Here is a 115,343-nt window from a genome sequence, read left to right as displayed (position 1 = left end):
GGTGTAATCAATGCCGTATCGGGTTATGCAGATGGGAGAGGTTTTAAAGCAAGCTATAGAAATATAACCGCTCCCTCTAGGCGTTTTAGTGAAAATAACTATGCCGAGGTTGTTCAAGTTACATACAACACAAACCATTTATCAACTGAAACATTGTTGCAAAAATATTTTGAAAGCCACGATCCGACTCAACTAAATCGCCAAGGTAATGATATTGGTACTCAATATCGCTCGACCATTCTTACGAGTAATGAAGAGCAACTTAAACTCGCAAATAAATTAAAACAGGAATATCAAACCTATTTAACGCAAGCAGGTTATAGTGATATAAAAACTATCATTAAACCGCTAGAGGCTTTCTACAAAGCAGAGTCATATCATCAAGACTATATTGCAAAAAATCCTGATGGTTACTGCCCAGATCATTCAACTGGGGTTGTTTTTAATGAAGTTGATAAAAACAAAGTAGATAACAGCGAGCTGTTGATTGGTAAACAAATTGTGATTATTGATTCACGTGACTATTGCCCTTATTGTGAAAAGCTTAAAAAAGAAGTAACCAATGATTACAAAGGCACGATTCCTATTACTTATCGTAAAGCCGATGAACTCGATAAGTTAACTATTACTTCGCCCACTTGGGCTACGCCAACGTTGATCTTTTTAGAAGATAGTGAAGAGGTTTTTGCACACCAGGGTTTTATAAGCAGGTTAGATTTTTATAAAGTTTTAGGTGCGTTTAAGCTAGGTGATAGCGAGGCTTATAAAGTTGCTTTCAATGCGCGCACAGATAGTCCATTTTGTAAGGAGTACGATATTTTTAAAAATACGCCGGATGGACAATTTGTGGATAAGCTCAGCGGTGAACCTTTATTTGATACTCAAGATAGATTTAAATCAGGCACTGGTTGGTTATCTTTCACACATCCGCTAAAAGGTTCAGTAACAGAGCACGAAGATAATAGTTACGGTATGCAAAGAATAGAAATCAGGTCTAAATCCAGTGGCATCCATCTTGGGCACTTATTCCCAAAAGAAGGGCCAAACAACCAAGATAGATACTGTATTAATGCAACTGTTTTAGAATTCATACCACGCTAAATTAAACTATTCAGCAGTATTAATAACAGACAAATGAACCTGGTTCTTTTTTTGCCAGGTACATTTTGTCATCAGCTTGTTTTATGATTGCATCCGTATCTAAGTTTTCACCTGGAGTAACGCCTGAAACTCCCATGCTCAAAGCATATTCAGGGTAGCTATTAGTAAACTGCTCAATAATACGATTACAAATAATCTCAGTTTGTTCAATGGCACAATCGGGTAAAATAATACAAAACTCATCTCCTCCGTACCTGCAGGCCAAGTCGACTTCTCGAATACAACTGGTTAATACATTAGCAATAAACTTGAGCACTTCGTTGCCTTTTAAATGGCCTTCAAGATCGTTAATTCCTTTAAAGTTATCAACATCAATATAAATGAAAGATAAGTTACTATCACGCCTTTTTGCTACGGCAAGTTCTCTTCTTAGTACATCTTGCATAGCACGTTGGTTATAAATGCGGGTAAGTGGGTCAAGGCGTGTTTGTTCTTCTAATTGCAAAGTTCGCTCAGCTACTTTCATCTCAAGACTTTTAGCGTATTGCTCCGTCTTTCTTTTTGCTGATTCAATTTCCCCCAATAGACTGCCAATATAGGTATCAAATACGAGTGTGGTATCAAAATAAAATAAATTTTCTAGTGTTGTTAATGTATCTTCTAACTCACAGGGGTCATCAATGTTATTCTTTAATACCGTGACAATTAGTTCCTTAAGTGTTTTTACTGCTGAGAGATAAAGCTTAGGCTCAACACCTATGCGTTTATGGACCATGCCTATGCGTAACCGGTTGTTAACGTAATTACTGTCGTAACTCCCAGAAAATAAATCAATAACGTATTTACGTTGAGCATTTCTAAGACGAGTGAGCGTTTCCGCATCACCGATCAGTAAAGATATTTCATCAATTTCAGTTTGTTTTTCATAAAAATCATCAACAATTAAATCGATATTATCTTCAATGAGTTGCTTGTGCTCAGCTATTTGCGAAAGGGATGATTTTGTTAAGCTCAGTAATTCCATCCTATTGGCTATTTCTAGATCGCTAATCTGCATTTGTTCGAGTAGCGTTGTATCAGTCCTACTCATGCGTTACTCCACAGACGTCAAAAGACAATATTTGGGCCATTTTCAACTTTATTCCCTCAAATTGATTGGTAACATAATAAATTTAGTTATCAATAGATAACGCTGTTAAAGCCCTATCTAAATTAAATACTAGGATAAAAGTTGAGGAAGTAAAGTTTTCTCTAGGAGTAACTTATTGAACTGGCATTATTTAAGATGTTTAAAGGTATCTAATATCCATTTTATGAATAATTCTAACGAAGCATTTGATTCGCTTGGTTCATGCTGGACTAAATAATATTTGTCTTTTGTTTTTAAGGGTAGGTCCGTAAAACTAAATAACCATTGTTCTTCAAACCATGTCTGGCTGATAGGCAATGGTATGAGGGCAATTCCCATACCTTGCTGAGCTGCGCGAGCAACACCAAACATACTGTCTACTTGAATAATTTGTTTAGGCGCAAAATCTTCTATGCCAGCATGTTCAGCCCATTGGTGCCAAGCCCATGGACGTGCTTTATGTAATATCAACGGCACTTCATTGAGTGCTTGAAAAGGCTCATCTTTCCATGCCTCCCAGTTTTGTTTGTTACACGCTGGAGAGTATGACAATGAAAATAGTTCGTGCACTACACCTTCAATTGGCTTAGAGGATGATAAAACAATTGATAAATCACTTTGCCTAGTCAGCTCTTTACGCGTTTTCATGGTGTTTAATTGTAAGTTAGTATTTGGGTGCTCGGTGGTCCATTCACTGAGTTTTGGCATTAATAGTTCACTGGCAAAAAACTCAGGTAAGGTAATACTAATATTCACATTTTCTTGCAGCTGACTAAATTCAGTTATGGTTTTTTCGAGTGCTTTTATCAAGGGGGAAACAGAATCATAAAAGTTTTTCCCTGCGGACGTTAAACGGATTGAACGCGTTTGACGCTCAAAAAGCTCAATACCTAGCTGCTCTTCCAATTGTTTAATTTGATGGCTCACAGCGGATGGAGTCAGGTAAAGCTGGTTGGCGGCTTCCTTAAAGCTTAACGTTCTTGCCGCAAAACAAAATGAACGTAATCCTCTGATAGGTGTTTGCATAGTCGATGTTAGTAATTCTCAATAAGGTTAGTTAAGCAATAAACAACCCAATTTGCAAAGACTTAGCCTTATAGATTAATTAAGAGGTTAAATTTTGCTTTTTTTAATAAAAAACAAACATATTATGGTTGTTAAAAATACAATAACCTGTGTTATTGGTTAATCATTGTTGCTCTTTTTTTATCGCCATTTTTGCTACTTAACCGATATACCAGCAATTTAACTACATTGGGGCAATAAAAACGCTTTTGCTATAAAATGGTGCAGTGAATTTAACACAAAAAAAATCCCTCTTTCGAGGGATTTTGGGTAACTCAGCGCCATTGGCACTGGGAATGAGGTCGGTACAGGGTGAGTCGGTCTGGTTTAAAAAACCATTTCAGGGACTTCACCATCAACAAGTAATTTACCTGCTGTTTTGCTAATTATTTCATCTACTGACACGCCAGGGGCACGTTCTAATAAATGAAATGCGCCGTCTTTAACTTCTAAAACGGCTAAATCTGTTACTATTTTCTTTACACAGTTAACACCGGTAAGTGGTAAAGAGCAACTTTCAAGAAGTTTTGAATCACCGTGCTTACTTGCATGGGTCATAGTAACAATAATATTCTTCGCACCAGCTACAAGGTCCATCGCACCACCCATGCCTTTAATTAGCTTTTTGGGTATCATCCACGATGCGATGTTTCCGTTCTGGTCAACTTCAAATGCACCTAAGACTGTTAAGTCTACATGACCACCACGGATCATTGCAAAACTATCTGCACTATTAAATATGGCAGCACCTGTCGCTGCTGTCACGGTTTCTTTACCCGCATTAATCATATCAGCATCAACTTGGTCTTTTGTAGGGTATTGACCCATACCTAATAAACCATTTTCAGACTGTAGCATTACTTCAATGCCATCAGGTACGTAGTTTGCAACAAGGGTAGGGATACCGATGCCTAAGTTTACGTAATAACCATCTTGAAGTTCTTGCGCAACACGCATTGCGACTTGTTCACGTGATAATGCCATGCTCGTTACTCCTAATCGCTGATGGTGATGCGTTCAATGCGTTTTTCAAAGTTACCCTTGATAACACGGTTAATAAAAATGCCAGGGGTGTGAATTTGGCTTGGCTCAAGCTCTCCTGGTTCAACTATTTCTTCAACTTCAGCAACTGTAATTTTACCTGCAGTGGCAGCCATCGGGTTAAAGTTCATTGCAGTATGGCGAAACACTAAGTTGCCATAACGGTCTGCTTTCCATGCTTTGACAATAGCAAACTCACCAGTTATTGATTCTTCTAAAATATAAGGGCGGCCATCAAACTCTTTCACTTCTTTACCTTGCGCTACCGGTGTACCGTAACCTGTTGCAGTGTAAAAAGCAGGAATACCTGCACCGCCAGCACGCATTTTTTCAGCAAGTGTACCTTGTGGTGTGAGTACTACGTCAATTTCACCGCTGAGTAGCTGCTGTTCGAAGAGGACATTTTCACCAACATACGAGGCGATAATTTTTTTGATTTGTTTATCGTGTAATAAAAGACCAAGCCCAAAATCATCAACACCGCAGTTATTTGAAACCACAGTTAAATCTTTAGTTTGCTTACGCTTTATTTCGTTAATAAGCCCTTCTGGGATGCCACATAAACCAAAACCACCGGCTATGATGGTATCGCCATCCTTTAAACCTTCCATTGCAGCTTCATAACTTGAAACTACTTTATCGAAACCGGCCATGGGCCCACTCCTTAATATGATTATGTCGAAACCAATTATGTGTAAATTATTGGTCAGTAGATTGAGTTTTCAAAGCTAAAGACACTTTGCTCACTGGTTGTTTGTTTAATGCACTACAAATAGCCCAACCAGCGTTAGCTAGTCTTTCTAAATCAATTCCATGCTCTATGCCAAGCCCTTGCAGTAAGTAAACCACATCTTCCGTGGCAACATTTCCTGACGCACCCTTAGCATATGGGCACCCTCCAAGTCCTGCTACTGCGCTGTCAACCGTTGCTATACCTCGGTTTAAGGCTGTGTAAATATTTGTGAGCGCTTGGCCGTAAGTGTCATGAAAGTGAACAGCTAATAACGATTTATCAATATGCGGTAATAATACATCAAATAAATCATCTACTTTTTTAGCCGTGCCTATACCTATGGTATCACCAAGGCTTATTTCATAGCAGCCAAGATCTAATAGCATCTGACTTACTTCTAATACGCGTTGCGGATTGATATCGCCTTCATAAGGACAGCCCAGCACACAACTTACATAGCCACGTACGCGAATATTATGTTGTTTGGCAAACGCCATGACATCAGCAAAGCGGGCAATACTTTGTTCAATTGAGCAGTTGATGTTCTTTTGGCAAAATGACTCACTTGCTGCTGTGAATATAGCAAACTCTTTTATACCCACTTCATGCGCCGCCTGTGCCCCTTTTAAATTTGGGGTGAGGGCGGTTAAGTTCGTATCTGGCAGGTTTAGAGAATTAATCACGTCAGACGAGTCAGCCATTTGCGGCACCCATTTAGGCGATACAAATGCACCTGCTTCAATATCGCTAATACCCGCCGCCGCAAGAGCATTGATGAGTGATACTTTGTCTTGGGTGCTAACAGCGCTTTCATTTTGCAGGCCATCTCGGGCACCTACCTCAACAATACGGACCTGTGAAGGTAATGTGTTGGCTGTTAATTTACTCATCTGCGGTAGTCTCATCAGTAACTATAGCAAGAAGGGCACCATGACTTACCAATTCACCTTCAGCAAAGCAGTAACTTTGCAGCACGCCATCGTGCGGTGCGGTGAGGGTATACTCCATTTTCATTGCTTCAATGATAACAACAGCATCTCCTTTTTGAATTTCTTTACCTACTTCTATAAGGTGCTTAACCACAGTACCATTAAGAGGAGCTGCAAGCGGCAGAGCCTCACTTTCGTGCTCACTTATATAGTGCTTGTCTATTAATTCAAACGTTGTTTGTAGTGCTTTGTACATAACTGTTATGGTGTTTTCAGTCTTAACAACGTGACAGCTATGCTTATCACCGTTAATAAACACCTGGCACAGGTCATTTTCAATGCTACCGGTAGTTGTATAGTCAACTGAGTCTAGGTGAATTACAAACCCGTCATTAAACTTAGTTGCTGTGATAGTGCTGTCACTAAAAGGGATAGTAATAACTGGATCGCGGTTTAACATAAAGCCCGACAACTGATCCCAAGGGCTACTACCATTGCTATTCAAATCTGCTAAATAGCAAAATGCAGCGATTATTTTGCTTACCGTATTTAACTTAGCATCATTTGTGATCAATGCATCGCCTTGCTCTTCAATAAAGTGTGTATCAGGAGCACCTTGCTTGAAGGTTTGATGATTGGCTAAGTTATGTAAAAAGCTAACGTTACAACTAAAACCAGATAAATGAAATTGCTCAAGTGCATTACTTAAACGTGAAAGCGCAGCGGTACGGGTATCATCATGAACAATGAGTTTTGCGATCATCGGGTCATAAAACGGGCTTATTTCATCCCCTTGTTTAATACCTGTGTCTATGCGAACAAACTCAGATTCAGCTGGTATATACAAGCCATCAAGCAAGCCAGAACAAGGAATAAAGTCATTGCTTGGATCTTCTGCATAGATACGTGCTTCAAAGCTGTGGCCTTGCAGCGCGATATCAGCTTGCTCTAAAGGTAGGGTGTTACCAGCAGCCACGTTGATTTGCCAATTGACCAAATCAACTCCCGTAACCATTTCTGTTACAGGGTGTTCTACTTGCAGCCGAGTGTTCATTTCCATAAAGAAAAACTCATCGCCACACAGTAAAAACTCAACAGTACCAGCACCGCGATAATTGATAGCTAATGCACAACGCACAGCAGCTTCACCCATTTCTTTACGAAGTTCATCACTAAGTCCTGGGGCAGGGGCTTCTTCAATCACTTTTTGGTGACGACGTTGTAATGAGCAATCGCGATCGCCTAAATACACGCAGTTACCGTGATTATCTGCAAATACTTGTACTTCAACATGGCGAGGCTTATTAACATAGCGCTCTAGCAATACTAAATCGTTACCAAAACCCGCAATGGCCTCACGCTGAGCCCCTTGCAGTGCAGTTAAAAAGTCTTTGGCATGTTCAACAATACGCATGCCCTTACCGCCGCCGCCAAATGCAGCTTTAATAAGTACTGGGTAGCCTATTTTATCGGCTTCTGCTTGAAGGAAATCTGGCGCTTGATTATCACCATAGTATCCCGGAACTAAAGGTACATTTGCAGCAGCCATTATTTCTTTGGCACGCGTTTTAGACCCCATAGCTTCAATACTACTTGCAGGTGGACCTATAAAAGCAATGCTGTTTTGTTCACAGGCTTTTGCAAATTCACTGTTTTCAGATAAAAAACCATAGCCTGGATGAATGCAGTCAACATTAGCATCAAGGGCTACTTTAAGAATTTTATCAGCCACTAAATACGAGTCTTTACTTGGCGCTGCGCCGATATGATAAGCTTCGTCTGCTAATTTGACATGTTGTGCGTATTTGTCGGCATCAGAATAAACCGCCACCGTGGTTAAGCCCATCTGCTTCGCTGTACGCATAACCCGACAAGCAATTTCGCCGCGATTAGCAATTAGAATTTTTTGTAATGATTGTGTGCTCATGATGAATCCTATGCTTGCCAACTTGGTGGACGTTTCTCGAAAAAGGCAGTTAAACCTTCTTGACCTTCTTCAGATACCCGAATGTGTGCGATACGCTCAGCAGTTAAGTTAATTATTTGCCCATTTATCTCGTGACCTGCGACATCATTTATTAGCTGTTTAGCAGCACGAACAGCAACTGGGCCATTATTAATGAGTGTTTCGAGTAATTGATCAACGGCGCAATCAAGTTTACCTGTAACTTGATGGATTAAACCCAATTGCTTTGCTGTATGGGCATCAAAAATCTCAGCAGTTAAAAAGTATCTACGTGCTGCACGCTCACCAATAGCTTTAATAACGTAAGGGCTTATTACCGCAGGAATAAGACCAAGCTTTACTTCACTTAGGCAAAATTGAGCATTATCTTGGCAAACTGCAATGTCACAACAGGCAATTAAACCCAGTGCGCCGCCAAATGCTGCACCTTGTACAGCGCAAATGGTGACAAGCGGGCTAGTTGCTAAAACATGCATTAATTTTGCAAGCTGTTTTGAATCAGCGAGATTTTCAGCAAAATCATTGTCAGCCATAGATTTCATCCAGTTGAGATCGGCACCGGCTGAAAAATGTTCCCCTTCTGTTCTAAGTACAAGGGCACGTACGTCAAGTGTATTTGCATGTTCAATACATTGGATAAGCTCTTGTATTACTTGCTCGTTAAAAGCATTACGCTTTTCTGGGCGACTTAAAACGAGTACAGCCACATTTGATTTAGTTATTTGTAGTGTTACTGACATACTCACTTCCTTACATTCTAAAGACGCCAAATTGCGAATCTTGTTTTGGTGCGTTTGCCGCTGCGCTTAATGCCAAACCAAGTACATTACGGGTATCGGCTGGGTCGATTATGCCGTCATCCCATAAACGGGCACTTGCGTAATATGGATGACCTTGCTGCTCGTATTGATCAATGATTGGCTTTTTAAATTCACTGATTTGTTCATCAGTCATACTATGACCTTTACGCGCTAAACCATCTTGTTTAACTTGCGCCATTACTCCGGCTGCTTGTTCGCCACCCATCACAGAAATACGGGCGCTTGGCCACATCCACATCATGGTCGGTTCAAATGCGCGGCCACACATACCATAGTTACCTGCGCCGTAAGAGCCACCTATTAATACAGTAAATTTTGGTACGTCAGCACAAGACACGGCCATCACCATTTTGGCGCCATGTTTTGCGATACCTTCAGCTTCGTATTTTTTACCCACCATAAAACCGGTAATGTTTTGTAAAAATACCAAAGGAATATTGCGCTGGGCACACAGCTGAATAAAGTGCGCGCCTTTTTGCGCTGATTCACTAAATAAAATGCCGTTGTTTGCCACAATACCCACAGGGTGGCCATAAATTTTGGCAAAGCCGGTTACGAGTGTGTCACCAAAGTAACGCTTGAATTCATCAAAAGAAGAGTCATCAACGGTACGCGCGATTACTTCACGTACATCAAATGGCTTTTTAAGATCAGTCCCCACAATGCCATAAAGCTCGTTTATGTCATATCGAGGTGCTTTAACTTCATCAAGTAAAGGCTGAGTAGGGCGCTGATAGTTAATTCGTTCAATACATTGGCGTGCAATTGATAATGCATGGGTATCATTTTCAGCGTAATGGTCTGCCACACCAGACGTTTTACAATGCACGTCTGCACCACCGAGTTCTTCGGCTGTGACCTCTTCACCTGTAGCGGCTTTAACCAAAGGTGGACCCGCTAAAAATATGGTGCCTTGCTCTTTTACGATAATACTTTCATCGGCCATTGCTGGCACATATGCGCCGCCTGCTGTACATAGGCCCATGACCACCGCAATTTGTGGAATGCCTTTTCCTGACATACGCGCTTGATTGTAAAATATACGGCCAAAATGCAGTTTATCTGGAAATACATCATCTTGCTCAGGCAGATTTGCGCCCCCTGAATCAACTAAATAGATACAAGGTAAATGGCAACGCTCGGCAATGTCTTGTGCACGTAAATGCTTTTTCACTGTAAGAGGGAAATAAGTGCCGCCTTTAACTGTCGCGTCATTAGCGATGATCATACACTCAACGCCTTTAACGCGACCAATACCAGCAACAACACCCGCGCAAGGTATGGCTTGCTCATAAACACCATGAGCTGCAAATTGTGAAATTTCTAAAAAAGGCGAGCCTTCATCTATGAGGGTACTTATACGGTCACGAACAAACAGTTTTCCTCGGCCTTCGTGACGCTCTATTAATGCTGCGCCACCACCTTGGCTTATTTCTTTAACTTTGGCGCGTAAATCACTAACAAGCCCAGCCATATTTTGCTGATTTTGTAAAAACTGCGGATCATGTGGATTAACGCTAGATTTTAAAATAGTCATCGCGTAGGCCCTTATCTGCTTTCAGTGAATAATTCACGACCAATTAGCATGCGTCGGATTTCTGAGGTACCGGCACCAATTTCATATAGTTTTGCATCACGTAATAGGCGACCCGTTGCATACTCGTTTATGTAGCCATTACCACCAAGAATCTGAATTGCATCCAGTGCCATTTTAGTTGCAAGCTCTGCTGCATATAAAATCGCGCCTGCGGCATCTTTACGGGTTGTTTCACCACGGTCGCATGATTTTGCAACGGTATACACATATGAACGAGCTGCGTTCATTTGTGTGTACATATCGGCAACTTTTCCTTGTATAAGTTGGAACTGACCAATTGGTGTGTCAAATTGCTTACGTTCATGTATATAAGGAACAACAATGTCCATGCATGCTTGCATGATACCCAGAGGGCCTGCAGCAAGAACTACGCGCTCATAATCAAGGCCACTCATTAGTACCTTAACGCCTTCGTTCAAATTACCTAAAATATTCTCTTCTGGTACTTCGCAGTTTTCGAATACTAATTCACAGGTATTTGACCCGCGCATACCGAGTTTGTCGAGCTTCTGTGCTGTTGAAAAGCCTGGGAAGCTACTTTCTACAATAAATGCGGTGATGCCTTTAGCACCGGCGTTTAAATCTGTTTTAGCGTAGATAACTAAGGTATCAGCATCTGGACCATTGGTGATCCACATTTTATTACCGTTAAGAATGTATTTATCACCTTTCTTCTCGGCTTTTAGTTTCATTGATACTACATCAGAGCCAGCATTGGGTTCACTCATTGCAAGTGCACCAATGTGTTCACCACTGATCAGTTTTGGTAAGTATTTTTCTTTTTGAGCTTGAGAACCATTACGATTGATTTGGTTTACACACAGGTTTGAATGAGCGCCATAGCTCAAGCCAATAGACGCACTGGCTCGGCTTATTTCTTCCATCGCGATGACATGCTCTAAGTAACCAAGACCAGCACCACCTAACTCTTCCGGTACTGTCATGCCTAATAAGCCCATTTCGCCGAGTTGTGGCCAAAGTTGATTAGGAAACGCATTATCAAGGTCGGTTTTCTCAGCTAAAGGTGCAATTTCTTGACTTGAAAAGCTATTAACGTGATCACGGATCATATCTGCTGTTTCGCCAAGGCCAAAGTTCATTTCTTTATATAGTGAAATAGTGCTCATGATTCATTCCTGTGTGAGAGTCTGTTAATGAATTTTTATAATGTAATAGTGTTATTCATCTAAATTATTTAAGGTATCGCGACAACGTCGTTCTGCTGTAACAAGTTCCATCAAAACAACTTTTATATCGTCCATTTGCTGGCTAAGGTCAGCTTTTTTGTCTGCAATTAAATCAAGCATAGTGACCAACTGTTTGGCACTTGATTTATCGGCGTCATAGAGTTCAAACAAACGTCCGGTTTCAGCAAGCGTAAACCCAAGTCGCTTTCCGCGAAGAATTAACTTTAAGCGGACCTTATCGCGTTTAGAATAAATGCGTGTTTGCCCACTGCGTTCTGGAGAGATCAGGCCTTGATCTTCGTAAAAGCGGATAGAGCGCGTAGTAATATCAAACTCTTTAGCTAATTCACTGATACTAAATGTTTGCTCATTACTCGCAGGCTCAGTGGCTGAACTTGCAAAGTTTGTTTGATTATCTGGATTCATAGTGTTCTTACCTCATTCGAATAACACCAATATAAGTGAAGTTTACGTAAAGGTAAAGTGGATTGTGGAAGTTATACTTTAGACGTAGGTGTTGAGTATGTAGATTTGCAAAAATAGCATTGTTTATAGGTGCTGCAGCCAAGTTGTTTGCTAATAACTACACTTAAATAAAGATAAGTTTACACTTTTGTTGAGCGCAAAAACCTTGATTTTAGATTTACGTTGGCGTAAACGTAAATATTATGTATGCTCATATGCAGAATATAAACGTATTGTTTGGCTTATCTTAAAACACAATGAGAGTGCCAATTATTAAATGGAGCCTTTTTATGACTACCGAAGCCGTTGTTATTGTAGCAGCAAAACGCACCCCAATGGGTGGTTTTATGGGAGCACTTAGCGGTGCAGATGCCACAGAACTTGGTGCAACAGCTATTGCTAGCGCACTCGCTGAAGCCAATTTAAACGACAGTGCAATTGATGAAGTTATTATGGGTTGTGTACTGCCTGCAGGTTTAGGGCAAGCACCAGCTCGCCAAGCAATGCTTAAAGCAGGTTTAGCACGTGCAACCGGCGCCACAACTATTAATAAAGTGTGTGGTTCAGGTTTAAAAGCAGCCATGCTAGCGCATGACTTGATTAAAGCTGGCTCTATAAATAGTGCAGTAGCGGGTGGTATGGAAAGCATGACTAATTCGCCATACTTTATTCCAAAAGCGCGTGGTGGTATGCGAATGGGTCATGGTGAGATCAAAGACCATATGATGTCTGATGGATTAGAAGATGCTTATGACAACAAAGCAATGGGTTGCTTTGCTCAGGATACCGCAGATGAATATGGTATTGGTCGTGAGCAGATGGATGAATTTGCACTCTCTTCGTTAAGTAAAGCAAATGCAGCAATTGATAATGGTAGTTTTAATGCTGAAATTGCACCTCATACCATGCAAACTCGCAAGGGTGATGTGACAGTTAGCGTTGACGAACAGCCGGGTAATGCTCGCCCAGATAAAATTCCTAGCTTACGTGCCGCATTTAAAAAAGACGGCACTATTACTGCGGCTAACTCATCATCAATTTCTGATGGCGGTGCTGCATTAATTTTAATGAGCGAATCACATGCTAAAGCCCAAGGTTTAACACCTCTTTGTCGTATTGTGGCGCACAGTACACACTCTCAAAAACCAAGTGAATTTACTATGGCGCCTGTGGGTGCAATGAATACGTTATTAACCAAAGCGGGTTGGTCAACAGATGATGTCGATCTTTGGGAAATCAATGAAGCATTTGCGATGGTTACTATGTTGGCCATTAACGAGCTTAAACTCGATGCTAATAAAGTAAACGTTAACGGTGGTGCTTGTGCTCTTGGTCATCCAATTGGCGCAAGTGGTGCACGTATATTAGTAACCCTTATCCATGCGCTTAAAAACCGAGGCCTTAACAAAGGTGTGGCTTCATTGTGTATTGGTGGCGGTGAAGCTGTAGCACTAGCAGTCGAAACAATTTAAAAACTAATTTTATAATCTTAGAGCCGCAAGCCATTTTAATAACAATTTACTGCGGCTTAATTAATTACCCTCTGGGGAGGAGTGCACTATGCACCAAGTACCATTATTCATCAACGGCGAATTCATTCAATCAACATCAGATCAACTTATTGATGTTATTAACCCTGCAAATCAAGAAGTATTAGCGCATGTACCATGTGCTACTGATGCAGAAATGGATGCTGCGATTGAGTCAGCAAAAGAAACATTTAAAACATGGAAAGACGTGCCGATAACTGAGCGTGCTCGCATTATGATGAAATATGCAGCATTGCTTAAAGAGCATCACGATGAGCTTGCTACTATTATCTGCCATGAGCTCGGTAAAACATTCGAAGATGCTAAAGGTGATGTTTGGCGTGGTATTGAAGTGGTTGAACAAGCAGCAAACGCGCCATCTTTAATGATGGGCGAAACCATGGAAAACGTTGCCCGTAAAATTGATACTTACTCGTATATGCAGCCATTAGGTGTATGTGCAGGCATTACGCCATTTAACTTTCCGGCGATGATCCCATTATGGATGTTCCCACTTGCAATCGTATGCGGTAATACGTTTATTTTGAAGCCATCAGAACAAGATCCGCTTACACCAATGCGTTTAGCTGAATTATTCGTTGAAGCAGGTGCACCAAAAGGAGTACTTCAGGTTGTTCATGGCACAAAACCTCAAGTGGATCGTTTACTAGAAGATGCTGCCGTACGTGCAATTTCATTTGTTGGTTCATGTGGTGTTGGCGAGTATATCTACTCAAAGGGAACTGCAAATCTTAAACGTGTTCAAGCGTGTGTAGGTGCTAAAAATCATATGGTTATTATGCCTGATGCTAGTCGCTCACATGTTGTTAATAACCTTGTTGGTGCCTCTGTTGGTGCAGCTGGTCAACGTTGTATGGGAATTTCTGTTGCAGTATTTGTTGGTCAGGCCAAAGATTGGGTTGAAGATATTAAAGCAGGCTTTGCAAATGTTCGACCTGGCGCTTGGGACGATAAAGACGCCGCATACGGACCGCAAACATCTGCAGCGGCGAAAGCACGTATTTTATCATTGATCCAAAGTGGTAAAGATCAAGGCGCTACATGCTTAATTGATGGCTCTGACTTTACAGTTGAGGGTTACGAAAAAGGGAACTGGGTTGGTCCAACACTATTTAGTGATGTAACAACAGAAATGGATCTTTATAACGAAGAAATTTTTGGCCCGGTTCTGGCGTGCATGTTTGTTGACACCCTTGATGAGGCTATCGAACTAATTAACAACTCTCCATATGGTAACGGTACATCACTGTTTACATCAAGTGGCGCCGTAGCGCGTAAATTCCAACATGAGATTGAAGTAGGTCAAGTGGGTATTAATGTGCCTATTCCTGTTCCACTGCCTTTCTTTTCATTTACTGGTTGGAAAGGGTCTTTCTACGGTGATACTCATACTTATGGTAAGCAGGGCATTCGTTTTTATACAGAAACTAAAACAATTACGTCTCGTTGGTTTGAAGATGACATTGCTTCAGGTCCAAACATGAGTATTAATCTTAAATAATAAAAATAGGGGCGCAAAGGATACTTCACACACAATGATGCCTTTGTAGCCCTTTTATCTATTTTGACAACATATAAATATAAAGAGGTCTTCCATGGACTTTAATTTAACAGAAGATCAGCAAGCATTTGCTGAAACAGCGCGTCAATTTGCACAGTCTGAGCTTGCGCCTAATGCAGCCAAATGGGACCGAGAGCATATATTCCCAAAAGATACTATTAAAGCAGCAGGTGAGCTGGGTTTTTGTGGTTTATATACACCAGAGGAAGCCGGTGGTTTAGGTTTATCTCGATTAGACTCAAGCATTATATTTGAACAACTCGCAATGGGTTGCACCGCAACTACCGCGATGCTAACTATTCATAATATGGCGACTTGGATGATTGCCAGCTTTGGCACCGAGCAAATTAAAAACCAGTACTGTGACCAGCTAGTTATGGGTGAGTTATTAGCTTCGTATTGTTTAACTGAACCAGGTTCAGGTTCGGATGCTGCCTCTTTAAAAACTAAAGCAGTAAAACAGGGCGATGAATACGTTATAAATGGCTCAAAAATGTTTATTTCTGGCGCAGGCGAGACTGAAGTGCTTGTCGTTATGGCACGCACAGGTGATGAAGGTGCAGCAGGTATTTCTGCATTCGTAGTACCGGCAGATGCAAAAGGAATAGAATACGGTAAAGCTGAAGAAAAAATGGGCTGGAATGCACAACCTACACGCTTGATTAGTTTTGAAGACGTACGTATACCCGCTGATAACTTACTAGGTGCTGAAGGCGAAGGCTTTAAGTTCGCAATGCAGGGTCTTGATGGTGGACGTATCAATATTGCTACCTGTTCAATTGGTACAGCTCAAGCAGCACTTGAAACAGCACGCGAATATTTAAAAGAGCGTGAACAGTTTGGTAAGCCATTAGCTGCATTCCAAGCACTGCAATTTAAGATTGCAGATATGAACACTGAACTTGTTGCAGCGCGTCAAATGGTTCGTTTAGCAGCATTTAAGCTTGATACTGGGGATAGTGAAAAAACAACGTATTGCGCAATGGCTAAACGGTTTGCGACAGATGTGGGCTTTACTGTGTGTAATGAAGCACTGCAAATACATGGTGGTTACGGTTACATTAAAGAATACCCGCTAGAGCGCCATGTTCGAGATGTACGCGTTCACCAAATTTTAGAAGGCACGAATGAGATTATGCGGGTGATCATTGCTCGTCGTATTTTAGCACAATCAGCAGCTGATATTTTATAAGGAGCACATCATGTCAAACCCAAGTATTGATTTAACCATTGAAGGTCACGTAGCAATTTTAACGATGTCTAACCCGCCAGCAAATACCTGGACTCAAGACACATTAATCGCTTTGAAAAATACGATAAATGAGCTTAATGATAATAAAAATATCTATTCTTTGGTGATCACAGGGGAAGGTGAGAAATTTTTTAGCGCCGGTGCTGATTTAAATGTTTTCGCGGATGGCGATAAAGGTGTTGCTGCAACAATGTCAAAAGTATTTGGTGATGCATTTGAAGCATTATCTGACTTTCGAGGCGTATCTATTGCGGCGATTAATGGTTATGCCATGGGTGGTGGACTTGAAGTAGCTTTAGCATGCGATATTCGTATTGCTGAGGAACAAGCTCAAATGGCGCTACCTGAGGCAAAAGTTGGTTTATTACCTTGTGCAGGTGGAACACAGAATCTATCGTGGTTAGTCGGAGAAGGCTGGGCCAAGCGAATGATTTTATGTGGTGAGCGCCTTAAAGCAGACAAAGCATTACAAATTGGGCTAGTAGAAGAAGTAGTACCACAAGGCGAAAGCTTTGCGAGTGCTTTAAAACTTGCAAACCAAGTGGCTGATCAAAGCCCTGTAGCTGTAAGCGCTTGTAAGTTACTCATTCAAAAAGGCCGTACTCAACCTATGGCACATGCTCTTCCTCTAGAGCGTGAACTGTTTGTTAGCCTATTTGATACAGAAGATCAGCGTGAAGGGGTTAACGCCTTCTTAGAAAAACGAAAAGCAAATTGGGTGAATGGCTAATGGTTGATTTAGTGCAACTTAATAACCAAGACTCGCCAGTGCTGTTTGAAACAGCGACTGCTACGAATGGTTCTTTAATTGGCATTGCTACGCTTAATTCTCCTAAATCATTAAATGCCCTTAATTTTGACATGATCAAGCTGTTAGAACCGCAGTTAAAAGCGTGGGCAGATGATGATGATATCGCTATGGTGATGCTTAAAGGCGCAGGCGATAAAGCATTTTGTGCAGGTGGAGATGTAGTAAGCCTACATACCGCTATGAGTTCAAATGAGCCTAATAGTTTAATTGAAAGTTTTTTTACCCAAGAGTACCAACTCGATTACCTTATACATTGCTATGAAAAGCCGTTTTTAGTGTGGGGTAACGGTATTGTTATGGGTGGTGGCTTAGGCTTGATGGCAGGTGCTAGTCACCGTGTTGTTACTGAGACATCACGTATTGCCATGCCCGAATTAACGATTGGATTATACCCTGATGTTGGTGGCAGTTACTTTTTACATAGAATGCCAGAACATGTTGGGTTATTTTTAGGCTTAACAGCGGCTTCAATTAACTGTGAAGATGCAATGTTTGTCTCGTTAGCTGATCATTTCGTTCATAGCGAAAAATATGACTTATTACTTGAACAATTAGTTACCACTAAGTGGGGCAAAACGGCGTCATTAAATCATGAAAAATTAACAGGCTTATTAAACGAGCTCGACCAACTATCAGGACGTTTACCTAAAGGGAATGTTAAAGCTAATTTATCAGTAATTCAAAAACTTGGCGATTTCACCTCATTAAAAGAGAAAGTTGATTATATCTTAAATCTTGAAACTGAGGATAAATGGCTAACCCGTGCGCAAAAAGCTTTAAAGCATGGTTGTCCTTTAAGCTGTGAGTTAGTAGCACGTCAACTTGAAAATTCAAAAGGTAAAAGCCTAGGCGAGTGTTTTCAGATGGAGTTAGACATGTCAGTTCGCTGTGGTGAAGTAGGTGAGTTTCAAGAAGGCATTCGAGCGTTACTCATTGATAAGGATGGAAACCCTAATTGGCAGTATAAAGCAATTGAGCAAATCCCAAGTGATATTATTGATAGCTTTTTTAACTCTCGCTGGGATGAGAAATCTCATCCATTAAAACAACTTACACAAGGATAATGTTATGTCTCTTTCAATTGGCTTTATTGGCTTAGGTAATATGGGCGGCCCTATGGCGGCTAACCTTATCAAAGCAGGACATGCTGTTAAGGTGTTTGATTTGAGTGCGCCAGCAGTAAGTCACCTTGTTGAGCAAGGTGCTACAGCGGCAACAGATGCAAAACATTGTGCAACAGATGTTGATGTACTGATAAGTATGCTTCCTGCCAGCAAACACGTTAAATCACTTTACCTAGGTGAAACTGGTTTAATTAATATTTTAGCTAAAAAAACACTAATCATTGATTGCTCAACAATTGATGCAGCATCAGCTAGAGAGGTCGGTGCAGAGCTTGCAGAGCAAGGTATCGCTTTTGTTGATGCCCCCGTCTCTGGTGGTGTTGCTGGCGCCACTGCTGGTACTCTTACCTTTATAGTGGGCGGCGCTGTGGCACATTTTGACAAGGCGCAACCAGTCCTTAGTGACATGGGGAAAAATATTTTTCATGCGGGTGATATAGGCGCAGGTCAAGTCGCTAAAATATGCAATAACATGTTATTAAGTATTTTGATGGCTGGTACTAGCGAAGCGATTCAAATGGGTATAAATAATGGTTTAGATGCTAAAGTATTAAGCGACATTATGACAGCAAGTTCAGGACGAAATTGGACACTTGAACTGTACAACCCATGTCCAGGTGTTATGGATACAGCCCCTGCAAGTAAAGATTACAAGCCTGGCTTTATGGTCGACTTGATGGCTAAAGATTTGGGCCTTGCAATGGAAGCCGCCCAGCAAAGTAACTCATCAACCCCTATGGGTTCTATGGCTAAAAACTTGTATACCATGTTGCAACATCAAGGTGCTGGTAGCGAAGATTTTAGTGCCATTTTTAAACTATTCTCAAAGGAGTAACCGGTGGAAATTAAAAATAATACGGTTGTTATTACTGGCGGTGCCCAAGGCTTAGGCTTTGCTATGGCGCATAAGCTTGCTGGATTAGGTGCTAATATAGCGCTGATTGATATGCAACAAGAACTATTAGATGCTGCAGTTAAAGAGCTAAGTAACTATGGTGTTACCGTAAAGGGCTATGTTACAAACGTTACTAACGAAGAAGAAGTTGAGACTACCTTTAATACGATAAACACTGATTTTGGTCAAATTGGTGTACTTATTAATAATGCCGGTATTTTGCGTGATGGTATGTTCATAAAAGCGAAAGAAGGTAAAGTCGTTGCCAAAATGGCACTTGAGCAATTTAAATCAGTGATTGATGTAAATTTAACAGGTGTCTTTTTAGCTGGACGCGAAGCTGCATCACACATGGTTGAGTCTGGAAAAGGTGGAGTGATCATTAATATGTCCAGTGTTGCCCGTGCGGGTAATATTGGACAAACAAACTATGCTGCATCAAAAGCTGGTGTTGTCGCAATGACAACAGGGTGGGCAAAAGAGCTGGGTCGATTTGGTATTCGAGTAGGTGCTATAGCCCCTGGTGTAATACGCACAAATATGACAGATGCAATGAAGCCAGAAGCTAAACAGCGTATGTTAGCTGTTACACCCGTAGGGCGCTTTGGTGAGGCTGATGAGATTGCACACACTGCTCAGTATATTATTGAGAACGATTTCTTTACCGGTCGAGTTGTAGAAATTGATGGGGGCATTCGCCTTTAAATCAATATGTTAAAATATGGGTGTTTCATCTTATTAGGAACACCCAATTTATTTTAAAACACATATTTAACGACTCAGTTTATTGCTAACTCCCTAAACACCTTCTATTATTAAACTTCTTGTACGAGTATTGATTACGTTTTCTGTATATAGGGGCTCAACCTTAATGATAGTAATAACAGAACAAGTGTTATCAGATATAAACAGAAACTTTATCATCCCGCCTAAACCGCAAATTCTAAGTGACTTGCAAGATCTAGCATCAAAAGAAGATCCTGCTTTATTTGAAGCTGCAGATGTTATTGTTAAAGATTTAGCTATATCCGCAGCTATATTAAAAATAATTAACTCTCCAGCTTATGGGTTATCTAGAACCGTCTCAGATATAAAACAAGCCGTTATGTTTCTTGGTTGGGATGGAGTGAACTCGCTAGTACAAGGGCTAAAGTTGAAGCAAATGTTTTCAACAGATAATAGCTGTATTAGCCTTGAGCGCTTTTGGGATACCTCAACAGAGATAGCTCATGTGAACATGATAATTGGGCAACGTTTTAAAAGTCAGGTTTCACTTGAAACGTTATACACGTTAGGGCTTTTTCATGATTGCGGTGTGCCACCAATGGCTATCAAATATGATAACTATGTAAAAGCACTTCATCATGCAGATAGGACAAATAAAGAAACCATTATTGAAATTGAAGAACGCATGTTTAAAACCAATCATGCAGTCATAGGTTATTATTTTGCTAATAGCTGGCATTTACCAAAAGATATTTGTGATGTCATTTTAATTCATCACGATGTAACAATGCTGGAAAAAATAACAGATACTAAAGAGCAATTAAGCTTAGCTATTTTAAAAATGGCTGAAAACATTGTTAATATTGTCAAACGTGGAAGCCCGTTACCTTACTGGCATATTATTGAAGGCAATGTGTTGGACATCCTACATTTAACCGAAGATGACAAACTTGATTTACAAGAAGATGTGATCGACTTCTTAAATGAAAACTCATCTTAACGGTGTTTGCATCACCTCCTTGTGAATTTTCTCGCATTTATTAATCTACATTTCTCGCATTTATTAATCTACATAATAACCCTCTAATTCTTTAATTTAACATGACTTCTTGAAAACTATGTTAAATCAAAGAATAATCAATCTTATCTACGTTTCAATCATGAGTTAGGCAGTGAAAGCCAAAGAAATAAGAAATTTTTATATCAACGAAGAGCAATCTGTTTATTTGCTATCGCACCATGATGCGAAAAAGCATCGCCAATGGTTAACAATATGTATAAAAAAGCTTACTAATCTTGGCTACACAAATGTTGAAATGATTGGCTCTGGTGCATTTGGGTTTGTTTTTGCGGGCCTTGATGAAAAACAAGAACCCTGGGTTTTTAAGTTTTCACGAATAACATTATCGCAGAGTGTAAGGGATAGGCTTGAAGATGAAGCATACATGCTTTCTCAAGTTGATAACCCACTTGTCCCCAAGTTTTATGGCTTTGAACGTATAAAAAAGCAGGGCATTTTAATGATGTCACGTGCACTAGGTGAAGACCTTGAAAAGGTATCATTAAAAAAAGGACGATTTAATGCTGCTTCGATTACCCGCCTGGCGTTAAAGTTACGCAATGTATTAATTGATTTAAGACGTCAGCAAAATGGTATAAACCCGCAGCCTATTGTTCACGGAGATATTAAACCGTCTAACCTTGTTTGGGATGAAGCGACAGATGCTCTATCACTGGTTGATTGGGGGAGCTCTGTGTATGCGCAAGTCGATAGTTATGGTGACCCAGTAACAAGTAACTTTATGGACCTTATGTCTGGTGATCTAAGTACTACCAATGCACGCATGGGAGATGTGTATTTTATTGGTGATGCGCAAATGTCTGGAGAAAAGTCATCCCCGAGATTCGATGAGCAAGGAGTTGCCTCAACGCTTTATGCACTAGCCTCTGCCCAATCATGTCGTTTTGGCGCGCAAGTTATTCCTGCGAGCTCTTTAGGTTTACCAAAGGAGTTGGCTAAGGTAATTGATGGCATGTTGTCAAAACACAAAAATAGTCGAGATAAAGCGGGAGATTACTTTATAAGAAACATGCCCTTAATTGCCAACGCTTTTTTGCCAGATATCAATATTCATGGCGAGCAAAAAACATCAATTCCTTTTTGGTTTAGCAAAAATGATGAATCACCAGATACTGTTGTTTATAGCTCTCGTAAACAGTTTTTGCGTCAAGCTGATCATAAACAACAACTATTAGATATAAACGATGCACAACTTGATAGATATTATAAAGAGTTTTTATTTGATACCGGCGACACAGAAAAAGCATTTTTAGCTTCTATTAGCCGTTTGGCTAAATACCCGGTAGTAGGGGGCTTAAGTTTTCATTGGAAAGAGGAATCTGTATACATTGAATCTTCACTGATAATGCATGATAAGTCATTGGGAGTTGCTTTTACTCAAGCTGTTAATAATACCGTGATGCTTGCTCAAGGAATTAAGCAAAAAGGGTTATTTAAATGTTGTTTATTTGATGCTAGAAAAACCATCCAGTTAGAGCGTGATGGCACGGGTGCTTTTAAGTTTGAACATTTACCAGAATTAGATTACGAGGTAATGGACATTAAAAATGTTGAAGTAACTCGACCACACTCCTATTTTGAAGACGGAAAAGACCCAGACGAGCAATTGCAACTACCTAAAAAAGTGATCAAGTGCGTTTTTGAGCTGAACCAAATCCACCATACTGGCTGTATTATTTTTGAAGCTCTACCAGATAGAATGAAAATTCACCATTACTACCGCCTGTTAGATGCCAGTAAAGAAATTGAATTTAAACGTTTACTCAATAAACTGATGCAATATGCGGTTAGCATTACAGATGTAGGCGTTGCAGGGTTTATGAAATTACCCTATAAAAACACCCGTGAATTTGGTTTATGCGATAAACAGCCCGATTTTTTCTTTCCTAAAGATCCAAAACGCTTTGAGAACCAAAGTTTATCTTAAATTGTACATTTAAATTAGTTAAAATTAATCCATTCATGCAAAGGAGCAAGTATGGCAAAAGTGAAACCAATTACTTCAATTCAAAGCTTTGGCATTTACACTCAGTGGGACTCATCCTCCAAAGATTTGCCACAGATACAGTCGTTCACAACGAAAGTGCCTGCTAAGCTAGATATCGAATTTGGCTTTATCGTGAATTTTAAAAAGGCAAAAGGGGAAAAGCTTCGTTATTGTATTTACCACCCAGAAATCCCAGATGCTGAAGGGGTAGCCATGCCGCCATTTGAGGGTATTGAATACGTCAAAGATAATGATTGGGACTTTTACTTAGGTGATACGCTGTGGGAGCCAATCAATAATAAAACAGGCGATTGGCGTATGACCATAGAGCTTAACGGTAAAATAATTGCGGATAAAACATTTGCTGTGTTTGAAGAAGAAGCTATGTCAGAGATTGAATTTTGGCAAAAGCGTGGGTATTAATAATTTAAAAGTTTCTACCAAGAGGTTAGCTAGAGTGAATCAATTGGGTGTGGAATGACTTTTCAGTAAATAAATAGCCTTCTGGCGTGTTTGCAATATTAAATACAGCTGGTGGCTTTTCGACAACTCTTTAATGTAAGTATTTAATATAACTTCGATAAAAAAGCTGACAGTGTCAGCTTAATTATTAAAATATTTTTAGCAGCTAGCAGCTAGCAGCTAGCAGCTAGCAGCTAGCTAGTTACCCCAAGGGTTACTGGCATTTGAGCGCTGCTTGCGGGTACGGGCACGATCTTTCGCTTCTTTCTTCGCTTGAATACGCTTTGCATCACTGAAGCTTAATTCACATGGTTCACCTGGTTTATGATCCTCAGGAATAACACGATCACGGGGAGGGAGTTCATATTGAACATCATCAGGCTTAGGTAAATTCTTTAAACGATAGAGGTAAAAGTTTTCTACCTTGTCTTGCGCCCATTGAGTTTTACGTAAAAATTTTACCGCAGACTTAAGGTCTGGATTATTTTTAAAGCAATTTAGTTGTAAGTAAGCATGTAATAATTCCCAGCCGTATTGATCAACTAATTCAGATACAACCTGCTCAAGTTTAACGCCTTGCAACGGGTTATTGCCGAATAATTCTTCGTTACTCATGGTCACTCTCATTTCAATTTCTAATGTAGTAATTATAATTTTTAAATGGATAATTAGATAGTATAAATTAAGAGAGAAAGCTGCCATGTATCTAGCAGCTTTATAAAATGAGGGTAATGAGTTAAGGTTTTTGGCAATTAACTACTATACGGCCCCTTACATTGCCTGCCATTAGCTCATCAGCAGATTTGATCACCTCATTTAAGCTTATTTCATTGCTAATGGTGTTCAGGTATTCTGTACTGACTAAAGAATTGAGCCTATCCCATGCTTCTATTCGGTCAGCTTTAGGGCGCATAACACTGTCGATCCCAATCAGTGACACACCGCGTAAAATAAAAGGCGCTACTGATGCGGGTAAATCCATACCCTGAGCAAGGCCACACGCTGTTACAACACCACCATATTTTAAAGATGCGCAAATATTAGCGAGGGTATGACTTCCAACAGAATCAATGGCAGCTGCAAAGCGCTCTTTTGCTAAAGGCTTACCTGGGCTTGAAAACTCATCCCTATGAAGGATTTGCTTAGCCCCAAGGTTTTTCAAGTAGTGTGATTGTTCTGGGCGTCCAGTCACTGCAACAACATTAAAACCCAGCTTATTAAGTAAATAAATAGCAAAGCTACCTACGCCGCCATTAGCACCAGTAACCAAAATATCACCTGATTCTGGTGTGATACCTTGTTTTTCCAGTGCAATAACACTGAGCATTGCTGTATAACCGGCAGTGCCAATTTGCATAGTTTGCTTTGCCGTTAACCCTGCTGGCATGGGAATTAACCAATCAGCATTTAAACTGGCTTGTTGAGCAAGTCCGCCCCAATGTTTTTCACCCACACCAAAACCATTTAAAATTACGGTGTCGCCAGATTGAAACTCACTTGTTTTACAGCTGGATACTTCGCCTACAAGATCGATTCCCGGGACCATTGGGAAACTACGTACAACGGGGCCTTTGCCTGTGATTGCAAGCCCATCTTTATAATTGAGTGTACTGTACAATACATTGATGCACACATCGTTATCGGGTAACGAGCTTGCGTCTATGGAGTTAAAACTTGCCGAGTAGGGGGTGTCATCTGATTTATTGATAACAATAGCATTGAACAAATTTTCCATTACGAATCCTTTTAGACCGATCGTCTTTTAATAAGTAAAAAAAAGCGCTACCTAAGGAGCGCACGTAAAAACATTTCTGTATAAAGCATTAATGGTTGTGAGTTTTTAACCAGTTTAGCCCGCATAACTGCACCTTCCCAGCCAACCCAAAAAAATTCACTCATTTGAGCAGCATCAATTTGCTTGCTTACTAACTTTTGATCTTGTGCACCTTCAATACACTGCTGTACTTGTAGTTGCCACTGCTGATAGCTAAGTAATAGCTTAGTTTTAAATTCTTCAGATAAATGATTGAGCTCTTGGTTTAAATTACCAATTAAACAACCTCGACTAAAGTTATACTTTTGCATACCAGCAGCAGCACTTTGAGTAAAATTTATTAACCGTTCTAAATGAGGCACATCATCTTGCTTTAAGTATCTGTTTAATTTTGCAACAAAGTAATCATTATATGCGTCAATTACAGTTAAGCCAAAATCATCCTTACTTTTAAAGTAATGATAGAAAGAGCCTTTAGGTACGCCTACCTTTTTTAAAATAGTGTCTATACCTGTGGCACTAAAGCCAAACTCGGTTAATGTTTCAAGCCCTGTAGTTATAAGTAATGCTTTAGTATCTGCATTACTGCGAACTACTTTTGGTGGACGACCACGCCTTGGTGGATTTTGCTCATTTGTTTGCATAGCTCATATTAGACCGATCGTATTTAAAAACACAAGTGTTTTGTATGTTATTTACACATTTTTTTCGAATCTTACTTTATAAAAATATAAATCCTTAATTATTAGTTGTTTGTAATAAAGTTGTCATAATTACAATTTAATGATGAACTTTAGCTGGATTTAGGTGGTCACATTTAAGGCGGGAAACTGCATGTTAGCGATTAGATAGTCGTAATTATTTTTATATAAATATTGAATGTACTTTAGTGGTTTGACCACTTTGCTTTTTTATATGTTAATTCATTTTCGCATCAGCAGCTTAGTTAAAGTCAATTTATTTAATTGCTTTTATGATTTGAATTTAACAGTTTTATTAACTATTCATTAATTGTAGATGTCATTAACACTACAAATTTATAAATATAAAAGGTGAGGATTTACCTATGAAGAGACAGAAAAGAGATCGGTTAGAAAGAGCTCATTCTCAAGGTTTTAAAGCAGGTTTGGCAGGACGTTCAAAAGATATTTGCCCTTATCAACAAGTAGACCCTAAATCGGAATGGTTGGGTGGTTGGCGTGAAGCGATAGAAAATCGTAACATGTATAAAACATAATTTTATAAACGAATTTTAAGCAAAAACGCCCTCGAATGAGGGCGTTTTTGTTGTCACAGTCTAATCAAATTAGAATGCACTAGTATCTTGAAATAAGCCTACTTTTAAATCTTTTGCTTCGTATATAACGCGGCCATCAACCTCAACAGTTCCATCAGCCATGCCCATAAACAATTTACGCTTGATTACACGCTTCATATCTAAACGGTACGTTACTTTTTTAGCTGTTGGTAAAATTTGACCTGTAAACTTTACTTCACCTACACCCAGAGCACGGCCTAAACCAGGACCACCAGACCAACCAAGGAAAAAACCAACAAGCTGCCACATTGCATCTAAGCCTAGGCAGCCTGGCATTACAGGGTCGCCCTTGAAGTGACAATCGAAAAACCACAGGCTAGGATCGATATCGAGTTCAGCAACGATTTGACCCTTGCCATGCTCGCCACCGTCATCAGTAATTGAGATGATACGGTCCATCATTAACATGTTATCACTTGGTAAGCGGCAATTGCCTTCACCGAACATTTCACCTTGACCACAAAGGATCAACTCTTCTTTTGTATAGCTATTTTTAGGTTCCATAACACTTTTTCGTCGCTTAGAAATTGCAGAGTACTTTAGCGTACACTTGTACGCCAAACAACTCTGAGCAGTTAAAAAAATAATATTTCTGCATGAAATATCACCGGTTAGGTAAAGAACATGCCAATTGTGCGATTAGAACGCGCAATTACGAGTAAAAATCATTATAATCAATTTGATTTTTTAACCATTATAAAGGAAGTTTATGATCCTTTTTGTTAACGCACTTACCGTAATTGATTTTTCTTACTTGTGTAATAAACGAGGCGCAGTTGGCGAAAGCTGGATTGTTGATTTAACGCTTCATGGCAAACTAAATGAAGAATCAATGGTACTTGATTTTGGTCTTGTGAAAAAACAAATCAAAGGCATTATTGATGAATGTATTGATCATAAATTAGCGATACCTTCACAAATAAATGGTGAAGTTGTATCTCATGGTGATTATAAAACACTTGATTGTACATTTGGGGATGGTCATCATTTAGCAATGAGTGCACCTAATCAAGCATATTGCTTAATTGACTCACCTGTTATTAATGAGCAAGCCGTAATAGACTTTTTAATTGCGACTATCATGCCGCAGTTACCAAGCAATATCGATAAAATTGAAATCGAATTAAAACCAGAGCACAGTAAAAGCTTTTTCTATCATTACAGTCATGGCCTTAAAAAGCATGATGGTAATTGTCAACGCATTATACATGGCCATCGTTCTCAGTTAGGTGTTTCTTTAGATGGCATGGCTATGCCGAGTATTCAAAAGCAGTGGGCTGACAAATGGCAAGATATATACTTAGCCACCGCTGAGGATCAAATTGATGCGGCACAATTAAAACATGTTAAAGCTAATGAGTCTGACCTCTGCTTTGCTTACAGCGCAGCGCAAGGTTACTTTGAAATGGCAATCAGTAATGACCGCTGTGATATTTTACCAGAAGATACAACGGTTGAATGCATTGCGGCATATTTAGCACAGCAAATTAAAGCTGAGTATTGTGAGTCTGATGTTAAGGTAACAGCCTATGAAGGGGTTGCTAAGGGGTCAATTTGTTATGCGTAAAATGATTATTGCGTGTGTCCTAACCTCATTAAGTGTTTTTGCACATGGCGTTGAACTCAAAGGTAATCTCACTCAAGGTGGTTTAGTTACAGGCAAACTTGATGGCGTGAAATCAGTCACATTCAATGGTGATAAGTTAAAAACCACGGCTGATGGTACATTTGTTTTTGGTTTTGGTCGCGATGCTAAGCTAAATCATCAATTAACCTGGGTAGACAAAACAGGCAAAACACATAAGCAGCAACTGCTTATCACTAAACGTGATTACGATATTGATAAAATCACCGGTGTTGCAAAAAAATATGTATCTCCACCAAAAGAAGTCAGTGAGCGTATTAGTCGTGAAGCGGTTGCAGTTAGAAATGCCCGTAAAGTTGATTCAGATTTAACGTACTTCCTAGATCCTGTTTATAAACCTGCTCAAGGTCGTATTTCAGGTGTTTATGGTAGCCAACGCTATTTCAATGGTGAGCCTCGTCGTCCTCATTTTGGTTTAGACATTGCTAATAAAACGGGCAGTCCTGTATATGCGCCAGTCAGTGGAACGGTCGTTTTTGCTAATAATGATTTATATTATTCTGGTGGGACGCTAATTATAGACCACGGACACAGTGTTACTTCAACCTATATTCATTTAAGCAAATTAGATGTGAAAGTAGGTGATGAGATAAAACGTGGTGAAAAAATTGCTGAAATAGGTGCTACTGGCCGAGTAACTGGCCCACATTTAGATTGGCGATTTAACTGGAAGGGCGAGCGCCTAGACCCAGCACTAATGATGATAGACACCTTAGCGAATAAAAAGTAGAGAACATGACAACTGAAGTTAATCGCGATGAAATCATTGCACAACGAATAATAGAATCAACTACATCTGTAACAAAAACGGTTTTTCCTGGTCGTACAAACCACCACAACACACTATTTGGTGGTGACGCGCTTGCTTGGATGGACGAAGTTGCTTTTATTGCTGCAACGCGTTTTTGCCGTAAACCCTTAGTAACCATTTCATCTGATAGAGTCGATTTTAAAGAGGCTATTCCTGCAGGTACCTTTGCTGAACTAATCTCTAAGGTAGTACATGTTGGTAATACAAGTTTACGTGTTGATGTAGAGATTTTCCTAGAAACAATGCATAAAGATGACAAGCATTCAGCTATTACAGGTAGTTTTACTTTTGTTGCCGTTGATGACAACCACAGGCCAACGCCGGTTGTATGCGATAAAATGATCTACGGTTTCTAAATTTAGAAAAATACAAAATATTTAATAGCACTTTGTAAGTGCTATTATTATATACACAAAAGAACACATCATACTTTGTTTTTTATGAAGATAAACTCGGCATAGAGTGAGATAGGAAATTTAGCTAAACGAATAAAGAATTCTGTATTCACTCTTTTACAACACCATTGCCGCTATCCAACCAAAAGCCAACAGGGGGAGGTTAAAGTGAATAAAGGTCGGCACAACCGAGTCCCAAATATGGTCGTGTTGACCGTCTACATTTAAGCCCGAGGTTGGGCCTAATGTTGAATCTGAAGCAGGGGAGCCTGCATCACCCAGAGCACCAGCGGTACCAACGAGGACGGCAGTTGCCATCACAGAAAAGTTTAATTCTAAACACAAAGGCACAAATAAAGTCGCTATTATTGGCACTGTTGAAAAAGAACTACCAATTCCCATGGTAATCATTAAGCCGACCAATAAAATTAACGCTGCTGCCAAAGGTTGATTGCCTTCAATAACCCCAGCGGCACTTTGCACTAAAGATGCAACGTCACCTGTCGCTTTCATAACCGATGCAAAGCCCTGAGCCGCTATCATAATAAAGCCAATCATTGCCATCATAGCAACACCTTTACTAAATACGTCGTTATTTTGCTCCCATTTAACAATACCAAATAAGCTAAATATCATTACACCAACAAGTCCGCCCAATATCATAGAGCCACTTACACTTTGAGCTATTAATGATGTTAATACCGCAGTGATACCAACCAGCAAAACTTTTTTTGGTTTCTCAACAGTTACGTTGATTGTTTTCTCTTCTAAGTTATCTGTTTTATAAGTGCGGCGTTTTCTGTAGCTAATAAATACCGCAATCAAGAGCCCGATGAACATGCCAATTGCAGGTATTATCATAGCCATGGGGACTTTTGTATTAATGATCTCTAGCCCATTTTCGACTAAATTTTTATGTAATATTGAATACAAATAAATACCGCCAAACCCATATGGCAGCACCATATAAGAGGTTGCAAGGCCAAACGTTAATATACAGGCTATGGCTCTGCGGTCTAATCGTAGCTTATTGAACACAATTAATAATGGTGGAATTAAAATTGGAATAAAAGCAATATGCACAGGGATGAGATTTTGTGACGATATAGCACACACCAGTATTATTGATAATATAAAGTAGCTAAGCGCGTTTTCGCCTTTATTTGAAGTGTTTACTTGTGATAATAGTTTCGCAGCGAGAATTCTGGTGAGACCTGATTTTGAAATCGCAACAGCAAATGCACCCAGCATGGCATAACTAAGGGCTATTTCTGCACCGCCGGATAAACCCGCGTTAAATGCATTTAAAGTCTCTGTTAAGCCAAGCCCAGAACTCAAACCTGCAACCAGAGCGCTTAGTGTCATAGCAACAATTACATTTACGCGAGCCAACGTTAACCCAAGCATTAATAAAACACCAATTACGACTGCATTCATAGAGATCTCTTTGCTTTTGTTTTAATTGATTTTACCAGATCATAACTGTGATTTTTACGTTGCGGTGTGAATTCATCACCTTTATAACGAACATCGCTGTATAACTGAGCAAACTGCATGAAAAGTGGCCCTTTGTCAGTAAAGTGTTCACTCGCTAAATTGAGATATTGTAGTGGGGTTCTATTAACACTTTGATTAAAACCATTTTTAGCGCACCAATGTTGAATTTCTTTATAGTGCTTTGCTAGCAAATGCTCATTTATTTTTGTATTTCTAGGCCAATTTAAATAAACAAAATAACTAATAAAAATTACAATGATGGATATGATAACGAATAAAGAAATTTTCCATAGTTGGCTGTTACCAAACAGACGTTTTAAAAATGAACTCTGTTTTTGTTGATCAAAGCCAAGCACCCAGTTTGTCCATTTATAATCTAAATTTTCTAAATTTAAACGCAGCCAATTAAAGCCCGGTATTTGGTTGAACCTTAGTAAGCTAAATTCTAAGTTGCTAGTAAACTCACTATTAAGAGATTGCATCTGTGAAAGTGAACCGCTCAAACGTTCAGGGGAAACAACAGCGGTTGCATCAAAAATCTGCCAGCCTTTGCCTTTTATAAATACCTCAACCCAAGCGTGAGCATCATATTGATAAACACTCAGATATTCATCTTGCTCATTTAACTCACCACCTAAATAACCAGATACCACTCTGGCAGGAATACCTGCTGTTCTAAACATAAACGCTGCAGCACTGGCATAATGGCCACAAAATCCCCGTTTATTATTAAACATAAATTCATCGATAGTGTTATCACCTGTCATAGGATCTGGTGTAAGGGTATAAGCAAAACCCTTATTTAAAAAATATTCTGTTAAGGCGGTTACAAATGCGCTGTCGTTGTTATGTTTTTTATATAAAGACAACGCCAATTGTTGAGATTGCATATTGGTTTGTTCAGAGTTTCGAAGTGTTAAATTTTGATAGCGACTAATTTCGTTTAATTGTGAATCATTAAAGGTCGAACTTTTTACCTCGTAATTTATATTATTACTTAAGTAACGCTTGCGAATAAGTAAACCTTGCTCAGTACTTTTTACATCAGAGTTTGGTGAATATGCTTGGCCTATGCCATATAGCCAAGACTTTGAAGAGGGCTCGGCAATAATTGTGTATTGTGAATTAAATTTGTCCGTATCGTTTGTAGACGTTTTATTTCGTTGTTGGCTTTTTAATATGTCCGATACTAACCAGGTCGTACCATCAAATTCATCATGTATTATGGCTCGCCAGTAGTATGGAGGGGCAGGAGGGTTATTTGTACTTAATTTCGCTCTAAAAACAAGCTCGTCTGAACGAGAAAGTTTTGCAATATCAAAAGGGTTAACATTTTCAGACAACCCGGTTTTAGCAAGTTTTGGCCCTGGTAGCTGCCAAAAAGCGGGTAGTTTTGGTAAAAATAACAATAAAAAAACAGCCACAGGTAAAGCGAGTAAGAACATTTTACCGCTTTGCTTAGAGGCTACTTTTAAACTATGTTTATTTTCTATAAGTGCAAGCGCGGCAAAATTAAATACATATAGAATGCTCACACATAATGTTGCAATAATTGACTGCGAAAATAGATAGACAGTTGATAAACTAAAAAAACTCAGTAAAACAATAGTTTGATAATGCTTTTTGGTTTTTGCTTGCAACAACTTAAACAAGCTAGACAAAATAAGCATGGCAACAAACAAGGTTACTGTATCACCGAATCCGATATCGTAAAATAACAATATGAGTGAAATACCAGCCAAAATATTTGCGAATAATGTGCTTGGTTTAGGCTTATTCATTACGGTTATCGTAAAATTCCACACACATAATAAGGCCAATAATGCAATAAATACAGGGGTGAGTTCAGGCATGATAAATAAAACAACCACGCCATAAATTATTGACAAAGTAAGGTTTATTGGTTTTTCGTTATGGATTTTTTGCATCTTGGCTCTCAGTGCTCAAGTTAAAACGACTCAATGCAATTAAACATGCAGTAAAGTGTTCAGGGCCTTTTGCCATGGGATAAAGCTGATTATTTAATTTAAGTGCAAATGCATGATCGTTTATATTGGCTTGGGTGGTCAAATAGCTCAATTGGCTTAATCTTGTTTCGGCATTACCTTGTAGTTGAGAATAGTCGTAGGTCATCGGTGTAGAGGCAAAGTTAACAAATTCTTTCACCATCAGTTGCTGTGTTTTTGCATAATGTTTCCACGATACTCTTTGTAATCCCATACCATGTTGGTGGTCAACTAAGGTATCAAATTCATCAATTCCATTACCACGTTTTAAATCGCCGTTGTCATTTTGATCATCAATCATAAAGTTATTGTTTTTATTCGGATTAACTTGTTTAGGGTAAACAAAAACAGTTTCTTCAATTTGCATATAACTCCAAACAGAAACTAAACCAAATGGATACTGACTTAATAATTTTATTCGTTCTAACGGATAACTACCTCTGTTTTTATAAGGCAATGATACTGTAATGTTTATCTTATCTGTTATGTCATCTAGGTGATGCAATAATTTATTTTGATAAATAAATTGGAATGACTGACATAATTTATCTGCTGAAATATCAAAAACTACGCGCGGTGAAATAGGGGAGTAGTCACTATATTTTGCTTTGAAACAAATAGTTAAACCTTTAACATTGGAGTAACCAATTAAAATAGCCATTACCAAAACAACAAGCATTAAATAAGCCATAGCCAAAATTAGGTTGTTTTGATAATTAATCCCTAATATAAAATTTAATACTGCGACAAATAAAAAACCGCAGCCCATTTTTGAAGGAAGAACATAAATCGTATTATGTTTTAGAGTAAGTGAATTGCCGGTATGTTTATTTTTTAGCAGCTTAGTAAAAAGTGCTTTTTTAAAGTTAGCAAATAAAAAACCACTACTTTTATTCTTTAGTATTTTTGCAAATAGCATATTTTACAAGGGCACAGGAACAGCGTTTAGTAACTGTTTTATTTGTAATTCGCTTGTTTGCTCATCAATTCCTAATCGATGAGCTGCCACGCTTTTAAACACAGTTTGTATATCATCGGGAGTGACAAAGTCTCTACCTTCAATATAAGCCCAAGCCTGTGCAGCTTTACCCAATGCAATACTGGCTCTTGGCGACAATGAGTTAGCAAAAACACCGCTCTCTCGGGTGTAAGATACAAGTTCAATAATATAATCAACGATGGGATCTGCAATAGTCATTTTTGAAATTTCAGATTGTATATCAATTAGTTGAGAAGAGCTTATCCGTTTAGGAAGCGCATCATAATCACGATTATTAACACCTAAAATAAGCTTTCTTTCTGCTTCCTTTGGGGGAAAACCTAAACTTATTCGCATCATAAAACGGTCTAATTGTGACTCAGGGAGAGGGTAAGTACCTGATTGGTATAAAGGGTTTTGTGTAGCAATAACGAAAAATGGTGTTGGAAGGGGGTATATATCACCATCCATCGAGACTTGTTTTTCTTCCATTGCCTCTAACAGCGCACTTTGCGTTTTTGGTCCAGCACGGTTTATTTCATCGGCTAACACAACTTGACTAAAAACGGGCCCTTTATGAAATGTAAAGGTGTGCTCATTTGAGTTAAAAATACTGGCACCTAATATATCCGATGGCAGTAAATCACTGGTGAATTGAACTCGCTGATAAGACAAACCTAAAACAGATGCAAGTGCATGAGATAAAGTGGTTTTACCCATGCCAGGTAAGTCTTCAATCAGTAAATGGCCTTGACTAAATAAGCATGTTAAGGCGAGCTTAATTTGTGTTTTTTTACCAAAAATTACCTGTGATAAATCATCAATTATATCTGTGACTGTAGAATGCATAGTAACCTTAAAAATGTTCGACTATTTCTAATCGCTTCATTACTGTATCAACTTTTTTCGCGTTGAATGGCTTGGCAATAAAACCTTTAGCGCCGAGCTCCCAAGTATTTTGTACATTCTCTAAACTGTTATGTCCGGAGCACATTACAACATGGGTGTGTGGGTAATTATCATTTAGAAATTCAAGAATTTCTGTACCGTCGGTATCCGGTAACTCTATATCAAGAAAGATGACATTAGGGGATTTTTCTTTGATTAGCGATTTTGCAGATTCAAAATCACGGCTTTCTAAAATATCTTCAAAACCTAACTCAGTTAAGATCTGATTCAAGTAGTCACGAATATCTTGAACATCATCAATAATCAAAATAGGTTCTAACGGGCGCACAAATTCCATGTTGTTTACTTCTTGTGATACAGCTTAAATTGTAATTTAATACTAAGCTAAGCGATAATGAAGCTCAAGAAAGATACCGTAATAAAACCAACTATTTGAAATAAACCATTAAAATGTCCGATACCGTCTAGTATTGGACATAGTAGGTATGAAAATAAGGCAGAAGCATACATATGTATGGCGGTATATTAATAACCTATAATTTATATTATGTTAAATAGAGTGGTTTAATACAAACAAGCTAATCAGTACCTTTATTATTAACCCTCTTTTAAGAACTTTAAATGGCTAAATCAGTTAGCTAGAAAACATTGATAAAAGCTCTTTTACTTCTTCTGTTATTTCATGCTTTTTAAAAATGCTTTCAAACTTAGTTAAACAATATTTATTATTAATGATTCCTGCCATCACACCTGTTTTATTCTCTACTAGCGCATGAACACTTAAACTACCCAGCCCAATTGCCAGCATGCGATCATTTGCAGTCGGATTACCACCACGTTGTAAATGGCCAAGTTTCGTTAATCGAACATCAATAAGTGGATTTACGGCTTTTATTTTATTGCAGACTATCTCAGTTCCAGTTTCATCTCCCTCAGCAACGACAACGATAAATGCATGCTCACTGTGATAACTTTTAATCTTAGCGAGTAAACGCAAAATATCATTTTTACTTTCTGGGATTAAAATTGAATCTGCACCAGACGTTAATCCAGAGTATGCAGCAATATAACCTGAGTCTCTGCCCATAACTTCAATTACAAATACACGATTATGTGACTCTGCTGTATCTCTTATTTTATCAATACACTGCATTGATGTATTGACCGCGGTATCAAACCCGAGCGTAAAATCAGTGCCTGCTAAGTCATTATCAATTGTGCCAGGAATACCAATGCATTGAATGTCACATAATTGCATTAACCACATAGCGCCTTTAAAACTTCCATCACCACCAATAATAATAAGCGCATCAATTTCGTTGTTATTAATTGTATTAATTGCGCTTTGTCGGCCTTGCTCTGTTTTAAAAGCTTCACACCGAGCTGTTTTTAGAATTGTGCCACCCAAGTGCATTGTTGATTGTAGCGTTTCAAGATCTAAAGAAATTAAATCATTGTTGATCAGCCCCTCAAAGCCCTTGCGAATGCCAGTTACTTTAATATTAAATTGTTGGGCTGTTTTTACAACTGCATATAGCGCTGTATTCATACCGGGTGCGTCACCACCCGAGGTTAAAATACCGATATGATTTATCATAAAATGATTTACGCTTTTAAAGTGAATATCGTATATTTTAGATAAGATTTAACACTGAGTGTAAAAAATCAAAGCTAAATTTGATCTCGTTAAAACTTTCATCAATTAAAAACGAAAATCTAACTTAATTTACCGCTAATAAGTCATTATGTTTTTCGGTAGTCAATCTTTCAGTAAACAGCTCTTTTGTATGCCAAAGCTCTTCGTTTGATAAACTGATATATACCATGGGAGCCGATTGTTCTTGCGCGAGTGACTTAAGCTGTTCATACTCAAGCATATTTATGACTCTATCATCATAAAAGCTTTTTGTTTGGTTGTAGAACGTGCGGTTATTGTATGCATCCATTTGCCAAATTATAGACTGATACATACTGCTGGATATTTCACGCATATTCTTATTAGATTGCAGTGTTTCATATTCTGTATAGATAGAGCTACTTAATACCCCTATTCCAATTAAAGAAACTGTTGTTAAAGCCGTCATTAATTTCATGGTCATCTCCTTATCCCATTATTTAAATAGTCATTAAACTTTCTAATGCTAATACTTTGATCAAGCAGCTATGCTTTGTTTAATAATTATAAGAGGTTTAAATGAATGTGACCTTTATTTGCGGAATATAGATTGATTGCTCGATTTATTTAATGAATATTATTGAGGCGATTAGGCTGTTAAAATAATTTAACAGCCTATTTAACATAATTTACTTGGGGCAGTTTCTAATGCAACGCAGCGGTAAATGGAATTTTTTTACAAATATTAGCTTCTGCTATTAATATTTCCTCTAATCGCTCGTCTACCTCTGCTATGTCAAAGTATTCATACGCAAGCTCAACAAATAAGTTCTTGTGTTTTTCCTCTGATTTCGCAATAGCCACATAGAATTCTTTTTCTTTTCCTTCAGGTAATGCTTGAGCAACTAAAGAAAAACGTTCATGTCCCCTCGCCTCTATTACTGCGCCAACAAGCAATCTATCCATTAAAAATTCATCACGTCCATTTCTAAAAACAGCACGAATTTGTTTAACATAAGGGTCTTTTTGGTCGTTACCTAAATTTACGTCACGGTCAATTAGAAGCTTCAAAACTTGCTTAAAATGTATCATTTCTTCCAGAGCTAAATCTGTCATTGCTTTAACAAGCTTACGGCGATCTGGGTAATGCGATAACATAGACATAGCCATGCCCGATGCTTTTTTTTCAGCAGCAGCATGATCTTGTAAAAAAGTATCAAAATCGGCTAGTACAGCCTCAGTCCATGAAAACGGAGTATGGTATTTTAATTCAAACATGGTTTAACTTACTTTAAATTCAATAGCGCAATTTTACCGTAATCAATCGATAAAATCTTGTAACAGCACAAAGTTAATATATAACCTTATCTATTTTCCCATTTGCTGTAGAGTCAATTTTAAGCGGATGCTTAATTTTATTCCAAGCAGTTACTTTTCCGCCTATGTTCATTTTTTCAAAGTCGCTTAAGCCTTCTGGGACTGAGCAATTTAAAAAAGTGCATAACTGCTCAAAGCTCTCTTTTTTACTTATATTAATAGATAAAAAATCATTCTCTCTATTTTTAAAATAGCTTTGGGCCTGTTCAAAATGTTGCAAGTATTGCTCTTTAAAATAGATATCGCAGGCCATATTTTGAACAGATAAGTTTTTAAATGTATTTATGTAACAGCGCTTAATATGAGGGTTAAATCCACCATCTTCTCGTGTCAGGTTATTATACATTCTTTGCAATAGCTGACGTATAGAAGGCACCCACAATGCGAGCTCTCGCTCTAAATAGATGAACTTTGAATGTGGATATCGTTTATCTAAAGCTTTAAAATCATTAAAAATTGGCGTATCAGCAATAACTTGAGCATTATTAAAACACTGTTTTGTATAGGCTGTATGAGCGGTCTTAAATCCTAATTCTAAAAATGTATTGCATACACTTGTGGTGCCAGTTCTTGGTAGGCCTATAATGAAAATACGGTTAATGTTCATTTTATTGGATGGGTGTCTTTATTGATTCTGGGTCAAACCAAAAATTAGTGATATTAAGAGGTGTTAACTCTGACATATGACTATTTGTCAGTGGAATAATGGTTTTTTGTTCGAGCTTTGCATTTTTAATTGCTTCGGTAAAATAGCGATTAAAGAGTTCATCAAATTTACCATTTTCATGCATTCGCTTTAAGCCAATTGAAATAGCTTTGTGGATGTCTGGACGATTTGGATTAACAAAATAATATATTGCCGCTGGATATTTAATGGCTATATTGGGAACCACTGAGATATCCGTATCAGCCCCAAGTTGTTTTAGCTCCCATTCAGTTTCTAAAATAGAGCGCGGAAATGCATCCCCTCGCCCTTTATGTAACATACTAAATAAAGCCTCATAACTTGTAGACGTTGATACTTCGAAACCATTATCCTGCAATATAGTTGTATCAGGCCAATCATGACCTTGAATAAAATCGAGGTTAGAGAGTTCAGTTGCATCATTAATATTGTCAAATTTTATAAGCTTGTCTTGCGTAGTAAATAATAAACGAAGCCCATATAGTCCCTTATATATGGGGATTCTGACAGGCATTAAATCTCTTTCTCTTTCAATACTTGTCATTGACCAAGCAACATTAACTAATTGGCCTTCAACCAACTCTTTTAAAGAGCGACTTTGTACCATGTTAACCGACTCTTGAAGTGTGTGTTCGTATTCACTGTGTTCAAGTGCAAATTTTAATAGGACTAATGGGTACCAACTTTCTTTTTCATAATCACGTTCAGGTTTTGGATAATACACATCTAACCGAGATGTCTTTTCTGCAATCGACTCTGTGCCTTTGACTGTTATCGGGGCCAAGAGCACAGCTATAGCGATAAGAAAAGACCATGATTTCATATTAAAAGAACCGTTTAAACAGCAAGAAAAATGCAGATAACGCAAGTACTGCAAACGTTGATATCATACCTATAACACGTAGTTTAAAGGTACCATCTGTTAACGCAATGCTATGACAAATACGGCCAAATACTAATAAGCCTCCTAAAAGATGGCAGTAATGGCTACCCAATCCTTGAAACTCAGCTAAAAAAATTAAAATAAGTGCAAAAGGTACATACTCAATAAAATTTCCTTGGGCGCGTGTTGCTCTTATTAATGATTCGTTGTTATCTGTTCCTAAAGAGATTTTATTCGCTTTTCGGACTTTAACAACATTCATACTAAGGTGAATGTACATAAATGCTAAGACAGCTGCGTAAAAAGAGATAATCACAATTTAATTCCAAGAATTTTTTTCTATGATATCACAAGATCACTTTTTAAATAGCCAGCAATAAACTAGTTTTTTATGTTACCTTGTTGATAAAACAGGTCAAAAGGAAATGTATGTTCGCACCACGTAAAATTGCCAACAATTATAGAGAAATGATTAATAGCATAGGCTTTTACCCATCTGTTTTATCAGTTAGTTTTCTCATTTTAGCGACTATAACAGTATCAATTGAATACACGTCACCCATCTCACAGTTAAAAGATCAAATAAACGTGCTGTTAGTTGATAGTGAAGAAAATGCACGGACTATTCTAAGCACGCTTGCAGGTAGCGTTATTTCGCTAACTGTGTTCAGCTTTTCAATGGTAATGGTCGTATTAAACACTGCCAGTGCTAATTTATCGCCGCGTGTAATACCCGGTCTTATTACTAAAAAATCACATCAACTGGTACTGGGTTTTTATCTTGGTAGCATAATTTACGCAATTATTATGCTAATTAATATTAAGCAGATGGAGGATTATGTGGCGATTCCCGCTTTAGGTGTGCTTATTTCACTCATTTTTGGCTTAATATCTTTAGGTCTATTTGTTTACTTTATTCATTCAATTTCAAAAGCTATTCAAGTTGATAATGTTCTTAATGATTTATTTAAGCATACTAAAAAAGAGATCACAGATGTTAGCGAACGTCAGAAGGCGAATCCAATCAATGAGTTCCCTGAGTTTGAATCATGGCACTCGATTGAAAGTACAACTGAGGGTTATTTTAAAGGGGTTAATTCTGAAAAACTCTGTGAAATTCTTGCTCAAGAAAAAATTAAAATTTACATTGTTGTTAATCAAGGCTACTTCACTGTTAAAGGCTACCCTTTCTTGAAGTGTGATAGTGATTTATCTGACAAACCAGAGTTAGTTGAAAAATTATTAAATTGCTTTATTTTTTATATCGAAGAATATATTAGCGATCATTATCGCTACGGTTTAACCCAAATATCAGAGATTGCAGTTAAAGCAATGAGCCCTGGTATAAACGATCCTGGTACCGCAGTAAAAGCTATTGATATGTTGAGTATTTTATTAATTGAAAGGTTAAAAATTAGCGATATAAACTACTCATTCAAACACGCAAATAAATATCCGCTTCTTTATATTCACGAGACATCGTTTGAAGAATTACTTCATGATAATTTTACGCCGCTGCGTAATTATGCAAAATCAGACGCCTATGTTATGACTAACATACTTGAAGCGTTCAAAAATATTTTGTTTACAGCGCACGAAAATGAGCAAGCTACAGTTAATTTATTCAATTATTTAACGGCAATAGTTGACGACATAAACGAACAAACGACTAACCAATATGATAGAACCGAAGTAATAAATATGCTCAAATCAATACAAAGAATTTCACCAAAGAAAGGTGAAATTCTATTAAAGAGGTTTACAGAAAAGATATAGAACATAGCCACGGTGAGAAGTATATTTCTCACCGTGGTGTATCTTTTAATTTTCGATTAAGTAAATTGCATAACTTGATGCAGAAATTGTAATTTCCCCTGCATGATATGAATCAGGAACTACGCCGCCTGACTCACTATCAGATAACATAGCCATTTTAGCTCTTGCGTAAGGTTGTACACTGGTATCCATCGGACTCATTGAGGCACTGTACAAACCTTTAATCTCAACACCATAGTCAGTAGCAAACTCTTTGGCAGCTTGGCGGGCATCTTTTATTGCTAACTTTTGTGCTTGTTGGTGTAACTCATTATATTTACTTGACACAAATTGCGTGTTGTTAATTTGGTTGATACCTTCATTAACTAAGCTTTGTAATAGTGTTGGGTATTTATCAATTGAATTAAGCTTTATTGTTATATTACGCGATACTCTAAAACCAACAAACTCTTGTGCATTTGTTTGCCGATTATATTTGGTTTCACGGTATATATTGATTTGCCCTGCATTTATGTCTTTATCTAAAGCACCAGAATTTTTAGCAAGTTTAATTGCTTTAGCCATGGTTTTGTCAGCTTTATTTTTTGCAGCTAGTAAGTCTTTATCAATTTCTACAATGCCGACGTTTAGTAAGACAGTGTCAGCAGCCGTGGTAATTTCTGCTTGGCCTTGAATATAAATATGCGGCGCACTTGGTGTACTTTCAGCAAACACATTAAAAGTGAGTGCCGCAGCAAGTAAAGGTAAATAACGCATAACATTCCTTAATAATTAAATTCCGTCTATTAGATACCGTACGTGGTTAATCGAAAATGAACAAGCGAAAAAAAACAGACCGAAGTCTGTTTTTCAATTACTGCTTTAGTTACTTACACGTTTATAATTACGATACTTAGGTAACCAATAATTTTTATCGATTGCGGCCCATAACATGTCATCAGTTATCTCAAGTGCCACACCTTCTTCAATCGCTTTTTTTGCTACCCCAAACGCAATCCGTTTACTTAAGGTTTCAATTTCAGTCAACGCGGGTAACAAGCTACCCTCACCTGTGTTAGCTCGCGGTGAAGACTCTGCTAATATTTCACTTGAAACCATCAGCATTGCATCAGTAATTCTGGTTGCCTTTGCAGCAATAACACCTAAACCAATACCTGGGAAAATATAACTATTATTACATTGTGGGATTGGGAACGTTTCACCGTTGTAAACAACTGGTGAGAATGGACTTCCTGTAGCTACAAGCGCTTTACCATCAGTCCATTTAATTACGTCCTCTGGTAATGCTTCTACTTGTTTAGACGGGTTACTTAATGGAAAGATAATCGGTTGTGCACAATTACTATGCATAGCGCGAATAACTTGCTCGGTAAATAAGCCCGGTTGGCCAGAAACACCAATTAAAATATCAGGCTGAGCGCAGTGCATTACATCTAATAATGATGCAAATTCACCGCTGTATGTCCACTGTGCTAAATCGTCAGTTTGTTGCGCCAACGCTTGTTGGAAATCACGAAGCCCTTGCATGCCTTGTGTTAACAAACCAAAACGATCAACCATAAAAATTTGGCTTCTTGCTTGTGTATCTGAAATTCCCTCAGAAACCATTTGGCTAATGATTTGTTCAGCAATACCACAGCCTGCAGAGCCCGCACCAACAAACACCACTTTTTGTTCTGAAAGCTTTTCACCCTTAACACGACATGCAGCCAATAAAGACCCTACGGTTATAGAGGCTGTACCTTGAATATCATCGTTAAAGCTGCAAATTTCATTGCGATAGCGTTTAAGTAAAGGCATTGCATTAGGTTGTGCAAAGTCTTCAAATTGTAAAAGCACATTAGGCCAGCGACGTTTCACTGCCTTAATAAATAGATCTAAAAATTCATCATATTCATCTTGGGCTATACGTTTATGGCGTGCACCCATGTACATTGGGTCATTTAATAGTTTTTCGTTATTAGTGCCCACATCTAACATTACTGGTAATGTATAAGCAGGGCTTATACCACCACATGCAGTGTAAAGAGACAATTTACCAATCGGTATACCCATGCCACCAATACCCTGATCGCCAAGGCCTAAAATACGTTCACCATCGGTAACAACAATAACCTTAACTTTACCTTTGGTCGCATTACGCAGGATATCGTCTATTTGATAGCGATCTTCATATGATATGAATAAACCACGTGCACTGCGATAGATGTCTGAGAATTTTTCACAAGCATCACCGACTGTTGGGGTATAAATAATTGGTAGCATTTCTTCAAGATGATCACGCACTAAACGATAATACAAGGTTTCGTTATTATCTTGTATTGCGCGTAAATATATATGCTTATTAAGATTATCACTAAAACTTGAATATTGTTGATAACAACGCTCAACTTGTTCTTCAATTGTTTCATAGCGTGGCGGCAACAAACCCGCTAGGTTAAAACTTTCCCGCTCTTTTTGAGTAAATGCACTACCTTTATTTAATAGAGGAGTTTCGATCAAGCCCGGGCCTGAGTGATGAATATAAAGATAATTTGGATCGGTATTTGTAGTCATAATTCCAAGCTTAGCGATGTCTTTTAAATTTGATCTGTCATTATTAGGCATGAATAAAAAAAAGCAATGAGATTCAACCTTGTCAGACCATTCACAATGAGAAAAAAGCGCAATGAATCACCGCGCTTTATAGTATATTGTACATTATCTTAAGAATACGATTAAGGATTATTCGTCAGAATTAGATGCTTTAATTGCAATATCTTTATCCCCTAACGCAATACCTTCACGGCGAGGATCAGCTGCACCATATAAAACACCATTTATTAGTTCAACTGCATGTAAACCTGAGTTTAAATCCCTAATGTAAACAGTATGTCCACGCTTAGTAAGCGATGCCTCGAGCGCTTCTACCGGCATACCTTTTTCAATTGTAGTGTAACGATTACGGTTTGTTACACGACCAAGATTAATTGCTTGTTGAGCGGTTAAATTCCAATCTAAAACGCCAATAAGCACATGCGCAACATAATTAATAATACGGCTACCACCGGGTGAACCCACAACTAAACGCAAACTTCCATCCTTGTTAAACACCATAACTGGTGACATAGAGCTTCGCGGGCGTTTTCCTGCTTCAACTCGGTTGGCTAAAAGTTTGCCATTTTTTTTCGGTGATAACGCAAAATCAGTTAACTGGTTATTTAATATATAGCCATTAACCATGACCGTTGAGCCAAATGCCATTTCAATTGAACTGGTCATTGAAACCGCATTTCCAGCACTGTCTACAATTGACACATGCGACGTTGAGGGTAATTCATAAGCATCATCCTGTGCATAAGCTAACTTTTCCTTAGGCTCTCCAGCTACAGCAGGTGTATCTTTTTCAGTAATAAGTGCACTACGTTGTTTTATATAGTCTGCTTCGAGGAGTTCTTGAGTAGGAATATGCGCAAAATCAGGGTCGCCCATGTACACATTACGATCGGCAAATGCCAAGCGTGATGCTTGGGTAAAATAATGAATGGCTCGTTCTGAATTAGGCTCGTACTGTGCTAATTGTTTATTCTCTAGTAAAGCAAGAATTTGAATGACTGCTACACCACCGCTGCTAGGTGGGGCCATCGAACATACGGTGTACTCATGATAAGGCGCACAAACAGCGTCTCGTTCTACACTTTTATACTCTTTCAAATCGTTTACTGACAAAGTACCTGGTGCTATTTTGCTGGTTTGAACTGCTTCAACCATTTGCTTAGCGTTATCACCTTTATAAAAAGCATCAATTCCATTGGCCGCAATTGCTTTATAAATATCGGCTAAAGGCTGGTTCTTTTTTAGAGTACCAATTGCTAGGGGCTCACCATCGATAAAAAAGTAATCACGAATAACATCCAGCTCAGTTACGCCAGGGTTAAAACGCTTGGCTAGCAGTTTATGTAATCTTGGGGATACTTTAAAACCTTGCTCTGCTAATTGAATCGCTGGTTTAAACAATTCAGCCCAAGGCAGCTTACCGTATTGTTTGTGTGCGTTTGCAAATGCATGTAGCACACCAGGTACACCCACTGAACGCCCTCCCACTACGGCTTCAATCCACTTAACCGCCTTACCATGTTTATCTAAAAAAAGTGTTTCGTCTGCATTTTCTGGTGCGGTTTCACGGCCATCAAAACTGGTTAATGTATTTGTTTTATAGTCAAAATACATCATAAATGTACCGCCGCCAATGCCAGAGGATTGTGGCTCGACCAAGGTTAAAACTAATTGCGTTGCAATGGCGGCATCTATCGCACTACCCCCTTTTGCCAATATAGATTGACCCGCTTTAACGGCATATGGATTAGCAGCAGCAACCATGAATTGATCACCGGCAACTTGCTGCTTTGCATAATGGCCTGTTGCCGCTTCTGGCTCACGTGTTTCTCGTTCTGTGGCACTGCTGGCTAATGTGGGAAGTAAAACACTTGCAGCTAAAATGGCCGATTTTGAAAACTTAAATAACATAAAATAGCTTTATTACACCTAGATAATTGGCATCTTAAAATTAAACGGGCACAATATGCAAAAGAATGCTGTAAAAAAAGAACAAAATGCTCAATTTACCCCTTCAACTTCGTTATATCTTACCTCCACTTTGCTTGATGGCATTTAGCACATTACTCGCAATGTTAAATTTGAATGATTTACTCGAGTTTAACCGTGAGTTAATAGAACAAGGCCAAGTGTGGCGTTTAATAACAAGCCAATATGTCCATGCTAACCTGGCTCATTTAGCTTTGAACTGTGCTGGCATTTTACTTATTTGGTTACTCCATGCAGAGCATACAACACCAAAAACGTATGCTATTCATACCTTATTACTGGCAATATGGTGTGGTTTTGGCATTTATATATTTTGCCCGGACATACACATATACACGGGATTAAGTGCATTACTGCATGGGGTTATTGTATGGGGCGCTGTAAAAGATATTAGTGTCGGTATGAAAACAGGCAGTCTGTTATTTGTTGGTATTTGGTTAAAAATAGCTCATGAACAATACGCAGGCCCAAGTGAACAAGTTGGCCAATTAATCGCTTCTAAAGTGGCTATAGATGCACACCTAATTGGTGCCGTTGGAGGAATTGTTTTAACAACCCCGTTGATTATTAAAATGATAAAAAAAACGCCAAACTAAGTTTGGCGTTTTTCTTTATTTATTAAGGAACTAAAGCGTTTCTTTAAACAACTTATAAATACGACGATATTCATCTAACCAGCTTGAAGGCTGAACAAAGCCATGTGGTTCAACAGGGAAAATAGCCGTTTCAAAATTTTCTTTTTCAAGCTCAATAAGACGCTGTACTAAACGAACTGAATCTTGGAAAAACACGTTATCATCAACCATAGGTGCATTGATCAACAAGTGATTCTTTAACCCTTCAGCAAAGTAAATTGGTGAACTTCTTTCATACGCAATAGGGTCTACATCTGGGTGGTTCAAGATATTAGACGTATATGGTGCGTTATAATGTGCCCAATCAGTTACAGGACGAAGTGCAGCACCAGATTGAAATAAATCAGGCTCTGTAAATAATGCCATAAATGTCATAAAGCCGCCGTAAGAGCCACCATAAGTGCCCACTGCACCGGTATCAACATTGGCATTTTTAGCCATCCAGCTAACACCATCTACTAAATCTTGTGTCTCTGGTGTACCCATTTGGCGATATATAGCTGTACGCCAGTCACGACCATAGCCCTTTGAAGCGCGATAATCCATGTCCATTACCACGTAACCTTCAGAAGCTAAAAGTGAATGGAACATAAACTCGCGGAAGTATCCAGACCAACCCATATGAGAGTTTTGTAGATACCCAGCACCGTGGTTAAAGATAACGGCTTTACGATTTTTTCCGCTCTCGCCTTCAACATAATCAGCAGGATAATAAACTTTAGCGTAAATTGGTTGCTCAGTGTGGCTTGAAGGAACCGCAACAATCTTAGGTGCAATTAATTGTTTTGCTAAAAATTCATCAGAAACTGTATCGGTCAATTGTGTTGCTTTTGCATTTGCGGTGGCATCCGCGACAAACAATTCCGGTGGCGCCATAATCTTAGAGTGAGTTAATAATAGCTTTGATTCATCTGGACTAAGTTGATAATCAGTCATGCCATCTAAATCAGTGATCTGCTCCGATTGTGCTGTTTGCGGATCCACACGATAGATTTCATAAAGGCCCGGGTGCTCAACGTTTGCTTTATAGTAAATAGCAGTATTATCAGCAGTTAGTGTTAAGTTAGATACAACAAACTGACCTTTAGTAAGTTGGGTTGCTTTACCGTTTAATGGTTTTTTATAAATGTGGCTGTAGCCAGACTCTTCTGATAGATAATAAAGCGTATTTGAATTATTTAACCAACCGAAATCATTGTAGGTATAGTTAACCCATGCATCATCATGTAAGCGGTGCTGAGAGACAAGTGCATTGCTTTTGAAATCAACTGATGCAATCCAGCGGTCTTTGTTATCCCATGCTTCAAGCATCAGTGCAACTTGAGAACCGTCGTGATTCCATCTGATAGCACTTTGAGACCAGCCCCAATCCATCATTAGGTTAATTGCACGAGGTTCTTTCTTCGACTCGTACGTCTTACCATCACGCGCGTGATTTTCTTTTTTTACAGCTGCAAGTACATCTTCATCAAAGCCTGGTAGCGTATCAAAAGCTAGCGTGTTTTGAGTTTGCGTTGCTAAATCAATATATATCACTTCAGATGTTTGCGGTTTTGAATCAGCAACTCGACGGCGCACTTTTTCAGCTTTTACACCCGCGTTATCTGTGATGTAGTTAGGCATAATATCTGCGTCTTCACGCCACGGGCGGTCTTCAGTCACAACGGCAATCAGTGCTTGCCCATTAGGTGACAATTGCACATCGGCAATACGATTACCTTTGCCTAAGTAAAACTGTGAATTAGCAATACTTGCATTTTGCTCATTCAACTGCTCTTTACGTGCTTGTTTATCAAGTTTGTTTTTATGCGTTAACGCTATGTAGTCAATCAGTTTATGTTGCTCTTTGGCAATGTAACTACTTGGCTCTTTAACGCCTGATGGTTTATCAGCAAGGTGAAGATTAACAAGTTCAACGCGTTTACCTGTGTTTAAATCAACCTTAAAAAAAGCATTTGCTTGGCGAAATGCAAGTGACCCGTCAGTTAAAAACTGAGGTTTAGATTGCCTAGCACTGTCATGGGTGATCTGAGTAATGTTACCTGATTGAACGTTCTTTACGAAGATATTACCTTCAAAAACATAGCTTTGCAGTGATTTGTCTGCAGAGTACACTGCATTTTTAGCACCTAATGAATGTAACTGCGAAAGCGCAACTTGACTAGCTTGTTGAGCGTTAATCGCTTGCGTGTACAAATCGCGTAGCGTATTGCCTTGTTGTTTTTGTGCATACACAATATTTTTTGAATCTGCGGCCCAAAAAGCACGCTCTGGCTGGCGGCCCAACCAATCAGGATGCGCCATAGCTTGCTCAAGTGTTATTTGGCTTGTACCTGTGTCGCTTGGTGTTGCTACAACACTTGCAACCGGTGATTTAGAGGCTTGTACTGATGGCGTAGAGGCAGTCGTTTGACAACCGCTAAGCATAAAGCTTGATGCGATTGCCAACGCGATTAACGTTTTATTTGCTGTTTTTACAATCATAGTGTTTCTTGAAGATTATTATAATTGGCTTAATTTAAGCAGAACCTGCCTTATGATTGCAATTTTTTAAGACAAACAGACAAACTTTACAGCTAGATTAAAGTTATGACCCTATTTTACAATGAGATCTAACCACACCATTCGGTGATCTGAAGATGCATTACGGTCTTTAATTAAACGATATAACTCACTATTTTTAGTGGGCCAAAATACACCTCCGCCTTCAACACTTAAACCATACTCTGAAGGGAGCACATAGTCTGCCCTTGCAGCCCAATACGCAGTATATGAAGCTGCATAACTTTCAGAAAAACTACTCGCAGCACCTTTGCTGACAGGCGTAAAACTACTGTTTATAACTGGATTATCCAGTAATTGATTTGTTGTGAGTGGGCGCTTTTTATCCCCCTCTGGTGCTGCATTTAAATCACCCAGGATCACAAAGCGGGTGTCAGGTTTAAGGCCTCCTTTATTACCTTTATCGTCATAAATGTAAGCGGCATTATCAACATAATCTTTTATCAGCCTAATTTCATCATGATTTCGTTTACCATTACGATCTTCGTCACCATCAAAAACAGGAGGGGTTGGGTGAGACGCGAGTAAGTGAACTGTTTTACCTTTAACTGTAATCGGTAAGTCCCAAAATGATTTAGAACTCAGTCGCATCGCTTGCCACTCTTGTTCGTTATACCAGTTTTCACCCGTTTTAGGGTCTATGGGCATTTGAGCATTAGGCATATCTTTATACTTAAACGTTTGAAGAGTGCGCGCTTTATCAAAATCAATCGGGTAGCGCGAGAGCAAGGCCATGCCATAATGCCCTTCAAAAAAGCCAAAACCATATGCATCTCCTTGAACACCACTTGCCTTGCCATCGTTATCAAAATCGAATGGTGATGCTAAGCCTGTGTTTACGGGAGCTATGTATGTATATGGATAATCAATCGCTGGTTGTTTCTTCTGACTAACTTGTAAGTAGTGCTTTTTAAAATACTCAATGCCTTTTGCTTTATCAACATAGTCAAATTCATTTAATAGCAAAATATCGGGTCTAATACGCTGTATAATTTCAGCAATATTTTTTATTTGTTGATGATCACTTTTTAACGCATTGACCAGCGCATCCGGGTTTATTTGTTCACCCCTAGACGTGTAATTTGTTGCGTCCATACTCACATTAAAAGTTGCCACGCGTATCGGAGCTGCAGCTACATTATTTGTGTAGCCCACTAGTATTGAAGACGTCGCTAACGCCATTAAAACTCTATTAAGTTTCATTTAAATAAACCCATCTAAAATTAATAACAAAATAACCCCACTCACGATAATCCATAATAACGTGGCCATTATAAAAGGTTTAACGCCGGCCTGCCTTAAAACAGAAAGTGACAAACCACTGCCGATTAAAAATAAGGTTACAACTAATACCTGTTTGGCAACACTATTTAATGCAGACCAAATTGATGAATAATCTGGTAGATATGTATTGATAAGTGCAGCCGCTAAAAAGCCGACTATAAATAATGGAATACTGGCTTTTTCTTCAGAGCGCCAGAATACGCCTGCCATTGTTGTATAAGGGATGATCCACATGGCTCGTGTTAGTTTTACGGTAGTAGCAATACTTAACGCTAGTGCGCCGTATGTAGCTGATGCACCCACTACACTACTGGTATCATGAATTGCTAACGCTGCCCATAAGCCAAACTGTTCTTGGCTTAAATTTAAATAATGACCAATCGTTGGGAACAATAATAAGCCCACACCATTAAGTAAAAACACCACCCCTAAAGCAACAGCAACTTCGTGATCTTTAGCTTTAATAACCGGTGCCATCGCAGCGATTGCGCTACCACCACAAATGGCAGTACCAAATGAAATTAACACCCCTGTATTACGGTTTAATTTAAACACCTGAGTGAGTATTTCACCCAAGCCAATGATAGCTGTAATACTAACAATGGTTAAAACTAAAGAGCTGCGCCCTACTTCTATAACTTGATTAAAATCTACGGCAAAACCAAGTCCGATTACGGCGGCTTTTAATAACCATTTACTCGCTGATTGCGAAAATTCCGCGTACGGGTTACCTAATATTATGGCAAACGCAGCACCTACAACTAAGGCAACACCTGGTCCCATTAGAGGCGTGATACATAACCCTAATAAAATAATATAGGCAAGTTTAATTAAATTAGTTTTAACGGGCATATTATTCCAAAATACAGCAATAATTAATTTATTCGTGCTACTGCATTGAAGAATGACATAAAGTTTTCATTAAAAAAAGAAAATGCGGTCATCTGTCCACGATTAGACTTACAAAGGATAAAACGATGCAATTTAAGGGGTTAAATTGTAATTATTGAAAAATAAAATATGGGTTGCTTAGAATAACTAAATAGTAAAAAAAAGCCGAGATAAACTCGGCTTGAATAGATTAATTTAAAATCAGTGCTGCACTAGTTTCAATAATACCAGGGTAGTCACCCTCAGGCAGAATATCGGCCAATTCAGCAAGACGTTCGCCTAGCTCATGCAGGTTAGATGCTGAGACATTAATATGGCCCATTTTACGTCCTGGTTTTGCCGTTTTACCGTACCAATGGCTTGTAACATCAGCAATACGCAAAACTGATGCTGGAATACTTGATTGGCCAAGTACATTAATCATCGCGCTCACTTGCTTAAGCTCAGTGTTGCCCAGTGGCAATCCTGCAACAGCACGCATGTGGTTCTCAAACTGTGAACAGTGAGTCCCTTGTTGAGTCCAGTGACCCGAATTATGTACGCGAGGCGCTAATTCATTTACTAACAATTGGCCACCCACATCAAAAAACTCAATAGCAAGCACACCAACGTAATCAAGCTCATCTGCAATTTTGTTAAATGCATCTTCTGCTTGCTGTTGAATTGTTGACTTCTCTTTACCAGCGATAGAAAGCGTAAGCACACCATTAGTGTGTTGGTTTTCAGTTAGCGGATAAATAGAAGTTTTACCGGCTTTATCGCGCGCACCAATAATAGATACTTCGCGATCAAATGGGATCATTTTTTCAGCAATAATTGTATGCGGTGCTTGCTCAGTACCTGATGCTATAAAATCAGCCATTTCAGACCAGATTTGGTCTATTTGATCATCTGACTTTAAGCGCCACTGCCCTTTACCATCATAACCTGCTTGGCATGTTTTGATGACCAATGGCTTACCTAGCATTGATACAGCTTCTACGAGGTGAGCTTTTTCTGTGATCAGCTTATACGGCGCGCACACTACATCTGTTTTACTAAGCAATGCTTTTTCTATAGCACGGTCGCCGCCAGTTTTAATTGCCGCTTTACCTGGGTAAAACTTATCACTGGCACAACAAAGTGTAAGTACATCGTCAGGAATATGTTCAAACTCTGCAGTTATGGCATCAACCTGCGCTATCGCTTGTTCTAACGTTGTATCGTAAACTTCATTAGTTAAAGGATGCACAATTTTTTTGCTGCCTACATCATAAGCAACAACATTCAGATTTAGCGGTGCGCCCGCTAAACTCATCATGCGAGCTAATTGACCGGCACCTAATATTAATATTTTCATATTACTCTGCTGGATTTGGGTTAGCTAAAATAGTCTCTGTTTGTTCTTTACGGAAAGCTTCAACCTTTGCAAAAATCTCAGGTTGTTGGCAGCCTAAAATTTGCGCTGCAAGTAAACCAGCATTAGCTGCACCGGCATCACCAATTGCTAAAGTACCTACCGCCACACCCTTTGGCATTTGGCAAATTGAAAGTAACGAATCAACACCATTGAGTGTTTTTGATTTAACAGGCACACCCAATACTGGTAATGATGTAAAAGCAGCCGCCATACCTGGTAAATGCGCTGCACCACCGGCACCCGCTATAATTACTTTAATACCACGGTCGCTTGCCGAACTTGCATAATCAGCAAGTAATTGAGGAGTTCTGTGTGCTGAAACAACTTTGGTTTCGTACGCAATGCCAAATTTATCAAGCATAATTGCTGCGTGTTCCATAGTTGGCCAATCTGATTTGGAACCCATAATAATGCCAACAGTCATAAATACTCCTCAGTAAACTAATTTCGAACCAATAGCGGACTTTTGTCCTTATTTGAAGGCGGCTATTATACACGTATTAAAGATAAAATCGCGAAAAACAGCCAATAAAAAAGCCATGACATGCATGGCTTTAAAATATCTATAAAAACGCGCTTTTACGCTTCTTTGCTTGCTAGGTACTCTGAATAAGTACCTCTAAAATCAATAATCTTAGAGTCTTTTACTTCCCAAATACGCGTAGCAAGTGAAGATACAAATTGACGGTCATGCGATACAAACATCAACGTACCTTCGTAAGCCTCAAGTGCTAAGTTAAGTGCTTCAATAGATTCCATATCCATGTGGTTGGTAGGTTCATCCATTAGCAATATATTTGGCTTATGCATCATAATCTTACCAAATAACATACGTCCTTGCTCACCACCTGATATAACTTTAACTGATTTTTTAATATCATTTTGTGAGAACAACATGCGTCCTAAAAAGCTGCGAACAACCTGCTCATCATCGCCTTCTTGTTGCCATTGCTCCATCCACTGGAACAAGTTCATATCTTGTTCGAACTCGTCGGCATGGTCTTGAGCATAGTAACCAATATTAGCGTTTTCAGACCATTTAAACTCACCTTGCTTTGGTGCTAAGCGACCCGCTAGTGTATTTAGTAATGTTGTTTTACCAACACCGTTCTCACCAATAATAGCAATACGCTCACCAACTTCAACGAGCCCTTCAAGCCCAGTGAACAACATTTCTTCAAACCCTTGGCCTAAATTGTTAAGTTCAAGTGCATTACGAAATAACTGTTTTTCTTGTTCAAAACGGATAAATGGTGTTTGACGAGAAGACGCTTTAACTTCATCAAGTTGTATTTTATCAATTTGTTTAGCGCGCGACGTTGCTTGTTTAGCTTTTGATGCGTTTGCAGAAAAGCGTGATACAAATTGCTGTAGTTCAGCAATTTGGCTTTTCTTCTTCGCATTTTCGCTTAATAGGCGCTCACGTGCTTGCTCTGCTGCAAACATGTACTCATCATAATTACCTGGATAAAGGCGTAATTCACCGTAGTCTATATCGGCCATGTGTGTACACACAGAATTTAAGAAATGACGGTCATGGGAAATGATGATCATGGTGCAATCACGTTGATTCAATACATCTTCAAGCCATTTAATCGTGTAAATATCCAAGTTATTGGTAGGCTCATCCAACAGCATAATATCTGGATCTGAAAATAAAACTTGGGCTAACAAAACACGTAATTTAAAACCCGGTGCAATTTCTGACATAGGACCATAATGCTGGGCAGTATCAATACCTACACCCATTAACAACTCACCCGCTTTTGATTCAGCTGAATAACCATCCATTTCGGCAAATTCAGTTTCAAGATCGGCAACACGCATACCGTCTTCTTCACTCATTTCAGGCAAGCTATAGATACGGTCGCGTTCTTGTTTGATTTCCCATAGCTCTTTATGGCCCATGATCACAGTATCAACAACTGAGTATTCTTCATAAGCAAACTGGTCTTGGTTAAGTTTTGCAACTCGTTCATTAGGATCAGTACTAACATTACCAGCAGAAGGCTCAAGTTCACCACTTAAGATCTTCATAAAAGTTGATTTACCACAACCATTCGCACCAATTAAACCATAACGGTTACCTTCGCCAAATTTTGCAGAAATGTTTTCAAATAATGGTTTAGCACCAAATTGCATGGTGATGTTAGCTGTACTAATAATAGCGCTACCCTCCAAGGGGAAATTAAGAAATTTAATTGGCGGGAGTTTAAACCAAAAACAGTGTTTTTTCTATGAATTATTGGTTATGTAAACTCATCAAAATGGGTGTAAACACACATACAATATTTTAAGAGCAAATAGTCATTAAAATTTGTTAAAACTAATCGCTAATTACACGTTTGTTACCTAATGATTGGATAGCTGACACTGTGTTCTTCAGCAGCTTTATTAAGTAGAAGCCAGCATAAAACCAAGCACCTTACGGTTATAAATAACACAATAGAGCTCGAATTAATTAAATTATTAATTTGGCCTTAATATTGTGTATTTCCTCTATCTATTTTTAATGATTTTTTTTCACTTTACGTAATTTGTACCTTTGTTACGCTTGCGCGCCCAATGACAACACACACGTAAATAAAAGGTCTACTTAATGAAAAAAGGACTATCGACACTTATAACAATAGCAATATTAGGTTCAAGCAGTGTCAATGCGCTAGAAATATACAATGATTCTACTAACAAATTTACTGTAGGAGGATTTATTGATGCCAGAGTAATAAATACCCAAGGGCAAACAGAAATCGTAAACGGCGCATCTCGTATTAATTTTAATTTTAGTAGACAAATAAAAGACCAATTAAAAGCAATTGCGGTGCTTGAATGGGGTGTAAACCCTGTAGGTAGCAGCGACATTATTTATAATAACCGCTTTGAGTCTATACAAGATGAATTTTTATATAACCGATTAGGTTATGTGGGCATTGTTCATAATAAGTATGGTCAATTGACCATCGGCAAACAATGGGGTGCTTGGTACGATGTTGTTTACAGTACAAATTACAGCTTAGTGTGGGATGGTAATGCCGCAGGTGTTTATACTTTTAATAAAGATGATGGCGCTATAAATGGCACCGGTCGAGGTGATAAGTTATTACAATACCGAAATACATTTGGCGATTTAAGCTTAACAGCACAAGTACAATTTAAAAATAATGAATTTTATACTTGCGATATAGAAGCCATCTCTGAGTCAGCGTGCGAAACGCTTTTTAACAATAACAGTAGTGTCGCACAACAGGTAGAATACAACTCAACTTATGGTGCAGCTCTAACTTACTCATTATCAAACAAACTGACACTAACAGCAGGCATAAATCGAGGCGAATTTAATGTTGTTTATGCTAAAGATAACATTACCCAAACCGCCGAAGATTTAATATACGGCGTTGGTGTAACCTATGGCAACTTTGCTAACAAAGGCCTCTATGTTGCAGCAAATATAAATAAAAACAAAAATCACGATACCGACAACCTAGGTCGATTAATCAAAGAAGCTGTGGGTTTAGAGTCAATGGTCGCTTATCGATTTGATAACAATATACGAACATTTCTAGCTTATAACGTGTTTGATGCGGGTGACGATTATGTGATTCAACCTAATTTTAATGCAGATCCCAACGACACATTTAAACGACAATTTACAGTAGTTGGTTTACATTATTTATTTGATGAAAACACCCTTGTTTATGTTGAAGCACGCAAAGACTTTAGTGATTTCTCAAGTGATGATAAAGAGCAAGAGAAACAAATGGGCCTATCAGAAGATGATGGTATCGCCATTGGATTTAACTATAGCTTATAAGTCAACGGATAGAAGCCCTATTAAATAGGGCTTCTATCCTCTTCATAAAGGTCTGTTTCATTGAGAGAAATACTTCCCCACCTATTTTGAAATACCATTAAAATAAAATGAGTTAGCTCATAGCTAAGTTATTATTATCAACAAATAAGTATGATGTGTTCTTTTGTGTGTTTTACTTATATATCCATACATTATCTTGCTCTTTAACAAAACCAATACTCGTAAGTAGCTTTATAGAACGACTGTTATGCACATGAACGCGTGCATAGATTGATGTAATTTTATTATCAAGCAAGGTTTTAAAGTGTTTTGCTGTAATTATATAATTAAGCACTTCGTACATATAACCACAAGACCAATAACGAGTTGATAACTCAAAACCCAGCCACGCTGTTGTGTCTATTATATCGTATAAACCCACACTACCCATTAACAATCTATCTTCATTATTAATAATGGCTAAACGAACACCTTTTTTATCATAAAAACTAGCAATATCATTTTGAACCATCTGCTTTAAGCTTTCTCTACTTAAAGGTGATTCGTAATCATTAAATTGTGCTACTTCTGGCTCATTTAAAATAGTAAGTAAACTAGCCGTGTGTTTATGTGTTATCAAACACAGCGATACTCGCTGTAAGTGTATTGGGTTTAACATGTAAGCAAAATTAAAGACTTTATAGAAGGCTATTATTACCTTAAGATACTCAGTCTTCAAGTATAAAGGTAAGCGTAATGAGTGAAGATTTTAAAGTTATTCAGCCAACTACCACTGTTTATTGCCCTAAAAGAGGCGAAGGTTGGACACTAACAGGCATAACAAGTATTGAGGAGTTTACCTCTGTGATGTTTGACGGCGTGCGTTACACCCTACCCGCCAGAGAAATTGTTGAACAACTTCTACCAAATCAATTAGCAAGAGAAAGTAGCAATACATCAACTGGCTAAGCAGGTATTTAGAATGTTTACGCTGTTAGAGTTTGTGTTTAAAAAAAAGCTTCACTAGATGTGTGAAGCTTTACTGTATTAAATGTCTTTGGTGCTATTTAATACGGTTTGAAGTGGTGGCTAAATAAAATTAAATCAGGATGATTTCTTTTTCTTAGGGAACACGCCAAACCAAAATGCCATTTCAAGAACAAAACCAGTAATAATAAATACAAACACTCCTGATGAAATGCCATACGAATAACTTGCGATTGCAGCTATGACCAATGCTGTCAAAATCAACACGCGTGTTAATATACTCATACTAATTCCCATAAATCTTCTAGATGATTTAAATAATCATGTACTTAACGTTTAACCTACCTTAATAGCGCATCAAGTTACTGTCTATATATTTAATGTTACTGATTATTTCAGCCAACAAAGTTCAAATACGTTCATAAAATAAGGGTGTTGAGTTGTTTGAAGATAATTTATCTTTTATGCGATAAAGTAAATCCTCGAACTAGTATTTACACAACACAGCTTTAACAAACAATAAACGAGACCACAATGACAACAACTAACAATAACAGCGTTGTAATATTAAGTGCAGTGCGTACTGCCATCGGAGGCTTTGGCGGCAGCCTTAAAAATTTTACTCCTGCACAGCTTGGCACTCTTTGCGCAAAAGAAGCCATAACGAGAGCAAAATTGTCACCGGAGGAAATTGGCACATGTGTTATCGGTAAAGTAATCCATAACGGCCCTAAAGATGCTTACCTTTCACGAGTAATCGGTTTAGACGCGGGTTTACCAATTAGCAGCCATGCAGTTACACTTAATCGGTTATGTGGCTCAGGCCTTGAAGCAATCATTCAAGCCGCTCAGCAAATTCAATTAGGTGACGTTGATGCGGCCTTAGCCGGTGGCACCGAAAGTATGAGTACCAGCGCGTACACTCTCGCCAGTAATCGTTGGGGGCAAAAAATGGGCGACAGCATAATGATTGATGAGCTCACCACCACATTACAAGACCCATGGGATAACAACCCAATGGGCATAACCGCTGAAAACATAGCAAATAAATATTCCATAACACGCGAACAGCAAGACGAATATGCCGCGCAAAGCCACCATAAAGCGGCTAACGCCATTGCAGCAGGCCACTTTAAAGAGCAGATTGTGCCAATCGAAGTTAAATCACACAAAGGGACACACATTTTTGATACCGACGAGCACGTACGAGCCGATACCACAGGCGACAAGCTCGCCACTTTAAAACCGTATTTTAAACACGAAGGCACAGTTACTGCCGCTACCTCATCTGGTATCAATGATGGCGCTGCAATGTTAGTACTTATGTCTGAGCAAAAAGCCAATGAACAAGGTTTACACTCTCTCGGGCGATTGATTGGTTATGCCAGAGCAGGTGTTGATCCTACGTTAATGGGTATTGGCCCTATTCCTGCCGTACAACAAGTAATGGAAAAAACAGGCTTAACCATTGAGCAAATGGATGTAATCGAATCAAACGAAGCCTTTGCAGTACAGGCGCTTTGCGTAGCTAACGAGTTACATTTCCCAAAAAACAAAGTAAACCCGAATGGCGGCGCAATTGCACTTGGTCACCCAGTAGGTGCAACCGGGGCTATTTTATCGACTAAATGCCTTTACGAGCTTAAACGTATTAACGGTAAGTACGGGTTAGTCACTATGTGTATCGGTGGCGGACAAGGCATAGCCGCTATTTTTGAAGCACTTTAAAGTATTACGGAGCAAATATAACTTAAAAATTAGGTTACTTATGAGCCACCAGCAAAAAGCGATGGCTCATAAATACTTGTTTTTATTTGATATCTGAAGCCCAGTTTGACCCCATGATGACCTGAGATGCTATAGGTTAAAAATATAAATGGTCTATACTAAAAAACTATAAATCGATGTCGAAATCAACCCCACTATCCTTGCTCCCCGATAAGCGTTTAAATAAACGTCCAAGTGTACGGAAAAACCAAATAACAAATTCAATAGGAAACTCAATGACACACTCTAGCACATCAAATATGGCGTTTTCTGAATTACGCTTACCACGCTTTTTACTTGGCCAGATGCTGTAAGCAAATAGATAAAAAATAAAACCTGCAAGCATGTCTTTCCAATCGAACTGAAAGAAAAGAAGACTCATAATGAGTAATGTACCTGCTATGAACCCCAAAGTGGCTAACGTTATCCTTAAAAAATCCATATATGTTTAATCCTTTAAAACGACTTATAAACAACGAAGAATATCGTATGTATAATTAATTTTAATTAATAAATTAAGCTCATCTGAGAAGTACCATAAAACACAATAAACAATACCTGATCCTAACCGATTTGTTTGAATCGTTTCACATTTTTTAAAACCTTTGATGGCTTAAGTCGAGGTTTGAACCCAGTCACTCTTTTATTTAAGACAAACGCATAACGTGAAGGTTTGTTAATTGCAGTCACGTCCACTCAAGCTCTGCATAAGTTTTCTTATCATGTTCTGGGAAATCTTTGGTGTATTCACCCCAGCCCATATATTCATAATACTGGGTCATAGCTTCAAAGTTTGATGAAGCTTCGCAAGTCCAAGTAAGTTTAGCCCCTGACTCTAAAAGTTTGCGAGCCCCGTCGCCTCAAGGGCCAGAGAGGCAAAACGTTTGCTCATCCTCATTTTCTATCCAGAGTTCATGTTTCATAAATATTGGCATGTAACGCCCGATTCACGATTAAAAAAAGTGGGCTAAATTTGAGTGACGCGAAGAGCCCGCTGTTTTTAATCCCTGTTTAATCCCTGTTTAATTGCTTGTTAGAGTTACATTTACCAAATAATTTGTGAAAAGAAAACCAAGCCAAAACAATTAACAGTAGTATTATAAATAGCACAGTTACAGCCATAAACTCTATTTGATATTGAAATGGCGAAGCAAAGCCACTGAACTCAGTTTGGGCAAAAGAACAAGAATCTGTTCCTAACCTATTTTGAGTTAATGTGCCTCCACACAAGGTCACTGTTAATGAACTTACTATGGCTAATATAATTATTATGGCAATACTGATAATTTTTTTAGCTTTGTCTTTCACTCTGGTCCTTAAGCAACTCTAACGAGGCTGTAAAATAACACCAACAGCCAAAACGGTTTGAAAAACGAGCTCCCAAAATCATTTCTAAGCACTTTTACTGGATTAGGTAATGCATTTGGAACCCATTTAAAGTGATTCTACAGGCTCAACACCGCCAGCACGTGCGGCTTTGTAGTGAAGGCGAAGCAGCAGCGAAAAAGGCGTCGCCGTGCCTCGCTTTGTTATAAGCCCGATACTTGATGTTTAAATAATTCACTAAAATAACCCAGCTATTTTTGTTAATGCTACGAATACTAACAATACAACAACTACATTAGGGAAATACGGATGTTTTGTTTTCATCCACGCTAAAGCCGGTGATTTTTTAGAAGTGGTCAGAACACCGCCAAAGTGCAATGCACCAATTATGCAAATAATGACAACTAAAATGCTATTCGCGGGTTCAGAGATCAACGTAGCTCCTAGGGCTTATAACGAGCCTGTAGATTAACTCGTTTTAAATTTATTTTTATTGATGAATCAACCATAGCCGAGTTCCTATTTTGGTTCAATCAGTTATCGCTAGTTTACATAAAATATAAAAAAGAATGTGCGGTTGTTTTAATGGCTGTTTTAGAGGGAGTTACAGGTGCTTGAGTCGCTATATTTAGGCTTAAAAGGGCCTCCCTTTTTATTAATGCAGCCTGTTTGCAGCTTTTCTATGTTATGAGCAAGGCAATACTGTTGCCGCAGAATGAAGTAAATGCATTCACTTTCGTTTGACCGTGCAAGTTCAATTTATTCATGCCCTTCTTGACGGTCATACCCCGCCTTTTATATACAATAAAGCAGACTCTATTTACTCGAGTCGTTTGCTATTTATTTAACAAGCGCTTGATGTATGAAGTCAAGATTTGACCCCTTTCACTTTCTTAAATCTGTTTAAGCGCCTTATAGTTACTCCGTTCCATTCATTAATGTGTTTACCTAGCTCATTAATACATGGAATATACTTCTGTTGGTCACGAATATTTGAGTGGAAACAATCTATGTTTGTAACAAGACTTTCGGGCCAACTGGAGTCATTTGTTTCAATACGCATACTCAGGGATTGTCGTTGAACCGACTATCTATAAGACCTGCGAGAAACACTGTTTATCTCTATCTACTCTTTCACTTTACCTCTAGGAGGCCCAAAATGGAAGCCTTTAACGTCTCAGATTTTGCTGCCCTTATCGGGATCGATTGGGCCGACCGTAAACACGATATTTGTGAAGTAAATCGCGATACAAACACACAACTTTTAAGCGTTATTTCATCTGAGCCTAAGTCAATTAATACTTGGGCGCTTGAATTAAAACAACGCTACAACGGCAGGCCTGTTGCCGTCGCCTGTGAGCTTAAAAAAGGCCCGCTTATATACGCACTCAGTAAATTTAAGCACATTGTACTATTTGTTATTAATCCATCCAGTGTCGCAAAATACCGTGCCGCATTTTCGCACAGTGGGGCGAAAGATGACCCTACTGATGCGATTATTCAAGTTGAAATTTTACAACTTCATATGGATAAATTAACGGTAATTAGGCCTGACTCAGAAGACGTTAGATGTCTTGCGCAACTTGTCGAATATCGTCGTAAATTAGTGCAAGATAGGGTTAATTTAACCAATAAAATAGCCACAACACTAAAAAATTATTATCCCCACGTGATTGATTGGTTTAAAGAAAAAGACACTCAAATATTCTGTGACTTCTTATTACGCTGGCCCTCTCTTGCTCACGCTAAAAAAGCGAGAAAACAAACACTACTCGACTTCTTTAATCAACATAATTCCCGCTACCCTCTCGTTAATGAGAAGCGGATAAAAGAAATAAAGGATGCAGAAATACTCACCGAAGATATGGCGGTGATAACGCCAAACTTATTGCTTATTGAATGCCTCGTACCGCAACTTAAACAGCTGATGATGGCAATAACACGATTCGATGACGAAATTAAAACACTTTATAAGCAACATACAGATCGCGCTATTTTTGATAGTTTACCGGGTGCAGGGCCACAATTAGCCCCTCGATTATTAGCCGCTATGGGGTCAAATCGTGACCGCTATAAGTGCGCCGCTGACATACAAAAATACGCAGGCATTGCTCCCGTAACCGAACGTAGTGGTAAAAAGGAATGGATACACTGGCGGTACTCATGCACTAAGTTTTTAAGGCAAACGTTTGTGGAATGGGCTGGACTCTCTGTGCGGTATTCATTTTGGGCAAAAGCCTATTATCGGCAGCAAGAAGCCAAAGGAAAACCTCATAATACCATCATCAGGTCATTGGCATTTAAGTGGATACGGATCCTATTTAGATGCTGGAAAACACATACGCCCTACGATGAATCAACTTACTTAACGGCATTGAAAAGTAAGGGATCACCGCTGTTAAAATTTGCGGTGGAAAGTGGGCTTTAGTGCTTGCTGTCCACCTCAGGGCGTGTTGTTAGCACTAGTACGGAGGATAAAATGACCAAGGGCTTTTATGATCATGATTTTCTTCTCGCCTACAATGCTCAATCACTTTATTTCTTAATTCTTCATAATTATCTTTTAAACTGTATATGCAAAGAAGCAGAGATAAATTAAGTAAAGTTCCACCAATAGTTTGGAAGTTTGTACTTCCGTGTAAAGATTGATTTCTCCATGAATATATAAGGTCAAATGGGTCTTTAGAATCATCTAAGCTTGAAATATGAACTCTGAATTCTTGCAAAAGTACCTTGAGTTCAGAATCTGCAATTTCATCATACACAAGATTTAAGACATCTCTGATGCTGGAGCATTGTGCACCAATTTTATAAGTTCTTGGTTTTCCAGCACGACTTTTTACTTGAAAAGTAGACTTAACCGTCCCGTCCATATTTAAGTATGTTGAACTTACTCGTTTTAGAGTCGATTCAAGTAATGGGAAACCGATATAAGCCAATATTAGAGATGAGTCATATAGGAAGTATCTAGCATGATGCGGAATTTTTTGTTCAGATTCGTATTGTAACTGATGCTCTTCTGATGATCTGGCTGGCTTCTTACAATTTACAAGTGAAGCTCTGATTGAAGCCTGAAACAATGACTTCATTTCATGTTCTTCATTAGTAAAGTATTCAGAGCGACTACCTACGAGAACTTCAGCACACCATGACCATAACCCAAAGTGATCTTCCACAACGATTGTATTTAATCCTGGAAGTAATAACACTTTAGATAAACCTAGAATTGAAGCCAATAAAGCCTGATGTTCCAACTCGTGGAACCTGATTCCATTTGCAAAAAGTCTATATTTTTCAGAATTAGCACCGATTGCAATACCACCATCAGGTGTTTTAACAGATGAACACCACTGCTCACATAAACTTTTTATTTCCTCTGGGGTGGTTGCCATATAGTTTCCTTCATACTGAATAAATAATCCAATAGAGTGCTAACAACTTTGTCTACGACATTTGTCGTTTTATAAAGCGACAAATGTCCATATATTACATTTCATTAATCTTAGCCCTCAAATAAATAAATGTAAACAACTAGTTAACTTCGGCTCATACTTTATAAATGCAGAAAAAGCCCTGCGCTGTATAAATAAACAGTACAGTTAAATATGCTACTTTTCGCTTATAAAACATCCGAATCATTGGCTAGTAATTTAGTTAGGTGGTTTTAATTTTTGCCGCTGTTGCTTATGATGAGTGTATTAACTGCCTTTTTAAATCTATTAAGGTTTACAGTCATTTCACTAAGGATAAGTATGTCGAGCTATAATGAAACGCCAGAGCAAATTTCACAAGCCACCGAAGGCTTTGTAATGCAACAGACCATGTTACGTATTAAAGATCCCAAGCCGTCAATTGAATTTTATGAAAACGTATTAGGTATGAAGCTACTAGGTAAATATGACTTCCCCGCGATGAAATTTACGCTGTACTTTTTAGGCTACGAACAAGATATGCCAAAGGGTGATGATAAAGAAAAGACCGAGTGGGTATTTGGTCGCCCTGCACTTATTGAGCTTACTCATAATTGGGGCACCGAGAGCGACGATTCGTTTACTGGCTATGTAAGTGGTAATGAAGAGCCAAAAGGTTTTGGCCATATTGGCATTAGCGTACCAGACGTATACGCTGCGTGTGAGCGCTTTGCCAAGTACGATGTTGAGTTTATTAAAAAGCCAGACGATGGCTCAATGAAAGGCTTAGCGTTTATTAAAGACCCTGACGGATATTGGATTGAAATACTTTCCCCTGCGGGCATAACTGACATTATTCAAACACAATAAGCCGCTATTAAAATTAAAAAGCCTGCAAATGCAGGCTTTTATGTATTTGTACAAGCTTGTATTAGCTTATCGACGAAGTGCGTCTATGCGCGCATCAAGTGGTGGGTGTGACGAAAATAACTCCGCCATACCTTTACCGCTGGCAATACCAAAGGCCATCATTGAGCCTTCTAATTGCGATGGGTGATTTTGCTTTAAACGTTCAAGCGCTGAACGCATTTTGTCTGCTCCAACCAAGTGTGCTGCGCCGTTATCGGCTGCAAATTCACGTTTACGGCTGTAGTGTGCAACAATTATGCTGGCTAATACACCAAATAGCACTTGGAATAACATATCAAATAAGAAGTATGTCCAGCTACTACCGCCCTCTTCTTCATCACTATTAATAAAGTTATCAACAATACCAGCCAACACTTTAGCAGCAAAAATAACAAAGGTATTCACTACGCCTTGAATCAGCGTAAGGGTTACCATGTCGCCATTAGCAATATGAGACACCTCATGGGCTAACACTGCTTCGGCTTGATCTTGCGACATGTTGTGCATTAAACCTGTGCTTACTGCCACCAAAGAATTATTTTTACTCGGACCTGTAGCAAAGGCGTTCATTTCTGGGCTGTCGTAAATGGCAACTTCAGGCATTTTAATACCAGCCTTTTGCGCTTGCTGTGCAACGGTGTTTAATAACCAATGCTCTGTTTCGTTACGAGGCTGCTCGATAACCTGTGCACCTGTTGATTTTTTTGCCATCCATTTCGACATATACAACGATATAAACGATCCACCAAAACCAAATACCGTTGCAATTAGTAAAATACCACCAAGGCTACGATGGCTAAGGCCCAGCGCACTCATTATTATTGAAAGCACAACACCTAATACCAACATAACCGCGAGGTTAGTTAATAAAAATAAAAATACACGTTTCATACATGTTCTCCAAAAATAACAACTATTGCTGAGCGATTAAGCGGATGCTGATCGGACATAGCAAAACTGCGTTATGACAGATTATGTCATAACGTCAGCGCTATTCTGTGACAAACTATGTCACAACACAAGGGTTATTTATGGATTTATTGATAATTTTTCAAGGAGGGTTTTATAAATCTGTAATTTAGGTGTTTGCTCAGTATATGGGCTTATTGCAAGCAATGGCATAGGTAAGCGTGCCTTGAGTGAATCAAGGTTAGCTTGATATTCATCCATCTCATTATCAACTTGATTGGCTATCCAGCCTATGCAATTTATCCCCATACTCTGCATATGCGCAGTAGTTAACAACGCGTGATTAATGCAGCCCAGTTTCATACCCACAACCAATATTACGGGGAGTTGCTCTGCACTTACCCAATCATATAAATATTGGTTATCGTTAATTGGTAATGCCCAACCACCAGCACCTTCTGTTAGTAAGTAGTCAGCGCCTTGGCTTTTAATATTTTGATAAGCCGCTGAGAGCTTTTCAACACTTAAGGTTACCCCTGCTTTTTGTGCAGCAATATGTGGCGCAATGGCCGGCGCAAACGAGAATGGGTTAATCACATCGTATTTTGCACTAACAGTGGCGTTTTCCATGAGCATTAAGGCATCTGCATTAACCAGTTGGTCGAACGCCATTTCACAGCCAGAGGCTATGGGTTTAAAGCCAATAGCACGTTTTTTATGTTGGGCGAGTAACTTTAATAGCAAACTGGTTACATGGGTTTTACCGGCGTCAGTGTCAGTGCCCGTGATAAAAAATTCGTTCATTACCTTGCCTTTAAATTTTTGCTTTTTCTAATGATAACAAGACCACATGGTAAGATACATGAGCTTGGTTGTTTATCAGCGGATACGCGGCACATACTTTTTGTAAAGCCGATTTAGTTAATAAACCTGCACGGTGGGTTGAATGGTTTTGTGATGTCGCGCCAATGGCTTTAATTGAGTGAATAGCACTTAAAGGATTCGAAAATTGGTCGGTATAAATCACTTTTGTAGCACTATTAATAATAAATCCTGTATTTAAGACCGATTGGTTTATATTACTATGTGTTTGAAAACGATTAACTCTGCTATGTGAATCAAGCACTGAAAACGCGGTTTTTATCTCATGCAGAGAGCCTTCAACCAACACGCTTATATACGCCCGACCACCTGGTTTTAACGCTTTATATAAAGAGTGCATTAACGTTTCAAAATTAGCTGACCATTGCACAGCAAAATTACTAAACACTGCGTCAATGCTGTTTGCTTGTAACGGTAAATTATCCATATCGGCGCAAATTCGCGGAGCAACCACATTGCTACTTTTTAGCATTGTATGGCTTAAATCTATCGCTAATACATGACGATATGATTGTTGTAAAGCATGGGTATTAACCAAAGGGCCTGCCCCTAAATCAACACAGTAGCCTTGTTGAGCGCTGTCAGGTACCGCCATTAATTTAAACAGATCATTGGCTGCTTGTTTTTGTACATTTGCATGCGCTGCATAACTGTTTGCAGCTGTTGAAAACTTGCGTTGTGTTGCGTGTTTTGCACTATTATTAGCTAAACATTTTACTTGTGCGTAATTTGGTTTATAAGCAACAACGGCGTGTGGGCTTATCATGCAATGGCCTTTTGTAAACACGTTATAAGTGTATTAATGTCTTGCTGTGTATGTGCAGCGGTTAACGTAACGCGTAACCGCGAGGTGTTATGCTGCACGGTCGGTGGGCGAATAGCACTTAACCAGATACCTTGTTGTTTAAGGTGTTCACATGCTGCTAATGTTTGCTCAGCACACCCTAAAACTATGGGTTGAATGGCGGTATTTGACTCCATAAGCGCAATACTGTGCTCATTGGCTAAGCGTTTAAATAACGCAATATTTGCGTTTAATGCCGCTCGTTTTTCATTTGCATCACGTAGTGTTTTGATACGCGATAAAGTATGCGATGCATTAAAAGGCGACATCGCCGTTGAATATGTGTAATCACGGTTAAACTGCACCATGTAATCGATAAACGCATGTGTGCCTAATACACACGCACCACTGCTAGCAACCGCTTTACCAAAAGTGATCACCAAAATATCAGGGAGATCCCCCGCTGCAATCAAGGGTTCGCAACTACCCATGCCCGTGTCACCTAATGCACCAAACCCATGCGCATCATCAATCATCAGCCACGCATTGTGTTGTTTTGCTAAACTGAGTAATTCATGCAATGGCGCTTGATCGCCATCCATCGAAAAGACCCCTTCGCTGATAATTAATTTATGCTTTGCGTTGGACTTTTCAAGCCGCGAGCGTAAGTGATTCAAGTCATTATGATTAAAGCGCACCAACGCCGCGTTTGCATGCAAAGCACCATCGATTAAGCTGGCATGATTTAACTTATCTTGAAAAACAGCACTGTGTTGCGCAATGGCTTTATCTTGAAACAACGCTTTAATTACGCTGCTATTGGCACTAAAGCCCGAGTTAAACAGCATTGCATTTTCATAACCAAATTGAGCACACAAATAATGCTCTAACTGCTGCTGGGCTTGTTGGTAGCCTGTTACTAACGCTGAGCTATGGCTCCCCAACGTGCGCGATGTATCAAACGCGATGACCTCATCGGCAAACCCCAAGTAATCATTACTTGCAAAGTTGAGGTAGCGTTTATTGTCTACCTCAATTTCCCGTGCGCTGATTGGGTTAACAACATGGCGTTTGCGCTTTAACGCGCTTTGCTCGCGCGCATCCAGATGGTCGTTTATATAGTCAAATAACATAGTTGAATGCTGTGTTATACAGGATAAAACAATTCAGAGGTCGCCTTATCAGCCACTTTAGATGACAGTGATGCGGCCACTGCTTCGTCTGAATAGTCTTGGTGTTTTTCTGGGTTCATACCTAATTTTTTAATCAGGTTCATATCCGCATCAGCTTCCGGGTTTTCAGTTGTTAGCAATTTATCACCGTAGAATATAGAGTTAGCACCGGCAAAAAAGCACATTGATTGCATTTGTTCGTTCATAGCATTACGACCTGCTGATAAGCGTACATAGCTTTTAGGCATCATAATACGCGCTGTTGCTATGGTACGTATAAAATCAAAGTGGTCTAGATCATCAACATTTTCAAGTGGTGTGCCTTTTACTTTAACCAACATATTGATTGGTACACTTTCGGGTTGTTGTGGCAAGTTTGCAAGCCCCATGAGTAAACCAAACCTGTCAGATGCTTCTTCACCCATGCCTACAATACCACCCGAGCATACTTTCATTCCGGCATCACGCACATTGCCAATTGTGTCTAGACGGTCTTGATACGTGCGTGTTGAAATAATTTGCTCATAATACTCAGGCGATGTATCAAGGTTATGGTTATAGTAATCAAGCCCAGCGTCACGCAATGCGTGTGCTTTATCGTTATCTAACATACCAAGTGTCATGCATGTTTCTAGGCCAAGCTCTTTCACTTCTTTTACCATTTGTGAAATGTAGGGCATATCACGATCTTTTGGATCTGACCATGCAGCACCCATACAAAAGCGGGTTGCGCCTTTTTCTTTAGCTGCGCGTGCCTGTTCAACCACTTTTTCGACTTCGAGTAAACGTTCGCGCTCTAAGTCTGTTTTGTAATGGCCTGATTGCGGGCAGTATTTACAGTCTTCTGGGCATGCACCGGTTTTAATAGATAGTAACGTAGAAATTTGCACTTCATTGGGATTAAAATTTTCACGGTGAACAGAGGCGGCTTTGAATAGTAAATCGTTGAACGGCATTTCAAATAATGCTTTTACTTCTTTGTGTGTCCAATCGTGACGAACGGCTGCAAACTCCATAACTCTCTCTTTTTATTTTTTAATGACGGTGGATATTGGTTTAGTCTAAGACTTGGCGTAACATTGTCAACGAAACGCAATAGATTAAAGTTTACTAATGAATAAAAAACACACAATCGACCTTGATTTTGATCGTCAACACATTTGGCACCCTTACACATCGATGACACAGCCGCTTGAGGTCTACCCTGTTACGCATACTCAAGGTAATAAAATTTACTTAGCAACAGGTGAATGTTTAATTGATGGCATGGCCTCTTGGTGGAGTGCTATTCATGGTTACGGGCACCCTGCTCTAAAAGCAGCTATGCATCAACAAATAGACACTATGAGCCATGTTATGTTTGGGGGCATTACCCACCAGCCTGCAATTGAACTGTGCAAAAAGCTCGTTGCTATTACCCCTGAGAGCTTACAAAAAGTATTTTTAGCGGACAGCGGGTCGGTTTCTGTTGAAGTGGCAATAAAAATGGCGCTGCAATATTGGTTAAGCCAAGGTATCACCACTAAGCAAAAACTCATGACACCACTAAAAGGCTATCATGGTGATACATTTGCAGCCATGAGTGTTTGCGACCCCGTTAATTCAATGCATTCCTTGTACAGTGGCTTTTTGCCTGAACATGTTTTTGTTCCTGCCCCTGTAAGTCAATTTGGTGAACTGTTTGATGACAATGAAGCCGAACAACTTGAACACTATTTTAAGCTGCACCATCAACAGGTTGCCGCCTTTATCATTGAGCCAATTGTACAAAATGCAGGGGGAATGAACTTTTACCACCCAGACTACCTAAAGGCGGTTAGACGGTTATGTGACGAGTATGATGTTTTACTAATTTGCGATGAAATAGCCACAGGCTTTGGCAGAACAGGTAAAATGTTTGCCGTTGAACACAGTGACATTGAACCCGATATCATGTGTATAGGTAAAGCACTTACCGGCGGTACAATGACACTATCGGCCACTCTAACCACAGACAAAATTGCAATTGGTATTAGTGAAGGTGAAGCGGGTGTGCTAATGCATGGCCCTACATTTATGGGCAACCCACTAGCCTGTGCTGTGGCATGTGCCAGTATTGATGTGTTATTACAGCAAAACTGGTCAATGCAAATTACACAACTCAATCAGGCCTTAGCCTCATTAAATAAATGTGCTGAGCTTGAACAGGTAAAAAATGTAAGAACACTGGGTGCTATCGGTGTTGTGGAGCTGGCTTGTGAGGTTGATGTTGCGAAAATTCAAGCGTACTTCATCAGCCAAAACGTATGGATACGCCCATTTGGCAAGTTAATCTATTTAATGCCACCGTACATAAGCACGGCTGAGGATATCAATATACTTAGTGACGCTATTTACAATGCTATTGCTAATAATCAATATTAAAAAGCACTGCTTACATGTTTACCATTCAAACATGTAAGCCATTTTACTGATCATCTTTAGCGGCACTTTATGACTATTACGTTTCGCATATAAGTGTTGCATTGATTTATCTTTGACTTCACCGACAATCACTTCTTTAACTTGATAGCCAAGTGCTACAGCAGCTTGGCTATAAGCAATAAATTCCCACTTTTTAATATTGGTGTTATCAACTATTACCAAGGGGATTGATTGTGATAAAGCGTTAATAAAGCGAGCTAGATTTAAATTATGAAACTGCGATAACTTAAATTTATCAAACTTATATTCACCTTGCTCATCATAAAAATAGTCATCTGTTGAGCAAATCAAGTATTGGCTTTGATCACCTGTGACGAGTTCGTCAGCAAGCGTTTGTGCATAGTATGACTTACCTGAGCCTGGCAGGCCGCGTAAAATAAAGACTTGTTTCATGGAACCTGTAATTGTTAGTTAATTAGTTAAAAATACAAAGTTAAACCTATAATGCCATAAAAGCTGGATTTATCGCACACTTAAGGCAGATTTATTTAAATCAGTGTTTAATATTCATGCGCTTTATAAATAAAAGCCATATTTGTATAAAAAAACCATAAAGAAATTGCAAAGAGTTGCATGCACATGTTTTTTTATTTTCCGTTCAAAGGTAAGATACGGGGTTCAAGTGCAACAATGCACACATTTATTAATGTAGGCAACTTATATCATTGGAGTGAAGATGAGCCACTTAGCGATTTCAGAGCTATTAAAAGGCAAGGTTGCGGTAGACAGCCAAGTAACAGTAAAAGGCTGGATCCGTACTCGCCGCGATTCAAAAGCAGGAATTTCATTTTTAGCCGTTCATGACGGTTCATGTTTTGACGCAATTCAAGCGGTAGTGCCTAATTCACTGACCAATTACGAAGAAGTAACGCGTTTAACAGCTAGCTGCTCTGTATCAGTAACAGGTGTTTTGGTTAAATCTGAAGGCAAAGGCCAGTCATTCGAAATCCAAGCGAATAAGGTTGAAGTATTAGGCTGGGTAGAAAACCCAGACTCGTACCCTATGGCAGCTAAGCGTCACAGTATTGAATACTTACGTGAGCATGCACATCTTCGCCCTCGTACTAACATTATCGGCGCAGTAACACGTGTTCGTAACTGTTTAGCACAAGCTATTCACCGTTTTTACCACGAGCAGGGTTATTACTGGATCAGCACCCCTATCATCACAGCCAGTGACTGTGAAGGTGCCGGTGAGATGTTTCGCGTATCGACGCTAGATATGCAAAACTTACCACGCACAGATAAAGGCGATGTTGATTACAGTGAAGACTTCTTCGGTAAAGAAGCGTTTCTTACTGTATCTGGTCAATTAAATGGTGAGACATATGCCTCTGCTATGTCAAAAATCTACACCTTTGGCCCTACTTTCCGTGCTGAGAACTCTAATACTTCTCGTCACCTTGCTGAATTTTGGATGGTTGAACCTGAAGTTGCGTTTGCAGATCTTGAAGACATCGCAAAATTGGCTGAACACATGCTTAAATATGTATTCAAAGCAGTGCTTGAGGAACGCCGTGATGACATGGAGTTTTTTGCACAACGTGTAGAGAAAACAGCTATCTCGCGCTTAGAAGAATTTGTTGAAAAAGATTTTGCCCAAGTTGATTACACTGACGCAGTAGAAATACTTAAAGCATGTGGTAAAAAGTTTGAATACGCTGTTGAATGGGGTGTAGATTTACAGTCTGAGCATGAGCGTTATCTTGCAGAAGAACATTTTAAAGCGCCAGTAGTTATTAAAAACTATCCGCGTGACATTAAAGCGTTTTACATGCGTCAAAATGAAGACGGTAAAACCGTTGCTGCAATGGACGTAGTTGCGCCAGGTATTGGTGAAATCATTGGTGGTTCACAACGTGAAGAGCGCCTTGATGTACTTGATGCACGTTTAGAAGAAATGGGCTTGAACAAAGAAGACTACAGCTGGTATCGCGACCTACGTAAGTATGGTTCAGTACCGCACTCTGGTTTTGGTTTAGGTTTTGAACGCTTAGTAGCCTACGTAACTGGTATGGGTAATGTACGTGATGTTATTGCCTTCCCACGTACAAAAGGCAGCGCTACATACTAATTAATTAGTATTGTTGCTAAAAAAAACCAACCCTAGGGTTGGTTTTTTTGTTCCTGTTTATTGTTCTAGTGAGTTTGAACTACACTTAGTTAAAATACCCTACAGAACAAAATATATGTTTAAACAACTGATATTCTTTATAGTTTTATTGTCCTCAACTTTGGTTAACGGCCAAGAAAAACCCAGTTTAGATACGTTACTCGTCGCAGGCTCTACCTCTGTCACCCAAATGCTAGAGCTGGTTCAAAAAGACTTTAATAACCAAAACCAATCAGTTATGCAGCTGCGTGGCATGGGCAGTGATAAAGGCATTACAGCTATTGCACAAAACCTTGTAGATATTGGTGCTTCATCACGCTACATGACTAAACTAGAACAAGAGAAATGGCCTCACCTTAAGCAAATTGTGCTTGCGCAAGATGCGCTAGTATTTTTTTCAAATACCGACAACGAAACTTCTAACCTTTCTGTTAGTCAGCTAACTGACATTTATGCTGGACACATTGATGAGTGGTCACAGTTGGTAGCTTCTGAGAATAAAAAGTCAAAAAAGAACAACCAAATCGATTTATTTAGTAAAGGCGTTCATCACGGTACGTTTGACGTTTTTTTAGAGTTCTTGTCACTCGACTACATGAAGTCACCACAAGCTGACTCAATAAAACTTAAAAAAGCAGGTAACAGAGGTCTATTTTCAAAAAATGATGTACTTTTATACAATGAATTTAATCAAGCATTAGGTATTGTACAACGTATTCCAACCGCTATTGCTTACGATTCTTTTGGGGCTATTTCACAGTTTTCAGAGTTAAAAAGAATAGATAAAATTAGAATTTTATCTATTGATGGTGTTCAACCTAGCTTTGCTACTATTAAAAGTGGTGAGTACAGTTTTGTAAGGCCACTGGTCATTATTATTAACACCCAGTCAGATAAATCAATGAGCAAGGGCGAACAGCTATTGCGTTTTCTTAAGTCTGAAAACGTTAAAAAGCAACTTTCTAAATTACATTATGTGATGGTGAATTAAGCATCCTGAGGAGGTTTGAATATAAAATGAAAAAAAGCTGCGAACCTAAGGAACAACAGCTTTTAACAACCAGAATCGTTTATGATTTATAGTGCTGTTTCTAGCTCTGGTAGCACATCAAATAAATCTGCAACTAAACCATAGTCAGCAACTTGGAAAATTGGAGCGTCTGGGTCTTTGTTAATTGCAACAATCACTTTAGAGTCTTTCATGCCGGCAAGATGCTGAATCGCACCACTTATACCCACCGCAATATATAAGTTAGGCGCAACAATTTTACCCGTCTGCCCTACTTGCATATCATTAGGGACAAAACCAGCATCAACCGCGGCACGTGAAGCACCAATTGCTGCCCCAAGCTTATCGGCAATGCCATTTAACAGAGCAAAATTTTCACCATTTTGCATGCCACGACCCCCTGATATAACGACATCAGCTGCGGTTAGTTCAGGGCGTTCAGACTCTGTTTGCTCAACACTAACAAAGCTACTTAATTGATTTTCTAAGCTTGCATCAATAGTCGTTATAGGTGCAGCAGCTTGCTCATTTTGTAAATCAAAGCTACTGGCGCGAACAGTAATCACTTTTTTAGTGTCTAGTGATTTTACAGTCGCAATTGCGTTACCCGCATAGATTGGACGCTTAAATGTTTCGGCATCCACTACGTCGATTATTTCAGAAATTTGCGCCACATCTAATAACGCTGCCACACGGGGCATAAAGTTTTTACCTGTGGTGGTTGCACTAGCTACAATATGAGAATAATCAGATGCCAAGGATAAAACTAAATCAGCCGTGTTCTCGGCTAGTTGATGTGTGTAAGCTACATTATCAGCAACAAGTACATTGCTAACACCCTCAATTAGGGCAACTTCATTTGCCATAGCACTAATATCAGCGCCTTGAACAAGTACATCAACAGCAAAACCTAATTTAACCGCAGCATTAATAGTTTTAGATGTTTCTGGCTTTAGTTGGCCATTATCATGATCTGCTATTACTAATGTTTTCATTTAAATCACCTTTGCTTCTGTTTTTAGTTTTTCAACTAATTGGGCAACATCTTCAACAATTATACCACCACTACGTTTGGCGGGTTCATTGACTGATACAAGCTGTATACGTGGTGCTAAATCAACGCCTAAGCTATCTGCTGCAATAACCTCAAGTGGCTTGCGTTTAGCCTTCATGATATTAGGTAAAGAAGCGTAACGAGGTTCATTCAAACGTAAATCAGTTGTTACAATCGCAGGTAGTTTTAATTCAACTGTTTGCAAGCCGCCATCTACTTCACGCGTAACTTTTACGGTACCGCTATCCACATCAACTTTAGATGCAAACGTACCTTGACCGCGATTTGTTAACGCAGCAAGCATTTGGCCAGTTTGATTGTTATCTGAATCAATTGACTGTTTACCTAAAATAACGAGTTCAGGTGATTCTTGCTCAACTATTTTTGCGAGAAGTTTAGCAACATGAAGTGACTCAAGCTTTTCATCTGTTTCGATGTGTATTGCCTTATCAGCACCTAATGCTAATGCTGTGCGCAACTGCTCTTGTGATGCTTTAGCGCCAATAGTAACAGCAACTACCTCAGTTGCGGTTCCAGCTTCTTTTAAACGAATGGCTTCTTCAATCGCAATTTCACAAAATGGGTTCATCGCCATTTTTACATTGGTAAGATCAACGTCACTGTTATCTGATTTAACGCGTGCTTTTACGTTGTAATCGATGACTCTTTTTATTGGAACGAGAACTTTCATAGGAACTCCCTGATTATTTAAACCTACAAGCTAACGTGTACGTCAACCTATTTATTTTATGAATTCAGACTACTTCCTGTTGACGTAAACGTCAACCTAAAATAACCTTAAACTATTCACAGCCTGTAACGTTTCATTTGCAAGTATGAAATCCCCTTTGTAAAAGGTGCAGGTCCGTCACACACAAGAGGTTATTATGGTCGAACGCGAAACCATGGAATTTGATGTAGTCATTGTTGGGGCTGGTCCTGCGGGGCTATCAACAGCAATTAGATTAGCGCAGCAAGCACAACAAAAAGAAAAAGAATGCATGATCTGTGTTGTTGAAAAAGGCTCTGAGGTGGGCGCTCATATATTATCTGGCGCTATATTTGAAACAACCGCATTAGACGAATTGCTCCCTAATTGGCAAGAATTAGGTGCGCCCGTGGCAACTAAAGTAACTAATGATGAAATTTATTGGTTCAACAATGAATCTAAAGCAACAGCAATTCCTCACTTTGCAACGCCTAAAACATTTCATAACGATGGTAACTATATTGTTTCTATGGCTAACGTATGTCGTTGGTTGGCAGAACAAGCTGAAAACCTTGGGGTCGAAATATTTCCTGGCTTCAGTGCGCACTCATTAATAATTGAAGATGACACGGTAAAAGGTATCATTACCGGAGACATGGGCCTTGATAAAGAAGGCAACGAAAAAGATGGTTACATGCCAGGAATGGAACTACGTGCTAAGTACACTGTATTTGCAGAGGGTTGTCGTGGGCATTTAGGTAAACAGCTTATAAATCAATTTGCACTCGATAAAGATGCATCACCACAGCACTATGGTTTGGGTTTTAAAGAAATTTGGCAGATAGATCCAAGTAAACACAAAGAAGGTACGGTTGTACATGGCACAGGCTGGCCACTTGCTGGTGACACCAATGGCGGTGCATTTATGTATCACGCTGAGAATAATCAAGTTGTGGTTGGTTTAATTGTTGATTTAAATTACTCAAACCCACATTTAAGCCCATTTGATGAATTTCAACGCATGAAGCACCACCCTACTTTCAAAGATGTGCTTGATGGTGGCGAACGGATTGCTTATGGTGCGCGTGCAATTGCAAAAGGCGGTTTACACTCTTTACCGAAAATGCATTTCCCAGGTGGTTTACTAGTCGGTTGTGATGCAGGGACATTAAACTTTGCAAAAATTAAAGGTAATCATACCGCGATGAAGTCAGGTATGGTGGCTGCCGAAACGATCTTTGAAGCACTTTCTAACGAACAAGCCCATACAGATCTTGTCGAGTATGATGACGCATTCAAACAAACTTGGGCATATAAAGAGTTACATCAGTCACGTAATTTTGGCCCTGTTATGCATAAGTTAGGTAAATTTATTGGCGGTGCATACAATACAATTGACCAAAACATATTTGCAGGTGCGTTACCATTTACGTTTAAAGATAATACGCCAGACCACGATACTTTAGTGGATAAAAACACTATAGATAAAATTAACTACCCTAAACCTGATAATAAACTGAGTTTTGACAAGTTATCGTCGGTATTTTTATCAAATACAAATCACGAAGAGTCACAACCTTGTCACTTACAGCTAAAAAATAGCGCAATTCCAATCGATGTGAATCTTGTTAAATTTGACGAGCCTGCACAACGATACTGCCCTGCTGGCGTATATGAAGTACAGCAGATAGAAGGCAAAGATGAATTTGTTATAAATTCACAAAATTGTGTTCACTGCAAAACGTGCGACATTAAAGATCCTAGCCAGAACATAACATGGGTTACACCTGAAGGCGCTGGTGGACCAAACTACCCAAATATGTAAAAACGTTAACAAATCCTAAATTGCAGGGGGCTCAGGCCCCTTTTTTGCGCTATGCTGAATAATACCGTCAGCAAAATTAAGAGTTTATTTATGTCTTCAGATAATGTGGTGTTTCGTTTTTTAGCAGAGCCGACTGATGTTAACTTTGGTGGTAAAGTGCATGGTGGAATTGTTATGAAGTGGATTGATCAAGCAGGCTATGCATGTGCAGCCGGCTGGAGTGGTCATTATTGCGTTACTGTATCTGTTGCAGGGGTTAAATTTAGGCGACCAATATTGGTTGGTCAAATAGTTGAAGTAAAAGCACAAATTGCGCATACAGGAAAAACTAGCATGCAAATTTTTATACAAGTGCGCTGCGGTGATCCAAAGACACAGAACTTGGTTGAAACTAATCACTGTATCATAAGCTTTATTGCAATGGATGAAACGGGTTACCCCGTGCAAGTACCTACCTACACAGCGGTTACAAATGATGAGAAACAGCTTGAAAACTATGCAATTAAGATGAAACAAATTGCGATAGAAACGGAAACCTTGCTGCATAAAACAGCCCCCTAACTAGTAGACTGCTCTGTAAAAGTTACAACTGATTTGCAAAAATGACCTTTTTGAAACTGAATAGGTGACTGAAAATAAAGCAAAAGACAATTTTTTAATGTATTAAATAACCAAATAGAACATTAATTACTCAAAATAACATTGGCACAATGGCTGCAACTACATAATTGGAAAATAACAAAGAGTTATTTATTTTTTATTATGTAAAGGAGCTATAAAATGATTAAATCACTTTCAATTTCTGCTGTTGCACTTGCACTATTTGGTTTTAATAACACGGCCCAAGCAGAAGTAACTGATATGGATTTGCCGAGCATATATACAGGTATCGGCTATGGACAATATTCTTTCGAGTTTGAAGACTCGCAAAATGATACTGATTTTGATGATGACTCACAAATGCTAAAAGGTTATGTGGGGGCACAGTTTAATAAGTACATTAGTGTTGAATTAGCTTACCAAAACTTTGATGAAGTAAGTGATATCGATAGTTATGCTGAAGTTGATGGTGTCTCTCTTGCTGCTCGTCTTTCAGCTCCATTAACAGAAAGCTTTTCTGTTTACGCTAAAGGTGGTTGGCTTGAGTGGGATGCAGAAGTAACAACAGACATTCCAGCGGTTGGTAGTGTGTCAGCAGACCAAGATGGTGGTGACGTATTTTACGGTGCAGGTATTGAATATGCGTTTACTCAGAATGTTCAGATGCGCTTAGAATACGAACGTTATAAATTAGAAGACGATATTGACCCAGATATGGACGTTGCATCAGTATCTGTGCAGTATATGTTTTAATTAGACCAGCTGGTTTAAATTAAAAAGGCAGCCTCAGCTGCCTTTTTTTGTATTTAACGGTTAGAATAGCGCAAAATAAACTATAAAATTGGTTTTATGAGCGACTATCAGTTAACGGCCGTAGGTCATATTGAATCTCCATACAAACAGAAGTTTGCTATTCCTCGCCAGCCTAGGTTAGTTCCACAAGCTAAAGCTAAACTTGTATTTTGTGCTGATTTCAATCGTGAAGAGTTTGTTAGAGGGCTTGATGAATTTAGCCATATTTGGCTTTTATTCCGTTTCCATGAAACTGCTGATAAAGGTTACTCAGCGATGGTTAGGCCACCTCGTTTAGGTGGTAATGATCGTAAAGGCGTGTTTGCAACGCGTGCTACTTTTAGGCCTAACGCCATTGGTATGAGTGCTGTTAAGCTCGAAGGTATTGAATACCATAATGGGCAGTTAAGTCTATTATTATCGGGGATTGATTTACTCGATGGAACACCTATCTTAGATATTAAACCGTACTTACCCTACTCTGATGCAATGCATGATGCCAGTGCAGGCTTTGCTGATGTGCGGCCACACACCCAAATGACCGTTGAATTTAGTGATACAGCTGAGCGCTTTATTGCAGCTCAAACTCAGCACCCTGAGCTGAAAGACTTTATCGCTAATGTTTTAAAACAAGATCCTCGCCCTGCCTATAAGAAACAAAAGGACGGTGAGCAAAGTTATGGCATGACTTTATATAACTTTAATATTCGTTGGCAAGTCAATGGTGATCATAACTATGTAAGCCATATAGAAAAACTGTAGAAAACTAAACTTAGCGCTTTAGTGTAAAAGCTAGCGCTGTTAAACTTAACGTTGAATAATTTTATAACTATCGGAAAAAACATGCGTACCAGTCAATATATACTCGCAACACTTAAAGAAACGCCAGCAGATGCTGAAATTATCTCACATCAATTAATGTTAAGAGCCGGCATGATACGCCGCGTTGCGTCGGGTTTATATACTTGGCTACCGTCTGGTTTACGTGTGTTACGCAAAGTTGAAGCCATTGTCCGTGAAGAAATGGATAAAGCAGGCGCGATTGAAATGCTAATGCCAGTGATTCAACCTGCCGATTTATGGCAAGAATCTGGCCGTTGGGATCAATTTGGTGATGAGCTAGTACGCTTTAATGACCGTCACAACCGCCCTTTTGCACTTGGCCCTACTCATGAAGAGGTGATCACCGATTTTGTTCGCAAAGAAATTAACTCATACAAGCAATTACCGTTAACACTTTATCAAGTACAAACTAAAGTACGTGATGAACGCCGTCCACGCTTTGGTGTTATGCGAGCGCGTGAGTTCACCATGAAAGATGCGTATTCATTTCATTTAAGTGACGACTGTTTAAACAATACATACGAAATAATGCACAAAGCCTATTGCAATATTTTTGAGCGTTTAAACTTAGATTATCGTCCAGTGCTTGCTGATACGGGTTCTATTGGTGGTAGTGTTTCACATGAGTTTCATGTACTTGCAGAGTCAGGTGAAGATGCTATCGCATTTAGCGATGCCAGTGATTACGCAGCCAATATTGAAAAAGCCGAGGCGCTTGCCCCTAACGAAGAGCGCCCAGCTGAAAGTAAAGAATTAAAAGCCTTTCCAACACCTGATGCTAAAACAATCAGTGAACTTAAAAAACATTACGGTGTTAAACCTCATCGTGGTGTAAAAACACTTATCGTATATGGCGCTGCAGATGAAAACGGTGAACGAGGTTTAGTTGCCCTTGTTATTCGTGGCGATCATGAGTTAAACGAATTAAAAGCACAAAACCACCCTCTAGTCCATTCGCCACTCGAAATGGCTCCTGAGTCTGAAATTGTTACTGCAATAGGTGCTAAGCCTGGCTCAATTGGCCCTGTTGGTTTATCTATGCCAATAATTGTAGATCGTACTGCTAATGTAATGGCTGATTTTGTAGCTGGTGCGAACAAAGACGATGAACATTTTAGTGGTATTAATTGGGACCGTGATGTAACTGAATACCAGGTTGCAGATTTACGCAATATTGTACAAGGTGATCCAAGTCCATGTGGTCAAGGCACATTACAAATCAAACGTGGTGTTGAAGTTGGTCATATTTTTCAACTTGGTACTAAGTACTCAGAGGCGATGAAAGCAGGCGTGCTCAGTGAGTCAGGTAAAAATCAAGTAATGACAATGGGTTGTTATGGTATTGGTGTTTCAAGAATTGTTGCCGCTGCCATTGAACAAAATAACGATCAATATGGTATTAAATGGCCAAAGCCAATTGCACCATTTGATTTAGCGATTGTACCAATGAATATGCACAAATCTCATCGTATTCCTGATATTGCTAATAATCTATATGATGGATTAAAATCAGCAGGTCTCGATGTATTGTTTGATGATCGTAAAGAGCGCCCAGGTGTGATGTTTAATGACATGGAATTATTAGGTGTACCATACACGCTTGTTATTGGTGAGCGTAACCTAGATGAAAACAAGGTTGAGCTTAAAAACCGCCATACCGGTGAAAAACTAATGCTTGATTTAGACACTGCAGTAGAAACTATAAAAGCAGCAGTAGCTAGCTAGTAGCTCCCTATAACGAGCAAAAAAAAAGCCGCATATGCGGCTTTTTTTTTGGTAAATCTTAACTACAAACTTTATCTCTACCTGTATTTTTCGCCTCGTAAAGCTTTTCATCAGCTTGTTTTAAAATAGCGTTCAACTTTATTCCTTTGATGTATTGTGAAACACCTGCACTACTGGTTATAGAGATTGTTTCCTCAGTGTAGCTCGTAGATCTGATAACATCGCATAATCCAGTTATAAACTCGTTTGCTTTGGTAATGTCATAGCCTGGCATTACCACTAGAAACTCTTCTCCACCAAAGCGTGCAAACTTACAGTCAGTGTTATTAAGATATTCTTTAAGTGTTTGGGTAAAGCCAATCAATGCTTGATCGCCTATGTCATGGCCATATTTGTCATTTACATGCTTAAAGTGGTCAATATCTAGAATAGCTAGTGCAAATAACTTCTCCCTTTCAAGTAGTTTCTTCAAGACAAAATCAAGAATATACCTACGGTTTGGGGAACCGGTCAGTACATCAGTATTAGCGCGGTACTGACTTTTGCGAAATGCTTTATGTTGGTTAAAGGTAAAAATCGAAATACAAACAAATGCCAAAAAACCGATAATCAAATACGCAGTTTGCAATTGCGCATCTTTTTCTAACCGCTCGAGTTCTATTTGCTGATTTTTAAGCTTCTCTTCTGCAAGTTGTAGTTTAATTTCTTGCTGGGTGGATTCAAATTTTGAACGTGCTTCTTGCTCAAGTTTTTGTTGCGTGCTGAGCTTTGCCTCTTCGACTAAATCAATAAAAAGCCAAAGAGACTCATTAGCTGCTACAAAGTCTTTTTTTAGCTCTTGGCTTTTAGCCTTTAATAACAACGTATTTCTCTTATATCTGTTATTCAATGGGCGTTGGTATTGATTTAATAGTTCTTCAGAGCGAGCTAAGTACTCTAGTGCTTGAGCTGGCTGATTTAGTGCTATAAATGATTTAGCAAAGTTATTATATAAAGCAACAACATGAGCTGGATTAATAGCTAAATCAGGTAGATAACTTTTAGCCAAATATAATAGTTTAAGCGCTGTTGAATAATCTTGCTGTTTAATTGCAACAGATGCTTTTCCAGCTGGACCCCAAAACAAATAACGAGGAACTTTTACAGTAACTGATAAATCTATCATTTGTTCATAGCATGTATTGGCTAAATCGAGTTGCTGTGCCCTTTCATAGGTTGAACACAGAACTGAAATAATGGGTAATCCATTTACAACATCACCATTATTAACGACATTGTCTTTCGCAAGCTCTGCAAATTTAATTGCCTGGTCAAAAATTGACATTGATGCGTAATAGGCTGCAAAGCCTGTATATACATAATTCATGGTTGAATTAGGTATTTGCGAAGTTTTAGAAACTAAATATGCAGCTTCTAACAACTCAATAGATAATTCATAATCTTCTCGCCAAAGAAGTAATATTGCTTTACTTGTTCTGGCCCTGATCTGCATTTTCACATCGTTAGCTCTAACAAATAATGCAATAGCTTGATCTATTTGTTTTAACGCTTGTGGCAGTTTGCCCTCTTCTAACGATAAACTACTGCGGTATAACATCCAATAACCACGTAACCATGAATCACTCTCTGGTAGCTTTGGAAAAACTGAGTCAAATGTCAATTTAGCAAGAGTTACGTCACCATGAAATGAATATAAGCGTGCTAATAAAACTTTATTAAATAAATTATTATTTGTTGCGGGGTTATCAACTGACTGATCTGAGGACAAGATAGAGATATATTTTATTGGTTCAACAAGTGCCTGTTGTTCAACACGTAACAATTCTTCGTAATGGTTTGTTGTTCCATAGGTATACAGAGGGTTAAACCAACATACACATACTACTAAGAATTTGATTAACCGCATTATAATGAACTTTAACTAATTATGACCAAAGCTATTATAACGACAGTAAAATATTTTACTAATGAATACCTAAATTATTTAGGAAAACAAAAAAGGCTCACTTTAAAAGTGAGCCTTTTTTAAGAATAACGAGCTATTACCAGCCAGTTTTTTCTTTAAGTGCTTTGCCAATATCAGCAAGTGAACGTACAGTTTGTACGCCAGCAGCTTCTAATGCAGCAAATTTTTCATCAGCAGTACCTTTACCGCCAGCGATGATTGCGCCAGCGTGACCCATACGCTTACCTTCTGGTGCAGTAACACCAGCAATGTAAGAAACAACAGGCTTAGTAACGTTTGCTTTGATGTACTCTGCAGCTTCTTCTTCTGCAGTACCACCGATTTCACCAATCATTACGATTGCTTCAGTTTGTGGATCTTTTTCGAACATTTCTAAAACGTCGATAAAGTTAGTACCAGGAATTGGGTCGCCACCAATACCAACACACGTAGACTGACCAAAACCAGCATCAGTAGTTTGCTTAACTGCTTCGTACGTTAAAGTACCAGAGCGAGAAACAATACCTACTTTACCAGGTTTGTGGATATGACCAGGCATGATACCAATCTTAGTTTCGCCCGGAGTGATAACACCTGGACAGTTAGGACCGATCATACGAACACCAGTGTTATCAAGCTTAACTTTAACGTCAACCATGTCTAGTGTAGGAATACCTTCAGTGATACAAACAATTAGCTCGATGCCAGCATCGATAGCTTCTAGGATTGCATCTTTACAGAAAGGTGCTGGTACGTAGATTACTGAAGCTGTCGCGCCAGTTTCTTGTACTGCATCACGTACTGTGTTGAATACTGGAAGACCAAGGTGCGTTTGACCGCCTTTACCTGGGCTAACACCACCAACCATTTGTGTACCATACTCAAGCGCTTGCTCTGAGTGGAAAGTACCTTGGCCACCAGTGAAACCTTGACAGATAACTTTTGTATCTTTATTGATTAATACAGACATTATTTGCCCTCCGCAGCAGCTACAACTTTCTCAGCAGCATCTGTTAGTGATTCAGCAGCGATGATATCTAGGCCTGAGTTCTTAAGAACGTCACGACCAAGTTCAGCGTTAGTACCTTCTAAACGTACAACAACAGGAACATTAACGCCTACTTCTTTAACTGCGCCAATGATACCTTCAGCAATCATGTCACAACGTACGATACCACCAAAGATGTTAACTAAAACAGCTTTAACATTATCGTCAGAAAGAATGATTTTGAATGCTTCAGAAACACGTTCTTTAGTCGCGCCGCCACCAACATCTAGGAAGTTAGCTGGCTTGCCGCCGTGTAGGTTTACGATGTCCATAGTACCCATCGCAAGGCCCGCACCGTTAACCATACAACCTACGTTACCGTCTAGCGCTACGTAGTTAAGCTCAAAGCTTGCTGCGTGTGCTTCACGTGCATCTTCTTGAGATGGATCGTGGAACTCACGGATTTTTGGTTGACGGTAAAGTGCATTACCATCGATACCGATTTTACCGTCAAGACAGTGAAGGTTACCTTCGTCTGTGATTACTAACGGGTTGATTTCTAAAAGTGCGAAATCGAAATCGTTGAACATGTTGCCAAGACCCATAAAGATCTTAACGAACTGCTTCATTTGTGTTGGGTTAAGACCCAATTTGAAACCTAGTTCACGTGCTTGGTAAGCTTGAGGACCTACTAATGGATCGATCTCAGCTTTGTGGATAAGCTCTGGTGTTTCTTCTGCAACAGTTTCAATTTCAACACCGCCTTCTGTAGACGCCATGAAAACAACTTTGCGAGAAGCACGGTCAACTACTGCACCTAAGTACAATTCGTTGGCGATATCTGTGCAGCTTTCTACTAAAATTTTAGCAACAGGCTGACCATTCTCGTCTGTTTGGTAAGTAACTAAGTTTTTACCTAACCAGTTTGCAGCAAATTCTTTTACTTCGTCGATAGTTTTAACTAGCTTTACACCGCCAGCTTTACCACGTCCACCTGCGTGAACCTGAGTTTTAACAACCCACATATCGCCGCCAATTTTTTCAGCAGCTGCTGCAGCTTCTTCAGGTGTATCGCAAGCGAAACCTTGAGAAACTGGTAAACCATATTCGGCAAAAAGTTGTTTTGCCTGATACTCATGCAAATTCATGATGCTTTATCCAATTTTTTATACTAAAAGAGCTGAATATTTATGCAAATAAACAGCTATCCCAAATTGCGCACTTAGTATAGATCCCAAGGCTTAACATGAAAACCCCAGTTAGACCAAAGGCGCAAAAAAAAAGCTGTGAATGTTCATTCACAGCTTACATTTCATACAACTAGATTAAACATCTAGCAATAAGCGAGTTGGATCTTCAAGTAACTCTTTAATTGTTACTAAGAAGCCAACAGATTCTTTACCATCGATTTGACGGTGATCATACGATAACGCCAAATACATCATAGGAAGAATTTCAACTTTACCATTTACAGCCATTGGACGGTCTTGGATTTTGTGCATACCCAAAATAGACGACTGAGGTAAGTTGATGATAGGTGTAGATAGTAATGAACCAAACACACCACCGTTAGTAATTGTGAAGTTACCGCCAGTCATATCGTCAAGCGAAAGCTTACCGTCACGACCTTTAAGTGCAAGTTCACGAATACCTTTTTCGATTTCAGCTACAGAAAGCTTATCGCAATCTTTAAGTACTGGAGTTACTAAGCCACGCGGCGTAGAAACAGCAATGCTGATATCAAAATAATTGTGGTATACGATATCATCGCCATCAATTGATGCATTTACTTCAGGGAAACGTTTAAGTGCTTCAGTTACCGCTTTCACATAGAAAGACATGAAACCTAAACGGATGCCGTGGCGCTTTTCGAATACTTCTTGGTACTGCTTACGAAGGTCCATAATTGGCTTCATGTTTACTTCGTTAAACGTAGTTAACATTGCAGTAGAGTTTTTCGCTTCAAGAAGACGATTAGCAATCGTTTTACGTAAACGTGTCATTGGCACGCGTTTTTGTGAACGGTCACCCATTGGAGCAGCAGGTGCAGATGCTTCTGCTTTTTTAGCCGCTGGTGCAGGTGCTTTTAAGAAGGTATCAACATCTTCTTTAGTTACACGACCATTTTTACCAGTACCTTTGATTTTAGAAGCGTCTAAGCCTTTCTCAGCAATTAAACGACGAACAGATGGCGTTAGTACATCTGAGCTGTCGCTAGAATCTGCAGCAGGTGCAGACTCTTCTTTTGCTGCAGGAGCTGCTGGTGCACCGCCTGCCTTCACTTTACCAATTACTTGTTCGCCAAGTACTGTATCGCCTTCCGCATGGATGATATCACCCATTACACCGTCTTCTTGAGCAACAACTTCAAGAACAACTTTGTCAGTTTCAATGTCAACTAAGTTTTGGTCGCGAGAAACCGCGTCACCTGGTTGAACGTGCCAAGTAGCTACTGTTGCGTCTGCAACTGATTCTGGAAGTACAGGTACTTTAATGTCCACTTCTTTACCTTCTGATGCTGGAGCTGATTGCGCCGCAGGCGCGTCTTCTGATTTTGCTGGCGCAGAGTCTTCTTTAGACTCCTCAGTTGGCGCAGCACTGTCAGCGTCGCCAATTAAACCGATTACTTGGTCACCAAGAACCGTTGCACCTTCTTCTTGTGAAATTTCAGTGATTACACCATCATTTTGTGCAACCACTTCTAAAACCACTTTATCTGTTTCAATATCTACTAAGTTTTGGTCACGGCTTACTTTGTCGCCAACACTTACGTGCCATGTAGCAACGGAAGCATCAGCAACCGACTCAGGAAGAACAGGAACTTTGATTTCTGTGCTCATTGCTTATCCTTTATTTTCTATTGTAAGCGCATCTGCAACGAGCGCTTGTTGTTCTTTAGTATGCACTGACATATAACCACATGCCGGTGAAGCTGATGCCTTACGGCCTGCGTATTTGAGCTTAGCACCTTGTGGAATTGCATCGACAAAGTGGTGCTGTGAACAATACCATGCGCCTTGGTTTTGCGGCTCTTCTTGACACCAAACAAAATCTTTAACATGTTGATAGCGAGACATAATTGTCTCCATTTCATCATGCGGGAACGGATATAACTGCTCAACACGTACAATAGCTACGTTGTCTAATTCTAGCTTACGGCGTTCTTGCAGAAGTTCGTAGTATACTTTACCGCTACAAAACACAACACGTTCAACTTTATCAGCATTAATATCATCGATTTCATCAATCATATTATGGAAAACACCTTCCGATAACTCTTCTAATGAAGAAGTCGCTAATGGATGGCGTAATAAAGACTTAGGCGTCATTACAATCAATGGACGACGAAGTGGACGCACTGATTGACGGCGAAGCATAGCGTATACTTGCGCGGGTGTAGATGGTACACACACTTGCATGTTGTGATCAGCACACAGTTGTAAGAAACGCTCAAGACGTGCTGAACTATGCTCTGGACCTTGGCCTTCATAACCATGAGGCAACAAAATAGTTAGACCACACAAGCGGCCCCACTTTTGCTCACCTGAACTTAAGAATTGGTCAAATACAACTTGAGCACCATTAGCGAAATCACCAAACTGTGCTTCCCAAAGTACTAATGACGTTGGCTCTGCCGTTGCATAGCCGTATTCAAATGCAAGTACTGCCTCTTCTGATAGCACCGAGTCAAATACTTCAAACGTACCTTGATCTTCGCTGATATGCTGAAGTGGTAAGTAAGTAGAACCGTCGGCTTGGTTATGCACAACCGCATGGCGGTGGAAGAAAGTACCACGGCCTGAATCTTGGCCAGTTAGGCGTATATCAGTGCCTTCATTTGCAATTGTTGCATAAGCTAGCGTTTCAGCCATACCCCAATCAAGTGGCTTTTCACCAGCGGCCATCAACTTACGATCGTCGTAAATCTTTTTAACACGTGACTGCGCTTTATGACCATCAGGGTAATTAGCTACAATGTTACCTAACTCTTTTAACTTTTCTACAGAAATAGATGCATCGTATTCAACATTCCAGTCATGACCTACATATTTGGCCCAATCAGATGAATGTGATGTCTCAGGCTGTACTTCTTCAACAACACAGTTACCATCATCTAAACCGTTTCTGTAACTATCAGCTAACGCTTTAACGTCAGATTCAGACAATGTGCCTTCTGATATTAGTTGATCAGCATAAATCAAACGTGGAACTGGGTGTTTTTTAATTTTTTGATACATAATTGGCTGAGTTGCATTAGGCTCATCAGCTTCGTTATGACCATGGCGACGGTAGCAGACCAAATCGATAACTACATCACGTTTAAATTTATTTCTGAAATCGAGCGCTATTTGCGTAACAAACGCAACCGCTTCTGGATCATCAGAATTAACGTGGAAAATAGGTGACTGCACCATTTTTGCAATGTCTGTACAGTAATCTGTTGAACGCACATCGTCTTGTTTGCTTGTTGTAAAACCAACTTGGTTATTTACAACAATACGGATGCTACCACCACAACTAAACGCATTAGTCTGTGACAGGTTAAACGTTTCTTGAACTACGCCCTGTCCGGCAATAGCAGAATCGCCATGTATAGTGATCGGAAGTGCTTTTGAACCCGTAGAATCATTTAAGCGGTCTAAACGAGCACGTACAGATCCCATTACAACTGGGTTTACAATTTCAAGGTGAGATGGGTTGAATGCAAGTGCCATATGTACTTTGCCACCAGAGGTCGCAAAATCTGACGAGTAACCCATGTGATATTTAACATCACCTGAACTGTTTGTGTCTTTATGCTTGCCAGCAAATTCATCGAATAACTCAGATGGATTTTTACCAAGCACATTAACTAAAACATTTAAACGCCCGCGGTGGGCCATGCCGATTACAGCTTCTTTTTGGCCACTTTCGCCAGCGCGGTGGATAAGCTCTTTAAGCATTGGAACTAACGCATCACCACCTTCAAGTGAGAAACGTTTTGCGCCTGGAAACTTAGCACCTAAGTATTTCTCAAGACCATCAGCTGCCGTTAACCCTTTAAGGATACGTAGCTTTTCATCTTTACTGAAATTTGGGCGTGATTGCACTGATTCTAAACGTTGTTGTAACCAACGTTTTTCTTCAGTAGATGTGATATGCATATATTCAGCACCCACTGAACCACAATATGTGGTCTTAAGAGCCTGATATAGTTCACCTAAAGGCATGGTATCGCGGCCAACGGCAAACGATCCCACATTAAATTCACGGTCAAAATCAGCTTGAGATAAGTCGTGGTATTCTAACTCTAAATCGCGAACGCGTTCGCGAGTCCATATATCTAATGGATCTAAATTAGCATTTTGGTGACCACGGAAACGGAAAGCATTTATAAGCTGGAGAACTTTGACCTGTTTAAGGTCACTGCTTCCACCCTCTGCTACCACTACTTCTCTATGCTTGTTTTTAGCAAGCGCCGCAAATTGTGAACGAACTTCTGAATGTTTTATATCAACATCCACACCATCTACTTTTGGTAATTGTTCGAACACTTCTCGCCATTCTTCTGGCACAGAAGTCGCATCGTCTAAATACGCTTCATAAAGCTCTTCAATATAAGCAACGTTACCGCCGTTTAAATGTGAAGATTCTAGCCATGCCTTCATCACACCTTCGTGCATTTATAAGCCCTTTTCTTTAGCGCAGAAATTAATTGTTATATAACAAGGTGGCTAACATTTAGTAGCCACCTTACTTTTTACAACACAATTAAACCGAGCGGTTTAATAACATTGATTTGATTTGTCCAATTGCTTTAGTCGGGTTAAGACCTTTAGGACAAACGCTAACACAGTTCATGATACTGTGACAACGGAACACGCTGAACGCATCGTCTAAGTCAGCTAAACGTTCTTCTGTTGCTGTATCTCGGCTATCAGCCAAGAAACGGTAAGCATGAAGAAGACCAGCTGGACCTATGAACTTGTCTGGATTCCACCAGAACGAAGGACACGATGTTGAACAACATGCACACAAAATACATTCATAAAGACCATCTAATTTATCACGCTCTTCAATTGACTGAAGACGCTCACCCGCCGCTGGCGTGTCGTTAATTAGATATGGTTTTACTTTCTCGTATTGAGTGTAGAACTGACTCATGTCAATAACAAGGTCACGTACCACTGGTAAGCCAGGTAATGGACGAACAACGATTTTACCTCTGCCATTTTTTTGTAGCGTAGATAAAGGTGTTATACATGCCAAACCATTTTTACCATTCATGTTGACACCGTCAGAACCACACACACCTTCACGGCATGAGCGACGGAAAGATAATGTTGGATCTTGCTCTTTTAAAAGTAAAAGTGCATCCAATACCATCATGTCGTGGCCTTCTTCCGTTTGCAAAGTGTACTCTTGCATACGTGGGGCGTTATCAACATCTGGATTGTAACGATATACAGAAAATTGTACTTGTGCCATCGTCTCGCTCCTAGTATGTACGTGCTTTAGGTGGAAATGCTTCACGCATCTTAGGCGCATAGTTTACATCACGCTTGCTCATTTCATCCGTAGTTGGATTGAAGATTGAGTGACATAGCCAGTTCGTATCATCACGATCCGGGAAGTCAAAGCGAGAGTGTGCACCACGGCTTTCAGTACGGAAGTTTGCAGCTACTGCAGTTGAGTATGCTGTTTCCATTAAGTTATCTAGCTCTAGACATTCGATACGTGCAGTATTGAAATCTGATGACTTGTCATCAAGACGTGCATGCTGCAAACGCTCACGAATTTCTTTAAGCTCTTGAAGACCTGATGCCATTGAATCACCTTCACGGAAAACCGAGAAATTCAATTGCATACATTGCTGTAGGTCTTTCTTAATTTGTACTGGGTCTTCACCTTGACCAACTGTTGAGTTTTCCCAACGATTAAAGCGTGCAAGTGACGCTTCTAAGTCTGAATCAGAAGCATTCTTAGATACTTCAACATCATTTAGGTAAGTACCAAGGAAGTTACCTGCAGCACGACCAAATACAACTAAATCAAGTAGTGAGTTACCACCTAAGCGGTTTGCTCCGTGTACAGATACACAAGCAATCTCACCCACTGCAAATAAACCTTCAACTACTTTAGCGTTACCAGTGGCATCGATTTGTAATGCTTGTCCATTAACATTAGTTGGCACGCCACCCATCATATAGTGACATGTTGGAATTACTGGAATTGGTTCTTTAGCTGGGTCAACATGTGCAAATGTTTTAGCCAAGTCACAAACGCCTGGAAGACGTAAATTAAGCGTTTCTTCACCTAAATGGTCAAGTTTCAGCTTAATGTGTGGACCCCAAGGACCATCACAACCACGACCTTCACGAATCTCTGTCATCATTGAACGGGCAACAACATCACGTGACGCTAAATCTTTAGCATTTGGTGCATAACGTTCCATGAAACGTTCGCCATCTTTATTTAAAAGATAACCACCTTCACCACGACAACCTTCAGTTACTAGCGTACCCGCACCAGCAATACCGGTTGGGTGGAACTGCCACATTTCCATGTCTTGCATAGAAATACCAGCACGTGTTGCCATACCAACACCGTCACCGGTGTTAATGTGAGCATTAGTAGTAGAAGCAAAGATACGCCCCGCACCACCTGTTGCTAGTACCACAGCTTTTGATTTGAAATAAACAACTTCGCCTGTTTCAATATCAATAGCAGTACAACCAACAACATTACCGTCGTCATTTTTTACTAAATCTAACGCATACCACTCAGAGAATACGTTAGTTTTGTTTTTAACATTTTGCTGGTAAAGAAGGTGTAACAATGCATGACCTGTACGGTCAGCTGCTGCTGCAGTACGCGCAGCTTGTTCACCACCAAAATTTTTCGATTGACCACCAAAAGGACGTTGGTAAACACGGCCATTTTCAAAACGAGAAAATGGTAAACCCATATTTTCAAGTTCAGTAATTGCTTCTGGGCCTGTATTACACATGTATTCGATAGCGTCTTGGTCGCCGATAAAATCGGAACCCTTGACCGTATCGTACATATGCCATTCCCAGTTATCTTCATGTGAGTTACCCAGTGCAACCGTGATACCACCCTGTGCTGACACAGTATGAGAACGGGTTGGGAACACTTTTGAGATAAGCGCACAGGTTTTACCTGATTCAGTGATTGCAAGAGCAGCACGCATACCTGCGCCACCTGCCCCGATCACTACGGCATCAAATTCACGAACAGAATATTTCACTTAAACACCCCACAAAACGATTAGACCAATAGCTACGTATGCCGCTGCCATAAGGTTTAATACAAACCCTAAAACTGCACGCAACTTTGCGCATTTAACATAGTCTGTTAGTACTTGCCAAAGGCCAATACGGGTGTGAACCATAATGCAAACAAGGGTAATTAACGTAGCCCCTTTCATTGCTAGGTTTGAAAACAGGCCTTGCCATGCTTCGTAAGTGACTTCAGGCGTCGCTAAGAAATAGCCAATAATAAAAATCGCATATGCGGTAATTACTAGTGCCGTGGTACGTAATGATACAAAATCTTGTACACCATCACGTTTAAGAGTTGCTTGATTTAAAACCATATCCACACCCCTGCTAATACAGAAGCTACAACGCCAAGTGCCATTGCAATTTTAGCGCTGAAGTTACCTGATTCAAGTTCTTCCCAATGTCCCATATCCATAATGATATGACGAATACCACCAATAAGGTGATACGCCAATACAGAAATGGTGCCCCAAGCTATAAATTTGGCAATGAATCCGCTAAACAGACCCTTGACGAATTCAAAACCTTCAGCAGAAGAAAGAGACTCAGACCAAGCCCAAATGACAAACGTTAAAGCAAAAAATAATGCAACACCGGTGACGCGGTGAAAGATTGATGCTTTAGCCGTTGCCGGCATAGATATAGTTGTTAGATCTAGATTTACAGGTCTTTGCTTTTTCACAGTTACTTGCCCATCTTGCCCACATAGGGGCTCATCTACTTGTTTTTCTAAACCCACCAAAAAAGAAATTTTTTTGATGGAACTATCTAAGTAAACTTATTGATTACGAATAAAGTTCACATTTATGCAAAAATTAGATGTAAAAATAATATTTACCTACAGACAATACGGTATAAAACCTTCAATAGTATATATAGCCAAAGGTCTTTTTACAATTCTTGTTTAGTTAGAGACGTTTGCGAATTAGCCAATGGTATAATATTTAATCCTGACAGAATATTTATTATACATTTGTGCATAATGTTTATAAAAATTGACTTTAACCCCCTCTTTCACGTTAAAATGGAAAGGATGTGCTTAAACAGATTCAGAACATAACAATCAGAGTTGTTATCTTAATAGGAGATAAATAGATGGCGGATAAGAAAGCCACAGTCCATATTGATGGTCTAGATCCAATCGAACTTCCGATTTACCAAGGTACTGCAGGTCAAGATGTCATTGACGTACGTACACTTGGTTCTCATGGTCACTTTACTTATGACCCGGGTTTCATGTCGACTGGTTCTTGCGAGTCTTCAATCACATATATTGATGGCGGCAAAGGCATCCTACTTCATCGTGGCTACCCAATCGAACAATTAGCTGAAGGTTCAGACTACGTTGAACTTTGCTACTTATTGTTGAATGGTGAATTACCAACTAAAGAGCAGTACACTGAGTTTGCAGAGCAAGTAACTCGCAGCACCATGCTTGACGAAAAAATTGCTAACTTTTTCCAAGGTTTCCGCTTCGATGCACACCCTATGGCAATGCTTTGTGGTGTGGTTGGTGCTTTATCTTCTTTTTATCATGAAGACCTTGATATCACTGACGCAAATCAACGTAAAACAAGCGCTATCAAGTTAGTTGCAAAACTACCTACTATTGCTGCTATGGCTTACAAGACAAACATTGGTCAGCCATTCGTTTACCCACGTAACGACTTAAGCTATGCAGAAAACTTCTTACACATGATGTTCTCTGTACCTGCTGAAGAGTACAAAGTTAACCCAGTAACAGCTAAAGCAATGGATAAAATCTTTATGCTTCATGCTGATCACGAACAAAATGCATCAACGTCTACAGTGCGTCTTGCTGGTTCTTCTGGTGCAAACCCGTATGCATGTATCGCTGCTGGTATTGCTTCTCTTTGGGGCCCTGCTCACGGCGGCGCTAACGAAGCATGTTTAAACATGTTAGAAGAAATTGGTTCAGTTGACCGTATCGATGAATACGTAGCAAAAGCAAAAGATAAAGCGGACCCGTTCCGTCTAATGGGCTTTGGCCACCGCGTTTATAAAAACTTCGATCCACGTGCAACAGTAATGCGTCAAACGTGTCACGAAGTATTAGAAGAGCTTAACATTCAAGATCCACTGCTTGATATTGCTATGAAGCTTGAACAAATTGCCCTTGAAGACCCATACTTTGTTGAGAAGAAACTTTACCCTAACGTAGATTTCTACTCAGGTATCATCTTAAAAGCAATCGGTATCCCTACTAGCATGTTCACTGTAATTTTTGCAATGGCACGTACTGTAGGTTGGATTACACACTGGGATGAGATGCTTTCTCAACCTGGTCATAAGATCAGCCGTCCACGTCAGCTTTATACTGGTCACACACACCGTGATTACGTATCTACAGACAAGCGTTAATTTTTATTAATGTTAAAAAGGCCGCTTTTGCGGCCTTTTTTGTGTTTAATAGTTGAGAATTATATTAAAGCTATTACAATCCCTGCTACTTTGTATTGTTTGGTTTCTCTATGTTTACTGTTGAAAAAATTCGTGCTGATTTCCCTATTTTAACTCAACAGATAAACAATCAACCCTTAGTTTATTTAGACTCTGCTGCAACGTCACAAAAGCCCCAGTCAGTCATTGCTGCCACTGAAATGTTTTATACTGAGCAGAATGCGAATGTTCATCGAGGTCGTCATACACTTAGCGAACAAGCAACAACTGCTTATGAACAAACGCGTGATAAAGTTGCTCATTATTTTAATGTGCAAAGCCGCGAAATCGTTTGGACTAAAGGCGCAACTGAAGCACTTAACCTAATAGCTAATGGTTTAACCGAGCAACTTGATAAAAATTCAAGTATCGTAATTACCCCACTTGAACATCACGCAAACATCGTCCCTTGGCAACAATTAGCACTTAAAACCGGTGCGAAATTACATATACTACCGCTTGAAGCGGATGCAACATTCAATATACCAACCTGTATTAAGTTTTTAAAACAAGTAAAACCAAGCGTACTTGCGCTCACTCATGCATCAAATGCACTGGGAAATATAACAAACCTAAGCCCACTGCTTAGTGCTGTAGAAGAGTTTAACACCATCACAGTCGTCGATGGGGCTCAAGGCGCGATGCATCTACAGCCTGATTTAAGTACTCTTGATTGTGACTTTTATGTGTTCTCCGCACACAAAATGCTTGGCCCAACTGGCGTTGGTGGCTTATACGGTAAGTATGAGCGGTTAAACGCCTTGCAGCCTTATCAGACTGGTGGGGAAATGATAGAAACGGTGAGTCTATTGCAAAGCACCTTTCGTGATGCACCGGCCAAGTTTGAAGCCGGCACACCTAATATTGCTGGTGTAATCGGTTTTTCCGCCGCATTAGATTATCTCGCTGCGCTTGATAAGAAAGCTGTTTATGACTACGAACAAGTGCTATTTAACTATGCGGTTAATAAATTAAATGAAATCGATGGCATCACAATTTACAGTAATTTAGACCATAATATTGGCACCATTTGTTTTAATTACAAAGACGAACATCCATTTGATATTGCGACATTACTTGATGGATTTGGTGTTGCTGTTCGTAGCGGCCACCATTGTACTCAGCCTTTAATGGCACATTTAGGTATCAACGGCAGTGTACGGGCAAGCTTTTGTTTTTATAATACTCACCAAGATATAGATATTTTCATTAATGCTCTGCACGAATGCATCGCTTTATTAGATTAAAAGTAGATAAGCAATGAATAAAACGTTTAAAGAACTCGCTGACACGCTTAATAATTCCCCCGCTTGGCAACAAAAATACCGTGAAATCATGCTACTTGGTAAACAATTACCGACAATGCCCGAGGTTTTAAAAACACCAGATGCACTTGTACCAGGTTGTGAGAGTAAAGTTTGGCTGTATTTAGAGTTTGATCTGCAAGAAAACTGTTTGGTTATTATTGGGGATTCAGATACACGTATAGTAAAAGGCTTACTTGCACTTATATTATCTTTATATAATGGCTTAACCCCGAGTCAAGTGTTAGCCATAAATGCATTTGAAGAGTTTGAAAAGCTTGGTTTAATAAGCCACTTAAGCCCTTCACGAGGAAATGGTATCAAAGCCATTGTCGAACGTATTCAATCAATGGCTGAACAAAAGTCGCTTTAAGCTTTAGCTAACCGTTGTTTTTTATCTAAGTATTTACGTACTGCTTTGGCTGCTACAAAAAAGCCAAAGCTACCTGTGATCATAGTCACTGAGCCAAAACCGTTATTACAATCCATATTCATAGAACCATCTGCATTTTGTTTTGCATGACACACACTACCGTCTGAACCTGGATAAACTAACTGCTCTGTAGAATAAACACAGTCAATATTAAATTTACGCTTTGGGTTGCTACTAAAGTTGTACTGTTTGCGTAAAATATAGCGAACTTTCGCAAGTAGTGGATCTTGAGTCGATTTTGCAACATCACCAAATGTTATTTGACTCGGATCCGTTTGCCCGCCTGCACCACCGGTTGTAATAATCGGTAGTTTATTGCGTTTACAATGAGCTATCAGTGCTGCTTTTTCTTTTACTGCATCAATACAATCAATTACATAATCAAAATCTTTAATATGTTCTCGAATATTATCCACAGTGATAAAATCATCGATGACATCAATTTCACATTCAGGGTTAATAAGCTGACAGCGCGCTTTCATTGCATCAACTTTTGCCTCACCAACAGTACCTGTTAGTGCATGAATTTGGCGGTTTACGTTGGTCGCGCATATATCGTCAAGATCAATGAGCGTGAGTTTACCAACACCTGTTCGTGCTAATGCTTCAGCAGCCCAACTGCCTACGCCCCCGATGCCAATAACACAAAAGTGTGCATCTTGAAGCCAAGCAAATTGCTGATGACCATATAAGCGCTTTATTCCACCAAAACGAATATCTGTTACAGAGTCTGTCATTTACCAATCCAAGTTCCATGGTTGTTGCCATGTGTGAAAGTTATCATGTTTAATTAATTGCCCATAAAGGGCGTCGCTATCTGGTTTGCAAATAAACTCAAATCGCTCATTTTGCCAAGTAAAGCGCAGTGCATAAGCATGCAAATAGGTACGCTGGCATTCAGTACCACCATAAAGTGCATCACCTAAAATCGGCGCGGCAATGCTTTTTAATGCAACACGTAATTGATGTGTCTTACCTGAGTACGGCTTTAAAATATATCCGCGTAAATTAGCAGCAACACTGAATGAATAAAACCGTGTGATGGCTGGGTTATTATGGGTTTTTAAAAGCTTAAAGCTACTTCGGCGAGACTTAGCCATATCCCCTTTTATCCAGCCTTGTTTTTTCTTTGGCTTAGCGTCTGATAAAGCCAAATAAAACTTATCAACCTCATGTGCAGTAAAAAGCCGAGTAAACTGAGCTGCTGCTTGGCTGCTTCGCGCTAATATAATTAATCCAGAGGTGACTTTATCTAACCGATGAACGGCAAATAATTTTTCATTCAATTGTTGCTCAGCTAAAACCACAAAACCTGGCCCATCTTCACTGTGGAAGTTAAGCCCTGCCGGTTTTTCGATAACATAAAAGTCTTTATGCTCGGCAATAACTGTTAAAGCTAACTGCTTATTCACTCAACGAATTACTTTTTAAATAATGCACTACCCGCGCTAAATCTTCAGGGGTATCAACACCTGCATGAGGTGTAACTTGTGCCTGCTCAATTTTTATCTGATGGCCATGATAAAGCACACGTAACTGTTCTAAAGACTCTAATTGTTCCAGCGGTGAAGGGCTAAGTTCAATGTATTGTTTAATAAATCCTGCACGATAAGCATATATACCTACATGACGTTGGTAGTTTGCTTTGTCTACGAGAGCATTATTAGTTGAATCCATCATGTTGACTCGATCAAATGGAATGCTAGCTCGGGAGAAATAAAGTGCATTTTTATGAACATCACTCACTACTTTTACCGCATTTGGGTTAAAAACTTCCTCAATGTCTTCAATTGCAACACTCAAAGTGGCCATTGGTGCAACCGAATCAGCCAATAATGCAGCAACTTGGCTCACATTTTCGCTAGCAAGGAGTGGTTCATCACCTTGTACATTAACAACGATGGTGTCATCGCTAAGGTTAAGTAAATCCATTACTTCTGCTAAGCGCTCTGTGCCTGACTGATGATCTTCACGTGTCATTAACACATCACTAGTAAACGTCTTGACCGCATCAAAGACTTCTTGATGATCGGTTGCAATAACAACCTTACTTGCGCCAGAAGCAAGGGCTTTTTCATACACATGCTGAATCATCGGCTTACCACAAATATCAGCAAGGGGTTTGCCTGGCAGTCGTGTCGAGGCGTAACGTGCAGGAATAACGACTACGAATTCCACTTTTCTACCTCTTCTTGGCTTAACTCTCTCGCTTCGTTTTCAAGCAATACAGGAATGTCATCAATAACTGGGTAGGCTAACTTTGCTGCTGTGCTTATTAATTCGTTATTTTCTTTGTCAAAGCGTAATTTACCCTTGCACACTGGGCAGGCGATAATTTCAAGTAGTTTTGTATCAAAGGCCATTGAGGATCCCTTTTTCTTTGAGTAATAGATTGAGTTTATTAATTACCGCGGTTGATGGCTTAGCATCAACAGGTAAAAAGTACCAATTTGGTTTAGCAAAAGCACGGCATTTTACCGCATCTTTCTCTGTCATAATGACAATTTCATCGTTATATTTTTCAAAATCAGCGGGGGTATAAGCATAGTGGTCGCGATAATGCGCCGTAGAAAGTAACTTAACACCTGAGTTTTGCAGTGTCTTCTCAAACCGTGCAGGATTACCAATTGCACTTACTGCATGACCGCTATCTAATAGAGCTTCCGTTTTTTCACCAGTAGCCACATTTAATAAGGTAGATGCCTGTAATTGATAATTAAAGTTATCAGCACCTCCGTTTTCTACTACTAAATCAACTGATTTTAAACGCTTTGTAGTTTCTCGTAGTGGGCCTGCTGGCATCAAAAAACCATTGCCAAAGCGGCGCTCGCTGTCCACTATGCAGCACTCTATGTCGCGACCCATTTTATAATGCTGCATGCCATCATCTGAGATAATGACATCTAAATCGTAGTTTGTATTTAAAAGATTTATATTGGCTTTTCTATCTGGGCCTACAACAACAGGGCAACCTAATCGGCGCTGAATAAGTACAGGTTCATCTCCTGCTTGCGCGGTGGTAATTGAGCTATCAACAAATAATGGGTAAACCTCAGAAGAACCACCATAGCCACGGCTAATAACGCCAACCTTTAAATCGTGTTGCTGTAAAAATTGAGCAAGCCAAATAACAAACGGTGTTTTGCCATTACCGCCCACACTAATATTACCCACCACAATAACCGGCACATCGCCTTTAAATTGCTCAAACAGGCCTAGTTTATAGCACACACTACGTAACGTTGAAATAAACCAAAAAAGCCCGCTCAATGGCAAAAGTACTAAGGTTAAAAGGCTAAAGCTTTTATACCAGCTTTGTTCTATCTTGTTCACCCTTGCTCACCAAACTGCATTTTGCATAAAGCAGCATAAGTGCCGTCATTTTTAAGCAGTGCCTGATGATCGCCACTTTCAATAACTTGACCATTATCTATTACGTAAATACGGTCGCTTTTTTCGATTGTCGAAAGTCGATGTGCAATAACAATTGATGTTTTATCTTTCATTAATTGATCGAGCGCTTGTTGGATCAGCTTTTCAGATTCAGTATCAAGAGCTGATGTAGCTTCATCTAAAATCAAAATAGGTGCATCTTTTAAGATTGCGCGTGCAATAGCAATACGTTGGCGTTGTCCACCTGAAAGCATTACCCCGTTTTCACCCACCATGGTATTTAGACCATGTGGTAAATCTTTTACAAACTCCCATACATGGGCTTGTTTAGCGACAGCTAACAGCTCATCATCGCTTAATGTACGTGTAATGCCATAACTAATATTATTAGCAATTGTATCGTTAAATAACACTACTTGCTGTGAGACCAAGGCAAACTGTCGTCGTAAATCAGCAAGTTTATATTCACTCAGTGCAACGCCGTCTAATAAGATTTCGCTAGGAGCTTGTAAATCGTAATAACGTGGTAATAAATTGGAGATAGTAGACTTACCCGATCCTGAACGACCCACTAACGCAATACTCTCTCCTGCTTTTATGGTGAGTGATAAATCACGTAGTACGGGCTCTTCTTTTGTTGGGTAATTAAAGGTTACATTTTTAACTTCGATTAGCCCTTTTACTTTATCAACGCTTATTGTGCCGGTATCTTTTTCTACTTCTTCATCTAGTACTAAAAAAATACTTTGTGCAGCAGAAATACCGCGTTGTAAGTCGCTATTCACGTTAGCAAGCTGCTTTAACGGGCGTAACAACATCATCATCGATGAAATAAGTACAACAAAATCACCAGAGCTAATGGTGTCTATCATCGATGGCATTGATACAACATACAAAATAACCGCCATAGCACTGGCTGCTAATATTTGAATCACTGAGACACTCAACGCCTTTGTCGCATCCATTTTAATACGTTGCTGGCGGTTGTGATTATTGATAGTAGCAAACTGATCAATTTCCTGCTTTTGCCCGCCAAAGCCATGTATTACTTTATGACCGCTGAGCATTTGTTCAGAACTTCGGGTCACTTGCCCCATCGCTGACTGAATATTTTTGGATATATGACGAAATCGTTTTGACACGATACTGACAATAACGGCTACTAATGGAATGATGATCAAAAATATCAAAGACAACTTCCAACTGGTGTAGAACATTACGGTAAGTAAAAACACCACAAAAGCGCCTTCTCGTACCACGATTAACATAGCTTTTGTAATAGCTTGTTGTACTTGCTCAGTATCAAAGGTAATTTTAGATATCAAATCGCCAGTGGAGTTTTTATCATGAAAAGAGACTGGTAAATGCAGGATATGCTCAAATAACTGCTGTCGTAATGAACGTACAACTTGTGAACCAACATAACTCAAACAGTAAGAAGACATATAGTTAAAAAAACCGCGACCAAACACAAGCGCAACAACAACAAATGGTGCATATTTTAGTACGTCACTATTACGCTCATTTAAACCCTGATCAATAAAGGGCTTCATTAATTGAATAAACAATGCATCCATGGCGGAATAGCCGATCATGCCTATAACAGCTAAAATTGCTATGCTTTTATAATTACCCACGTAAGATAACAAACGCTTGTAAATTTGCGATGTTGTTTGATCCATAACACTCTCTAATTCTTAGTCTTCGGGTATTGTAGCCTCCAGCAACATAAAACTAAACTCAATCTTTTAGAAACCAATCACTTTGTGCCCTCGCAGAGCTTATTTCATAACTATCTTGGTAAAAACTGACGATAATTTGACCATACTCGGCTGTTGAGAATTGCTGTGCATTAATCGCTTCATAGCGTTTTAATACTTCTTGATGAGGTAGATTCCACTGGCCTTTAAAAGCTGTTGAATGAATAACAACCTCTGGGGATACCGCTTCAATAAACGCCTCACTTGATGATGTTTTGCTTCCATGATGTGGGCTTACAAGTACTGTACTCTTTAATACCGTTTGATCTTTTATCAATTCTTGTTCGCGAAGTTTGGTAATATCACCAGGCAACAGTACACTGTTATTACCGTCAGATATGTGAACAATGCATGAGTTATCGTTGTCAGAATAGTGTTTTCCAACTTTATGACTCATTGTAATATGTAAATTATTAAAATTTAATTTTTGTGCAAAACATGCAGATTTAACACCTTCTGGCTGTGTTATTTTAAATGTGTCCTCATAACCGAGTTTTATCCATTCTTTTAATCCACCAGAGTGATCTTTGTCATCATGACTTATTACTGTATGCGCTACCTCAATTTGATTGTTTTCGAGATAAGGCTTTAAGGTAGAGTAAATTCGCGTAAAACGATTAAAGTAGATAGGTCCTAGATCGTATACAAAGCCTTCGTTGTCTTTCGTTATCAAAATCATAGTTCCATGGCCTACATCAAAAACACTTAGTTGCCAATTAGGCTTTGGCGTCAGGTAATAATCAAAAGAGATAATAGTAAGCGGCAATAAACTAATAACCTTCCCATTAGGCAATACATAAAATATGAGTGCACTTAAATAAGTTGTTAGAATTACTGGTAAAGCTATTGAAGGAGCATTAAACCAACGTATTTCGACTGGAATTAATAACAACCCTTCAAAACAAAATCGGATAAAGCTATCTAATAGAGAAAGCATCAAAGCCATATCAAAAGCCGTGCTAAGCATACTAATCAATACTAAAGAAGGCATAACAAAAAAGCTTATGAGCGGTACAGCTATTAGGTTAACTAAAACGCCTATCAAACTAACCCCATTAAAGAAAAAAAGAGTTAGTGGGAGTAAACCCACAAAAAGTGCACATTGCAGTACTATTAATCCTTTAAAAAATGTAATAAATGTGGGCTTTGCGTGAAGCATTCGCTTTACTAGAGCAAAAATCACACCCACAGCAACAAATGAAAGATACAATCCTGGGTTCAATAAACTGAATGGGTTAATAGCTAAAATTAGGACGAGTGCAAACAATAAGGCGCGCCATCTAAGTGCCTGCTTAGATGAATAATAAACTATCAAAATACAGGCTAACATTATTAACGCCCGACTTGCAGAAACTAAAAAGTCACTTAAATAGACATAGCAAAAAGCTAAGCAAAAACCAGCTGCACTGTAGAAAATTGATAAATTGACAGATTGTTTGATAGTCCGGATAAAAACCCACAGAGTATATTTGCAAGCAAAATAGCCAATGCTAAATATAAGCCCAATGTGTAAGCCAGAAATTGCTAATAAGTGGCTTAGGCCAAAAGCTTGAAGTGTTTGTTTATGCTCATACGACATTAAGCTTTTATCACCCGTCATTAGGGCATAATAGAGCCAGCTCATATGAGTATCATCATAGATATTTTGAATGTTTTGCCGATATTTATAAATTAAATCTGGTGCTGCAACATTGGATATTTGTATTGCTGTTCCCACTTGCTTGGCTTTGAACAGAATACGATGACTAAATGCTGAGCGTTCTTTATCAAACCCTGCCACATTTTTTTGACTGCGGTATTTAGTTAACTTTAACCAAGTTGTGACAGTACTTCCTTGCTTTATTGGGTACTCAGTTTTTAAGGTAACTAATACTTTAGGAGATTTAATTAGCGTAAGGTGTTTAGGATGAGTGATACTTGCTTTTAAATATGTGCTATCTCGTTGAGAAATGATCTCTTGAACAACAAACGTAACAAGCTTTGGTTGATTTACATCCAATTTTTGCCAAGAGATAGAATAAAAACATAAAAAATGTAACCAAACAGCTAAAATCCCGCAAATAAAACCTAACATTACAGGTAAAAACGGCTTAAAATAGGCACTTGCTATCACAATTAATAATGTGAAGAGAGTAAATACAAGGGTCTGATAATAAAATACGGTTATAACACAACCAATAACAAACCCAATGCTTAACCACACTGATGTAAATGGTTGCTTTAAATGGCTAAAAAAACGATCCAACGGTTTTTACCCGATCACAATACGATTAAACAGCATAAATTTTTACAAATTTTTGGCCGTTTACTCCATGATGCAAATTTATGGCATCTTAATCGCCGTTCAGCACGTGGGGCTTTTTCTGTTGGTTTATTCTTTGCCTTCATCCCTGTTCCTTTTCAAATGGTTTTAGCTGCAGCCCTCGCTATTCCATTACGAGTTAATCTACCTATATCAGTTGCCGTTGTTTGGATCACCAACCCATTGACAATGCCGCCTATCTTTTATTGTTCATACATCGTAGGTACTATTGCACTAGGTCAATCAGAGCAGCACTTTGCTTTTGAGCCAAGTTGGCAATGGTTCATCGAAAGTTTAACCACAATCGGTCCCGCATTTTTATTAGGCTCAGTAATATGTGCAACAGCCGCTTCATTGATTGGCTACTTTGGAATTGACTTACTTTGGCGTCGGTCGGTGCGCAAAGCTTGGATCAATCGTCACAAAGAAGACTAATTTAACTATAGTCAAATAGCTCACTTGTACCAAATATAGAACAAGATCAAAAAAGCCAGCTAATTTAGCTGGCTTTTTAGTCTTAACTTTTTATGTAGTTAACGCACTTTAGCGTCTATATCTACTAAGTCTGTTAAATGGCACACTTCACCACCATGAGTTTTAATACCATGCTCACCAAAGTAATCACGTTGAGCTTGAACCAAATGACCATTACTTGGTGTAGTAAGCGTTGCAAAATATGTTTGTGTTGAACTTAACACTGGGAATGCTAAGCCTGTCATCATTGCTTGACCGGTGATCTTACGCAATGAAGTGGCTTCTTTTCCTAAAGTGTCAATAAACTCAACACCTTGAGCAATATTATCTAAGTAATCGGCACGAATAATACAGCCGGCACGCCATGTTTGAAGCGTTTTAGACAAATCAACTTTCCACTGATGCGCCCGTGATGCACCTTTGATTAACGCAAGGCCTTGACGATAAGCAAGTAAACTAGCTAATAAAAATGCTTCTTTTAGCTCTTCTAGATCGAGTTCAACCTCAGTAGTAGATTTAGCAGCGTAAGTCATTTCCTTTGCCGCATGAGTGTCACATGTATTTGTTAAATGACGAGCTTGCACAGCCGCAACTAATGATGGCACTGCAATACCGAGTTCTAAAGCATTTTGTGCAGTCCAAAGACCTGTGCCTTTAGCACCTACTTTGTTGTCAATTAAATCGACTAATGACTCATCACTATCCGTTTCTAAAGATAAAATATGGCTAGAAATAGATAATAAATAGCTGTTTAAGTCACCCTCTGACCACTGTTCAAAAATAGCCGCTACTTCTTTTGGAGAACGCTTTGTTCCTAAACGAAGTAATTGATACATTTCAGCAATAAGTTGCATCAACGCATATTCAATACCATTGTGAACCATTTTTACAAAGTGGCCGCTTGCTGATTGACCCACTCGGGCAAAACATGAGTCACCTTTATAGCTGGCAGCTACTTTTTCAAACCACGGCTCGACACGCTCCCAACCGCCTTCTGAACCACTAGCCATCATAGCAGGACCATGACGTGCACCTTCGGCACCGCCAGAAATCCCCATAGTGGCAAACTCAAATTTGTTTTGGTACTTTAATTTACGAGTGATGCCGTCTTTGTAGTTACTGTTACCACAATCAACAATAATATCGTCACATTCAACGCCAGCTTCTACTAGTTCAGTACACACTTTATCGACCAATTCGCCAGCAGGTACTAACAGTAAAATTGAACGAGGTGCTGCTAACCTTTTAACCATGTCATTTAAATCAGACACAATATGCAAACGATCCGCCATGCCTTGGGATTTAGCACAACTTAATAATTCTTCGCCCGCATCGGGGTTTTTATCATAAGCTACGAGTGTCAGCCCTTTTTCAATCAGGTTTAGAGCCAGATTTTTACCCATAACGCCTAACCCTACTAATGCAACTTGCATTTAGTGTCCTCCTCGGTAACAACTATTGGTTAGTAAATGAAAATAATACCGCGCGCATTATACCCAAGCCACTTAAAATTGCGAGCCTGAGTTAAAGCAACCGCCCTTAATGCACACTGAAGTATTATATCAAACAACGAGCACCACAGGGATTATTTAACATCAAATAGGACATTGACTGAGTCTGACACCGGTGTCATAATGTCGTAATATTAATTTTGTATAAATATTGGCAGCATTTAAATAACACTTTGTTTATATATTGTGTTCTCACTGCCTTAAAACCCAATATTTGTGTATGAAACATAAATATTTAAAACGAATATAACCGTCAACCTGCTTACTTAGTAAGCCCACAGGAGAATTTGATGCTTAGACGCACAAAAATAGTCGCTACCCTTGGACCTGCAACCGATCGTGATAACAACCTAGAAAAAATAATCCGTGCTGGTGCAAACGTAGTGCGTTTGAACTTCTCACATGGCGTAGCACAAGATCATAAAGACCGCGCACAAGCTGTTCGTGATATCGCGAATAACTTAGGCAAGCACGTTGCTATCTTGGCTGATTTGCAAGGACCTAAAATTCGTGTTTCTACATTTAAAGAAGGTAAAGTAACTTTAGAAGTAGGTGCTAAGTTTATACTTGATGCACAAATGGAAAAAGGCCAAGGCGATGTAAACGCAGTTGGTATTGATTATAAAGAATTGCCACAAGATGTCGCACCTGGTGACTTGTTATTATTAAACGATGGCTTAATTCAATTAACAGTACAAAGTGTAGAAGGCCACTTAGTACATACCACTGTTACTGTTGGCGGTGTTTTATCAAATAACAAAGGAATTAACCGTCTAGGTGGTGGTTTAACAGCACCTGCCTTTACCGAAAAAGATAAAGAAGATTTGCTAACAGCCGCTGAAATCGATGTTGATTATATTGCAGTATCATTCCCTCGTAGTGGCGATGACATGCGTTATGTTCGCTCACTTGCAGAAGCAGCTGGTTCTAAAGCACAACTTTTAGCAAAAATTGAACGTGCCGAAGCTGTTGAAAGTGTTGAAGCCATAGATGATATCGTGCTTGCATCAGACTCTGTCATGGTTGCCCGTGGTGATTTAGGTGTTGAAATAGGTGATGCTGCTTTAATGGGAAAACAAAAACTCATTATAAGCCGTGCCCGTTCTCTTAATCGTACGGTTGTAACCGCTACACAGATGATGGAATCAATGATCGATAACCCTATGCCAACGCGTGCAGAAGTTATGGATGTTGCAAACGCAGTACTAGATGGCACAGATGCTGTGATGCTTTCAGCAGAAACTGCTGCGGGTGATTACCCTGAAGAAACCGTTGCCACAATGGCGCGTGTTTGTCTTGGGGCAGAGTCACAAAAAGAAACCCACGTTTCTAAACACCGCTTAGATAGCCGTTTTTCTTCAAACGCTGAATCAATTGCCTTGTCTGCAATGTATGCAGCTAATCACTTAGATTCAATCAAAGCTATCGTAACGCTGACTGAATCAGGTAGTACAGCTAAACTAATGTCACGTATTAGCTCAGGTTTACCTATTTTCTCTCTTTCACGTCATGCAAGTACACTAGGTCAGACAGCGCTTTATCGCGGTGTTTACCCTGTATTCTTTGACTCTACAAAGTGTGAAAAAGATAACATGGTTAAAGATGCACTTAGTACACTCGTTGCCGACGGCTCACTTAGCACAGGCGATACCGTAATTATTACTCACGGTGATGCGATGGAAACAATCGGTGCAACCAATACCATGAAAATTGTAACTGTTGCCTAATAGAATTGTTAAATCAAAAACGCGAGCATAGTTGCTCGCGTTTTTAATCGATAAATTGTTAGTTAATTAATCTATATTGAAATTAACTTGCAAGTGCAGCCTTCACTTTATCTCGATAGCTACGGCTTACCTTCAGCTCTTGGCCATTATCTAAAACTAGTAAATATTCACCACTTACCTGTGTTACGAGCTTGCTTATTTGTTTCGTATTTACAATTGCGCTTCTATGTACCCTTACAAATAATTTAGGATCTAACTCTTGTTCAAGCTCTTTCATAGTTTTGCGCAATATATGGGTCTGGCCATCTTGGCAGTGCAAACACATATAATCACCAGCGGCATCAACCCACTGAATTGTTGCAACAGGCACTCTGATAATTTCACCCTGCTCTTTTACAGCTAGAGACTCGGGATAACGTTTATCTGATAAAGTATCGCCAGTGGCTAACTTCTTTAAAATCTCTTCACAATTATTTCCTGTAATACCTGCTACAAAACTAGCTAATTTCTTCTTATGGGCGTTGTCTTGTTGAGTTTTTAAATAAGTATGCACTTTTTCTACCGCCTGTTTTAGTCTGTTGTCATCGACTGGTTTAAGAATATAATCTAAAGCATGTATTTCAAACGCTTTGACCGCGAACTGATCAAACGCCGTTACGAATACAATAGCGGGTAATGCTCTTACACTCTCACTGAGTGCTCTTGCTACCTCAAAACCGTTCATTCCTGGCATTTGAATATCTAAAAAAACTAAATCTATCTGCTCTGCATGACAAGCATCTATAGCCTCTTGACCTGAATTACACAGTTTTATAACCTCAATTTCCTCAAACTCTTCCAACCTTACTGCTAAGCCTCTACGTGCTAAAGGTTCGTCATCGACAATTAGGGTTTTAATCTTGCTCATTTTTTCATAGCCTTCTCAAATGGAACGCGCAGATTTACTTTTAATCCACTTGGCGTATTATGTGACAATACAAACGAATAGTTGTTTTCATACAAGGTTTTTAAACGATCTTTGGTATTTGCAATACCCACTCCTTGCGCATTAACTAACTGGCCATTCGACAACTCAGTACCAGGGCCATTATCGCCTACTTCCAATAATAGTTCATTAGCAAATACTTGTGCTTTTATGTCAATCTCACCACCCTGTGCTAGGTGGGCAATTGCGTATTTAATCGCGTTTTCAATAATGGGTTGTAATATTAAACTCGGAACAAGGGCATTTTTTGCCTCATTACTTACTTCTACATTAACCTTTAAACGCTCATCGAACCTAACACGCTCTATCTCAAGGTATAACATTAATGCGTGTATTTCTTGTTCTAGTGGTACTTTTTTAATTGGATCGGTATTTAATGTATACCTTAAGAAATCACTTAATTTGGACACCATTAAGTTAGCGTCTTTATTTTCTTTAACCAAAATTAATGTAGAAATTGCATTAAGGGTATTAAACAAAAAATGAGGATTGAGCTGATAGCGCAACATTTTAAGCTGTGCTTCATGGGCCATTGTGGTGGCTTTTAATGCTTTTTGGCGTTCACTTTGTAATAACTGGTAATATTTAATACCAAAATAAAGGCCGCTCCAACATAAAATTATATAAACTGAATCTAGACCTTGCTGAAAATAATAAAACCATTCATTAGGTCTATATCCATGGCGGTATATTTCCCATAAATTAAACTTTTGCACCACTGCCCATAATGTGCCGGTAACGTAGGACGCACTAAATACAACAAGCATCAAAACCCAAGGAGATGCATTCCATGCTTTTCGATACATATAACGAAGTGGCACCGTCATTAAACATCCGGCGTAAGCGTTAAGCACAATGACAAATACGTAAATATCACGCATTTCAAAGACTTTTGAGCCAATGTAATTTACGAGAGCATAACCTATCCAACCTGCAACTTGTAGAACCCAAAAGAAGCGTTGGCGGTCATCAACTAGAGATTGCCAATTCAAAATATATTTTTACCTCATTTATTTGTAATTATTATATCGGCTTAGTAGAAGTTAAATCACTACTTCCTATCTTGCTTTTTAAGAGGCTTACCGCAAAATTTTATTTTTTCCACAAAAAAAGGAGCCTAAGGCTCCTTTTCAATACTTATATGTAAAAGCTTAAGCTGCCGCTAGGCCTTCTTTTGCTTTTGCAACAAGCGCTGCGAATGCAACTTGGTCGTAAACTGCGATATCTGCAAGGATCTTACGATCAATTTCTACAGAAGTCTTTTTAAGACCATTGATAAAACGGCTGTAAGACAGACCATTTTGACGTGATGCAGCATTGATACGTGCAATCCATAATTGACGGAATGTACGTTTCTTAGCACGACGGTCACGGTAAGCGTATTGACCCGCTTTAGTAACAGCCTGGAAAGCTACGCGGTAAACACGTGAACGTGCTCCGTAGTAACCTTTTGCTTGTTTTAAAACTTTTTTGTGACGTGCACGTGCGACAACGCCGCGTTTAACTCTTGCCATTTCTAAAAACCCCTATTAAGCGAATGGTAACATACGTGAAACTAGACCATGGTCATTCTTATGAACCATCATCTTAGGACGTAGGTGTAACTTACGCTTAGAAGTTTTCTTAGTCAGAATGTGACGAAGATGCGCTTGTTTACGCTTGAAACCGCCAGAAGCAGTTTTCTTGAAACGCTTAGCTGCGCCTCTGTGACTTTTTAGCTTATAAGCCATTGCAATAACTCCAAATGTATTGCTTTAAAATTAGTAAGCAGGCGTGAGATATATTGCTATAGCTCCACTTTTAGGCCTAACTTACTGCCATATTCCGGTGAAAACTCAACATAAATGCTGCAGTTTTACTTTAAAACCGGTTAACTCAGGTGAATATTCGCATATTACTTGCAGACCTGAGCTAAATTCGGTGCGTATCTTAGCTCGTTTATTACTTTTTAGCAATAGGAGACATCATCATAACCATTTGACGTCCCTCAACACGATTTGGGAAAGACTCAACTTGTGCGAGTTCTTCTAAATCAGCTTTAATACGGTTTAGTAGTTCGATACCAATTTCTTGGTGCGCCATTTCACGGCCACGGAAACGAATAGTGATTTTAGCTTTATCACCCGCTTCTAAGAACTTACGTAAGTTACGAAGCTTAACCTGATAATCACCTTCATCCGTACCTGGACGGAATTTGATTTCTTTTATCTGGATTTGCTTTTGCTTCTTCTTCTGCTCTTTTAGTTCTTTGCTTTTTTCAAAGATGAACTTACCGTAGTCCATGACCTTACACACAGGCGGCTCAGCATTTGGGCTGATCTCTACTAGATCAACACCTGCTTCATCAGCCATAGCTTGCGCATCTCTTAATGTTTGAATGCCAGCTTGCTCGCCTTCGATGTCGATTAAACGAACTTCTTTAGCTGTAATTTCATCGTTGATACGATTTTTTTGAGCTGTTTGTTGCCCTTTCTTGCCGCCTCTAATGGTACGTTCCTCCAAGAATATCAAATAATAAGTGTGCAGTTAGCAGTTGTGTTAATGCTCTGCACACCGGATTTTTATTGTCGATTTTTAATTTCTTCACTGATTTTAGCGACGAAATCATCAACGTTAAATTTGCCCAGATCTTCACCTGTGCGGGTACGTACTGCCACTTCTTGTTGTTCAACTTCTTTATCGCCAACAACAAGTAAGTAAGGAATACGTTTTAATGTATGTTCACGGATTTTAAAGCCAATCTTCTCATTTCTCAAGTCAGCAGCGGCTCTAATTCCAAGTTTATTTAATTTTTGTACAATTTCGTGCACATAATCCGCTTGTTTATCGGTGATATTCATAATCACCACTTGTTTAGGTGCAAGCCACGTAGGGAATAAACCTGCATACTCTTCGGTTAAAATACCGATAAAACGTTCAATTGAACCAAGTATAGCACGGTGAATCATTACCGGTGTACGACGTTCGTTGTTTTCAGCAACATAAGTAGCACCTAAACGGCCAGGTAATGCAAAATCTAGTTGCACTGTACCACACTGCCACGCTCTGTCTAAACAATCGTACAAAGTAAATTCAATTTTAGGACCGTAGAAGGCACCTTCACCCGGTAAATAATCAAATTCTATGTCATTTGCTTTGAGTGCATCAGCCAGTGCTTGCTCGGCTTTATCCCAAACGTCGTCTTCGCCGATACGCTTTTCAGGGCGTGTAGAAAGCTTAACAACTATTTTTTCAAAGCCAAACGTTTCATACGTGTCGTAAACCATTTTGATACATGATGATACTTCATCCATCACTTGGTCTTCTGTACAGAAAACGTGAGCGTCATCTTGAGTAAACCCACGAACACGCATTAGCCCGTGTAAGGCGCCTGACGGTTCATTACGGTGACAACAGCCAAACTCAGCCATACGTAGTGGTAAGTCACGGTAAGATTTTAAACCTTGATTAAAAATCTGCACGTGTCCTGGGCAATTCATTGGCTTGATTGCATACTCACGCTTTTCAGACTCAGTGGTAAACATTGCATCTGAATATTTATCCCAGTGACCCGATTTTTCCCATAACGAACGGTCCATCATCATTGGACCTTTTACTTCTTCGTATTGGTACTCACGTAGTTTTTCACGTACAAACTCTTCAAGTTCACGGTAAATGCTCCAACCATCGTTGTGCCAAAATACCATGCCTGGCGCTTCTTCTTGCCAGTGCCATAAATCAAGCGCTTTACCAATACGGCGGTGGTCGCGTTTTTCAGCTTCCTCTAAGCGTTTTAAGTACGCTTTAAGTTGCTTTTTATCACCCCAAGCTGTGCCGTAAATACGTTGCAGCATTTTGTTTTCAGAATCACCACGCCAATAAGCACCCGCCACTTTCATAATTTTGAAATGTTGGCAGAACTTCATATTTGGTACGTGAGGACCACGACACATATCAACATACTCTTCATGATGATACAAACCTGGGCGGTCATCTTTAGCGATGTTCTCGTCTAAGATTTCAATCTTGTATGTTTCGCCGCGCGCTTCAAATGCATCGCGCGCTTCTTGCCAGCTGACGGTTTTTTTCACTACGTCGTAGTTTGTTTTTGCAAGTTGTAACATGCGCTTTTCAATGGCATCTAAGTCTTCTTGACTTAGTGAGTGTTCCATATCGATATCGTAATAAAATCCGTTATCAATAGTTGGACCAATGGCCATTTTTGCTTCAGGGAATAACTGTTTAACAGCATGGCCTATTAAGTGAGCACATGAGTGGCGAATGATTTCTAAGCCATCATCGTCTTTCGCGGTAATGATTTCTAAGCGCGAATCTTCATTAATTAAATCACATGCATCAACTCGCTCGCCATTAACACGACCAGCAATGGTTGCTTTAGCAAGGCCTGGACCAATATCGTTGGCTACATCAAAAGTACTAACTGGGTTTTCAAAACTACGCTGACTGCCGTCAGGGAGGGTAATAACTGGCATTATAAATCCTTTGTACAGTGGTGACGCCTACAATGCATCACATGTATTTAAATAAATTAAAAAAAGTAACTCCACAACGCTTTTACGAATAAGCATTGTTATCGTTAACCATTTACGGTTAATGCACCTGTTGAGTCTTGCTAAGTGCAGCTATATTGTCGCGTCTGAAACAGTGAAATACAAGTATTTACAGCGACAAATTGACAAATAAGCGCTTCATTTCATACTTAAGCTAATTTCAGCTGCGAGAAACAATTATGTCCGTCAGTAAATCAATCAGATTCGCCAGCCTAAATTTACTTAATTACGCAGCACCACCATATTCCTTTTATCAATTACATGAGCGTTATAACACAACTCAATGGCAGAAAAAACAAACATTCATTGAAGACTTTTTAATCCAAAGTCGTGCTGACGTTGTAGCCTTTCAAGAAGTGTTTAGCATCAAATCATTGCAAACTCTGTGTAAAGAGCAAGGCTATGACTACTTTGAAACTGTGACAACACCAAAAAGTGATAATCTTTACCCGCAAGTATTATTTAACCCAGTCGTTGCTATTGCCTCAAAAATACCGATTCATGATTCGCAAGCGCTTAGTCCATGCCCAGAATTATTAGAGTATCTTAATAATCAAAATGAGTTTAAGTTTAATCGCACACCGATAAAATGTCGCTTTGAGCTGGATGGTTTAGGGGCAGTATATTTTTATGTAGTCCATTTTAAATCTCAACGCGTTCACTCAATGTCGCACATACTTAATATTCATAACCAAGAAGATCCATTGCTTGTATTACTGCAACAAACAGTTGGCATGATGCAATCTCAAATTTCACGCTCGTTGGAGGCATCTATTGTTTATTACGATGCTTTAAAGACACAACGTGAAAACAATTGTGCAACAGTCGTGATGGGCGATTTTAATGACAATATTCAGAGCCCGGCACTTGCATTTATGACACAAGGGTTTCACCCTACCCGCTGCGAACCTTGTAGAGAATTTTCCCAACCGATTGTGGGCTTAAGTGATGCTTTTTCACTGAGCACACAGTATCAAAAAGGGGTGACCAAACCCGCGAGTCATTACTATAAAGGCCGCGCGAATGTATTAGATTACATTTTAGTCTCAGGTCATTTCAATGCCGACTGTGCACTTGGCAAAGTAAAATCTCTAGACTACCTGAATTTTAACGCTCACTTAAATGCTGAGCAACATGATGAAGACATCTGTAGCAGCGATCATGGAGGCATTGGAATCGAAATCCGTTTTTAAAATCCACTGCTTTTAATATTATTAATTGATATACTGTCAATAAATTAGCAAGTAAGAGAGTTAGCAATGAGAACGTGCGGTGTTGAAATTACAGGTAGTGATGTATTACTGTGTATTTTAAGTAAAGATAATGATGTATTTGATATACGCGATGTACGCCAAACTCGGTTCACACTGGGTAATGGTAACGACACTGAAGTAATGCGTAAATTTCAATTTGATTTTGCAAAATTAATGCAAGATTACCAAATTGATTCAGTTGCTATCCGTGAGCGCCAACCAAAAGGAAAATTTGCTGGTAGCGCCAAGGGTTTTAAAATGGAAACAGCCATTCAGCTAATTGAAAATTTGGATGTACAAGTACTAAGCCCTACACTAATTAAAGAGCAATTAAAGCGTAACCCTGTTCCTATTGATTTTGAAGAAACAGGGCTAAAAAAGTATCAAGAAACCGCT

Annotated in this window: 108 protein-coding genes (2 of these 108 running past the window's edge); 37 read left to right on the top strand and 71 right to left on the bottom strand. The window is 39.2% G+C overall.

Features of this window, described 5'->3' with window-relative positions:
• Positions 1–1,101, top strand: partial view of a peptide-methionine (S)-S-oxide reductase MsrA gene (msrA, locus tag ACHUE3_RS05525; protein WP_394190975.1) — the 3' portion only. It extends 174 nt beyond the left edge of the window; only the last 1,101 of its 1,275 coding nucleotides appear in the window; the start codon falls outside the window, past its left edge; its stop codon occupies positions 1,099–1,101.
• Between the two features lie 19 nt (positions 1,102–1,120).
• On the opposite strand, the gene ACHUE3_RS05520 is transcribed toward msrA, so the two are convergent.
• The 10 genes from ACHUE3_RS05520 to ACHUE3_RS05475 form a co-directional block, all read right to left on the bottom strand.
• The gene (locus tag ACHUE3_RS05520) at positions 1,121–2,191 is read right to left on the bottom strand and encodes a GGDEF domain-containing protein (RefSeq protein ID WP_394190973.1); all 1,071 of its coding nucleotides are present in this window, start codon (positions 2,189–2,191) and stop codon (positions 1,121–1,123) included.
• Between the two features lie 186 nt (positions 2,192–2,377).
• Positions 2,378–3,256, bottom strand: coding sequence for a LysR family transcriptional regulator (locus tag ACHUE3_RS05515; RefSeq protein WP_394190971.1), 879 nt, complete (start codon positions 3,254–3,256; stop codon positions 2,378–2,380).
• Between the two features lie 366 nt (positions 3,257–3,622).
• Positions 3,623–4,279 carry a 3-oxoacid CoA-transferase subunit B gene (locus ACHUE3_RS05510; protein WP_099293843.1) on the bottom strand — a complete coding sequence of 219 codons (657 nt, stop codon included), beginning with the start codon at positions 4,277–4,279 and terminating at the stop codon, positions 3,623–3,625.
• Positions 4,280–4,290: 11 nt separating this feature from the next.
• A complete protein-coding gene (locus ACHUE3_RS05505; protein ID WP_394190968.1) occupies positions 4,291–4,989 on the bottom strand; it encodes a CoA transferase subunit A in 699 nt (232 codons plus the stop codon).
• A gap of 46 nt (positions 4,990–5,035) precedes the next feature.
• Positions 5,036–5,959, bottom strand: coding sequence for a hydroxymethylglutaryl-CoA lyase (locus ACHUE3_RS05500; RefSeq protein ID WP_394190966.1), 924 nt, complete (start codon positions 5,957–5,959; stop codon positions 5,036–5,038).
• Positions 5,952–7,925: an acetyl/propionyl/methylcrotonyl-CoA carboxylase subunit alpha gene (locus tag ACHUE3_RS05495; protein ID WP_394190964.1), complete on the bottom strand. Its 1,974-nt coding sequence runs from the start codon at positions 7,923–7,925 to the stop codon at positions 5,952–5,954. The genes ACHUE3_RS05500 and ACHUE3_RS05495 overlap by 8 nt, the downstream gene beginning before the upstream one ends.
• Before the next feature lie 8 nt (positions 7,926–7,933).
• The gene (locus ACHUE3_RS05490; protein ID WP_394190962.1) at positions 7,934–8,704 is read right to left on the bottom strand and encodes an enoyl-CoA hydratase/isomerase family protein; all 771 of its coding nucleotides are present in this window, start codon (positions 8,702–8,704) and stop codon (positions 7,934–7,936) included.
• Between the two features lie 10 nt (positions 8,705–8,714).
• The gene (locus ACHUE3_RS05485) at positions 8,715–10,322 is read right to left on the bottom strand and encodes a carboxyl transferase domain-containing protein (protein WP_394190960.1); all 1,608 of its coding nucleotides are present in this window, start codon (positions 10,320–10,322) and stop codon (positions 8,715–8,717) included.
• A gap of 11 nt (positions 10,323–10,333) precedes the next feature.
• Complete coding sequence (locus ACHUE3_RS05480; protein WP_394190958.1) at positions 10,334–11,509, bottom strand: isovaleryl-CoA dehydrogenase; 1,176 nt, start codon at positions 11,507–11,509, stop codon at positions 10,334–10,336.
• 51 nt (positions 11,510–11,560) lie between these two features.
• On the bottom strand, positions 11,561–11,995 hold the full coding sequence (locus ACHUE3_RS05475; RefSeq protein ID WP_394190956.1) for a MerR family transcriptional regulator: 435 nt from the start codon (positions 11,993–11,995) through the stop codon (positions 11,561–11,563).
• Between the two features lie 329 nt (positions 11,996–12,324).
• On the opposite strand from ACHUE3_RS05475, the gene ACHUE3_RS05470 reads away from it, so the two are divergent.
• The 10 genes from ACHUE3_RS05470 to ACHUE3_RS05425 all read left to right on the top strand — a co-directional run bounded on the left by ACHUE3_RS05470 (position 12,325) and on the right by ACHUE3_RS05425 (position 23,444).
• Positions 12,325–13,506: an acetyl-CoA C-acyltransferase gene (locus tag ACHUE3_RS05470; protein ID WP_394190954.1), complete on the top strand. Its 1,182-nt coding sequence runs from the start codon at positions 12,325–12,327 to the stop codon at positions 13,504–13,506.
• Between the two features lie 88 nt (positions 13,507–13,594).
• Positions 13,595–15,085: a CoA-acylating methylmalonate-semialdehyde dehydrogenase gene (locus tag ACHUE3_RS05465; RefSeq protein ID WP_394190952.1), complete on the top strand. Its 1,491-nt coding sequence runs from the start codon at positions 13,595–13,597 to the stop codon at positions 15,083–15,085.
• A 94-nt stretch (positions 15,086–15,179) separates the two neighbouring features.
• Positions 15,180–16,337 (top strand): acyl-CoA dehydrogenase family protein, encoded by a 1,158-nt coding sequence (locus ACHUE3_RS05460; RefSeq protein ID WP_394190950.1) that lies wholly within the window; start codon positions 15,180–15,182, stop codon positions 16,335–16,337.
• Positions 16,338–16,347: 10 nt separating this feature from the next.
• On the top strand, positions 16,348–17,127 hold the full coding sequence (locus ACHUE3_RS05455; protein WP_394190948.1) for an enoyl-CoA hydratase: 780 nt from the start codon (positions 16,348–16,350) through the stop codon (positions 17,125–17,127).
• The gene (locus ACHUE3_RS05450) at positions 17,127–18,272 is read left to right on the top strand and encodes an enoyl-CoA hydratase/isomerase family protein (protein ID WP_394190946.1); all 1,146 of its coding nucleotides are present in this window, start codon (positions 17,127–17,129) and stop codon (positions 18,270–18,272) included. The genes ACHUE3_RS05455 and ACHUE3_RS05450 overlap by 1 nt, the downstream gene beginning before the upstream one ends.
• Before the next feature lie 4 nt (positions 18,273–18,276).
• Positions 18,277–19,167, top strand: a complete 891-nt coding sequence (gene mmsB / locus ACHUE3_RS05445; protein WP_394190944.1) for a 3-hydroxyisobutyrate dehydrogenase — start codon at positions 18,277–18,279, stop codon at positions 19,165–19,167.
• Between the two features lie 3 nt (positions 19,168–19,170).
• Positions 19,171–19,932, top strand: coding sequence for an SDR family oxidoreductase (locus ACHUE3_RS05440; protein WP_394190942.1), 762 nt, complete (start codon positions 19,171–19,173; stop codon positions 19,930–19,932).
• Between the two features lie 166 nt (positions 19,933–20,098).
• Positions 20,099–20,953 (top strand): HDOD domain-containing protein, encoded by an 855-nt coding sequence (locus ACHUE3_RS05435; RefSeq protein ID WP_394190940.1) that lies wholly within the window; start codon positions 20,099–20,101, stop codon positions 20,951–20,953.
• Positions 20,954–21,125: 172 nt separating this feature from the next.
• Positions 21,126–22,961 carry a protein kinase domain-containing protein gene (locus ACHUE3_RS05430; RefSeq protein ID WP_394190938.1) on the top strand — a complete coding sequence of 612 codons (1,836 nt, stop codon included), beginning with the start codon at positions 21,126–21,128 and terminating at the stop codon, positions 22,959–22,961.
• Positions 22,962–23,012: 51 nt separating this feature from the next.
• On the top strand, positions 23,013–23,444 hold the full coding sequence (locus ACHUE3_RS05425) for a DUF3859 domain-containing protein (RefSeq protein WP_394190936.1): 432 nt from the start codon (positions 23,013–23,015) through the stop codon (positions 23,442–23,444).
• Between the two features lie 237 nt (positions 23,445–23,681).
• Here ACHUE3_RS05425 and ACHUE3_RS05420 read toward each other — a convergent pair whose 3' ends face one another.
• The 3 genes from ACHUE3_RS05420 to acuR all read right to left on the bottom strand — a co-directional run bounded on the left by ACHUE3_RS05420 (position 23,682) and on the right by acuR (position 25,901).
• On the bottom strand, positions 23,682–24,098 hold the full coding sequence (locus ACHUE3_RS05420) for a VF530 family protein (RefSeq protein WP_394190934.1): 417 nt from the start codon (positions 24,096–24,098) through the stop codon (positions 23,682–23,684).
• Between the two features lie 121 nt (positions 24,099–24,219).
• Positions 24,220–25,218 carry an acrylyl-CoA reductase (NADPH) gene (gene acuI, locus ACHUE3_RS05415; protein WP_394190932.1) on the bottom strand — a complete coding sequence of 333 codons (999 nt, stop codon included), beginning with the start codon at positions 25,216–25,218 and terminating at the stop codon, positions 24,220–24,222.
• A 47-nt stretch (positions 25,219–25,265) separates the two neighbouring features.
• Positions 25,266–25,901, bottom strand: a complete 636-nt coding sequence (gene acuR / locus ACHUE3_RS05410; protein WP_394190930.1) for an acrylate utilization transcriptional regulator AcuR — start codon at positions 25,899–25,901, stop codon at positions 25,266–25,268.
• 422 nt (positions 25,902–26,323) lie between these two features.
• Here acuR and rmf point away from each other — a divergent pair, with 422 nt between their 5' ends.
• Positions 26,324–26,494, top strand: coding sequence for a ribosome modulation factor (gene rmf, locus ACHUE3_RS05405; RefSeq protein WP_058558798.1), 171 nt, complete (start codon positions 26,324–26,326; stop codon positions 26,492–26,494).
• Positions 26,495–26,563: 69 nt separating this feature from the next.
• Here rmf and fabA read toward each other — a convergent pair whose 3' ends face one another.
• On the bottom strand, positions 26,564–27,079 hold the full coding sequence (fabA, locus tag ACHUE3_RS05400) for a bifunctional 3-hydroxydecanoyl-ACP dehydratase/trans-2-decenoyl-ACP isomerase (protein WP_099293783.1): 516 nt from the start codon (positions 27,077–27,079) through the stop codon (positions 26,564–26,566).
• A gap of 205 nt (positions 27,080–27,284) precedes the next feature.
• Here fabA and ACHUE3_RS05395 point away from each other — a divergent pair, with 205 nt between their 5' ends.
• Genes ACHUE3_RS05395 through ACHUE3_RS05385 form a run of 3 tightly spaced genes read left to right on the top strand, consistent with a single transcriptional unit; the run spans position 27,285 to position 29,387 of the window.
• Positions 27,285–28,142 (top strand): 6-carboxytetrahydropterin synthase, encoded by an 858-nt coding sequence (locus ACHUE3_RS05395; RefSeq protein ID WP_394190928.1) that lies wholly within the window; start codon positions 27,285–27,287, stop codon positions 28,140–28,142.
• Entirely contained in the window at positions 28,135–28,950 is an 816-nt protein-coding gene (locus ACHUE3_RS05390) for a M23 family metallopeptidase (protein WP_394190926.1), read from the top strand. The genes ACHUE3_RS05395 and ACHUE3_RS05390 overlap by 8 nt, the downstream gene beginning before the upstream one ends.
• A 5-nt stretch (positions 28,951–28,955) precedes the next feature.
• Positions 28,956–29,387, top strand: a complete 432-nt coding sequence (locus ACHUE3_RS05385) for an acyl-CoA thioesterase (RefSeq protein ID WP_058558794.1) — start codon at positions 28,956–28,958, stop codon at positions 29,385–29,387.
• Positions 29,388–29,543: 156 nt separating this feature from the next.
• Here the strand turns inward: ACHUE3_RS05385 and ACHUE3_RS05380 are convergent, their stop codons facing one another.
• The 11 genes from ACHUE3_RS05380 to ACHUE3_RS05330 all read right to left on the bottom strand — a co-directional run bounded on the left by ACHUE3_RS05380 (position 29,544) and on the right by ACHUE3_RS05330 (position 39,693).
• Positions 29,544–30,863 carry a Na+/H+ antiporter family protein gene (locus ACHUE3_RS05380; RefSeq protein ID WP_394190923.1) on the bottom strand — a complete coding sequence of 440 codons (1,320 nt, stop codon included), beginning with the start codon at positions 30,861–30,863 and terminating at the stop codon, positions 29,544–29,546.
• Positions 30,860–32,851: a transglutaminase TgpA family protein gene (locus ACHUE3_RS05375; RefSeq protein ID WP_394190921.1), complete on the bottom strand. Its 1,992-nt coding sequence runs from the start codon at positions 32,849–32,851 to the stop codon at positions 30,860–30,862. The genes ACHUE3_RS05380 and ACHUE3_RS05375 overlap by 4 nt, the downstream gene beginning before the upstream one ends.
• The gene (locus ACHUE3_RS05370) at positions 32,835–33,608 is read right to left on the bottom strand and encodes a DUF58 domain-containing protein (protein ID WP_394190919.1); all 774 of its coding nucleotides are present in this window, start codon (positions 33,606–33,608) and stop codon (positions 32,835–32,837) included. The genes ACHUE3_RS05375 and ACHUE3_RS05370 overlap by 17 nt, the downstream gene beginning before the upstream one ends.
• Positions 33,609–33,851: 243 nt before the next feature.
• Positions 33,852–34,757 carry an AAA family ATPase gene (locus ACHUE3_RS05365; protein ID WP_394190917.1) on the bottom strand — a complete coding sequence of 302 codons (906 nt, stop codon included), beginning with the start codon at positions 34,755–34,757 and terminating at the stop codon, positions 33,852–33,854.
• A gap of 7 nt (positions 34,758–34,764) precedes the next feature.
• Positions 34,765–35,154: a response regulator gene (locus ACHUE3_RS05360; protein ID WP_099293759.1), complete on the bottom strand. Its 390-nt coding sequence runs from the start codon at positions 35,152–35,154 to the stop codon at positions 34,765–34,767.
• Between the two features lie 297 nt (positions 35,155–35,451).
• Positions 35,452–36,414 (bottom strand): ATP-dependent 6-phosphofructokinase, encoded by a 963-nt coding sequence (locus ACHUE3_RS05355; RefSeq protein WP_394190915.1) that lies wholly within the window; start codon positions 36,412–36,414, stop codon positions 35,452–35,454.
• 124 nt (positions 36,415–36,538) lie between these two features.
• The gene (locus ACHUE3_RS05350; protein ID WP_394190913.1) at positions 36,539–36,910 is read right to left on the bottom strand and encodes a hypothetical protein; all 372 of its coding nucleotides are present in this window, start codon (positions 36,908–36,910) and stop codon (positions 36,539–36,541) included.
• 227 nt (positions 36,911–37,137) lie between these two features.
• Positions 37,138–37,710: a MiaE family protein gene (locus tag ACHUE3_RS05345; RefSeq protein ID WP_394190911.1), complete on the bottom strand. Its 573-nt coding sequence runs from the start codon at positions 37,708–37,710 to the stop codon at positions 37,138–37,140.
• A 73-nt stretch (positions 37,711–37,783) separates the two neighbouring features.
• Positions 37,784–38,410 carry a sulfotransferase gene (locus tag ACHUE3_RS05340; RefSeq protein WP_394191659.1) on the bottom strand — a complete coding sequence of 209 codons (627 nt, stop codon included), beginning with the start codon at positions 38,408–38,410 and terminating at the stop codon, positions 37,784–37,786.
• A gap of 7 nt (positions 38,411–38,417) precedes the next feature.
• Positions 38,418–39,317, bottom strand: coding sequence for a hypothetical protein (locus ACHUE3_RS05335; protein WP_394190909.1), 900 nt, complete (start codon positions 39,315–39,317; stop codon positions 38,418–38,420).
• A gap of 1 nt (position 39,318) precedes the next feature.
• Positions 39,319–39,693: an MAPEG family protein gene (locus tag ACHUE3_RS05330; protein ID WP_394190907.1), complete on the bottom strand. Its 375-nt coding sequence runs from the start codon at positions 39,691–39,693 to the stop codon at positions 39,319–39,321.
• Between the two features lie 113 nt (positions 39,694–39,806).
• On the opposite strand from ACHUE3_RS05330, the gene ACHUE3_RS05325 reads away from it, so the two are divergent.
• Positions 39,807–41,153: a DUF2254 domain-containing protein gene (locus ACHUE3_RS05325; RefSeq protein ID WP_394190905.1), complete on the top strand. Its 1,347-nt coding sequence runs from the start codon at positions 39,807–39,809 to the stop codon at positions 41,151–41,153.
• 45 nt (positions 41,154–41,198) lie between these two features.
• Here the strand turns inward: ACHUE3_RS05325 and ACHUE3_RS05320 are convergent, their stop codons facing one another.
• The 3 genes from ACHUE3_RS05320 to ggt all read right to left on the bottom strand — a co-directional run bounded on the left by ACHUE3_RS05320 (position 41,199) and on the right by ggt (position 45,659).
• Positions 41,199–41,909 carry an SIMPL domain-containing protein gene (locus ACHUE3_RS05320; protein ID WP_394190903.1) on the bottom strand — a complete coding sequence of 237 codons (711 nt, stop codon included), beginning with the start codon at positions 41,907–41,909 and terminating at the stop codon, positions 41,199–41,201.
• A gap of 105 nt (positions 41,910–42,014) precedes the next feature.
• Entirely contained in the window at positions 42,015–43,709 is a 1,695-nt protein-coding gene (locus ACHUE3_RS05315) for an NAD-dependent malic enzyme (RefSeq protein ID WP_394190901.1), read from the bottom strand.
• Positions 43,710–43,877: 168 nt separating this feature from the next.
• On the bottom strand, positions 43,878–45,659 hold the full coding sequence (ggt, locus tag ACHUE3_RS05310; RefSeq protein ID WP_394190899.1) for a gamma-glutamyltransferase: 1,782 nt from the start codon (positions 45,657–45,659) through the stop codon (positions 43,878–43,880).
• A gap of 86 nt (positions 45,660–45,745) precedes the next feature.
• Between ggt and rrtA the strand changes: the two genes are divergently transcribed.
• A complete protein-coding gene (gene rrtA / locus ACHUE3_RS05305; RefSeq protein ID WP_394190897.1) occupies positions 45,746–46,333 on the top strand; it encodes a rhombosortase in 588 nt (195 codons plus the stop codon).
• Positions 46,334–46,363: 30 nt separating this feature from the next.
• Here rrtA and ACHUE3_RS05300 read toward each other — a convergent pair whose 3' ends face one another.
• The 6 genes from ACHUE3_RS05300 to ACHUE3_RS05275 form a co-directional block, all read right to left on the bottom strand.
• Positions 46,364–48,856 (bottom strand): S9 family peptidase, encoded by a 2,493-nt coding sequence (locus ACHUE3_RS05300; protein ID WP_394190895.1) that lies wholly within the window; start codon positions 48,854–48,856, stop codon positions 46,364–46,366.
• A 111-nt stretch (positions 48,857–48,967) separates the two neighbouring features.
• On the bottom strand, positions 48,968–50,137 hold the full coding sequence (locus tag ACHUE3_RS05295) for an endonuclease/exonuclease/phosphatase family protein (RefSeq protein WP_394190893.1): 1,170 nt from the start codon (positions 50,135–50,137) through the stop codon (positions 48,968–48,970).
• Positions 50,138–51,070 (bottom strand): YeiH family protein, encoded by a 933-nt coding sequence (locus ACHUE3_RS05290; protein ID WP_394190892.1) that lies wholly within the window; start codon positions 51,068–51,070, stop codon positions 50,138–50,140.
• Positions 51,071–51,299: 229 nt separating this feature from the next.
• Positions 51,300–52,448: a 5-(carboxyamino)imidazole ribonucleotide synthase gene (locus ACHUE3_RS05285; RefSeq protein ID WP_394190890.1), complete on the bottom strand. Its 1,149-nt coding sequence runs from the start codon at positions 52,446–52,448 to the stop codon at positions 51,300–51,302.
• Between the two features lies 1 nt (position 52,449).
• On the bottom strand, positions 52,450–52,932 hold the full coding sequence (gene purE / locus ACHUE3_RS05280; protein WP_058558774.1) for a 5-(carboxyamino)imidazole ribonucleotide mutase: 483 nt from the start codon (positions 52,930–52,932) through the stop codon (positions 52,450–52,452).
• 155 nt (positions 52,933–53,087) lie between these two features.
• Complete coding sequence (locus ACHUE3_RS05275; RefSeq protein ID WP_394191657.1) at positions 53,088–54,674, bottom strand: ABC-F family ATPase; 1,587 nt, start codon at positions 54,672–54,674, stop codon at positions 53,088–53,090.
• Positions 54,675–55,107: 433 nt separating this feature from the next.
• Between ACHUE3_RS05275 and ACHUE3_RS05270 the strand changes: the two genes are divergently transcribed.
• Complete coding sequence (locus ACHUE3_RS05270; RefSeq protein ID WP_394190887.1) at positions 55,108–56,319, top strand: porin; 1,212 nt, start codon at positions 55,108–55,110, stop codon at positions 56,317–56,319.
• Between the two features lie 172 nt (positions 56,320–56,491).
• Here the strand turns inward: ACHUE3_RS05270 and ACHUE3_RS05265 are convergent, their stop codons facing one another.
• The gene (locus ACHUE3_RS05265; RefSeq protein ID WP_394190885.1) at positions 56,492–56,977 is read right to left on the bottom strand and encodes a GNAT family N-acetyltransferase; all 486 of its coding nucleotides are present in this window, start codon (positions 56,975–56,977) and stop codon (positions 56,492–56,494) included.
• A gap of 77 nt (positions 56,978–57,054) precedes the next feature.
• Between ACHUE3_RS05265 and ACHUE3_RS05260 the strand changes: the two genes are divergently transcribed.
• The gene (locus tag ACHUE3_RS05260; RefSeq protein ID WP_394190883.1) at positions 57,055–57,267 is read left to right on the top strand and encodes a hypothetical protein; all 213 of its coding nucleotides are present in this window, start codon (positions 57,055–57,057) and stop codon (positions 57,265–57,267) included.
• Positions 57,268–57,402: 135 nt separating this feature from the next.
• Here the strand turns inward: ACHUE3_RS05260 and ACHUE3_RS05255 are convergent, their stop codons facing one another.
• The gene (locus ACHUE3_RS05255) at positions 57,403–57,570 is read right to left on the bottom strand and encodes a hypothetical protein (protein WP_394190881.1); all 168 of its coding nucleotides are present in this window, start codon (positions 57,568–57,570) and stop codon (positions 57,403–57,405) included.
• A gap of 249 nt (positions 57,571–57,819) precedes the next feature.
• On the opposite strand from ACHUE3_RS05255, the gene bktB reads away from it, so the two are divergent.
• A complete protein-coding gene (gene bktB, locus ACHUE3_RS05250; RefSeq protein WP_394190879.1) occupies positions 57,820–59,013 on the top strand; it encodes a beta-ketothiolase BktB in 1,194 nt (397 codons plus the stop codon).
• 166 nt (positions 59,014–59,179) lie between these two features.
• Here the strand turns inward: bktB and ACHUE3_RS05245 are convergent, their stop codons facing one another.
• From ACHUE3_RS05245 to ACHUE3_RS05235, 3 genes are all read right to left on the bottom strand, one after another.
• A complete protein-coding gene (locus ACHUE3_RS05245; RefSeq protein ID WP_394190877.1) occupies positions 59,180–59,494 on the bottom strand; it encodes a hypothetical protein in 315 nt (104 codons plus the stop codon).
• Positions 59,495–60,063: 569 nt separating this feature from the next.
• Positions 60,064–60,360: a hypothetical protein gene (locus ACHUE3_RS05240; RefSeq protein ID WP_394190875.1), complete on the bottom strand. Its 297-nt coding sequence runs from the start codon at positions 60,358–60,360 to the stop codon at positions 60,064–60,066.
• Between the two features lie 255 nt (positions 60,361–60,615).
• Complete coding sequence (locus ACHUE3_RS05235; RefSeq protein WP_394190873.1) at positions 60,616–60,813, bottom strand: hypothetical protein; 198 nt, start codon at positions 60,811–60,813, stop codon at positions 60,616–60,618.
• Positions 60,814–61,537: 724 nt separating this feature from the next.
• Between ACHUE3_RS05235 and ACHUE3_RS05230 the strand changes: the two genes are divergently transcribed.
• A complete protein-coding gene (locus tag ACHUE3_RS05230; protein ID WP_394190871.1) occupies positions 61,538–62,806 on the top strand; it encodes an IS110 family RNA-guided transposase in 1,269 nt (422 codons plus the stop codon).
• A 34-nt stretch (positions 62,807–62,840) separates the two neighbouring features.
• Here the strand turns inward: ACHUE3_RS05230 and ACHUE3_RS05225 are convergent, their stop codons facing one another.
• A complete protein-coding gene (locus ACHUE3_RS05225) occupies positions 62,841–63,770 on the bottom strand; it encodes a hypothetical protein (RefSeq protein WP_394190869.1) in 930 nt (309 codons plus the stop codon).
• A gap of 360 nt (positions 63,771–64,130) precedes the next feature.
• On the opposite strand from ACHUE3_RS05225, the gene gloA reads away from it, so the two are divergent.
• Complete coding sequence (gene gloA, locus ACHUE3_RS05220; protein ID WP_394190867.1) at positions 64,131–64,658, top strand: lactoylglutathione lyase; 528 nt, start codon at positions 64,131–64,133, stop codon at positions 64,656–64,658.
• A gap of 66 nt (positions 64,659–64,724) precedes the next feature.
• Here the strand turns inward: gloA and htpX are convergent, their stop codons facing one another.
• The 5 genes from htpX to bioB all read right to left on the bottom strand — a co-directional run bounded on the left by htpX (position 64,725) and on the right by bioB (position 69,460).
• On the bottom strand, positions 64,725–65,588 hold the full coding sequence (gene htpX, locus ACHUE3_RS05215) for a protease HtpX (protein ID WP_394190865.1): 864 nt from the start codon (positions 65,586–65,588) through the stop codon (positions 64,725–64,727).
• Positions 65,589–65,726: 138 nt separating this feature from the next.
• Positions 65,727–66,410 (bottom strand): dethiobiotin synthase, encoded by a 684-nt coding sequence (bioD, locus tag ACHUE3_RS05210; protein ID WP_394190863.1) that lies wholly within the window; start codon positions 66,408–66,410, stop codon positions 65,727–65,729.
• Between the two features lie 10 nt (positions 66,411–66,420).
• Positions 66,421–67,254: a methyltransferase domain-containing protein gene (locus ACHUE3_RS05205; protein WP_394190861.1), complete on the bottom strand. Its 834-nt coding sequence runs from the start codon at positions 67,252–67,254 to the stop codon at positions 66,421–66,423.
• Positions 67,251–68,405 carry an aminotransferase class I/II-fold pyridoxal phosphate-dependent enzyme gene (locus tag ACHUE3_RS05200; RefSeq protein WP_394190859.1) on the bottom strand — a complete coding sequence of 385 codons (1,155 nt, stop codon included), beginning with the start codon at positions 68,403–68,405 and terminating at the stop codon, positions 67,251–67,253. The genes ACHUE3_RS05205 and ACHUE3_RS05200 overlap by 4 nt, the downstream gene beginning before the upstream one ends.
• 14 nt (positions 68,406–68,419) lie before the next feature.
• Positions 68,420–69,460, bottom strand: coding sequence for a biotin synthase BioB (bioB, locus tag ACHUE3_RS05195; protein ID WP_394190857.1), 1,041 nt, complete (start codon positions 69,458–69,460; stop codon positions 68,420–68,422).
• Between the two features lie 97 nt (positions 69,461–69,557).
• On the opposite strand from bioB, the gene bioA reads away from it, so the two are divergent.
• Positions 69,558–70,847 carry an adenosylmethionine--8-amino-7-oxononanoate transaminase gene (gene bioA / locus ACHUE3_RS05190; protein WP_394190855.1) on the top strand — a complete coding sequence of 430 codons (1,290 nt, stop codon included), beginning with the start codon at positions 69,558–69,560 and terminating at the stop codon, positions 70,845–70,847.
• Positions 70,848–70,865: 18 nt separating this feature from the next.
• Here bioA and ACHUE3_RS05185 read toward each other — a convergent pair whose 3' ends face one another.
• Positions 70,866–71,300 (bottom strand): AAA family ATPase, encoded by a 435-nt coding sequence (locus ACHUE3_RS05185; RefSeq protein WP_394190853.1) that lies wholly within the window; start codon positions 71,298–71,300, stop codon positions 70,866–70,868.
• A gap of 283 nt (positions 71,301–71,583) precedes the next feature.
• Here ACHUE3_RS05185 and asnS point away from each other — a divergent pair, with 283 nt between their 5' ends.
• Together asnS and ACHUE3_RS05175 are read left to right on the top strand one after the other, a co-directional pair.
• A complete protein-coding gene (asnS, locus tag ACHUE3_RS05180) occupies positions 71,584–72,981 on the top strand; it encodes an asparagine--tRNA ligase (protein ID WP_394190851.1) in 1,398 nt (465 codons plus the stop codon).
• Positions 72,982–73,096: 115 nt separating this feature from the next.
• Entirely contained in the window at positions 73,097–74,011 is a 915-nt protein-coding gene (locus ACHUE3_RS05175) for a PstS family phosphate ABC transporter substrate-binding protein (RefSeq protein ID WP_394190849.1), read from the top strand.
• An 86-nt stretch (positions 74,012–74,097) separates the two neighbouring features.
• Here ACHUE3_RS05175 and ACHUE3_RS05170 read toward each other — a convergent pair whose 3' ends face one another.
• Both ACHUE3_RS05170 and ACHUE3_RS05165 read right to left on the bottom strand, forming a co-directional pair.
• The gene (locus ACHUE3_RS05170; protein WP_394190847.1) at positions 74,098–75,024 is read right to left on the bottom strand and encodes an electron transfer flavoprotein subunit alpha/FixB family protein; all 927 of its coding nucleotides are present in this window, start codon (positions 75,022–75,024) and stop codon (positions 74,098–74,100) included.
• The gene (locus tag ACHUE3_RS05165; protein WP_394190845.1) at positions 75,025–75,774 is read right to left on the bottom strand and encodes an electron transfer flavoprotein subunit beta/FixA family protein; all 750 of its coding nucleotides are present in this window, start codon (positions 75,772–75,774) and stop codon (positions 75,025–75,027) included.
• A 196-nt stretch (positions 75,775–75,970) separates the two neighbouring features.
• On the opposite strand from ACHUE3_RS05165, the gene ACHUE3_RS05160 reads away from it, so the two are divergent.
• From ACHUE3_RS05160 to ACHUE3_RS05140, 5 genes are all read left to right on the top strand, one after another.
• Positions 75,971–77,617, top strand: a complete 1,647-nt coding sequence (locus ACHUE3_RS05160) for an electron transfer flavoprotein-ubiquinone oxidoreductase (protein ID WP_394190843.1) — start codon at positions 75,971–75,973, stop codon at positions 77,615–77,617.
• Positions 77,618–77,707: 90 nt separating this feature from the next.
• Complete coding sequence (locus ACHUE3_RS05155) at positions 77,708–78,178, top strand: acyl-CoA thioesterase (RefSeq protein WP_394190841.1); 471 nt, start codon at positions 77,708–77,710, stop codon at positions 78,176–78,178.
• 219 nt (positions 78,179–78,397) lie between these two features.
• Positions 78,398–78,970 carry an outer membrane beta-barrel protein gene (locus tag ACHUE3_RS05150; protein WP_394190839.1) on the top strand — a complete coding sequence of 191 codons (573 nt, stop codon included), beginning with the start codon at positions 78,398–78,400 and terminating at the stop codon, positions 78,968–78,970.
• 96 nt (positions 78,971–79,066) lie between these two features.
• A complete protein-coding gene (gene tsaA / locus ACHUE3_RS05145) occupies positions 79,067–79,771 on the top strand; it encodes a tRNA (N6-threonylcarbamoyladenosine(37)-N6)-methyltransferase TrmO (protein WP_394190837.1) in 705 nt (234 codons plus the stop codon).
• 81 nt (positions 79,772–79,852) lie between these two features.
• Positions 79,853–81,577 carry a proline--tRNA ligase gene (locus ACHUE3_RS05140; protein WP_394190835.1) on the top strand — a complete coding sequence of 575 codons (1,725 nt, stop codon included), beginning with the start codon at positions 79,853–79,855 and terminating at the stop codon, positions 81,575–81,577.
• Between the two features lie 58 nt (positions 81,578–81,635).
• On the opposite strand, the gene ACHUE3_RS05135 is transcribed toward ACHUE3_RS05140, so the two are convergent.
• The 9 genes from ACHUE3_RS05135 to sdhC all read right to left on the bottom strand — a co-directional run bounded on the left by ACHUE3_RS05135 (position 81,636) and on the right by sdhC (position 93,477).
• Positions 81,636–83,483 (bottom strand): diguanylate cyclase, encoded by a 1,848-nt coding sequence (locus ACHUE3_RS05135; protein WP_394190833.1) that lies wholly within the window; start codon positions 83,481–83,483, stop codon positions 81,636–81,638.
• A 136-nt stretch (positions 83,484–83,619) separates the two neighbouring features.
• A complete protein-coding gene (gene sucD / locus ACHUE3_RS05130) occupies positions 83,620–84,492 on the bottom strand; it encodes a succinate--CoA ligase subunit alpha (protein ID WP_394190831.1) in 873 nt (290 codons plus the stop codon).
• Positions 84,492–85,658: an ADP-forming succinate--CoA ligase subunit beta gene (gene sucC / locus ACHUE3_RS05125; protein ID WP_087534151.1), complete on the bottom strand. Its 1,167-nt coding sequence runs from the start codon at positions 85,656–85,658 to the stop codon at positions 84,492–84,494. Before sucC ends, sucD begins: the two co-directional genes overlap by 1 nt.
• A gap of 177 nt (positions 85,659–85,835) precedes the next feature.
• On the bottom strand, positions 85,836–87,350 hold the full coding sequence (gene odhB, locus ACHUE3_RS05120; RefSeq protein ID WP_394190828.1) for a 2-oxoglutarate dehydrogenase complex dihydrolipoyllysine-residue succinyltransferase: 1,515 nt from the start codon (positions 87,348–87,350) through the stop codon (positions 85,836–85,838).
• Positions 87,351–87,353: 3 nt separating this feature from the next.
• A complete protein-coding gene (gene sucA, locus ACHUE3_RS05115; protein ID WP_394190826.1) occupies positions 87,354–90,173 on the bottom strand; it encodes a 2-oxoglutarate dehydrogenase E1 component in 2,820 nt (939 codons plus the stop codon).
• A gap of 88 nt (positions 90,174–90,261) precedes the next feature.
• Entirely contained in the window at positions 90,262–90,978 is a 717-nt protein-coding gene (locus tag ACHUE3_RS05110) for a succinate dehydrogenase iron-sulfur subunit (RefSeq protein WP_394190824.1), read from the bottom strand.
• 10 nt (positions 90,979–90,988) lie between these two features.
• On the bottom strand, positions 90,989–92,761 hold the full coding sequence (sdhA, locus tag ACHUE3_RS05105) for a succinate dehydrogenase flavoprotein subunit (RefSeq protein WP_394190822.1): 1,773 nt from the start codon (positions 92,759–92,761) through the stop codon (positions 90,989–90,991).
• Positions 92,762–93,109, bottom strand: coding sequence for a succinate dehydrogenase, hydrophobic membrane anchor protein (gene sdhD, locus ACHUE3_RS05100; RefSeq protein ID WP_394190820.1), 348 nt, complete (start codon positions 93,107–93,109; stop codon positions 92,762–92,764).
• Positions 93,100–93,477: a succinate dehydrogenase, cytochrome b556 subunit gene (sdhC, locus tag ACHUE3_RS05095; RefSeq protein WP_087534157.1), complete on the bottom strand. Its 378-nt coding sequence runs from the start codon at positions 93,475–93,477 to the stop codon at positions 93,100–93,102. The genes sdhD and sdhC overlap by 10 nt, the downstream gene beginning before the upstream one ends.
• 413 nt (positions 93,478–93,890) lie before the next feature.
• Between sdhC and ACHUE3_RS05090 the strand changes: the two genes are divergently transcribed.
• The 3 genes from ACHUE3_RS05090 to ACHUE3_RS05080 all read left to right on the top strand — a co-directional run bounded on the left by ACHUE3_RS05090 (position 93,891) and on the right by ACHUE3_RS05080 (position 96,932).
• Positions 93,891–95,177 (top strand): citrate synthase, encoded by a 1,287-nt coding sequence (locus ACHUE3_RS05090; RefSeq protein ID WP_099293629.1) that lies wholly within the window; start codon positions 93,891–93,893, stop codon positions 95,175–95,177.
• A 110-nt stretch (positions 95,178–95,287) separates the two neighbouring features.
• Positions 95,288–96,502 carry a SufS family cysteine desulfurase gene (locus ACHUE3_RS05085; RefSeq protein WP_394190817.1) on the top strand — a complete coding sequence of 405 codons (1,215 nt, stop codon included), beginning with the start codon at positions 95,288–95,290 and terminating at the stop codon, positions 96,500–96,502.
• A 13-nt stretch (positions 96,503–96,515) separates the two neighbouring features.
• A complete protein-coding gene (locus ACHUE3_RS05080) occupies positions 96,516–96,932 on the top strand; it encodes a SufE family protein (RefSeq protein WP_394190815.1) in 417 nt (138 codons plus the stop codon).
• Here the strand turns inward: ACHUE3_RS05080 and tcdA are convergent.
• From tcdA to ACHUE3_RS05045, 7 genes are read right to left on the bottom strand one after another with little or no spacing between them, the layout of a single operon-like run.
• Positions 96,929–97,729 (bottom strand): tRNA cyclic N6-threonylcarbamoyladenosine(37) synthase TcdA, encoded by an 801-nt coding sequence (gene tcdA, locus ACHUE3_RS05075; RefSeq protein WP_394190813.1) that lies wholly within the window; start codon positions 97,727–97,729, stop codon positions 96,929–96,931. The genes ACHUE3_RS05080 and tcdA overlap by 4 nt on opposite strands.
• Entirely contained in the window at positions 97,730–98,404 is a 675-nt protein-coding gene (locus tag ACHUE3_RS05070; protein ID WP_394190811.1) for a TIGR01621 family pseudouridine synthase, read from the bottom strand.
• Entirely contained in the window at positions 98,397–99,170 is a 774-nt protein-coding gene (kdsB, locus tag ACHUE3_RS05065; protein ID WP_394190809.1) for a 3-deoxy-manno-octulosonate cytidylyltransferase, read from the bottom strand. Before kdsB ends, ACHUE3_RS05070 begins: the two co-directional genes overlap by 8 nt.
• A complete protein-coding gene (locus tag ACHUE3_RS05060; protein WP_394190807.1) occupies positions 99,158–99,355 on the bottom strand; it encodes a Trm112 family protein in 198 nt (65 codons plus the stop codon). The genes kdsB and ACHUE3_RS05060 overlap by 13 nt, the downstream gene beginning before the upstream one ends.
• Positions 99,345–100,325 carry a tetraacyldisaccharide 4'-kinase gene (gene lpxK, locus ACHUE3_RS05055; RefSeq protein WP_394190805.1) on the bottom strand — a complete coding sequence of 327 codons (981 nt, stop codon included), beginning with the start codon at positions 100,323–100,325 and terminating at the stop codon, positions 99,345–99,347. Before lpxK ends, ACHUE3_RS05060 begins: the two co-directional genes overlap by 11 nt.
• A complete protein-coding gene (gene msbA, locus ACHUE3_RS05050) occupies positions 100,322–102,067 on the bottom strand; it encodes a lipid A export permease/ATP-binding protein MsbA (RefSeq protein ID WP_394190803.1) in 1,746 nt (581 codons plus the stop codon). Before msbA ends, lpxK begins: the two co-directional genes overlap by 4 nt.
• A gap of 58 nt (positions 102,068–102,125) precedes the next feature.
• Complete coding sequence (locus ACHUE3_RS05045; protein WP_394190801.1) at positions 102,126–104,390, bottom strand: DNA internalization-related competence protein ComEC/Rec2; 2,265 nt, start codon at positions 104,388–104,390, stop codon at positions 102,126–102,128.
• Between ACHUE3_RS05045 and ACHUE3_RS05040 the strand changes: the two genes are divergently transcribed.
• Positions 104,370–104,882 (top strand): DUF2062 domain-containing protein, encoded by a 513-nt coding sequence (locus ACHUE3_RS05040; protein ID WP_394190799.1) that lies wholly within the window; start codon positions 104,370–104,372, stop codon positions 104,880–104,882. The two genes, ACHUE3_RS05045 and ACHUE3_RS05040, sit on opposite strands and share 21 nt — an antisense overlap.
• A 98-nt stretch (positions 104,883–104,980) precedes the next feature.
• Here ACHUE3_RS05040 and gndA read toward each other — a convergent pair whose 3' ends face one another.
• Positions 104,981–106,354: an NADP-dependent phosphogluconate dehydrogenase gene (gene gndA / locus ACHUE3_RS05035; protein ID WP_394190797.1), complete on the bottom strand. Its 1,374-nt coding sequence runs from the start codon at positions 106,352–106,354 to the stop codon at positions 104,981–104,983.
• A 368-nt stretch (positions 106,355–106,722) separates the two neighbouring features.
• Between gndA and pyk the strand changes: the two genes are divergently transcribed.
• Positions 106,723–108,159, top strand: a complete 1,437-nt coding sequence (gene pyk / locus ACHUE3_RS05030; protein ID WP_394190795.1) for a pyruvate kinase — start codon at positions 106,723–106,725, stop codon at positions 108,157–108,159.
• 82 nt (positions 108,160–108,241) lie between these two features.
• Here pyk and ACHUE3_RS05025 read toward each other — a convergent pair whose 3' ends face one another.
• The 6 genes from ACHUE3_RS05025 to thrS form a co-directional block, all read right to left on the bottom strand.
• Entirely contained in the window at positions 108,242–109,066 is an 825-nt protein-coding gene (locus tag ACHUE3_RS05025) for a LytR/AlgR family response regulator transcription factor (RefSeq protein WP_394190793.1), read from the bottom strand.
• Positions 109,063–110,136, bottom strand: a complete 1,074-nt coding sequence (locus tag ACHUE3_RS05020) for a sensor histidine kinase (protein ID WP_394190791.1) — start codon at positions 110,134–110,136, stop codon at positions 109,063–109,065. Before ACHUE3_RS05020 ends, ACHUE3_RS05025 begins: the two co-directional genes overlap by 4 nt.
• A 159-nt stretch (positions 110,137–110,295) precedes the next feature.
• Entirely contained in the window at positions 110,296–110,658 is a 363-nt protein-coding gene (gene rplT / locus ACHUE3_RS05015) for a 50S ribosomal protein L20 (RefSeq protein WP_008110477.1), read from the bottom strand.
• A 15-nt stretch (positions 110,659–110,673) separates the two neighbouring features.
• Positions 110,674–110,874 (bottom strand): 50S ribosomal protein L35, encoded by a 201-nt coding sequence (gene rpmI / locus ACHUE3_RS05010; RefSeq protein WP_004587840.1) that lies wholly within the window; start codon positions 110,872–110,874, stop codon positions 110,674–110,676.
• Positions 110,875–111,085: 211 nt separating this feature from the next.
• The gene (gene infC, locus ACHUE3_RS05005; protein ID WP_082665370.1) at positions 111,086–111,646 is read right to left on the bottom strand and encodes a translation initiation factor IF-3; all 561 of its coding nucleotides are present in this window, start codon (positions 111,644–111,646) and stop codon (positions 111,086–111,088) included.
• A 59-nt stretch (positions 111,647–111,705) separates the two neighbouring features.
• Complete coding sequence (gene thrS / locus ACHUE3_RS05000; RefSeq protein ID WP_394190788.1) at positions 111,706–113,616, bottom strand: threonine--tRNA ligase; 1,911 nt, start codon at positions 113,614–113,616, stop codon at positions 111,706–111,708.
• A gap of 257 nt (positions 113,617–113,873) precedes the next feature.
• Here thrS and ACHUE3_RS04995 point away from each other — a divergent pair, with 257 nt between their 5' ends.
• Together ACHUE3_RS04995 and ACHUE3_RS04990 are read left to right on the top strand one after the other, a co-directional pair.
• Positions 113,874–114,887 carry an endonuclease/exonuclease/phosphatase family protein gene (locus tag ACHUE3_RS04995; protein WP_394190786.1) on the top strand — a complete coding sequence of 338 codons (1,014 nt, stop codon included), beginning with the start codon at positions 113,874–113,876 and terminating at the stop codon, positions 114,885–114,887.
• 66 nt (positions 114,888–114,953) lie between these two features.
• Positions 114,954–115,343, top strand: partial view of a DUF3010 family protein gene (locus ACHUE3_RS04990; RefSeq protein WP_135475309.1) — the 5' portion only. 57 nt of this gene lie beyond the right edge of the window; the window shows 390 of its 447 coding nt (coding positions 1–390); its start codon is at positions 114,954–114,956; its stop codon lies off the right edge, out of view.

The sequence above is a fragment of the Pseudoalteromonas atlantica genome, from assembly GCF_043641955.1.
GTDB classification, from domain to species: domain Bacteria; phylum Pseudomonadota; class Gammaproteobacteria; order Enterobacterales; family Alteromonadaceae; genus Pseudoalteromonas; species Pseudoalteromonas atlantica_A.
This window is presented reverse-complemented; position numbering and strand designations above follow the sequence as displayed.

Coding starts and splice junctions, on each gene's coding strand:
- ACHUE3_RS05520 (WP_394190973.1), bottom strand. CDS start 2,191: ATGAGTAGGACTGATACAACGCTACTCGAACAAATGCAGATTAGCGAT.
- ACHUE3_RS05515 (WP_394190971.1), bottom strand. CDS start 3,256: ATGCAAACACCTATCAGAGGATTACGTTCATTTTGTTTTGCGGCAAGA.
- ACHUE3_RS05510 (WP_099293843.1), bottom strand. CDS start 4,279: ATGGCATTATCACGTGAACAAGTCGCAATGCGTGTTGCGCAAGAACTT.
- ACHUE3_RS05505 (WP_394190968.1), bottom strand. CDS start 4,989: ATGGCCGGTTTCGATAAAGTAGTTTCAAGTTATGAAGCTGCAATGGAA.
- ACHUE3_RS05500 (WP_394190966.1), bottom strand. CDS start 5,959: ATGAGTAAATTAACAGCCAACACATTACCTTCACAGGTCCGTATTGTT.
- ACHUE3_RS05495 (WP_394190964.1), bottom strand. CDS start 7,925: ATGAGCACACAATCATTACAAAAAATTCTAATTGCTAATCGCGGCGAA.
- ACHUE3_RS05490 (WP_394190962.1), bottom strand. CDS start 8,704: ATGTCAGTAACACTACAAATAACTAAATCAAATGTGGCTGTACTCGTT.
- ACHUE3_RS05485 (WP_394190960.1), bottom strand. CDS start 10,322: ATGACTATTTTAAAATCTAGCGTTAATCCACATGATCCGCAGTTTTTA.
- ACHUE3_RS05480 (WP_394190958.1), bottom strand. CDS start 11,509: ATGAGCACTATTTCACTATATAAAGAAATGAACTTTGGCCTTGGCGAA.
- ACHUE3_RS05475 (WP_394190956.1), bottom strand. CDS start 11,995: ATGAATCCAGATAATCAAACAAACTTTGCAAGTTCAGCCACTGAGCCT.
- ACHUE3_RS05470 (WP_394190954.1), top strand. CDS start 12,325: ATGACTACCGAAGCCGTTGTTATTGTAGCAGCAAAACGCACCCCAATG.
- ACHUE3_RS05465 (WP_394190952.1), top strand. CDS start 13,595: ATGCACCAAGTACCATTATTCATCAACGGCGAATTCATTCAATCAACA.
- ACHUE3_RS05460 (WP_394190950.1), top strand. CDS start 15,180: ATGGACTTTAATTTAACAGAAGATCAGCAAGCATTTGCTGAAACAGCG.
- ACHUE3_RS05455 (WP_394190948.1), top strand. CDS start 16,348: ATGTCAAACCCAAGTATTGATTTAACCATTGAAGGTCACGTAGCAATT.
- ACHUE3_RS05450 (WP_394190946.1), top strand. CDS start 17,127: ATGGTTGATTTAGTGCAACTTAATAACCAAGACTCGCCAGTGCTGTTT.
- mmsB (WP_394190944.1), top strand. CDS start 18,277: ATGTCTCTTTCAATTGGCTTTATTGGCTTAGGTAATATGGGCGGCCCT.
- ACHUE3_RS05435 (WP_394190940.1), top strand. CDS start 20,099: ATGATAGTAATAACAGAACAAGTGTTATCAGATATAAACAGAAACTTT.
- ACHUE3_RS05425 (WP_394190936.1), top strand. CDS start 23,013: ATGGCAAAAGTGAAACCAATTACTTCAATTCAAAGCTTTGGCATTTAC.
- ACHUE3_RS05420 (WP_394190934.1), bottom strand. CDS start 24,098: ATGAGTAACGAAGAATTATTCGGCAATAACCCGTTGCAAGGCGTTAAA.
- acuI (WP_394190932.1), bottom strand. CDS start 25,218: ATGGAAAATTTGTTCAATGCTATTGTTATCAATAAATCAGATGACACC.
- acuR (WP_394190930.1), bottom strand. CDS start 25,901: ATGCAAACAAATGAGCAAAATCCACCAAGGCGTGGTCGTCCACCAAAA.
- rmf (WP_058558798.1), top strand. CDS start 26,324: ATGAAGAGACAGAAAAGAGATCGGTTAGAAAGAGCTCATTCTCAAGGT.
- fabA (WP_099293783.1), bottom strand. CDS start 27,079: ATGGAACCTAAAAATAGCTATACAAAAGAAGAGTTGATCCTTTGTGGT.
- ACHUE3_RS05395 (WP_394190928.1), top strand. CDS start 27,285: ATGATCCTTTTTGTTAACGCACTTACCGTAATTGATTTTTCTTACTTG.
- ACHUE3_RS05390 (WP_394190926.1), top strand. CDS start 28,135: ATGCGTAAAATGATTATTGCGTGTGTCCTAACCTCATTAAGTGTTTTT.
- ACHUE3_RS05385 (WP_058558794.1), top strand. CDS start 28,956: ATGACAACTGAAGTTAATCGCGATGAAATCATTGCACAACGAATAATA.
- ACHUE3_RS05380 (WP_394190923.1), bottom strand. CDS start 30,863: ATGAATGCAGTCGTAATTGGTGTTTTATTAATGCTTGGGTTAACGTTG.
- ACHUE3_RS05375 (WP_394190921.1), bottom strand. CDS start 32,851: ATGCAAAAAATCCATAACGAAAAACCAATAAACCTTACTTTGTCAATA.
- ACHUE3_RS05370 (WP_394190919.1), bottom strand. CDS start 33,608: ATGCTTGTTGTTTTGGTAATGGCTATTTTAATTGGTTACTCCAATGTT.
- ACHUE3_RS05365 (WP_394190917.1), bottom strand. CDS start 34,757: ATGCATTCTACAGTCACAGATATAATTGATGATTTATCACAGGTAATT.
- ACHUE3_RS05360 (WP_099293759.1), bottom strand. CDS start 35,154: ATGGAATTTGTGCGCCCGTTAGAACCTATTTTGATTATTGATGATGTT.
- ACHUE3_RS05355 (WP_394190915.1), bottom strand. CDS start 36,414: ATGATAAATCATATCGGTATTTTAACCTCGGGTGGTGACGCACCCGGT.
- ACHUE3_RS05350 (WP_394190913.1), bottom strand. CDS start 36,910: ATGAAATTAATGACGGCTTTAACAACAGTTTCTTTAATTGGAATAGGG.
- ACHUE3_RS05345 (WP_394190911.1), bottom strand. CDS start 37,710: ATGTTTGAATTAAAATACCATACTCCGTTTTCATGGACTGAGGCTGTA.
- ACHUE3_RS05335 (WP_394190909.1), bottom strand. CDS start 39,317: ATGAAATCATGGTCTTTTCTTATCGCTATAGCTGTGCTCTTGGCCCCG.
- ACHUE3_RS05325 (WP_394190905.1), top strand. CDS start 39,807: ATGTTCGCACCACGTAAAATTGCCAACAATTATAGAGAAATGATTAAT.
- ACHUE3_RS05320 (WP_394190903.1), bottom strand. CDS start 41,909: ATGCGTTATTTACCTTTACTTGCTGCGGCACTCACTTTTAATGTGTTT.
- ACHUE3_RS05315 (WP_394190901.1), bottom strand. CDS start 43,709: ATGACTACAAATACCGATCCAAATTATCTTTATATTCATCACTCAGGC.
- ggt (WP_394190899.1), bottom strand. CDS start 45,659: ATGTTATTTAAGTTTTCAAAATCGGCCATTTTAGCTGCAAGTGTTTTA.
- rrtA (WP_394190897.1), top strand. CDS start 45,746: ATGCTCAATTTACCCCTTCAACTTCGTTATATCTTACCTCCACTTTGC.
- ACHUE3_RS05300 (WP_394190895.1), bottom strand. CDS start 48,856: ATGATTGTAAAAACAGCAAATAAAACGTTAATCGCGTTGGCAATCGCA.
- ACHUE3_RS05295 (WP_394190893.1), bottom strand. CDS start 50,137: ATGAAACTTAATAGAGTTTTAATGGCGTTAGCGACGTCTTCAATACTA.
- ACHUE3_RS05290 (WP_394190892.1), bottom strand. CDS start 51,070: ATGCCCGTTAAAACTAATTTAATTAAACTTGCCTATATTATTTTATTA.
- ACHUE3_RS05285 (WP_394190890.1), bottom strand. CDS start 52,448: ATGAAAATATTAATATTAGGTGCCGGTCAATTAGCTCGCATGATGAGT.
- purE (WP_058558774.1), bottom strand. CDS start 52,932: ATGACTGTTGGCATTATTATGGGTTCCAAATCAGATTGGCCAACTATG.
- ACHUE3_RS05270 (WP_394190887.1), top strand. CDS start 55,108: ATGAAAAAAGGACTATCGACACTTATAACAATAGCAATATTAGGTTCA.
- ACHUE3_RS05265 (WP_394190885.1), bottom strand. CDS start 56,977: ATGTTAAACCCAATACACTTACAGCGAGTATCGCTGTGTTTGATAACA.
- ACHUE3_RS05260 (WP_394190883.1), top strand. CDS start 57,055: ATGAGTGAAGATTTTAAAGTTATTCAGCCAACTACCACTGTTTATTGC.
- ACHUE3_RS05255 (WP_394190881.1), bottom strand. CDS start 57,570: ATGAGTATATTAACACGCGTGTTGATTTTGACAGCATTGGTCATAGCT.
- bktB (WP_394190879.1), top strand. CDS start 57,820: ATGACAACAACTAACAATAACAGCGTTGTAATATTAAGTGCAGTGCGT.
- ACHUE3_RS05245 (WP_394190877.1), bottom strand. CDS start 59,494: ATGGATTTTTTAAGGATAACGTTAGCCACTTTGGGGTTCATAGCAGGT.
- ACHUE3_RS05230 (WP_394190871.1), top strand. CDS start 61,538: ATGGAAGCCTTTAACGTCTCAGATTTTGCTGCCCTTATCGGGATCGAT.
- ACHUE3_RS05225 (WP_394190869.1), bottom strand. CDS start 63,770: ATGGCAACCACCCCAGAGGAAATAAAAAGTTTATGTGAGCAGTGGTGT.
- gloA (WP_394190867.1), top strand. CDS start 64,131: ATGTCGAGCTATAATGAAACGCCAGAGCAAATTTCACAAGCCACCGAA.
- htpX (WP_394190865.1), bottom strand. CDS start 65,588: ATGAAACGTGTATTTTTATTTTTATTAACTAACCTCGCGGTTATGTTG.
- bioD (WP_394190863.1), bottom strand. CDS start 66,410: ATGAACGAATTTTTTATCACGGGCACTGACACTGACGCCGGTAAAACC.
- ACHUE3_RS05205 (WP_394190861.1), bottom strand. CDS start 67,254: ATGATAAGCCCACACGCCGTTGTTGCTTATAAACCAAATTACGCACAA.
- ACHUE3_RS05200 (WP_394190859.1), bottom strand. CDS start 68,405: ATGTTATTTGACTATATAAACGACCATCTGGATGCGCGCGAGCAAAGC.
- bioB (WP_394190857.1), bottom strand. CDS start 69,460: ATGGAGTTTGCAGCCGTTCGTCACGATTGGACACACAAAGAAGTAAAA.
- bioA (WP_394190855.1), top strand. CDS start 69,558: ATGAATAAAAAACACACAATCGACCTTGATTTTGATCGTCAACACATT.
- ACHUE3_RS05185 (WP_394190853.1), bottom strand. CDS start 71,300: ATGAAACAAGTCTTTATTTTACGCGGCCTGCCAGGCTCAGGTAAGTCA.
- asnS (WP_394190851.1), top strand. CDS start 71,584: ATGAGCCACTTAGCGATTTCAGAGCTATTAAAAGGCAAGGTTGCGGTA.
- ACHUE3_RS05175 (WP_394190849.1), top strand. CDS start 73,097: ATGTTTAAACAACTGATATTCTTTATAGTTTTATTGTCCTCAACTTTG.
- ACHUE3_RS05170 (WP_394190847.1), bottom strand. CDS start 75,024: ATGAAAACATTAGTAATAGCAGATCATGATAATGGCCAACTAAAGCCA.
- ACHUE3_RS05165 (WP_394190845.1), bottom strand. CDS start 75,774: ATGAAAGTTCTCGTTCCAATAAAAAGAGTCATCGATTACAACGTAAAA.
- ACHUE3_RS05160 (WP_394190843.1), top strand. CDS start 75,971: ATGGTCGAACGCGAAACCATGGAATTTGATGTAGTCATTGTTGGGGCT.
- ACHUE3_RS05155 (WP_394190841.1), top strand. CDS start 77,708: ATGTCTTCAGATAATGTGGTGTTTCGTTTTTTAGCAGAGCCGACTGAT.
- ACHUE3_RS05150 (WP_394190839.1), top strand. CDS start 78,398: ATGATTAAATCACTTTCAATTTCTGCTGTTGCACTTGCACTATTTGGT.
- tsaA (WP_394190837.1), top strand. CDS start 79,067: ATGAGCGACTATCAGTTAACGGCCGTAGGTCATATTGAATCTCCATAC.
- ACHUE3_RS05140 (WP_394190835.1), top strand. CDS start 79,853: ATGCGTACCAGTCAATATATACTCGCAACACTTAAAGAAACGCCAGCA.
- ACHUE3_RS05135 (WP_394190833.1), bottom strand. CDS start 83,483: ATGCGGTTAATCAAATTCTTAGTAGTATGTGTATGTTGGTTTAACCCT.
- sucD (WP_394190831.1), bottom strand. CDS start 84,492: ATGTCTGTATTAATCAATAAAGATACAAAAGTTATCTGTCAAGGTTTC.
- sucC (WP_087534151.1), bottom strand. CDS start 85,658: ATGAATTTGCATGAGTATCAGGCAAAACAACTTTTTGCCGAATATGGT.
- odhB (WP_394190828.1), bottom strand. CDS start 87,350: ATGAGCACAGAAATCAAAGTTCCTGTTCTTCCTGAGTCGGTTGCTGAT.
- sucA (WP_394190826.1), bottom strand. CDS start 90,173: ATGCACGAAGGTGTGATGAAGGCATGGCTAGAATCTTCACATTTAAAC.
- ACHUE3_RS05110 (WP_394190824.1), bottom strand. CDS start 90,978: ATGGCACAAGTACAATTTTCTGTATATCGTTACAATCCAGATGTTGAT.
- sdhD (WP_394190820.1), bottom strand. CDS start 93,109: ATGGTTTTAAATCAAGCAACTCTTAAACGTGATGGTGTACAAGATTTT.
- ACHUE3_RS05090 (WP_099293629.1), top strand. CDS start 93,891: ATGGCGGATAAGAAAGCCACAGTCCATATTGATGGTCTAGATCCAATC.
- ACHUE3_RS05085 (WP_394190817.1), top strand. CDS start 95,288: ATGTTTACTGTTGAAAAAATTCGTGCTGATTTCCCTATTTTAACTCAA.
- ACHUE3_RS05080 (WP_394190815.1), top strand. CDS start 96,516: ATGAATAAAACGTTTAAAGAACTCGCTGACACGCTTAATAATTCCCCC.
- tcdA (WP_394190813.1), bottom strand. CDS start 97,729: ATGACAGACTCTGTAACAGATATTCGTTTTGGTGGAATAAAGCGCTTA.
- ACHUE3_RS05060 (WP_394190807.1), bottom strand. CDS start 99,355: ATGGCCTTTGATACAAAACTACTTGAAATTATCGCCTGCCCAGTGTGC.
- msbA (WP_394190803.1), bottom strand. CDS start 102,067: ATGGATCAAACAACATCGCAAATTTACAAGCGTTTGTTATCTTACGTG.
- ACHUE3_RS05040 (WP_394190799.1), top strand. CDS start 104,370: ATGGCTAAAAAAACGATCCAACGGTTTTTACCCGATCACAATACGATT.
- gndA (WP_394190797.1), bottom strand. CDS start 106,354: ATGCAAGTTGCATTAGTAGGGTTAGGCGTTATGGGTAAAAATCTGGCT.
- pyk (WP_394190795.1), top strand. CDS start 106,723: ATGCTTAGACGCACAAAAATAGTCGCTACCCTTGGACCTGCAACCGAT.
- ACHUE3_RS05025 (WP_394190793.1), bottom strand. CDS start 109,066: ATGAGCAAGATTAAAACCCTAATTGTCGATGACGAACCTTTAGCACGT.
- rplT (WP_008110477.1), bottom strand. CDS start 110,658: ATGGCAAGAGTTAAACGCGGCGTTGTCGCACGTGCACGTCACAAAAAA.
- rpmI (WP_004587840.1), bottom strand. CDS start 110,874: ATGGCTTATAAGCTAAAAAGTCACAGAGGCGCAGCTAAGCGTTTCAAG.
- thrS (WP_394190788.1), bottom strand. CDS start 113,616: ATGCCAGTTATTACCCTCCCTGACGGCAGTCAGCGTAGTTTTGAAAAC.
- ACHUE3_RS04995 (WP_394190786.1), top strand. CDS start 113,874: ATGTCCGTCAGTAAATCAATCAGATTCGCCAGCCTAAATTTACTTAAT.